Annotated in this window: 73 protein-coding genes, 1 pseudogene and 1 riboswitch; of the genes and pseudogenes, 30 read left to right on the forward strand and 44 right to left on the reverse strand. The window is 71.4% G+C overall.

Features of this window, described 5'->3' with window-relative positions; genetic code table 11:
• Positions 1–92: 92 nt before the first annotated feature.
• Together ABZX11_RS39540 and ABZX11_RS39545 are read right to left on the reverse strand one after the other, a co-directional pair.
• Positions 93–3,398: a glycosyltransferase family 2 protein gene (locus ABZX11_RS39540; RefSeq protein ID WP_354923446.1), complete on the reverse strand. Its 3,306-nt coding sequence runs from the start codon at positions 3,396–3,398 to the stop codon at positions 93–95.
• A 262-nt stretch (positions 3,399–3,660) separates the two neighbouring features.
• Positions 3,661–3,948: a WhiB family transcriptional regulator gene (locus ABZX11_RS39545; RefSeq protein WP_167379630.1), complete on the reverse strand. Its 288-nt coding sequence runs from the start codon at positions 3,946–3,948 to the stop codon at positions 3,661–3,663.
• 264 nt (positions 3,949–4,212) lie between these two features.
• On the opposite strand from ABZX11_RS39545, the gene ABZX11_RS39550 reads away from it, so the two are divergent.
• Positions 4,213–4,974: a site-2 protease family protein gene (locus tag ABZX11_RS39550; RefSeq protein ID WP_176178162.1), complete on the forward strand. Its 762-nt coding sequence runs from the start codon at positions 4,213–4,215 to the stop codon at positions 4,972–4,974.
• A 91-nt stretch (positions 4,975–5,065) separates the two neighbouring features.
• On the opposite strand, the gene ABZX11_RS39555 is transcribed toward ABZX11_RS39550, so the two are convergent.
• From ABZX11_RS39555 to mshB, 4 genes are all read right to left on the reverse strand, one after another.
• On the reverse strand, positions 5,066–5,845 hold the full coding sequence (locus ABZX11_RS39555; RefSeq protein ID WP_354923317.1) for a hypothetical protein: 780 nt from the start codon (positions 5,843–5,845) through the stop codon (positions 5,066–5,068).
• A 77-nt stretch (positions 5,846–5,922) separates the two neighbouring features.
• Complete coding sequence (locus tag ABZX11_RS39560; RefSeq protein ID WP_354923320.1) at positions 5,923–6,705, reverse strand: hypothetical protein; 783 nt, start codon at positions 6,703–6,705, stop codon at positions 5,923–5,925.
• The gene (locus tag ABZX11_RS39565; RefSeq protein ID WP_354923323.1) at positions 6,698–7,090 is read right to left on the reverse strand and encodes a hypothetical protein; all 393 of its coding nucleotides are present in this window, start codon (positions 7,088–7,090) and stop codon (positions 6,698–6,700) included. The genes ABZX11_RS39560 and ABZX11_RS39565 overlap by 8 nt, the downstream gene beginning before the upstream one ends.
• Positions 7,087–7,929 carry an N-acetyl-1-D-myo-inositol-2-amino-2-deoxy-alpha-D-glucopyranoside deacetylase gene (gene mshB, locus ABZX11_RS39570; RefSeq protein WP_354923326.1) on the reverse strand — a complete coding sequence of 281 codons (843 nt, stop codon included), beginning with the start codon at positions 7,927–7,929 and terminating at the stop codon, positions 7,087–7,089. The genes ABZX11_RS39565 and mshB overlap by 4 nt, the downstream gene beginning before the upstream one ends.
• 113 nt (positions 7,930–8,042) lie before the next feature.
• On the opposite strand from mshB, the gene ABZX11_RS39575 reads away from it, so the two are divergent.
• Positions 8,043–9,824 (forward strand): ABC transporter ATP-binding protein, encoded by a 1,782-nt coding sequence (locus ABZX11_RS39575; RefSeq protein WP_176174992.1) that lies wholly within the window; start codon positions 8,043–8,045, stop codon positions 9,822–9,824.
• Positions 9,825–9,887: 63 nt separating this feature from the next.
• On the opposite strand, the gene ABZX11_RS39580 is transcribed toward ABZX11_RS39575, so the two are convergent.
• The gene (locus ABZX11_RS39580) at positions 9,888–10,577 is read right to left on the reverse strand and encodes an SDR family NAD(P)-dependent oxidoreductase (RefSeq protein WP_354923330.1); all 690 of its coding nucleotides are present in this window, start codon (positions 10,575–10,577) and stop codon (positions 9,888–9,890) included.
• Positions 10,578–10,713: 136 nt separating this feature from the next.
• Here ABZX11_RS39580 and ABZX11_RS39585 point away from each other — a divergent pair, with 136 nt between their 5' ends.
• Complete coding sequence (locus tag ABZX11_RS39585) at positions 10,714–11,085, forward strand: helix-turn-helix domain-containing protein (RefSeq protein ID WP_176174990.1); 372 nt, start codon at positions 10,714–10,716, stop codon at positions 11,083–11,085.
• Positions 11,086–11,098: 13 nt separating this feature from the next.
• On the opposite strand, the pseudogene ABZX11_RS39590 reads toward ABZX11_RS39585, so the two are convergent.
• The 6 genes and pseudogenes from ABZX11_RS39590 to typA form a co-directional block, all read right to left on the reverse strand.
• Positions 11,099–12,114, reverse strand: a pseudogene (locus ABZX11_RS39590) (ABC transporter permease).
• 80 nt (positions 12,115–12,194) lie between these two features.
• Complete coding sequence (locus tag ABZX11_RS39595; RefSeq protein WP_354923333.1) at positions 12,195–13,124, reverse strand: ABC transporter permease; 930 nt, start codon at positions 13,122–13,124, stop codon at positions 12,195–12,197.
• Positions 13,117–14,133, reverse strand: coding sequence for an ABC transporter permease (locus ABZX11_RS39600; RefSeq protein ID WP_176174987.1), 1,017 nt, complete (start codon positions 14,131–14,133; stop codon positions 13,117–13,119). The genes ABZX11_RS39595 and ABZX11_RS39600 overlap by 8 nt, the downstream gene beginning before the upstream one ends.
• A 186-nt stretch (positions 14,134–14,319) precedes the next feature.
• A complete protein-coding gene (locus ABZX11_RS39605; protein WP_176174986.1) occupies positions 14,320–16,131 on the reverse strand; it encodes an ABC transporter family substrate-binding protein in 1,812 nt (603 codons plus the stop codon).
• A gap of 289 nt (positions 16,132–16,420) precedes the next feature.
• Positions 16,421–18,157, reverse strand: coding sequence for an ABC transporter family substrate-binding protein (locus ABZX11_RS39610; protein ID WP_354923337.1), 1,737 nt, complete (start codon positions 18,155–18,157; stop codon positions 16,421–16,423).
• Between the two features lie 374 nt (positions 18,158–18,531).
• Complete coding sequence (typA, locus tag ABZX11_RS39615) at positions 18,532–20,457, reverse strand: translational GTPase TypA (protein ID WP_176174984.1); 1,926 nt, start codon at positions 20,455–20,457, stop codon at positions 18,532–18,534.
• Between the two features lie 193 nt (positions 20,458–20,650).
• On the opposite strand from typA, the gene ABZX11_RS39620 reads away from it, so the two are divergent.
• Positions 20,651–20,800, forward strand: a complete 150-nt coding sequence (locus ABZX11_RS39620) for a hypothetical protein (protein WP_003090169.1) — start codon at positions 20,651–20,653, stop codon at positions 20,798–20,800.
• Here ABZX11_RS39620 and ABZX11_RS39625 read toward each other — a convergent pair.
• On the reverse strand, positions 20,797–21,096 hold the full coding sequence (locus ABZX11_RS39625; protein WP_176174983.1) for a YciI family protein: 300 nt from the start codon (positions 21,094–21,096) through the stop codon (positions 20,797–20,799). The two genes, ABZX11_RS39620 and ABZX11_RS39625, sit on opposite strands and share 4 nt — an antisense overlap.
• 178 nt (positions 21,097–21,274) lie before the next feature.
• On the opposite strand from ABZX11_RS39625, the gene trpS reads away from it, so the two are divergent.
• The gene (gene trpS / locus ABZX11_RS39630; protein ID WP_176174982.1) at positions 21,275–22,240 is read left to right on the forward strand and encodes a tryptophan--tRNA ligase; all 966 of its coding nucleotides are present in this window, start codon (positions 21,275–21,277) and stop codon (positions 22,238–22,240) included.
• Here trpS and ABZX11_RS39635 read toward each other — a convergent pair.
• The 3 genes from ABZX11_RS39635 to ABZX11_RS39645 all read right to left on the reverse strand — a co-directional run bounded on the left by ABZX11_RS39635 (position 22,233) and on the right by ABZX11_RS39645 (position 24,839).
• Entirely contained in the window at positions 22,233–22,622 is a 390-nt protein-coding gene (locus tag ABZX11_RS39635; protein ID WP_176174981.1) for an NUDIX domain-containing protein, read from the reverse strand. The two genes, trpS and ABZX11_RS39635, sit on opposite strands and share 8 nt — an antisense overlap.
• Positions 22,623–22,806: 184 nt before the next feature.
• Positions 22,807–24,126 carry an ATP-binding protein gene (locus ABZX11_RS39640; RefSeq protein ID WP_354923342.1) on the reverse strand — a complete coding sequence of 440 codons (1,320 nt, stop codon included), beginning with the start codon at positions 24,124–24,126 and terminating at the stop codon, positions 22,807–22,809.
• A complete protein-coding gene (locus ABZX11_RS39645; protein ID WP_167455136.1) occupies positions 24,123–24,839 on the reverse strand; it encodes a response regulator transcription factor in 717 nt (238 codons plus the stop codon). Before ABZX11_RS39645 ends, ABZX11_RS39640 begins: the two co-directional genes overlap by 4 nt.
• A 148-nt stretch (positions 24,840–24,987) precedes the next feature.
• Between ABZX11_RS39645 and ABZX11_RS39650 the strand changes: the two genes are divergently transcribed.
• Genes ABZX11_RS39650 through ABZX11_RS39660 form a run of 3 tightly spaced genes read left to right on the forward strand, consistent with a single transcriptional unit; the run spans position 24,988 to position 27,931 of the window.
• Positions 24,988–26,085 (forward strand): outer membrane lipoprotein carrier protein LolA, encoded by a 1,098-nt coding sequence (locus ABZX11_RS39650; RefSeq protein ID WP_354923344.1) that lies wholly within the window; start codon positions 24,988–24,990, stop codon positions 26,083–26,085.
• Positions 26,082–27,056 (forward strand): ABC transporter ATP-binding protein, encoded by a 975-nt coding sequence (locus ABZX11_RS39655; RefSeq protein ID WP_354923346.1) that lies wholly within the window; start codon positions 26,082–26,084, stop codon positions 27,054–27,056. Before ABZX11_RS39650 ends, ABZX11_RS39655 begins: the two co-directional genes overlap by 4 nt.
• Positions 27,053–27,931, forward strand: coding sequence for an ABC transporter permease subunit (locus tag ABZX11_RS39660; RefSeq protein ID WP_176174976.1), 879 nt, complete (start codon positions 27,053–27,055; stop codon positions 27,929–27,931). The genes ABZX11_RS39655 and ABZX11_RS39660 overlap by 4 nt, the downstream gene beginning before the upstream one ends.
• Positions 27,932–27,982: 51 nt before the next feature.
• Here the strand turns inward: ABZX11_RS39660 and ABZX11_RS39665 are convergent, their stop codons facing one another.
• The 4 genes from ABZX11_RS39665 to ABZX11_RS39680 form a co-directional block, all read right to left on the reverse strand.
• Positions 27,983–28,630 (reverse strand): DUF998 domain-containing protein, encoded by a 648-nt coding sequence (locus ABZX11_RS39665; RefSeq protein WP_176174975.1) that lies wholly within the window; start codon positions 28,628–28,630, stop codon positions 27,983–27,985.
• Positions 28,631–28,750: 120 nt separating this feature from the next.
• The gene (locus tag ABZX11_RS39670) at positions 28,751–29,785 is read right to left on the reverse strand and encodes an ABC transporter ATP-binding protein (RefSeq protein ID WP_354923350.1); all 1,035 of its coding nucleotides are present in this window, start codon (positions 29,783–29,785) and stop codon (positions 28,751–28,753) included.
• The gene (locus tag ABZX11_RS39675; RefSeq protein ID WP_354923451.1) at positions 29,785–31,341 is read right to left on the reverse strand and encodes an iron ABC transporter permease; all 1,557 of its coding nucleotides are present in this window, start codon (positions 31,339–31,341) and stop codon (positions 29,785–29,787) included. The genes ABZX11_RS39670 and ABZX11_RS39675 overlap by 1 nt, the downstream gene beginning before the upstream one ends.
• Before the next feature lie 44 nt (positions 31,342–31,385).
• Positions 31,386–32,429 carry a thiamine ABC transporter substrate-binding protein gene (locus tag ABZX11_RS39680; RefSeq protein ID WP_176174973.1) on the reverse strand — a complete coding sequence of 348 codons (1,044 nt, stop codon included), beginning with the start codon at positions 32,427–32,429 and terminating at the stop codon, positions 31,386–31,388.
• A 22-nt stretch (positions 32,430–32,451) separates the two neighbouring features.
• A riboswitch (TPP riboswitch) is annotated at positions 32,452–32,558 on the reverse strand.
• Between the two features lie 32 nt (positions 32,559–32,590).
• Between ABZX11_RS39680 and ABZX11_RS39685 the strand changes: the two genes are divergently transcribed.
• Complete coding sequence (locus tag ABZX11_RS39685; protein WP_354923353.1) at positions 32,591–32,875, forward strand: 4a-hydroxytetrahydrobiopterin dehydratase; 285 nt, start codon at positions 32,591–32,593, stop codon at positions 32,873–32,875.
• Positions 32,876–33,280: 405 nt separating this feature from the next.
• Here ABZX11_RS39685 and ABZX11_RS39690 read toward each other — a convergent pair whose 3' ends face one another.
• From ABZX11_RS39690 to ychF, 5 genes are all read right to left on the reverse strand, one after another.
• Entirely contained in the window at positions 33,281–34,012 is a 732-nt protein-coding gene (locus ABZX11_RS39690; RefSeq protein WP_354923356.1) for a hypothetical protein, read from the reverse strand.
• A gap of 121 nt (positions 34,013–34,133) precedes the next feature.
• A complete protein-coding gene (locus tag ABZX11_RS39695) occupies positions 34,134–34,466 on the reverse strand; it encodes a hypothetical protein (RefSeq protein WP_354923359.1) in 333 nt (110 codons plus the stop codon).
• Positions 34,466–34,933: a hypothetical protein gene (locus ABZX11_RS39700; RefSeq protein WP_354923362.1), complete on the reverse strand. Its 468-nt coding sequence runs from the start codon at positions 34,931–34,933 to the stop codon at positions 34,466–34,468. The genes ABZX11_RS39695 and ABZX11_RS39700 overlap by 1 nt, the downstream gene beginning before the upstream one ends.
• On the reverse strand, positions 34,930–35,520 hold the full coding sequence (locus ABZX11_RS39705) for an HTH domain-containing protein (RefSeq protein ID WP_176174967.1): 591 nt from the start codon (positions 35,518–35,520) through the stop codon (positions 34,930–34,932). Before ABZX11_RS39705 ends, ABZX11_RS39700 begins: the two co-directional genes overlap by 4 nt.
• A 51-nt stretch (positions 35,521–35,571) precedes the next feature.
• Positions 35,572–36,654, reverse strand: a complete 1,083-nt coding sequence (ychF, locus tag ABZX11_RS39710; protein WP_354923366.1) for a redox-regulated ATPase YchF — start codon at positions 36,652–36,654, stop codon at positions 35,572–35,574.
• Positions 36,655–36,756: 102 nt separating this feature from the next.
• Between ychF and ABZX11_RS39715 the strand changes: the two genes are divergently transcribed.
• Positions 36,757–38,184 carry an AlkA N-terminal domain-containing protein gene (locus tag ABZX11_RS39715; RefSeq protein ID WP_354923369.1) on the forward strand — a complete coding sequence of 476 codons (1,428 nt, stop codon included), beginning with the start codon at positions 36,757–36,759 and terminating at the stop codon, positions 38,182–38,184.
• On the opposite strand, the gene ABZX11_RS39720 is transcribed toward ABZX11_RS39715, so the two are convergent.
• The 3 genes from ABZX11_RS39720 to ABZX11_RS39730 are packed head-to-tail and all read right to left on the reverse strand — an operon-like array spanning position 38,136 to position 42,448.
• On the reverse strand, positions 38,136–38,327 hold the full coding sequence (locus tag ABZX11_RS39720) for a DUF1737 domain-containing protein (protein WP_176174964.1): 192 nt from the start codon (positions 38,325–38,327) through the stop codon (positions 38,136–38,138). The genes ABZX11_RS39715 and ABZX11_RS39720 overlap by 49 nt on opposite strands.
• Positions 38,328–38,348: 21 nt before the next feature.
• The gene (locus ABZX11_RS39725; RefSeq protein WP_354923372.1) at positions 38,349–41,300 is read right to left on the reverse strand and encodes an SMC family ATPase; all 2,952 of its coding nucleotides are present in this window, start codon (positions 41,298–41,300) and stop codon (positions 38,349–38,351) included.
• Positions 41,297–42,448: an exonuclease SbcCD subunit D gene (locus tag ABZX11_RS39730; protein ID WP_354923375.1), complete on the reverse strand. Its 1,152-nt coding sequence runs from the start codon at positions 42,446–42,448 to the stop codon at positions 41,297–41,299. Before ABZX11_RS39730 ends, ABZX11_RS39725 begins: the two co-directional genes overlap by 4 nt.
• Positions 42,449–42,691: 243 nt before the next feature.
• On the opposite strand from ABZX11_RS39730, the gene ABZX11_RS39735 reads away from it, so the two are divergent.
• Entirely contained in the window at positions 42,692–43,606 is a 915-nt protein-coding gene (locus ABZX11_RS39735; RefSeq protein WP_176174962.1) for a DNA recombination protein RmuC, read from the forward strand.
• Positions 43,607–44,250: 644 nt separating this feature from the next.
• Positions 44,251–45,141, forward strand: a complete 891-nt coding sequence (locus ABZX11_RS39740) for a DUF6542 domain-containing protein (RefSeq protein ID WP_354923378.1) — start codon at positions 44,251–44,253, stop codon at positions 45,139–45,141.
• Positions 45,142–45,511: 370 nt separating this feature from the next.
• Here ABZX11_RS39740 and ABZX11_RS39745 read toward each other — a convergent pair whose 3' ends face one another.
• A complete protein-coding gene (locus ABZX11_RS39745) occupies positions 45,512–46,507 on the reverse strand; it encodes a 4-hydroxy-3-methylbut-2-enyl diphosphate reductase (RefSeq protein WP_176174960.1) in 996 nt (331 codons plus the stop codon).
• Between the two features lie 142 nt (positions 46,508–46,649).
• On the opposite strand from ABZX11_RS39745, the gene ABZX11_RS39750 reads away from it, so the two are divergent.
• The 6 genes from ABZX11_RS39750 (at position 46,650) to ABZX11_RS39775 (ending at position 51,131) form a co-directional block, all read left to right on the forward strand.
• A complete protein-coding gene (locus tag ABZX11_RS39750; protein ID WP_354923382.1) occupies positions 46,650–47,378 on the forward strand; it encodes a lipid droplet-associated protein in 729 nt (242 codons plus the stop codon).
• A complete protein-coding gene (xseA, locus tag ABZX11_RS39755) occupies positions 47,375–48,622 on the forward strand; it encodes an exodeoxyribonuclease VII large subunit (protein ID WP_176174958.1) in 1,248 nt (415 codons plus the stop codon). The genes ABZX11_RS39750 and xseA overlap by 4 nt, the downstream gene beginning before the upstream one ends.
• Positions 48,619–49,017, forward strand: coding sequence for a hypothetical protein (locus ABZX11_RS39760; protein WP_176174957.1), 399 nt, complete (start codon positions 48,619–48,621; stop codon positions 49,015–49,017). The genes xseA and ABZX11_RS39760 overlap by 4 nt, the downstream gene beginning before the upstream one ends.
• Positions 49,014–49,235, forward strand: a complete 222-nt coding sequence (locus ABZX11_RS39765) for an exodeoxyribonuclease VII small subunit (RefSeq protein WP_043786198.1) — start codon at positions 49,014–49,016, stop codon at positions 49,233–49,235. Before ABZX11_RS39760 ends, ABZX11_RS39765 begins: the two co-directional genes overlap by 4 nt.
• Before the next feature lie 82 nt (positions 49,236–49,317).
• Complete coding sequence (glpX, locus tag ABZX11_RS39770) at positions 49,318–50,370, forward strand: class II fructose-bisphosphatase (protein ID WP_176174956.1); 1,053 nt, start codon at positions 49,318–49,320, stop codon at positions 50,368–50,370.
• Between the two features lie 8 nt (positions 50,371–50,378).
• The gene (locus ABZX11_RS39775; RefSeq protein WP_354923387.1) at positions 50,379–51,131 is read left to right on the forward strand and encodes a serine protease; all 753 of its coding nucleotides are present in this window, start codon (positions 50,379–50,381) and stop codon (positions 51,129–51,131) included.
• A gap of 1 nt (position 51,132) precedes the next feature.
• Here ABZX11_RS39775 and ABZX11_RS39780 read toward each other — a convergent pair whose 3' ends face one another.
• The 3 genes from ABZX11_RS39780 to ABZX11_RS39790 are packed head-to-tail and all read right to left on the reverse strand — an operon-like array spanning position 51,133 to position 54,163.
• Positions 51,133–52,122, reverse strand: a complete 990-nt coding sequence (locus tag ABZX11_RS39780; RefSeq protein WP_354923390.1) for an NAD(P)/FAD-dependent oxidoreductase — start codon at positions 52,120–52,122, stop codon at positions 51,133–51,135.
• Between the two features lie 49 nt (positions 52,123–52,171).
• Positions 52,172–52,819: a TetR/AcrR family transcriptional regulator gene (locus ABZX11_RS39785; protein WP_354923393.1), complete on the reverse strand. Its 648-nt coding sequence runs from the start codon at positions 52,817–52,819 to the stop codon at positions 52,172–52,174.
• 45 nt (positions 52,820–52,864) lie between these two features.
• Positions 52,865–54,163 carry a lipase family protein gene (locus tag ABZX11_RS39790; RefSeq protein WP_354923395.1) on the reverse strand — a complete coding sequence of 433 codons (1,299 nt, stop codon included), beginning with the start codon at positions 54,161–54,163 and terminating at the stop codon, positions 52,865–52,867.
• A gap of 148 nt (positions 54,164–54,311) precedes the next feature.
• Here ABZX11_RS39790 and ABZX11_RS39795 point away from each other — a divergent pair, with 148 nt between their 5' ends.
• The 5 genes from ABZX11_RS39795 to ABZX11_RS39815 all read left to right on the forward strand — a co-directional run bounded on the left by ABZX11_RS39795 (position 54,312) and on the right by ABZX11_RS39815 (position 60,733).
• On the forward strand, positions 54,312–55,712 hold the full coding sequence (locus tag ABZX11_RS39795; protein WP_354923398.1) for a class II fumarate hydratase: 1,401 nt from the start codon (positions 54,312–54,314) through the stop codon (positions 55,710–55,712).
• A complete protein-coding gene (locus tag ABZX11_RS39800; protein ID WP_354923401.1) occupies positions 55,709–56,572 on the forward strand; it encodes a helix-turn-helix transcriptional regulator in 864 nt (287 codons plus the stop codon). Before ABZX11_RS39795 ends, ABZX11_RS39800 begins: the two co-directional genes overlap by 4 nt.
• A 140-nt stretch (positions 56,573–56,712) precedes the next feature.
• Positions 56,713–58,245 carry an ATP-dependent DNA ligase gene (locus tag ABZX11_RS39805; RefSeq protein WP_354923404.1) on the forward strand — a complete coding sequence of 511 codons (1,533 nt, stop codon included), beginning with the start codon at positions 56,713–56,715 and terminating at the stop codon, positions 58,243–58,245.
• A 137-nt stretch (positions 58,246–58,382) separates the two neighbouring features.
• Positions 58,383–59,675 carry a S53 family peptidase gene (locus tag ABZX11_RS39810; protein WP_354923406.1) on the forward strand — a complete coding sequence of 431 codons (1,293 nt, stop codon included), beginning with the start codon at positions 58,383–58,385 and terminating at the stop codon, positions 59,673–59,675.
• Between the two features lie 443 nt (positions 59,676–60,118).
• Positions 60,119–60,733 carry a Pr6Pr family membrane protein gene (locus ABZX11_RS39815; protein ID WP_176174948.1) on the forward strand — a complete coding sequence of 205 codons (615 nt, stop codon included), beginning with the start codon at positions 60,119–60,121 and terminating at the stop codon, positions 60,731–60,733.
• A gap of 4 nt (positions 60,734–60,737) precedes the next feature.
• Here the strand turns inward: ABZX11_RS39815 and ABZX11_RS39820 are convergent, their stop codons facing one another.
• Positions 60,738–61,946 (reverse strand): NADH:flavin oxidoreductase/NADH oxidase family protein, encoded by a 1,209-nt coding sequence (locus ABZX11_RS39820; RefSeq protein WP_354923409.1) that lies wholly within the window; start codon positions 61,944–61,946, stop codon positions 60,738–60,740.
• A gap of 97 nt (positions 61,947–62,043) precedes the next feature.
• Between ABZX11_RS39820 and ABZX11_RS39825 the strand changes: the two genes are divergently transcribed.
• Positions 62,044–62,667, forward strand: coding sequence for an MBL fold metallo-hydrolase (locus ABZX11_RS39825; RefSeq protein WP_176174946.1), 624 nt, complete (start codon positions 62,044–62,046; stop codon positions 62,665–62,667).
• Here ABZX11_RS39825 and ABZX11_RS39830 read toward each other — a convergent pair.
• Positions 62,664–63,155 (reverse strand): hypothetical protein, encoded by a 492-nt coding sequence (locus ABZX11_RS39830; RefSeq protein ID WP_354923412.1) that lies wholly within the window; start codon positions 63,153–63,155, stop codon positions 62,664–62,666. The genes ABZX11_RS39825 and ABZX11_RS39830 overlap by 4 nt on opposite strands.
• A complete protein-coding gene (locus ABZX11_RS39835; RefSeq protein ID WP_176174944.1) occupies positions 63,149–63,616 on the reverse strand; it encodes a DUF309 domain-containing protein in 468 nt (155 codons plus the stop codon). Before ABZX11_RS39835 ends, ABZX11_RS39830 begins: the two co-directional genes overlap by 7 nt.
• Positions 63,617–63,659: 43 nt before the next feature.
• On the opposite strand from ABZX11_RS39835, the gene ABZX11_RS39840 reads away from it, so the two are divergent.
• Positions 63,660–65,099, forward strand: coding sequence for a GuaB1 family IMP dehydrogenase-related protein (locus tag ABZX11_RS39840; protein WP_354923415.1), 1,440 nt, complete (start codon positions 63,660–63,662; stop codon positions 65,097–65,099).
• Positions 65,100–65,138: 39 nt separating this feature from the next.
• Here ABZX11_RS39840 and ABZX11_RS39845 read toward each other — a convergent pair whose 3' ends face one another.
• Together ABZX11_RS39845 and ABZX11_RS39850 are read right to left on the reverse strand one after the other, a co-directional pair.
• Positions 65,139–66,431 carry a PhoH family protein gene (locus ABZX11_RS39845; RefSeq protein WP_176174942.1) on the reverse strand — a complete coding sequence of 431 codons (1,293 nt, stop codon included), beginning with the start codon at positions 66,429–66,431 and terminating at the stop codon, positions 65,139–65,141.
• A 449-nt stretch (positions 66,432–66,880) separates the two neighbouring features.
• Positions 66,881–67,657, reverse strand: coding sequence for an isoprenyl transferase (locus ABZX11_RS39850; RefSeq protein ID WP_176174941.1), 777 nt, complete (start codon positions 67,655–67,657; stop codon positions 66,881–66,883).
• A gap of 114 nt (positions 67,658–67,771) precedes the next feature.
• Between ABZX11_RS39850 and ABZX11_RS39855 the strand changes: the two genes are divergently transcribed.
• Positions 67,772–68,413: a hemolysin III family protein gene (locus ABZX11_RS39855; protein WP_176178157.1), complete on the forward strand. Its 642-nt coding sequence runs from the start codon at positions 67,772–67,774 to the stop codon at positions 68,411–68,413.
• Between the two features lie 130 nt (positions 68,414–68,543).
• Here the strand turns inward: ABZX11_RS39855 and ABZX11_RS39860 are convergent, their stop codons facing one another.
• Both ABZX11_RS39860 and ABZX11_RS39865 read right to left on the reverse strand, forming a co-directional pair.
• Entirely contained in the window at positions 68,544–68,933 is a 390-nt protein-coding gene (locus ABZX11_RS39860) for a hypothetical protein (protein ID WP_354923419.1), read from the reverse strand.
• A gap of 154 nt (positions 68,934–69,087) precedes the next feature.
• Positions 69,088–69,561, reverse strand: coding sequence for a carboxymuconolactone decarboxylase family protein (locus ABZX11_RS39865; protein WP_354923422.1), 474 nt, complete (start codon positions 69,559–69,561; stop codon positions 69,088–69,090).
• A 309-nt stretch (positions 69,562–69,870) separates the two neighbouring features.
• Here ABZX11_RS39865 and ABZX11_RS39870 point away from each other — a divergent pair, with 309 nt between their 5' ends.
• Positions 69,871–70,662, forward strand: a complete 792-nt coding sequence (locus tag ABZX11_RS39870; RefSeq protein ID WP_354923425.1) for a PRC and DUF2382 domain-containing protein — start codon at positions 69,871–69,873, stop codon at positions 70,660–70,662.
• 157 nt (positions 70,663–70,819) lie between these two features.
• On the opposite strand, the gene ABZX11_RS39875 is transcribed toward ABZX11_RS39870, so the two are convergent.
• The 4 genes from ABZX11_RS39875 to ABZX11_RS39890 form a co-directional block, all read right to left on the reverse strand.
• Positions 70,820–72,709 carry an acyl-CoA dehydrogenase gene (locus ABZX11_RS39875; RefSeq protein WP_354923428.1) on the reverse strand — a complete coding sequence of 630 codons (1,890 nt, stop codon included), beginning with the start codon at positions 72,707–72,709 and terminating at the stop codon, positions 70,820–70,822.
• Between the two features lie 80 nt (positions 72,710–72,789).
• The gene (locus tag ABZX11_RS39880) at positions 72,790–74,175 is read right to left on the reverse strand and encodes a glycoside hydrolase family 28 protein (RefSeq protein WP_354923431.1); all 1,386 of its coding nucleotides are present in this window, start codon (positions 74,173–74,175) and stop codon (positions 72,790–72,792) included.
• A 683-nt stretch (positions 74,176–74,858) separates the two neighbouring features.
• Positions 74,859–75,416 (reverse strand): hypothetical protein, encoded by a 558-nt coding sequence (locus tag ABZX11_RS39885; protein WP_176174936.1) that lies wholly within the window; start codon positions 75,414–75,416, stop codon positions 74,859–74,861.
• Between the two features lie 84 nt (positions 75,417–75,500).
• Entirely contained in the window at positions 75,501–77,468 is a 1,968-nt protein-coding gene (locus ABZX11_RS39890) for a thioredoxin domain-containing protein (RefSeq protein ID WP_354923434.1), read from the reverse strand.
• A 139-nt stretch (positions 77,469–77,607) separates the two neighbouring features.
• Between ABZX11_RS39890 and ABZX11_RS39895 the strand changes: the two genes are divergently transcribed.
• From ABZX11_RS39895 to ABZX11_RS39905, 3 genes are all read left to right on the forward strand, one after another.
• Positions 77,608–79,401 (forward strand): RICIN domain-containing protein, encoded by a 1,794-nt coding sequence (locus ABZX11_RS39895; RefSeq protein ID WP_354923437.1) that lies wholly within the window; start codon positions 77,608–77,610, stop codon positions 79,399–79,401.
• Between the two features lie 68 nt (positions 79,402–79,469).
• Positions 79,470–80,846, forward strand: a complete 1,377-nt coding sequence (locus tag ABZX11_RS39900; protein ID WP_354923440.1) for a 3' terminal RNA ribose 2'-O-methyltransferase Hen1 — start codon at positions 79,470–79,472, stop codon at positions 80,844–80,846.
• Complete coding sequence (locus ABZX11_RS39905; RefSeq protein ID WP_354923443.1) at positions 80,843–83,335, forward strand: polynucleotide kinase-phosphatase; 2,493 nt, start codon at positions 80,843–80,845, stop codon at positions 83,333–83,335. The genes ABZX11_RS39900 and ABZX11_RS39905 overlap by 4 nt, the downstream gene beginning before the upstream one ends.
• Positions 83,336–83,480: the final 145 nt, after the last annotated feature.

Raw genomic sequence — 83,480 nt, forward strand, 5'->3', positions numbered from 1 at the left:
GGCCTATCACTTTGAGCCGGGCCCGCAAGCTTGCGTAGTCACCCCACCTCACGCTCTCGGTTGCGGGCCCGGCTCAAAGTGATTTGACGGCCTCAGGCGACGGGATGACCACCTCGCTTCTTTGATTTGCGCGCGTTTGTGGGTGGGACCGCCGTCAACAGCGTGAACAACACTGCTGCCAGCTGGGCCAGCAGGAGGAGATTGCGTTCCGTTCCCGGGTATTCCACCGTCACCTCCGATGGTGACTGCGGTACCGATACCGCCACCTGGTGGCCCCAGGCCGGCACGATCGGGACCGGCTTGCCTCCTACCGATGCCTTCCAGCCCGCCTCCTGCTCTGCCGCCAGTACCAGCAAGCGTCCCGTTGGGCCTTCCGATACCCGTACGCGTACGTCCGGCAGGTCCGCTCGGACCGGGGACACGCCCGGTGCGTTGCCCGGGGCTGGGCCTCCTGTCACCGCTGCTTTTGCCTGCTCCGGGGAGATCAAGATCACCTGGCCTGCCGGGGGCAGGAGCCGGAGCACTCCTCGGCCGTCGGATGTCGGGGCCGCCACCGACAACAGTTCCTTTGCCAGCGGTGGGTACGCCCTCGGGTCCACTCCGGGTGGCAACACGATGAACTGGACGCCCGCGGCCGCTGCAGCCGCCACTGCGCCCTGGACCGCCGGCGCGTCGCCTTGGCCGAGGGCGCGGCGCCACGCCGCCAAGCGGGCCGGGGTGCCCGGTGTCGGGGCCAGCTCGTCGTCGCCGTGGTGTGGGAGGCGGCCGGCTGTCTGGCGGGTTGCGTCCGGGGCCAGGTCGAGCACCGATCGGCCGGATGCCGTCAGCTCGGCCGTGACCTCCGGGGCGAGCGATGGCCGCTCCCCTGCCCGCAGCGGCCCCTGGGCACCCACCACCACCGCGCCCGCCGCCAAGGCCAGGAACACCGCCGCCCCGGCCACCGCCATCACCTTCGGCAGCCACGTCGCCGGGACCGCGGCCGTGCCGCCGCGCTGCCACGATCCCAGCACGACCCACAGCAGCCCGGCGCCGATGATCAGCAGGGGCACGCCCGCGTAGCCGTGCGATGGCGCGCCGCCCTGCATCGGGACCGCCGTCACCACTCGGACCAGTACCAGCCCGCCCGCTCCCAGCGCCGCGAGCGCGAGCCCGCCGGCGGCCGGCTTCGTCGGCCGGACGACCATCGCCACCAGCGCCGCGGCGATCACCGCGACACCGATCGGCCACGCTCCCGGCCCGCCGGGGTCGAGGCCGGCCAGGTCGGTGCCGGACACCGGCGCGGCCGCGCCGCCGAGGCCCTGCACGAGCAGCTCCGGGTGCTTCAGCAGCACGGTCGGCCACGGCAGCAGCAGCGCCAGCGGCAGCAGCACGACGATCCCGACCGACGCGATCCGGCGCGCCAGCCCGGTCGGCGCCGGCAGCACGACGAACCCGATCAGCAGCCCGGCCAGCGCCAGGCCGTGCGCCAGCGGCGAGAACGCGCCGAGCAGCGCCACGCCGAACGCCGACAGCGCGGACACGTGCAGCCAGCGCGTGTCCGCGTGCACGAGCAGCCCGGCGATGCCCGCGGCCACCAGCGGCAGCACCAGGTGCACCACGACGACGTCGAGCCGGCCCTGTGCCACTCCGGCGGTCGCGGCCGGCAGCAGCGCGTACGTCGCGGCGACGACCGCGCGGACCCAGCGGCGCACGCGAAGCCGCCGCGTCGCCGCGTACGCGCTCAGCGCCGCGAGCGGGATGTCGCCGATGAGGAGGATCGCCACCAGCGCGGCGGGGCCGCCGATCGGCGCGAACAGCGCGCCGAGCGTGCCGAGCACCGGCACGGTGGCGGACGCGGGCGCGCCGGTGCCGCCCGCGATCGCGTGCCACGGTGTCAGGTACGACGTCCAGAGCTCCCCCAGGCCGCCGACCGGGAGCAGCTTGCCGCCGAAGAGGTCGAGGCCGAGCCGGGCGCGGTTGACGACCAGGCCGAGCGCGGTCAGCACGACCAGCAGGACCACCGGCGGCGCGAAGATCGTGGCCGCGAGGACCCGGCGGCGGTTCACCTCCACGAAGACGAGTTCCGGCTCTTCGGCCGGAGGGGCCTCGTCCGGGGCGGTGTCGTCGGGCACCGGGGCCGCCGGGGTTTCCGGCAGCGTGACGGCGACGAGCGTGCCCGGGCGGCGCAGCCCGGCCCCGCGCGAGCTGACCCCGCGCAGCGCGCCCGCGGGCAGCGCGTCGGGGCCGACCGGGCGGTTCTCTCGGGCGTCGAGCGCTTCCGGCGTCACCCACGCCGACTCGGTCTCGACGGTCTCGGGCACCCGGCCGAGCGCGACGTCGTTCTCGACGCCGCGGCGCACCAGGCCGACGACCCCGGCGCGGACGGCGTTGCGCAGCCGCGCCCAGCGGCCGGTGAAGAGCCCGCGAACCGTGCCCGGCCGCGGATTCCGCCGCCGGCGGGCCCGCGCGGCGCGCAATCCGCCGCGTCCACTGAGGAGGTACGCGACGGCGGCGAACTCGGCCCGTGCTTCGCCGGTGCGGCGCAGCAGGACGAAGGCGAGCGCGCGCAGCACCGCCAGCAGCGGGAGCCGGATCATGCCGAGCCAGAAGGAAAACGGCGAGCAGTTCACCAGGAACACGCGCAGCCCGTGGGCGCGGTTCGCGGCGGCCGGCGAGCCGGGGAGGGCGTCCGCCGCGCGTTGCCCGGTGGTCACCGCGCGGGCGTGGCGCACCCGCGCGAGCGGCACGGACAGGACCACACCGCCGGCGGCGTTCGCGCGCCAGCCGAAGTCGAGATCCTCGCGCAGCAACGGGAAATCCGGGTCGAAGCCGCCGAGGGCGTCCCAGGCGTCGCGGCGCACGAGCGAGCCGGCGCTGGGCACGGCGAGCACCTCGACCGGGTCTTCGCCGGGCGTGGCGACCTGCTGGCGGTGGCCGGAGGCGTCGGTGGACAGGCCGGCTTCGACGATCAGCCGCGGGTCGGTCCAGTCGAGCCCGAGCGAGCCGAGCACGGTGGCCGACGGTTCCTTCGTCGCCACGGCCAGGAGTTGTTCGAGGCAGTCGGGTTCCGGCGCGCAGTCGTCGTGCAGCAGCCACAGCCAGGAACCGGGGTCGCCCCAGCGCTCGGTGGCGTGCGCGACGGCTTCGGCGACCGCGGCCGCGAAGCCGGTTTCACTCGACAGTGTGATGACCCCGGAGAGCACGGGGGAAGAATCCGGCCCGGGGTCCTCGGCGGCGTCGGCGAGCAGCCGCGGGGTCGCGTCGGTGGAGCCGGTGTCGACGGCGAGCACGTGCCGGGGCCGGACGCTGCTGCGGCGCAACGCGGAAAGCGCCAGCGGCAGCCAGTTTTCGCCGTCGTGACAGACCACAATGGCCAGAACGGGCGCGGTGCGCGAGACGGGGGGCAACGAACGCTCCAGATCAGGCGGTGAGTCGGTCCGGCCACCCTACGGCCCCGCCTCAGCACCCGACGGTGAACCCACGCCGTGTCCACGAAGCGGAATCGCCGGTGATGCAAGCATCACCGGCGATTCGCCCAAAGCCATTACGCGAGTTCACCGCAAACCCGGCCACGCGCCGGGGGTCCGGGGGCTTGCCCCCGGGCGGGGTCTGGGGGTTGCACCCCCAGAAGACACTGAAACGAGCGGTCATGGTCCGCGCGTTCCGCGGACACACCTCTCCCTAGATAGCTCGTTTCTTCAGCTTGCGGCGCTCCCGCTCGGACAGACCGCCCCAGATGCCGAAGCGTTCGTCGTGGGCCAGCGCGTACTCAAGGCACTCGTCCTTGACCTCGCAGCCCAGGCAGATCCGCTTGGCTTCCCTGGTCGAGCCGCCCTTCTCGGGGAAGAACGCCTCCGGGTCCGTCTGCGCGCACAGGGCGCGTTCCTGCCAATCCTGCTCTTCTTCGGTGGCATCGATGAGCTCGGTGAGATCTCCCAGAGCCTGCTCCGGGATCTCGCCCCAACTCATGACGTGCCCCCATTCCTTCCCATCGGCTTCCAACCGCACGTCCGCCTCCTCGCTCCCTAGCACTCCCCAGGCTGGCGGTGGTGAAACGACACTCGCCGTCCCCTCTCGGCGGCGAATGACATCACTGTGATTACACCCGTGTAGTGCGGTCAGGTCAAGCGGAGTAGCGAGTTCGGGGGACGTTCCGGCCCGATCGCGCAAGGGGACACGCCGGTAACTTCACACCGGGCATACGGAAGACTGGAGGACGTGCAGAAGTCAGCAGTGCGCCCCAGCCCGGTCTTCCTCGGCATCCTCGCGCTCACCGTCGCCGGTGGCGCCATGGCCGCGTTCGGTGACATCAACACCGTTTTCGTCCGCGACCGCGACCCGCTGCTCATCGCGGGCGTGGTGATCTTCGTCGCCGCCGGCTGGGTGGCGTCGCTGTCGCTGCACGAGTTCGGGCACGCGATGGTCGCCTACCGCGGCGGTGACTACAGCGTCGCCCACAAGGGTTATCTGACGCTGGACGTCCGGAAGTACACCGATCCGGTGCTGTCGATCATCCTGCCGTTGGTCTTCCTCATCATCGGCGGCATCCCGCTGCCGGGCGGCGCGGTCTGGATCAACCGCGGCGCGCTGCGCTCGCGCGGGACGTCGTCGTGGGTGTCGCTGGCCGGGCCGCTGAGCAACCTCGCGGTCGGAGCGGCGCTGGCGCTGGTGGTGGCGCTGGTCCCGATGGCGGGTGGCCTGGTGATCGCGATGTCCTACCTGGCGCTGCTGCAGGTGGTGACGTTCCTCCTCAACATCCTCCCGATCCCCGGCCTCGACGGCTGGGGCGCGATCGAGCCGTACCTGCCCCCGCAGGCGCGCGAGTTCGGCGCGCGGGTCCGCCCGTGGGCGCCGATCATCCTGTTCGCGCTCCTGTGGTTCTTCCGCCCGGCGAACGCGGCCCTGTGGGACGGCGCCTACGCCATCTTCAACGCCTTCGGCGGGTACGTGGACGGCGCGAAGATCGGCTTCAGCGTGTTCCAGTTCTGGAACTGAGGTTTGGCGGCGGCATCGCGCGGGAATGACCAGCGCGGTGCCGTGGTGAAGGGCGCGCACGCGGTGGGCCACCGCGTGCGCGCTGTCACGTTCAGCGCGCGGCCGTGGCCGGCGGTGCGTGCTCGGTCAGCCAGACGTGGGCGCGCTGCCAGGCTTCCTGCAGTCCCACCCGTTCGCTCAGGTAGCTGCCCGCGACGCCGACGACCGGCACCTTGCCGATCGCGCGGTGCAGCAACCGCCCGCGCGGCCGCTTTTCGAGCGCCTCGGTGAGCTCGCGCAGGCTCCGGCCGAGCCGCCACAGCGTGCCCGCGGCGGCACCGACGGTCGCCTTGCCGTGTTTCCGTTCCGCCGCGGCGAGGTCTTCGGTGAGCCGGGCGGTGGCCCCGGCTTCGGCGGTTTCGTCGCGGCCCGCGGCGAGCCCGGGCGGGATGTCGCGGCCGAACAGCACCCAGGCGATCAGCCGCACGCGGGTGCCGACGTCGGTGACGCCGTACTCCCCGGCGATGGCGCACAGCAGCAGTCCTTGCGACGCCGCGCCGACGGTGTCCTGCACCGGCACCCGGTCGGCGAGCGCGCCCCCGAGGCCGGGCACCGCGGTCAGCACCGCCGCGAAGCGGCCGACACGGTTCATCCACCAGCTCGACCGGTCGTGGCCGCTCATCCGCGCCCACGCGTCCGTGCCGGGCACCTTGACCGACGTCACCCCGTTGACGAGCTTCGCCTTCAGGCCGGACTCGACGCCGGCCAGGCCCTCCGCACCCTGCGCCTGCAGCCCGAACGGATCGGCGTCCCGCAGCGAGTCGAGCACCGGCCCGCAGGCCCGCACGAACGGCCGCAGCACGGCCACGATCTGCCCGTCGGAGATGGTCACGGTTGTCTTCCTCCCGGCCGCCGGAACCGGCGCCGGTGCGCCGGGCGTGGCCAGAGTCGGCACCGCGACCGCCGTTGTTACGCGGCCCGGTGCTCGGTCAGCCAGACGTGGGCGCGCTTCCACACGACGCGCAGCCCCGACCGCTCACCGAGGTAGTCCCCCGCCGCCCCGACCACCGGCAGCATGCCGAGCGCCCGGTGGAAGAGGTTGCCGCGCGGCCGCTTCTCCAGCTCCCCGGTGATCCCGAGCAAGCCCCGGCCGAGCCGCCACAGGGTCCGGCCGGCCGCCTTCACCGTGGCCTTTCCGTGCTTCTTCTCCGACGCCCGCAGTTCCTCGGTCAGTTTCGCCGCTTCATCCGCCTCCGCGGCTTCGTCGTGCTCCGCGTGCCTACCCGCCGCGAGATCCGGGTCGATGTCGCGTTCGAAGAGGACGGACGCGATGAGCCGCACGCGCGTGCCGACGTCGGTCACCCCGTACTCGCCCGCGATCGCGCACAACAGCAGGCCCTGGGAGGCCGCGCCGAGGGTGTCCTGGACCGGCAGGCGGTCGGCCAGTGCGCCGCCGAGGCCCGGGATCGACGTCAGCAGCGCCGTGAAGCGCCCCACGCGGTTCATCCACCAGCTCGACCGGTCGTAGCCGGTCATCCGGGCCCACGCCGCGGTGCCCGGGACCTTGACCGACGTCACCCCGTGGATCAGCTTCGCCTTCAGCCCGGATTCGACCTCGGCCATGTCCTCGGCGGCCCGCGCCTGCAGGCCGAACGGGTCGGACTCGCGCAGCGCGTCCAGCATCGGCCCGCACGCACGCACGAACGGCCGCAGCACCGCCACGACCTGCCGGTCGGAGATCGCCTCAGCCACGTTCCGGTCCCCTTCCCGCCGTCCGGCGCGGTGCGCCGCCCAGCACCATCGCGCCCGGCAGCGCGCTCGCGCCGAGCAACAGCAACGCCCGCCAGTCCTGGATCAGCACCAGGTCACCGCCCGGGCCCAGCAGGCCGACCCCGAACACGACGAGCACCCACACGGCGAGGGGTACCCAGGAAAGCGCGGGCCGCACCAGCTTCGCCGTCGTCCACACCAGCCACGGCGTGGTGACGGCGCCCACCAGTACCGTCACCGGCACCGGGACCACGCCGATCCGCAGCGGCAGGAAGAACAGCTCGAGCAGGGCGAACAGCACCGTGTCGGCGACGAACAGCGCGAGCAGCAGCCGTTGCTCGAGTGTCAGCCGCTCCGCCACCGTCACAGCCCGCCGAACAGGTCGTCCGCCGCGCCCTCGGCCGGGCCGTGGGCCAGCACGAAGCAGTCCTTCGCGGGGATCGGCTGGGCGATCTCGTTGGTCAGCGCGAAGTACGGGACGGCGCCGTCGACCACGGCCAGCTGCGTCGCGTGCGCGCGCAGGGCCGCCAGCTTCGCCGGGACGTACGCGGTGACGTCGACCACGGTGGTGATCTCCTCGTCGGACGTCGCGGGGAGCTCGTCGTCGTCCGGGACGCGGTAGCGGGCCTCTCCGGCACGCAGCGCGGCCAGCCCGGCACGGACCGCACTCCGCGACGTCACCGTGTGGAACACCCGCTGGACCGACCCGGCGCCGGCGGCGGCCGCCATCGTGATGTCGTGGGCGCGGATGTGGTCGGGGTGGCCGTAGCCGCCGAAGGCGTCGTAGGTGACGACGACCTGGGGCCGGACCTCGTCGAGGACCTCCGCCAGCTGCGCGGCCTGCTCCTCGGCGCTGCCACCGGTGAACGCCCGCGGGTGCGACGCCGACGGCGTGCCCGCCATGCCCGAGTCCCGCCACCGGCCGATCCCGCCCAGGAAACGGTGCCGCGAAACCCCCAGCGCGGCGCAGGCGGCCTCCAGCTCGGCGACGCGGTAGCCGCCCAGCTGGTCGGCGGCCCAGGCGCCCAGCCCGGCCAGCTCCGGCAGGCCGGCCATGATCTCGCCCTCTTCGCCGAGTGTGCAGGTCACCACGGTCACGTCGGCGCCCTCGGCGGCGTATCGTGCGATCGAGGCGCCGGTGGTGATGCTTTCGTCGTCGGGATGGGCGTGGACGAACAGCAGCCGTCGGGATACCGGGGAGATCACGGGTTGAGCGTAATTCCCGTGCTCCGACCTTCGTCGGGGACACCCTCGGTTATCCTCGCGCGAGTCGCGACCGCCGCGTCGCGACCGTCTGTACCCCCACGAAGGGCATCTTGGTGAGCACTGAAGCAACTTCGGCGGACGTCGCCGGCGTGTCCGGGTCCGTTCTGTCGATCTCGGACCTCAGCGTGTCGTTCCAGACCGAGGACGGCGTCGTCGACGCCGTCAAGGGCATCGGGTTCGACGTGCAGCCCGGCGAGATCGTGGCCGTGGTCGGGGAGTCCGGGTCCGGCAAGTCCGTCACGTCGATGTCGGTGCTGGGCCTGCTGCCCAAGACCAGCCGGATCGCCGGTGAGCTGCGCCTCGGCGAGCGCAACCTGGCGGATCTCAAAGAGAAGGACATGCAGAAGATCCGCGGCAACCAGGTCGCGATGATCTTCCAGGAGCCGATGACGGCGCTGAACCCGGTCTACACGGTCGGGTGGCAGCTGCGCGAGGCCCTGCGTTCGCACCTCGACATCGCCAAGGACGCCGCGGACAAGCGGGCGGTCGAGCTGCTCGACATGGTCGGCATCCCGAACCCCGACCAGCGGTTCAAGCAGTACCCGCACCAGCTCTCGGGCGGTCTGCGCCAGCGCGTCGTCATCGCCATGGCGATCGCGTGCGACCCGAAGGTGATCATCGCCGACGAGCCGACCACGGCGCTCGACGTCACGGTCCAGGCCGAGATCCTGGGCCTGCTGCGCAAGCTGCGGGACACCCTCGACACGGCGATCGTGCTGATCACCCACGACATGGGCGTCGTCGCCGACATGGCCGACCGCGTGATCGTGATGTACCAGGGCGAGATCGTCGAAGAGGCGCCGGTGCGCGAGCTGTTCGCGTCGCCGAAGGAGGACTACACCCGGCGGCTGCTGGCCGCGGTGCCGGTCCTGGGGCAGCGTCCCGAGGGCCGCCGCCTGCTCGACGACACCGGGATCGCCACCGACAGCACCGAGGCGGCCAAGATCGCCGAGGAGATCCGGCTGGCCGACGCCGAGCTGGAGGCCGTGATCGAGGAGGCCGCGCCGGCCCTGGAGATCAAGAACCTGGTGCTCGAGTACCCCGGCCGCCGCGGCCAGGGCAAGAACCGCGCGGTCGACGACGTCTCGCTGACCATCGCCAAGGGTGAGATCGTCGGCCTGGTCGGCGAGTCCGGTTCGGGCAAGTCGACGGTCGGCCGCTGCGCGATCCGCCTGCTCGACCCGACCGAGGGCACGGTGTCCATCGCGGGCAAGGACATCACGAAGATGTCGGCGAAGGAGCTTCGCCCGCTTCGCCGGTACTTCTCGATCGTGTTCCAGGACCCGGCGTCGACGCTGGACCCGAAGATGACGATCGGCGAGTCGATCGCCGAGCCGATGGTGCTGCACAAGGTGCTGTCCGGCAAGGAGCTGTCGGCCCGGGTGCGTTCGCTGCTCGACAAGGTCGAGCTGGGCGGGCACTACATGAACCGCTACCCGCACGAGCTGTCCGGCGGCCAGCGCCAGCGCGTCGCGATCGCCCGCGCGCTGTCCCTCGACCCGGCGCTGCTGATCGCGGACGAGCCGACGTCGGCGCTGGACGTGTCGGTGCAGGCCCGCGTGCTGGACCTGTTCCTCGACCTGCAGCAGTCGCTGCAGTTCGCGTGCCTGTTCATCAGCCACGACCTGGCGGTGGTCGACCTGCTGGCCGACCGCGTCGCGGTGATGCAGCACGGCAAGCTGGTCGAGGTCGGCACGCGTGACCAGGTGCTGCACTCGCCGCAGCAGGAGTACACGAAGCGCCTGCTGTCGGCGGCGCCGGTCGCGGACCCGGTGCTGCAGGCCGAGCGCCGCGCGGCCTGGGAGGCCGGCAAGCTGGCTCCCGTCGCCGACTGACCTACGGACGCTGAAGGGCCCCACCCGAAATGCCGGGTGGGGCCCTTCGCTGTGCCAGGGTGTTCAGCTCCCGGCGACGAGGGCGCGGAACGCCTCGAGGTCACCGATGACCTCTTCGGCACGGTCTCGCCGGCGGTACAGGCCGTAGTAGCGGGCACCGATCACGTCGGGGTCGGCAACCTCGTCGCCGGGAATGACACCGGACGCGATCGTCACCGTTGCCACGTGGATCCCCTGCGGTCGCAGTTCGGCGTGCAGGGCGTGCGCCCAGTTGCGCAAGCCCGCCATGGCCAGGCCCACGTTGGCCAGGAACGGCGCGGCGATCGTGGAGGACACGCCCGTGGTCAGCAGCAGTGTCCCCTCGCCGCGGGCACGCATGCCCGGCAACACCTGTCCCACGGCCGTCACCGCACCCAGCACGTGCAGCTCGAACTGCTCGATGGCGGACGCGACCGTGGTCTGCGCGGCGTGGGTGATCGCGCCGGTCGGGCTGGGGCTGTACTCCAGCACATCGACGGGCCCCAGCGCCTGCCGGGCCGCGGCGAGGGCCTCGGTCAGCGCGGCACGATCACGGATGTCGGCAGGAAACGCCGCAGCGGTCACCCCGAGTTCGGCCAGCTCGCCGACCAGACCGTCGAGCGTGTCCTTGTTCCGGGCGATCAGCCCGACCTGGAAGCCCTGCCGGCCGAACGCGCGGGCCACGCCCATCCCCAGACCAGGTCCGGCACCGACGACGACAAGGGTCTTCGCCACCCCAGCTCCCCTCCGGCCACGCGGTCCCCAGCCCACCGCGAGTGGTTACTCTTTGTTCGCAGCACCATGATTTGTCACTAGGCTGTCGCCGGCAAGACGGCACATTCATGTCGGTGACGCACACGGAGGTAACCCTTTGGCGACAGGCGCCGACAGTCCCGAGGCGTGCCGGGAGGTGCTGCAGATCCTCGCCCTGATCGGCGACAAGTGGACGATCCTGGTCATCGGGCAGCTGCGCGACCGGACACTGCGCTTCAGCGAACTGCACCGCGCGGTCACCGGCATCTCCCAGCGCATGCTCACCTTGACCCTGCGGCAGCTCGAACGCGACGGCCTGCTCGTCCGCACCGTGTACCCCAGCGTGCCCCCGCGCGTCGAGTACACCCTCACCCCGCTGGGCACCACCCTGCTGGACGCCGCCACGGCCCTCAGCGAATGGGCCAGCACGCACCGCCACGAGATCCACGACAACCGGCACCGCTACGACACCAGCCGCTCGCCCGGGTGATCAGGCGGGCATCTCAGCCGACGCGGATGCGGGGGTCCAGGATGCCGTACAGGAGGTCGGCGACCAGGTTCGCGATCACCACGCTCGCCGCGATCACCACCAGCCAGCCCATCAGGACCTGGGGGTCGTTCTTGTTCACCGCCTCCACCAGCAGGGTGCCCATGCCGTGCCAGTTGAACACCGTCTCGGTGATGATCGCGCCCGTCACGGTGGCGCCGAAGTTGACCGAAAACAACGTCATCACCGGGATCAGCGCGTTGCGGAACGCGTGCCGCCAGATCACGCGGCTGTTCGACACGCCCTTGGCGCGCGCTGTCCGCACGAAGTCGGCACCGAGGACCTCCAGCATCGACGCGCGCTGGAACCGGCTGTACGCGGCGAACGTGATCGCCATGATCGACAGCGTCGGCAGCAGGAACGCGCCGACGTACTTCGCGAGGGCGTCACCCACTCCGGTGGCCGAAGGCTCTCCGGGCTCGTCGTGCGCAGCCACGGGTCACCCAGGACGTCGGACAGGCCCAGGTCGCGGACCCAGCCGTTGGCGCGGATCGCGTAACCCTTGAGGACGATCGCCACGCAGAAGATCGGCATCGAGAACATCAGGAACGCCAGCGTCGTCGCCAGGTAGTCCCAGATCGAGTACTGCTTCACCGCCGCCAGGACACCGACCAGGACGCCGAAGACCAGTGCCAGCACCGACGCGGTCAGCACCAGCTCCAGCGTCACCTTGAACGCGGCCATCACCTTCGGCTGGACCGGGGTGAAGGCGTTGCCCTGCGCGATCGAGATGCCCCAGTCGCCGGTCAGGAAGTGGCCGAGCCAGCTGAAGTAGCGGGCGATGACGCTCTGGTCCAGGCCCAGCTTGTGCTCGGTGTCGGCGATCGCCGAGGCGCTGATGCCCGGCTTGCTGCGCAGTTCGCCCAGCGGGTCGCCGGTGTTGGCCACCATCACGAAGCAGAGGAACGTGCCCACCAGCAGGACCGGGACGGAGATGGCCAGCCGTCGGAACACGTAGAGCACGAGATTCATCCGAAACCCCCAGGTCCGGCGATCCGCGCGGGAAAACGGACGCGGGGGTGACCGGATCCGGTCACCCCCGCGTCGCGCGTTCAGGCCTTCATTCTCCGCTGGCGCGGGTCGAAGGCGTCGCGAAGACCGTCACCGATGAAGTTGATCGTCAGTGAAATCAGCACGAGCACGACGAACGGACCGAAGAACAGCGCCGGCCGGGTCTGCAGCTGGGCGTAGTTCTCCAGGATGACGCGGCCGAGCGAGGTGTCCGGCAGCTGGACGCCCAGTCCGATGAACGACAGCGCGGCTTCCGCCAGCACGGCCTGCGCGACCGCGAGGGTCGCGTTGACCGTGATGCTGCCGACCATGTTCGGCACCAGGTGCTTGAAGATGATCCGGAACGTTCCCGCACCCGAGGCACGGGCGGCGTCGACGAACTCGCGCTGGGACAGCGACATCGCCTCGGCGCGGGTGTTCCGGGCGATCTGCATCCAGCCGAACGCCGCCAGCACCAGCGCGACGATGTACCACGAACCGCCGCCGAACACCTTGGCGAGGATGGCCGCCGCGGCGATCTGCGGGATGATCAGGAACAGGTCCGTCACCCGGGAGATCGCCGAGTCGGAGAACCCGCGCAGGTAGCCGGCGACCGCGCCGAACACGACACCGATCACGGTGGCCAGGATCGACACCGTGAGGGCGATGAGGAGCGAGTACTGCGTGCCGCGCAGCACCTGCGCGACCATGTCCTTGCCGACCTGCGTGGTCCCGAGCGGGAACTCGCCGCTGGGCTTGGCGAACGACGGGAACGAGCTGTCCTGGTAGCTGTGCTTCCAGAAGATCGGCATCAGGATGCTGATCAGCACGATCAGGAGCAGCACGGCCGTGGAGGCCATCGCCAGCTTGTGGTGCAGGAACTTCCGCAGCACCAGCTTGCCCTGGCTCCGCGGCTCGGGCAGCGCCTCCGGGGGAAGCGTGCCTTCGGCGGCAGCGGTTTCGCTCGCGAGAAGAGAGTTCAAGTCAGCCAACGCGAATCCTCGGGTCCAGGATGCCGTACATCAGGTCGGCGATCAGGTTGGCGACGATGACACTGCTGGCGATCACCACGAGCCAACCCATCATCACCTGAGTGTCGTTCTTGGTGACGGCTTCCACCAGCAATGTGCCCATACCGTGCCAGTTGAAGACCGTCTCGGTGATGATCGCGCCGGCGAGCACCGAGCCGAAGTTGACCGAGAACAGCGTCGACACCGGGATCAGCGCGTTGCGGAACGCGTGCCGGAAGATGACCCGGCCGTTGCCGAGGCCCTTGGCGCGCGCGGTGCGCACGTAGTCCGAGCCCATCACCTCGAGCATCGAGGCGCGCTGGAACCGGCTGTACGCGGCGAAGCTGATCGCCATGATCGACAGCGTCGGCAGCAGGTACGCGCCGATGGTGCTGGTGATGAAGTCGCCGATGCCGTCGGTCCGCAGCTGCTCCGGGCTGGTCGTGCGCAGCCACGGGTTGCCGAGGACGTCCGACAGGCCGAGGTCGCGCACCCAGCCGTTGATCTCGATCGCGTAGCGCTTCAGCACGATCGCGACGCAGAAGATCGGCATCGAGAAGAGCAGGAAGGCGAGGGTGGTCGCGATGTAGTCGATGATCGAGTACTGCTTCACCGCGGCCAGCACGCCGACGATGATGCCGATGAGCAGCGCGAGGATCTCGGCGCCGACGACCAGCTTGAGGGTGACGCCGAAAGCGGCCATGACCTTGGGGGCGACCGGCGCGAGGGCGTTGCCCTGCGCGATGGAGATGCCCCAGTTCCCGCTCAGGAAGTCGCCGAGCCACGTGAAGTAGCGGGGGACGATGCCCTGGTCGAGACCGAGCTTGGCGGCCGTGGCGGCCAGCGCTTCCTTGCTGATGGTCGGGTTCTGCCGCAGCTCGCCCAGCGGGTCACCGGTGCCGGCGACCATCACGAAACACAGAAAAGTCCCGACCAGCAGGACGGGAATCGATATCGCCAGACGGCGAAGGATGTAGATCACCAGGTTCAACGAACTGCTCCTCATCCGGGCCTGGTCGTCAGAAGTGCGCTGGACCGCTACCCGGTTGTCTACCGTAGTGGCGGTAACCCTACGGTCAACAGCTACTTCCGGTGGGTACCGGGGCCCGGCTCGTGGCCGGACCCCGGTACCTCCCAGGTCATCTGGAGCGAGGGGAAAGAAGAGGCGGGGCGAGCCCTACTTCTTCTGCTCCCACTCGCCGACGTTCCACAGAACACCGTCGTACGACTGCATGTAGACGCGGTCGATGCCCTTGAACGCCCACATGCTCGGCGTCTGGAACAGCGGCAGGGTCGCGTAGTCGTCGGCGATGGCCTTGTCGGCCTCCTGGTACTTCTGCAGCTTGACCTGCTCGTCGGTCGCCTTCACCGCAGCGTTGTAGGCGTCGTCGATCTTCGGGTCGCACAGAGCCTGGTAGTTCTGCTCACCACCCTTGTCCGGGCAGACGTAGATCGACTTCGACTCCGCCTTGAACGGCTGGGCCGACCAGCCGAACAGCGCCACGTCGTAGTCACCGGTCGAGACGCGGCCACCCTTGAGGAAGTTGGCGTCGGTCTCGTCCTTGACCTCGATGCCGGCCGCCTTGGCCTGCGAGATGATGATCTCGACGGTCTGGCTGCGGCGGGCGTTCTGGTTGTGTGTGATCTTGAACGAGGCACGCACGCCGTTCTTGGCGAAGATGCCGTCGGCGCCCTTGGTCCAGCCGGCGTCGGTCAGCGTCTTGGCCGCCGCTTCGGCGCCCAGGCCGGCCTTGCTGCTGTACAGGTCGGTGTAACCGGGCTCACCCTGGAAGAACACCACGCTGTTCAGCGGCTCCGCGTCCGCCTGGACCTCCTTGAGCAGCTTGTCCGTGATCTCCTTGCGGTTGACCGACTCGAGGAACGCCTTGCGGAGGTCCTTGTCGGCGAACATGCGCTTGAAGTTCAGGTCGAGGTGCTCGTAGGTCAGCTGCGAGGCCGAACCGTAGGTCACGCCCTGCGCCGCGAGGCCCTTCATCGTCTGGGCCGCGGTGGCGTCCGGCTGGGTCGACGCGGCAACGTCGATCTCACCGTTCTGCAGCGCGGTCGCCATCGCCTTGGTGTCTTCCATGGCGCGGACGATGATCTTCGACGGGCCACCCTTGCCGCCGGCCCACATGGGGTTCTTCTCGAGGGTGACGGCCTTCTGGTTGGCGTCGAACGCGGTGATCTTGTACGGGCCGGAAGCGGGCATGATGTCCGCCTTGAAGCCCTTCCACTCGTTCGACCAGAAGTCACCGGCGGCCTTGATCTGGGCCGGGTCGCCGGTCGGGGCGAGCTTGGTGATGTCGGCGATGCCGGTCTTGGACTCGAGGACGTGCGCGGGCAGGATCGACGGCGCGTTGAACAGGCCCTTGTAGTCCAGGTAGGGCTCGCTGTAGTCCGTGACGAAGGTCAGCGGGTCCTTGCAGGTCGCCTTGTTGATCAGCGAGTAGCCGGTGGTCGAGGCCGAGTTGAACGGGTTCTTGCCGTCCGGGCCCTTGGCCAGGCCGCTCTGCGACAGCCACGCCAGGTACAGGTCCTTGCAGTCGTAGGCCTGACCGTCCGACCACTTGATGTTCGGCTTGATCTTGTACGTGACCTGCTGCGGCTCCTTCTGCGTGACGTCCCACGACTCGAAGATGTCGTTGTTCAGCAGGATCTTGTTGTTGCCGTCGAGCTTCAACGTGCCGGAGAGCACCGCGGCCAGCACGTAGTTGTTGTACGAGCTGTTGGTGTCCGGGGTCTGGTTGTTGTACCCCGAGTACCCGTCGTCGATACCGATCGTGACCGTGCCGTCGTACCCCGGGGTGTCCGCGAGCTTGAACAGGTCGCCGGTCTCGGCCTTGCCGACAGCCATCGCCTTGACGTCGGTCGACGATCCGTTCTTGTCGGTGTTGCCCGAACCCGAATCACCACCGCTGCAGGCGCTCAGCAACAGCGAAGCGCCGGCGACGAGCGACAAAGCGGAGACTGCTTTGGATCTCCTCATGAAGTGTGCCCTCCTAGCACTGAGCCCTTGAATATCGGGACAAGGGCCCACACCGCTCCGGTTGGATGGGCCGGAGCCTACGACACGCCAAGCGACACTCAACTGGCGCACTGCGGGAGCACGCTAGAAAGGAAAAGCACCGACAGTCACCAGTTCCGGGTCGATCGTGACCAAAGGGTGACTTCCAGTCGACATCCAGAAATACGACGGTTACCTCATGGATTCACAACGTCCCACTCGAAGGCGTTGGTAAAGATCACCCGGTAGTACTGAATGCGTAGCCAACCGATTACTTCGGGCCGCGAGTCCAGTTCACCGCCGACCCGAACGGGCCCACCATGGGGGGACCGGGGGTGACGCCCGAGATGCCCGATCCGATCGCCAGGGTGTCAGCCAATTGGAACAACGGAATCACCACGTTCTGGCGCCAAAGTTCAGGCTCAAGAGTGGTGAGCGCCTCGCCGATCGGGGTCGATCCGGACAGCGCCGCCTCGATCGACGGCTGCAGCGCCGGGTCGCAGAACCCGGCCGCGTTGCCCGGCACGACGGGCTTGGTCTTGTCCACCCCGGCGGCCGTCTGCTCCGGGCGGCAGCCGAAGGTCGACGCGAGCACCGACGCGGCGTCGCCGCCGACCGCCTGCGGGACGACCGCGATGTCGACCCCGACGTTGCCCGCCGAATCGCCGGTCGGCTGCTGGACGCCGCCGACGACCGGCATCGCCAGCAGGCCGCTGAACAGGTCACGCGGTTGCGGCGTGATCGCGTTGACCTCGATGCCCTGCGCGGCGAGTTCGCCGGTGAGCTCCTTGGCGATAGTCGCGTACGGCTCCTGGGCCAGCGGCGAGGCGATGACCAGCGAGAGCGCCTTGCCGTTCTTGCGCCAGGTGCCCGCGGTCTTCGTGTAGCCGGCCGCCTTCAGCGACTGCTCGGCCTTGGCGACGTCGGGCGCGGTGGGCGGGCCGGGCGGGATGGTCGCCGCGTAGCCCTTCACCGACGGCGCGGTCACCTGGGCGTCGGCGTGCAGGGCCGACGACGGGCCGCCGTTGACGCCCTCGGTGATCAGCTTGGCGCGGTCGATCAGCGCGGCCACGCCCGCGCGGACCTGGGCGTCCTGCAGGGTCGCGCTGACCGGGCGCAGCAGCACGTCGGCCACCACCGGCCGGGCCACCGTGTGCAGCTTGACGGCCGGGCCGAGCTCGCCGAGCAGCTTGAGCTCGTCGCCGCTCGCGCGGGCCAGCGCGAACTGGTCGTTGCCGCTGCGCAGCGCGGCCAGCAGCGTGTTCTGGTCCGAGCGGCGCAGCACGATCCGGTCGATCGCGGCCGGCTTCTCCCAGTAGCGCTCGTTGCGCTCGAGGATCACCTCGCCGCGGGCGGTGTCCAGGCTCTTGATCGAGAACGGGCCGGCGACGGCCGGGAAGTTCGACGCGAGCGCCCCGCGCCAGCCGTCGGGCGCGTCCTTGAGCAGGTGGGCGGGCAGCAGGTCGGAGAACAGCGTCTGCCAGCCCGGGTAGGGCTTGGCGAAGGTGACCTCGACGCGCTTGCCGCCTTCACGGGACTGCAGGTCGGTGATCTGCCGGTAGCCGGCGGGCCCGATCACGCCGGGCTGGTCCCGCAGCTGGGTGCGCAGGTAGTCGAAGTCCTCGGCGGCGATCGGCGCGCCGTCGGACCAGGACGCGTCCGGCCGGATCTCGTAGGCCACCACGAACGGCTGCTGCGAGATCACCTCGGCGGACTTCATCAGGTTCTTGTCCAGCTGGGTGGTGCCGTCGTCCTTCTGGCGGAAGACCGACGGCAGCAGCAGCTGCGAGAGCGCGGACGTGACCTGGGACGAGTCCGCGAGGTTGTGCGGGTTGTACCCGCCGAGCACGTCGTCGACGCCGACGACGATCTGCGACGGTGTCTTGCCGGTGGTGGACACGGGCGCGACCGACGAGGAGACGACCGGGGGTGGCGGGGTGTTGGAGCAGGCGGTGAGCAGCACGGCCGCGAGTGCCAGTACCGGCACCGCCTTGCGATTCACCCGCACGCCCCGTTCCTCCCAGTTTCGCCCCGATCGGGTCAGCCATGCTCCCACGACCGCCTTCGCCGCCGGAACCGAGATTCCCATACCCGGATCGGGCCGCCCCGCCGCCCCAAGGTGGCGCTACCGGAAAGGACGCGCGGCACGCCGTCCGGGTTCCCGGACCGTTCCGGAACGGCGGAACGAACACGGGCCGGACACGAATGCGGTTCACACCGGTGGCCGGCGCCAGGTGATGAAGCCGTCGCGACCCCTATAAAGATATAAGGAGAAGAACGCGGCAATTCCTGACGCTGGGTTCGCACCGGCCGACCCAGCGTAGGGTAACGGGCACGAAAAAACCTCCCGGTGCGCGGCACCGGGAGGTTTTTCGAGGCGAATCAGCCGTTGTCGCGGCTCTTGGCGCGCGAACGCTCCTTCGCGCGGGTGTTCACGTCCAGGGTGACCTTGCGGACCCGGACGACCTCGGGCGCGACCTCGACGCACTCGTCGACCGAGCAGAATTCCAGGGCCTCTTCCAGGCCCATCTTGCGCGGCCGGGCCAGCGTCTCCATCACGTCGGCGGAGGACTGACGCATGTTGGTCAGCTTCTTCTCCTTGGTGATGTTGATGTCGAGGTCCTCGAAGCGCGGGTTCTCACCCACGACCATGCCCTCGTAGACGTCCGCGCCCGGCTCCACGAAGAACGTGCCGCGGTCGGCCAGCTGGATCATCGCGTACGCGGTGACCGGGCCCGACCGGTCGGCGACCAGGGAGCCGCTGTGCCGGGTGCGAATCTCGCCCGCCCACGGGAAGTAGCCCTCGAACACGTGGTTCGCGATGCCGGTGCCGCGGGTCTCGGTGAGGAAGTCGGTGCGGAAGCTGATCAGGCCGCGCGACGGGAGCACGTACTCCAGCTTGATCCGGCCGGTGCCGTTGCCGCTCATGTCCTCCATGCGGCCCTTGCGGGCGGCCAGGAGCTGGGTGATCGCGCCGAGGTGCTCCTCCGGCGAGTCGATGTAGAGGCGCTCGAACGGCTCGTGCAGCTTGCCGTCGATCGTGCGCAGGACCACCTGCGGCTTGCCGACGGTCAGCTCGAAGCCTTCGCGGCGCATCTGCTCGACCAGGATGGCCAGCGCCAGCTCGCCACGGCCCTGGACCTCCCAGGTGTCCGGGCGCTCGGTCGGCAGGACGCGGATCGAGACGTTACCGATCAGCTCCTGGTCGAGGCGGGCCTTGACCAGCCGCGCGGTGACCTTGTCGCCGCCGTTGCGCCCGGCCAGCGGCGAGGTGTTGACGCCGATGGTCATCGAGATCGCGGGCTCGTCGACGGTGATCCGGGGCAGCGCGACCGGGTTGTCGGAATCGGCGAGCGTGTCGCCGATGGTGATGTCCGGGATGCCCGCGATCGCGACGAGCTCGCCCGCGCTGGCCTCGGTCGCCGGGACGCGGGTGAGCGCCTCGGTGACCAGCAGCTCGGAGATGCGCACGTTCTGCGTGGTGCCGTCCGCGCGCATCCAGGCCACGGTCTGGCCCTTGCGCAGCTTGCCGGCGTGGATGCGGATCAGCGCGATGCGGCCCAGGAAGTTGGACGCGTCGAGGTTGGTGACCAGCGCCTGCAGCGGCGCGTCGAGGTCGGCGGCGGGCGGCGGCACGTGGCGCAGCAGCGTGTCGAACAGCGGGTCGAGGTTTTCGCTCTCCGGGACTTCGCCGTCGGCGGGCTGCTCCAGGCTCGCCTTGCCGGCGCGCGCGGAGGCGTAGACGACCGGGAGGTCGAGGATCGCGTCGTGGTCGGCGTCCTCGATGTCGCTGGCCAGCTCGAGCAGCAGGTCGTGGGTCTCCTCGACGACCTCGGCGATCCGGGCGTCCGGCCGGTCGGTCTTGTTGACCAGCAGGATCACCGGCAGGCCGGCTTCGAGGGTCTTGCGGAGCACGAACCGGGTCTGCGGGAGCGGGCCCTCGGACGCGTCGACCAGCAGGACGACGCCGTCGACCATGGCCAGGCCGCGCTCGACCTCGCCGCCGAAGTCGGCGTGGCCGGGGGTGTCGATGACGTTGATCGTCACCTGGCCCTCGGGCGTCTGGCGGTGGATCGAGGTGTTCTTCGCGAGGATCGTGATGCCCTTTTCGCGCTCCAGCTCCCCGGAGTCCATCACGCGGTCGACGACCTCGGCACGCTCCGCGAAGGCGCCGGACTGGCGCAGCATCGCGTCGACGAGGGTGGTCTTGCCGTGGTCGACGTGGGCTACGATCGCGACATTGCGCAGGTCGGGCCGGGTCTTACCGGTCGGCCGGCCGGTTTCGACGGTAGCGCTGGCTGCGGGCACGCGAGAACTCCTGAACTTCAAGGGTTGGATGGCCGCGCAGCCGTTCAGGCATCCCGTGACCGGCTCTGGTCACACGCGGACCTCACCCAGGATACCTGCCACCCCGCTGTGAGCGGCCCCACGCCCCCCTCTCGGTTAGGCTGACCTAACGTGGAAACCCGGTGAAGGTCGCCGATCCGGAAGGTGCGTGCGCGTGGGCAAGAAGCCGAAAGACCCGCGGAAGGTCGTGCGCAAGCTCATGAAGGCCGGCAAGGTCAAGAAGAAGTGCTGCCGGTCGAAGCCGCGCTGCAAGAAGTGCCCGGTATTGGCTCTGAAGAAGGCGAAGGAAGACCTGGCCGCCTAATGCGGTACCGCCTCGTTGAGCAAGCGCAGCTCCGGGGCGGTCTTGGTCGGCGAGAACTCGATCACCTCGTACTGCGCCAGGTGCTGCACGCAGAAGGGGTCGGACGCCAGGATCGCGTCCAGCTTCCCGCGGGACATCGGCCGCGTGATGATCACGCCGCCGGTGCGCGGGTTCCGCCGTCCCGACGCCAGGAAGTGGCCGTGCTCGTACTGCTTGTTCAGCCACTCGGCGTGGTCCGGGAGCGCGTAGTCGATCTCCTCGATCGGTGCTGTGTAGTTCAACAGGACGACATACATGGTTAGACGGTAGACCCGCACGCCACTTCGCGCCTATGCTCGCCGTATGCGCGTGCAGACGTCCTGGTGGCCGCCCTCGGCGGCCGTCCCAGTCCTGCGCTGATCACCAGCGGCCGCCCCGGACGGGCGGCCTTTTTCATGCCTTCTCCGGGGTGGTCCCACCTCGGAAGGAAAAGCCATGAGCAAGCTGTCCGGCATCACCCCGTCCGGCCACGTCCACCTCGGCAACCACCTCGGGGCCGTGCGCCGCTGGGCGCGCGAAGGCGGCGCGGACGACCTGTACTTCGTCGCCGACCTGCACGGCATGACGACGCCGCACAACCCGGCGAAACTCCGGTCACTGGCGCGTGAACAGCTGGCGGTGCTGATCGCCGCCGGCATCGATCCCGAGCGGGTGTTCGTCCAGTCCGACCTGGCCCGCGAGCTGGGCGCGCTGACCTGGGTCCTGGAGTGCACCTGCAACTACGGCGAGGCCGCGCGGATGATCCAGTTCAAGGAGAAATCGAAAGGTCAGGCCGGGGTGCGGCTGTCGCTGCTGACGTACCCGGCGCTGATGGCGGCGGACATCCTGCTGCAGGGCGCGGACGAGGTGCCGGTCGGCGAGGACCAGCGCCAGCACGTCGAGCTGACGCGCACGCTGGCCAAGCGCTTCAACGGCACGTACGGCGACGTGTTCACCATCCCGCGCGCGGTGCTGCCGCCGTCGGGCGCGCGGGTGAAGGACCTGGCCGACCCGACGCGCAAGATGTCGAAGTCGGCGCGGGACGCGGTGGGCGTGGTGTTCGTGCTGGAGGAGCCGGACCAGATCCGCCGCAAGATCCGCCGCGCGGTCACCGACGGCGGCTCGGTGCCGGTCCACGCCCCGGAGACCCGGCCGGGGATCTCGAACCTGCTGGAGATCCTGGCCGCCTGCCGGGGCGGGTCCCCGGCCGAGCTCGCCGACGAGTTCGGCTCCTACGGCGCGGTGAAGGACGCCGTCGCCGACGCGGTGATCGAGGAGCTGCGGCCGTTGCGTGAACGGGCGTCGGCGCTGCTCGACGACGTCTCGGAGCTGGACCGGGTGCGGAAAGCGGGTGCCGAGCGCGCCCGCGAGCGCGGGTCGCACCGGCTCGACGCGGCGCTGCGGATGATCGGGGCTAACTGAGCAGCGCGCGGAAGGCAGGCAGCAGGATCCGGTCGGCGGGCAGCCAGTCGACGTCGTCGAGGTCGTCGGGCCCGAGCCAGCGCAAGGCTCGGTGCTCGACGGCCCGCGGCTCTTCCCCCGGCGAGACGAGTGTCGCGGCGTAGATCCGGAGGACCTTCCCGCCGGGCAGCGGGACGTCCTCCCCCACCCGGTCGCCGACCTCGACGACGACGTCGAGCTCCTCGCTGCACTCGCGGGCCAGCGCGAACGCCTCGGACTCCCCGTCTTCGACCCGGCCGCCGGGCAGTTCCCACTGCCCGGCGTGCTTCGGCGGCCAGGCCCGCTGCTGGGCCAGCAGCTTCCCGTCCCGCACCAGGGCGGCTCCCACGATCACAGCGTTCACAGTCCCGGAACTTACCCGGAAGCCCCCACCCCGGCCGCACAGCGAGATCCCCCTCCAATCACGCGAGATCCTCCGCCAATCACGCGAGACACGCCCCCGATCACGCGAGACACGGCTTCGATCACGCGATCCGACCCTCCAGCTACGCGAACCGACCCGTTGGGTACGCCAACCGACCGTTCCGTCACGCCTCCCGGCCCGCGGCCGCGCGCCAGACGACCACGAACCGGGCCCCGCCGTCCGGCGACTCGCCCGCCTGGACCCGCCCGCCCCGGCGCCGGACCGTCTCGGCCACCATCGCCAGCCCCAGACCCGTGCCGCCCGAGGACCGGGCCCGGTCGTCCGCGATCCGGTAGAACCGGTCGAACACCTTCTCGCGGTGCTCCGGCGCGATCCCCGGCCCGTCGTCGTCGACCACGACCCGCACCGACGACCGCGACGCCAGCACCGACACCACGATCTGCCCGCGCGCGTAGCGGCACGCGTTGCGCAGCAGGTTGTCCAGCACCAGCTCCACCTCCGCGTGCGCGGAAGACGCCCACGCCTGCGCGACCGCCGTGCTCACCCGGGTCTCCGGCGCCCCGGCCGGCAGCCGGGCCACCGCCGAACGCACCTCGCTCACCAGCTCGACCGGTGACGACGGCGGCACCTCCCCCGCGTCGGACCTGGCCAGCGACAGCAGCCCGTCCAGCAGCGACGACAGCCGCTCGGCCTCCGTCAGGATGTCCGACAGCGTCTCCTGCGCCAGCTCCGGATCCGGGTTGGCCACCGCCACCTCGGCCTGCACCCGGATCGACGCCACCGGCGACCGCAGCTCGTGCGCCGCGTCGCCGGTGAACCGCCGGAGGCGCTCGGCCGCCTGCTCCTGCCGTTCCAGCAGCGCGTTGAACTCCTCCGCCAGCGCCCGCAGCTCGTCGTGCGAGTCCGGCAGCGCCAGCCGCGCCCCCGGCGGCAGCGACCGCACCGAACCACGCATCCGCGCGACCGGCCGCAGCGACAGGCGCACCACCAGCCACGTCGCGAACCCCGCGACCAGCGCACCGACCGTGGCGACGACCACCAGCCACACGCCGCCGTAGTGCACCGCGGCGGCGAACCCGACCAGGCCGGCCCCGGCGACGACCAGCCGCTGCGACCCGTCCGGCGCGCTGACGACCGTGCCGAGGTACCGCGCGCCGTCGCGCTGCACCGGCTGTCCCGCCTTGAGCGTCGACACGTCGGAAGGCGCGAGCCCGGTCGGGGTGCCGCCGTCCACCGGCGTGCCCGCGATGTCGAGCACCCGCAGCGTCACCGGCGCGGCACCGGACAGCGCGCGCCCGGCGCTCACCTCGGCGCCCGCCGGGCCGAGCGCGGCGGAGAGCTCGCGGTCGACCGAGCCGATGAGCAGCGGCGAGAGGTTCGACGCGGCCAGCGTCGCGAGCCCGAGCAGGCAGGCCAGGGTGATCGTCGCGGCCAGCACGGTGATCCGGGCCTGCAGGGACCGGCCCCGCCACCAGGAGATCACGGGGTGATGACCTCGTCGAGCTGCGCGTCGGACGCCAGGTAGCCGTGCCCCCGCACGGTCCGCAGCAGGGCACCCGCGCCGACGGCGTCGAGCTTGCGGCGCACGTACCCGACGTAGACCTCGACGAGGTTGCGCGTCACGGCCTGTTCCTCGCCCCAGACCGCGCGCAGCAGCTCGTCCTTCGTGACGACCGTGCCCGCCCGGCCGACGAGCACCTCCAGCAGCGCGAACTCCCGCGGGCTCAGCCCCACCTCTTCGTCGTGCCAGTGCACCTGCCGCAGGCCGCGGTCGACGGCCAGCGCGCCGAGCCGCAGCGTCCCGCGGCCTGCCTCCGGCCCGGCCCGGCGCAGCACCGCGCGGACCTGCGCGACCAGCACCACGAACGAGAACGGCTTGACGAGGTAGCCGTCGGCACCGAGGTCGAGGCCGTCGGCCTGGTCGATCTCGCCGTCCTTGGCCGAGACGAGCAGCACCGGCGTGGTGACGCCGTCCTTGCGCAGCCGCTCCAGCACGCGGTAGCCGGACAGGCCCGGCAGCATGATGTCGAGGAGGATGACGTCGAACGAGCCCGTGCTCGCCAGCTGCAGGCCGGTGGGCCCGTCCGCGGCGGTGACCACGTCCATGTCCTCCGCGCGCAGCCCGCGCTGCAGGGCCTTCCGCACGCCCGGTTCGTCGTCGACCACCAGCACCCGAGGTTTCACGAGACTCATCATGGCCGGTTTCCGCAGGTCGTGCGTCAGCTCTCAGCACGATCTCAGTGTCGGAGAGAGAACCTTCAGTGGTATCTCAGCCTCGAGAGGGAAGCGTCGTGGCCAGGGAGCCGGGCACACTCGAGTCCGGGAACACCACAGGGAGAGACGCATGAAACCGAAGACGAAGGGCATCACGGCCGCTGTCCTCGGCACCGCGCTCGGTGCCGGCGGGCTCGCGTTCGTCGCGATGCCGGCCAGTGCCGACGACAAGCCGGCGCTGCCGCAGGTGAGCGCCGAGGACCTGGTGCAGTCGGTGGTCAAGGCGAAGCCGGGCGCGTTCGACGGCACGCTGAAGGTGAGCAACGACCTGGGCCTGCCCGCGGTGGGGAACGCGGTGCCGGGCGCGCAGGCGCTGAACATGGACTCCGCCCACATCTTCACCGACGGCGCCGGCAAGAGCAGGCTGGCCGTCACGCAGGGCGCGAGCCAGGAGACCGTGGTCCACGACGGCACCACCGTCTGGGACTACAGCTCCAAGACGAACACCGCGACCAAGCTGACCGTCCCGGCCGACGTGGCCCAGCGCAAGGGCGCGGGCAGCGACAAGACGGCCGACCCGCTGGCGGCGTCGACCGAACTGCTCGCGAAGGTCCGCGAGAGCAGCACGGTGTCGGTCGACGGCACCGCGTCCGTCGCCGGCCGCTCGGCCTACGAGCTGGTCCTGACGCCGAAGCCGACCGAGCGGACGCTGCTGCGCGAGATCCGCGTCGCGGTCGACTCGCAGACGCGGATGCCGCTGCGGGTGTCGGTGCTGAGCAACGGCACGGCGACGCCGGCGCTGGAGGTCGCGTTCACCGAGATCGAGTTCACCCAGCAGCCGGCCGACCTGTTCACCTTCACCCCGCCGAAGGGCGCGAAGGTGCAGGAGAAGACGCCGCAGGTCGACCAGCACGCCAAGGACCTGGCCGAGCAGGCCAAGCAGGACACGAAGGTCGTCGGCGACGGCTGGGACACCGTCGTCACCGGCAAGGTCCCGGCGGACGCGCTGAACGCGGCGCCGAAGCAGCAGTCCGGGCGGGAGGGCCGGGGGGCCAACGCCGACCCGAAGGCGCTGCTCGAGCGGTTCGGCAAGAAGGTCAGCGGCACCTGGGGCAGCGGCTACCTCTTCACCACGAAGGTCGGCACCGCCGTGCTGACCGACGACGGCCGCTTCGCCGCCGGTGCGGTGCCGGAGCAGGTCCTGTACGAGGCGCTGGGTCAGAAGTGACCAGCACGACGGTGCAGTCCGGGGCGGAGGTCTCTTCGGAGGCGTCCGCCCCGGCGGTCCCCCTGGCCGCGCGCACCCGGGGGTTGCGCAAGGTCTACGGCAGCACGGTCGCGGTCGACCACGTCGACCTCGACATCCCCGCGGGCGCGGTGGTCGGGATGCTCGGGCCGAACGGCTCGGGCAAGACGACGACCATCCGGATGCTGCTCGGGCTGGTCCGGCCGACCGAGGGCGAGGTCGAGCTGCTCGGCCGTCCGATGCCGGACGCGGCCGCGCACGCGCTGCCGGACGTCGGTGCGCTGGTCGAGGGGCCGGGCTTCCACCCGTTCCTGTCCGGGCGCGACAACCTGCTGCGCTTCGCCGCGGCCGAACCGCGGCTGACGTCGGCCGGCATTCCGTCCGCGGTGGACACGGCGCTGGAGCGCGTCGGCCTGACCGGCGCGGCGCGGCGGCGGTACAAGGGGTACTCGCTCGGCATGAAGCAGCGGCTCGGGCTCGCTTCGGCGTTGCTGGTGCCGCGGAAGATGGTCGTGCTCGACGAGCCGACCAACGGCCTCGACCCTGCGGGTACCAGGGAGATCCGCAGGATCGTCGCCGAGCTGCACGCCGAGGGCGTCACCGTGCTGGTGTCGTCGCACCTGCTGGCCGAGGTCGAGGCGACCTGCACGCACGTGGCCGTGCTGCAGTCGGGGAACGTCGTCGCGCAGGGCGAGCTGGCGGAGCTGCTGGAGTCGGGGAACGCGGCCCTGCTGGTCCGCACGCCGGACGCGGAGAAGGCGATGGAAGTGTTGCGGGACAACCGGATCGGCGCGCGGCTCACGCCGGACGGCGTCCGCGCCGACCTCACCGCGACTGCCGCACCCCGTGTCCTGGAGGTCCTGGTGGGCGCGGGGGTCGCGGTCCACGAGGCGACGCGGGCCCGCACCGGGCTGGAAGACCTGTTCGCGCGGCTGACGGAGGGGGCGGAATGACCGCGGTCCTGGAAGCGCCGGCGGCCCGCACGGGCCACGACACGGTGCCGCTGACCCGGCTGCTGGCGGCGGAGCTGCGCTGGATCTTCCGGCGACCGCGCACGCTGGCCGTGCTCGGGCTGCTGGCGCTGATCCCGGTGGTGATCGGCATCGGCCTGACCCTGGTGGACGACGCGGCGTCGTCGGGCGGGGGCCCGAACGACGGCGGCGGAGCCCTCCTGGCGTCGGCGGTCAACAACGCGTTCGTGCTGCCGATCGCGGCGATCGTGATGTCGCTGGCGCTGCTGCTGCCGTTGGCGTCGGCCATGGCGGGCGCGGACGCGATCGCGGGTGAGACGTCCCACGGAACCCTGCGCGGCTGGCTGATCGCCCCGGTCGGCCGAGGCCGCCTGCTGGCGGTCAAGGCGTTCGGCGTCGCGACGGTGTCGGTGGTTTCGGTGCTGGCGATGTGCGTGACGGGCGTGGTGACGGGCCTGATCATCAACGGCACGGATTCGCTGTTCACGCTGTCGGGAACGACGTTGTCCTTGGGCGGCGCACTGGCGCGGATCCTGCTGGTGGCGGGCTGGGTGGTACTGCAGCTGTGGGCGGTCGGCGCGGTGGCGCTGGCGATCTCCAGCTGGACGGAGCACCCGATGCTGGTGGTGGCCTCGGTGCTGGCGGGCGACATCGTGTTCACGATCCTGGGGTTCTTGACGTCGCTGGACTGGCTGCACCCGTTCCTGCTGACGCAGAACTGGTCGATGGCCCCGGCGGAGGTCCTGCAGGACCCGATGGGGACGCAGATGCTGGGCGAGGGTGCGTTGCGCGCGGCTTGCTACATCGTGATCGGGCTGTCGCTGGCATACGCAAGGCTGTCCACCCGAGACGGCTGAGGTTCTCCCCGGAGCCGGCAAGCCCGGCTTCGGGGAGAACACGGTGTCCGGCTAGCTTCCGGTGTTCTGCTTTTCGGTCGTACCGCGGACGAACCAGGCGACACCGAACGCGAAGATCGCGATCGTCTCCAGCCAGAGCACCGGGTTCACCGGGCCGAGCCGGTTGTGGGCGAACCACCCGAAGATCGCGATGAGCACCAAAGCCAGGACGATCACCACACCGCACGTGACGTAGATTTTGCGCCGAGGATCATTCGACTGCGGCGGCTGACCGGGCCGCTTTTCCGGGTGACTGGGAAAAAGCCACAGGCAGAAGAGCGCGAGCGCCACGAAGAAACAGGTGGCGGCCGTGGCGTGCACCGCGGCCAAGACCTGGTCCGTCCCGTTGTAGTTTCCCGGAGGCGTGGTCGGGAACAGGGCGACGACGATTGCCGCGATGCCGGCGAAGGTGCTGATCAGGTCGCCCCGCGTGGCGTACCCGCGGTAGGACAGCAGGAAAACCCCGACCGCGCAGAGGCTGCCGACGAAGACACCACGCAGTTCGCTGTAGTAGTAGCCGCTGATCGAGCCCAGCAGGCCACCGCCCCAGATGAGGGACTTCCCGATCATCAGCACCCAGGGCAGGGCGATCCCGATGATCCCGATCGCTTTCCGCAGGAATCGGTAGGAGTGCACCAGGTTTGCGTCACCATTGGCCATGACCAGCTCCTCGGGCCGTTGTCGCGAACCCCGGGATCCGGCCGTCGACCGGAATCCGGAGCTTTGTGCACGACAGATGTCGCGCGACCAGAGCCCGCGAATACAACAGACACCGAAACGTTATGCGGATGCGTTTCTCGCCGTGTCCTGGCCGATCAGCGCGATGCCGTCCGGGTCGAACTGCAGCTTCACCGCGTCCCCCGCCCGCAAATCCGAAGCCGCCGGGGCCACCGCGTCCACAGTGGACTCCGCCAGCCGGACCACCAGCCGCACGTGTTCCCTCCGGTGGACCGCCGCCACGACTTCACCCGGCACACCCTCGCCGGCGACGCGCAGTGCGTGCGGCCGCAACCCCAGCCGCACCCGGCCGTCGGCGACCTCCGGGAGAGCTACTTCGCCGAGGGACGTGCGCACGCGCCCGTCCGTCGCGGTGCCGTCCACGAACGTCGTCACCCCCAGGAACCGGGCCACCTCGTCGTCCGCCGGGTTGCGCCACACCCTGCGGACCGCGCCCTCCTGACGGACCTCCCCCGCGTCCAGCACCGCGACCCTGTCCGCCAGCGTGAACGCCTCCTCCTGGTCGTGCGTCACCAGCAACGCCGTGATCTTGCTGCGCCGCAACAAGTCCGCCAGGTCGATCGCCAGCTGCTCGCGCAGCCCCGCGTCCAAACCGGACAGTGGCTCGTCCAGCAGCAGCAACCGCGGCTTCGGCGCCAACGCGCGCGCCAGCGCCACCCGCTGTGCCTGCCCGCCGGACAGCTCGGTCACGCGCCGCTTCTCGAAGCCGGCCAGGCCCACCAGCTCCAGCAGCTCGGCCACCCGCGGTGCCCACGACGACCGCGGGACGCCGTGCATGCGCAGGCCGAACGCGATGTTCGCCGCGACGTCGCGGTGGGTGAACAGCTGGCCGTCCTGGAACACCAGGCCGAAGCCGCGGCGGTGGACCGGGACCGGGCCGAGGTCTTCGCCGTCCCAGCTCACCGTGCCGCGGGCGGACGGCTCGAGGCCGGTGATCGCGCGCAGGAGCGTCGACTTGCCCGAGCCGGACGGGCCGAGCAGGGCCAGCACCTCGCCGTCGGCGATGTCCAGGCGAGCGTCGCGGACCGCCGCGAACGCTCCGTAGTGGACAGTCAGGTCCCGCACCGACAACGCCATCAGAACTCTCCCACCCCGCCGCGCCCGAGCCGGTCGATCAGCGCGACCGCCAGCACCGTCACGAGCATCAGCAGCGCGCACGCCGCGTACGCCATCTGGTTGTTCAGCTCGCCGGGCCGCGCCATCAGCGTCGCCACCGCGACCGGCAGCGTCGGCGCCGTCGGCCGGGCGAGGAAGCTCGTCGCGCCGAATTCGCCGAGGGCCACGACGAACCCGAACCCCGCCGCCGCGACCAGCGGCCGCAGCGTCAGCGGGAGGTCGATCTCCCGCCACACCCGCAGCGGGCTCGCCCCGAGCGTCGACGCGGCCTGCCGCAGCCGGACGTCGACCGAGCGCAGCACCGGCAGCACCATCCGCACCACCAGCGGGATGATCACCAGCGCCTGGGCCAGCGGCACCAGGTAGGGCGACGTCCGCAGGTCGCCCGGCAGCGCGTCGAGCGTCACCAGGTACCCGAAGCCGACGGTCACCGCGGACACCCCGAGCGGCAGCATCAGGACGGCGTCCATCGTCTCGCCGAGGCCCCGCGCGGCTCTCGCGGGCGACCGGCGCAGCGCCACCAGCACCACGGACGCGAGCACGCCGACGACCATCGCGAGCAGCGTCGCGTCGATCGCCACCTTGAGCGAGTTCAGCGCGGCGTCCCAGCCGGACACCTGGAGCGCGCCCTTCTCGCCGGTGCTGGTCAGGGCCCGGTAACCGGCGAGGCTCCAGCCGTCCTCAGTGGACACCGATTCGGCGAGGAGCGCGACGATCGGCGTCACCAGCAACGCGAGCACGACGCCCGCGGCACCGACGACCCACCACTCGCCGCCCCGCGGCCGCCGGGCGCCGCCGGGACCGATCCGGGCGCCGTCCCGGCGCCGCCGGGCCAGCCCGCCGAGCACCAGCGCGGCGACCACGGCCGCGAACTGGATCAGCGACAGCGCGGCGGCCCCCGAGAGGTCGAGGAGGTCGACCGTCCGCAGGTAGATCTCGGTTTCCAGGGTCCGGTAGCGGGCGCCGCCGAGGATCAGCACGACACCGAAGCTGGTGGCGCAGAACAGGAACACCACGGCCGCGGCGGACGCGATGGCCGGCGCGAGCGCGGGCAGCGTCACCGACCGGAACGCCCGCCACGGCGACGCGCCGAGCGCCCGGGCGGCGTCGGTCGTCCGGGCGTCGAGCCGCGCCCACAGCCCGGCGACGGTCCGCGCGACGACGGCGACGTTGAAGAACGCGTTGGCCAGCACGATCGGCAGCACGCCGCCGTCCGGCCAGAGCGCGCGGAACGCCAGCCCGACGACCACGGTCGGCAGCACGAACGGCACGAGCACCAGCGTCCGCGCCAGGCCGACGCCGGGCAGCCGCACCCGGGCCAGCAGGAACGCCACCGGCAGCCCGGCCAGCACCGCGACCACCGTCGACGCGGCCGCGCTCCCGACGGTGAACCCGGCCAGCTGCCAGGTCCGCGGATCGCCGAGGACGACGTCGAGGCCACCTGCGGCGAACCCGCGGCCGATGATCGCGACGACCGGCCAGGCGAAGAACACCACCAGGAAACCGATCGGAGCCAGGCCGAGCAGCGCCAGGCCCAACCCGCGGGCGGTGCGGGGTGGGGCTACTGCTGCACGAGCGTGCGCCATTCGCCGATCCACTTCTCGCGTCCGGCCTGCACCTGGTCCGCGGGCAGCGTCTGCGGCTTCTGCGGCAGCGGCGCGACCTGCGCCCAGCCCTGCGGCAGGTCGACACCCTGGCGCGCCGGGTAGACGTACATGTTGGCCGCGACCGTCGCCTGGAACTGCTGGGACAGCAGGAAGTCCACCACCTTGCGGGCGTTCTCGACCTGCTTGCCGCCGGCCAGCACGCCGGCGTACTCGACCTGCCGGTAGCAGGTGTCGAGCAGCGCCTTGGTGCGCGGCTTCCCGTCGTCGCCGACCTCGGCGGCCGGCGAGGACGCGTACGAGACGACGATCGGCCGCGGCCCCTTGCCGGACGAGCCGGAGAACTGCTTGGTGTAGGCCTCTTCCCAACCGCTGACGACCTGGACGCCGTTGGCCTTCAGCTTCGTCCAGTAGTCCTTCCAGCCGGCGTCGCCGTACTTGGCGATGGTGCCGAGGAGGAACGCCAGCCCGGGGGACGCGGTCGCCGGGTCCTCGACGACCAGCAGGTCCTTGTACTTCGGGTCGGCCAGGTCGTCGTAGGTCTCCGGCGCGGGGAGGCCCTTGCCGGTGAAGTAGTTCGTGTCGACGTTGACGCAGACGTCGCCGACGTCGACCGCGGAGAGCCGGTGCTCGGGGTCGACGGCGTAGCGCTGCGGCCCGCGGTCGGCCTCCGGGCTGGTGTAGGGCTCGAAGACGCCCTCGCTGAGCGCGCGCGAGGCGAAGGTGGAGTCGACGCCGTACGCGACGTCGCCGATCGGGTTCGCCTTGGTGAGCACCAGCTTGTTGGTCAGCGATCCGGCGTCGCCCTGCTTGAGCACGGAGACCTTGATGCCCGACTGCTTCTGGAAGGCGTCGAGCACCTCCTGCGGCGCGAGGAAGGAATCGTGCGTCACGAGGGTGACGGTGGGCGTCTGCTGCGTGCCGCCGTCCCCGTCCGACAGCGAGCACCCGGCGGCGACCACGCCGACGACGGCGATGGCCGTCGCAGCCCTGCGTTTCATCTACCCTCCTGCACTTCGCCGGACGCGGAGGGGAAGCCCTCCCGTCGCCGGCATGATCCGGTCAGGTGCGAACGGTCGCGGATACCCGCCTCTCAGCCCGGCACCCGCCGGACTCCCGTGGCAACCGTGCAGCGTAGTCGAGGACGCAGGACGATGGAGACATGACGGAAATCTTGAGCGACTCCGAGGCCGACGGACGGCTGGGCGCGGGCTGGACCAGGACGGGTGCGGTGATCTCGCGCGAGGTGGAGCTGGCGAGCTTCCCCCAGGCGATCGAGGTGGTGAACCGGGTGGCGGAGCTGGCCGAGGCCGCCGACCACCACCCGGACATCGACATCCGCTGGCGCACGCTGACGTTCCGGCTCTCGACGCATTCGGCGGGCGGCTTGACGGCGAAGGACTTCTCACTGGCCGCCGAGATCGACGCGGTGCTCGCCGCCCTGTGATCCTGGTTACTCTGGGTGCACTTTTCCCGGGGTTCGACGTCTCTCGGTTACCGGAACCTTCGGGAGGGAGACGAGATGACTCAGGCAATCGTGGTCGGCACGGCAGCGTTCGCGACGATGGTGGCGGCGGCGGGCGGAGTGCTCTGGTTCACCGCCCGCAACCGCCGTCACCTGGACAGCTGAGAGTTCGATCACAGCTGTTAACGCGGGCCATGATCGGCGCGCTGTTCGGAGCGGAAGCATCGGTTTCACACCCCCGGGAACGCCATGAACAGCACCGCCCTGACCGCCGCCCAGCGCGCCTGGATCAACGCACTCGCCCCCGCGGTGGTGTTGATCGCGATCGCCCTGCTGGGCCTGCTCGGCTAGGCCGCACTGGCCGGTCGGACCAGCAGGTCCGGCGGGCTACCCGGCTTGGCCCGGTGTCTCGGGCGGCTCCGGGGCGGCGATGCCCGGAATGCCCGCCCCCGGCGCCGCCCGCGGTGCGCGCTGGTGAAAGCGGGCGTGTTCGACCCACCCTGGCGGGAGCCACCCGCCGGTCAACAGCTGCGGGTGGCGGGGGTGCACGGCAAGGGCCCAGGAGACGAACAGCAGTTCCGCCCAATCCGACTGGAGCATCCAGGAAATGGGGCCGTGCTCGCTGTTCCCGCTGAAGTGCACGGTCGCGGGCGCAACGACCGACAGACCGGAGATGTCGGTCCAGGGCCAGCGCAGGACGCTCGGGGTGTGCATGTAGAAGCCGTACTGGCTCAGGTAGACGTTCCCCTGCTCGATGGGGACCCAGCGCGGCACCGCCGCGGCCTGCGCGGCCCGGCGCGCCCGCGACTTGGCGATCGACCCGCCCACGAGCGTCCCGGCGACGAGCCCCAGCCCGACCGCGCCGGTGCCGAAGACCACGGGCGTGCTGACCTGCCAGCTGCCGTCGCCGAGCGCCCGGAAGTCGGAGAGCACGAACGACCCGCAGGCCCAGAACTTTTCGTCGCCGCCGATCGTCGGCGGAAACGGAGCGAGCACCTCATAGACGTCCTGCGTGCTCTGCCCGCCGGCCAGCAGGGCGGCGAGGTAACAGGTGTACCACAGCACTTCATCGCGCTGCGTCCACGGCGGCACCGGATTCGCTGCCGTTTTCTGCCCCATCGTGAGAACCTTCCAGCCACCGGACGATGCGGCGGCCGATCCTAATGGCCGGGCGGCCCGGCGGGGGCCGTTACCGAGCGGTCACCACCCGGCTCGCCCAATACCGGCCGATTCGGGCGGGCTACAAGGCGATGTGCTCCGGCGGCGGAAACCCGGCCGGCACGTCATCGGTCGTGGTCCAGTACTCCAGGCAGGACAGGCGGCCGTCTTCGGCGAACACGATGAGCCCGCCGCCAGGTGCGTCGGCTTCGATTGCGACCGGAGGGTCGGCGACCACCGCGATCGGCAGGGTCCGGTCGACTTCCAGGTTGATGCTCGGACACCCGCAGTCGCAGCGTCCGCTCACCCGGGCCGTCGGCGCCTGGGCTCGCAGTTCGGCGGCGCCGGGGAAGTCGCCGGCGAGCAACGCGTCCAGGGTCGTCCGCTCGTTCGGCGTCAGCGGACGGGTCGCCATCAGTAGCGGGCCATGTTCGGGATGGTCTTTTCGGCGACGCCGATGAGGTCGTCGACCTTCGCCACGTCGGCCGTGACGTCCTCGGCCGTCACCGAAGGCGCCTCGGACGACCGGTAGGCGACTTCGTTGCGACGGACCCGCATCCGGTTGAACGGGCGCAGGAGCGGTCCCAGCGGCGGATCGAGCTGCGCGAGAACCGCCTCGTAGACAGCGATGTGGCCACCCCGGCTCGTGGCGCGCAGGCCTTGGTTCTGCAGCACGGCAGCCAGCGCGCGGCGGGCGCCGTCGTACAACAGCGTGTAGGCGCCCTCCGGGTCCGACTCCAGCAGCTGCCGCGCCGAGGCGACGTGCGTGCGGGCCCTGGCGATCTCCGCCTCCGCGGCCTCGCGCGAAGCCGGGACGCGTTCGAGGGAGCCGCGCGCGAGGAGCGCGTCGATCGTGACGCGGCCCTGGTTCCACCGGGTCATCGGGTCTCCTGCTCGAGCGGCAGCGGGACCAGCGGGCGCTCACGCACGCTGGTGAGGAAGGGATCGGTGCTGTCGGCCGCCCACGCGGCGGGCGAGATGCGGTGGACGTTGACCTCGCGCCCCAGCCGCCGCGACACGGTCTCGGCCAGGTCGAACAGCGCGTCGGGGTCGGGCGAGCCGACAACGAGGACGTCGACGTCCCCGGGCGGCGGCCCCGGCTCACCGCGGTAGCGCGCGGCCCAGGAGCCGTAGATGTAGGCCTCGCTGATGCCGGCCAGGCCGGACAGAGCCTCGGCGAGCAGTGGCATCGGGCCGAAGGTCACCGCGATGACCTCGCTCAGCGGCCGGTAGAGCGGGGTGTCGGTGCGGGCTTTGACGAGCCGGCTGCGGCCCACGCGCCGGTCTTCGAAGATGCCGCCGCCGACGAGCCGTTCGACTTCGCGCAGCACGGTGGTCGCCGAGACGCCGAACTCTTGGGCGAGCTCGGTGATGCTGTACTCGCGCTCCGGGTGCAGGAGGAGCAGCGCCAGCAGCTCGCCCTGCATGCGTGAGCGGAGCAGGGGGAGCAAGCTCGGCGAAGCTTTCATTGGACGCAGTATATCCTGCGTCCAACGTAAACGACAGTCAGTAGCCGACCGTTACACGTTGAAGCGGAACTCGACCACGTCGCCGTCGGCCATGACGTAGTCCTTGCCCTCCATGCGGACCTTGCCCGCCGCCCTCGCCGCCGCCATTGAGCCCGCCTCCATCAGGTCGTCGTAGGAGACGATCTCCGCCTTGATGAAGCCGCGCTCGAAGTCCGTGTGGATCACGCCCGCCGCTTGGGGGGCCGTGGCGCCCTGGGGGATCGTCCAGGCGCGGGACTCCTTCGGGCCCGCCGTCAGGTACGTCTGCAGGCCCAGGGTGTGGAAGCCCGCGCGGGCCAGGGAGTAGAGCCCCGGCTCCGGCTGGCCGACCGACTCCAGCAGCTCGCGCACCGACTCCTCGTCGTCCAGCTCCAGCAGCTCCGCCTCGACCTTGGCGTCCAGGAACACCGCGTCCGCCGGCGCGACCAGCTTGGTCAGCTCCTCGCGGCGGGCCTCGTCGGTGAGCACCGACTCGTCGGCGTTGAAGACGTACAGGAACGGCTTCGTCGTCAGCAGGCTCAGCTCGCGCAGCGCCTCGAAGTCGACTTCCCTCTGCGCCTGGAAGAGCGTGCGCCCGGCGTCGAGGATTTCCTTCGCCTTCTGGGCGTTGTCGAGCGCGGGCTTGTTCTCCTTCTTCGTCCGCGCTTCCTTCTCCAGCCGCGGCAGCGCCTTGTCGAGGGTCTGCAGGTCGGCGAGGATCAGCTCGGTGTTGATCGTCTCGATGTCGCTCGACGGGTCGATCCGGCCGTCGACGTGCACCACGTCCGGGTCGTCGAACACGCGGATGACCTGGCAGATCGCGTTGGCCTCACGGATGTTCGCCAGGAACTTGTTGCCCAGCCCGGCACCCTCGGACGCGCCCTTCACGATGCCCGCGATGTCCACAAAGGACACCACGGCCGGGACCGTCTTCTCCGACTTGTACAACTCGGCCAGCTTGTCCAGCCGGGGGTCCGGCAGCGGCACGACGCCGACGTTCGGCTCGATCGTCGCGAACGGGTAGTTCGCGGCGAGCACGTCGTTGCGGGTCAGCGCGTTGAACAGGGTGGACTTGCCGACGTTGGGCAGGCCGACGATACCGAGGGTGAGGCTCACGACCCCGCAGTCTACGTGGCTGCCCCGGTCGGGCCCCACGCACCCAGCGCCGTGGCGGATTTCCGCCAGCGGCCGCGCTGACCTGCTGACATGCTCGGCTGCATGGTCACCGAGACGCTTTCACTCTGGCGTGACGCCGAGCGCTGCTACCGCGTGGTCACCGCCCGCGACCCGCGCTTCGACGGCCAGTTCATCATGGCCGTCCGCACCACCGGGATCTACTGCCGCCCGTCCTGCCCGGCGTCGACGCCGAAGGCGCAGAACGTCCGCTTCTTCCCGACGTCGGCGGCCGCGCAGGCCAACGGCTTCCGCGCCTGCCGCCGCTGCCTGCCCGACGCCGTGCCCGGCTCTCCGGACTGGAACGTGCGCGCCGACCTGGCCGCGCGGGCGATGCGCCTGATCTCGGACGGCACGGTGGAACGCGAAGGCGTCCCGGGGCTCGCGCGGCGGCTCGGCTACTCGGAACGCCAGCTCGGCCGGGTGCTCACCGCCGAGCTGGGTGCGGGGCCGCTTGCGCTGGCCCGGGCGCACCGCGCGCATTCGGCGCGGCTGCTCATCGAGGTGTCCGAGCTGCCGCTGACCGACGTCGCCTTCGCGGCGGGCTTCTCCAGCGTGCGGCAGTTCAACGAGACGATCCGCGAAGTGTTCGCGACGACGCCTTCGCAGCTTCGCGCCTCCGCGGCGTCACGGCGTGGGCGTCTGGGCGACGTGAGCGGCACCCGGCTCAGCCTGCGGTTGCCGTTCCGGCCGCCGTTCGACGCTTCGGGGCTGCTTAGCTTCTTCGCGGACAACGCGGTGCCGGGCGTCGAGGAGGTCACCTCGGAGTCCTACGCGCGCACGCTGCGGCTCGCCCACGGCACCGGTGTCGTGCGGCTGACGCCGTTGCCCGATCACGTGCGCTGCGAGCTGGTGCTCACCGACCTGCGCGACCTCGGCAGCGCGGTCAGCCGGGTGCGCCGGCTGCTCGACCTCGACGCCGACCCCGCGGCGGTGACCCGTGTCCTCGGCGCCGACCCGGTGCTGGCCCCGGTGGTCGCGGCCGTGCCGGGGATCCGGGTGCCGGGCGCGGTCGACGGCGAGGAACTGCTGCTCCGCGCGCTGCTCGACGGCCCGCCGCCGGACGGCGACGAGGTGCCGGGCGAGTGGGGCGTGACCCGGCTGTTCCCGACCGCCGCCCAGGTCGCCGCGGCCTTGCCGAACCACGCCGGAGTCGTCGCGGTGGCGGAAGGCAAGCTCGACGTGCACGTCGGGCGGGACGCGGCGGAGCTGCGGGCGGAACTGCTGGCGTTCGTCGCCCCGTCGACCGCTGACTACGTGGTCATGCGCGTCCTCGGCGCTCCGGACGTCCTGCTCGCCGACGACCCCGCCGTCCGCCGCGGCGCTGCCCGCCTGGGCATCGCACCGGACTCGCTCGGCGAGCAGTCCCGCGCGTGGACGCCGTGGTGCTCCTACGCCGGGATGTACCTCCGGCGCGCGGCCGCTCAGCCCTGTTCGCCCGGCCAGAGCACGGCCTGGGCGACGATGACCTGATCGCCGTCGAACGTCGCGGCCGGCGAACCGTGCAGGCGGTAGCCCAGCTCGAGCGCTTCGCTGACCCGATGGCAGAACTTGGCGTCGTCCGGGCCGGTGAGCAGGCGGTAGCGGGGCAGGCCGTTCGGCGGCTGATCGGTCATGGCTTCATCTTGGCCGGGTGCTCAGCCCGCGCGCACCTCCAATGTCGACCCGGTCCGGGACTTGCGGACGCGCAGCCGGGTCGGGATGCGCTGCCGCAGCTCCTCGACGTGCGAGACCAGCCCGACCACCCGCCCGCCGGCCCGGAGCTCGTCGAGGATGTTCATCACGACGTCGAGGGTTTCGGCGTCCAGGGTGCCGAAGCCCTCGTCGACGAACAGGGTGTCCAGCAGCGCGCCACCGGTCTCCCCCGCCACGACGTCGGCCAGCCCCAGCGCGAGGGCCAGCGACGCGAGGAACGACTCGCCGCCCGACAGCGTCTTCGCCGGGCGGATGGTGCCGGAGTAGTCGTCCAGCACGTCGATGCCGAGGCCACCGCGGGTGCCGCGTGCCCCGGCCGCGTCCGAGTGCACGAACGAGTACCGGCCCTGGCTCATCGTGCGGAGCCGGTGCGTGGCGGCGACGGCGACTTCTTCCAGCCGCGCCGCCAGGACGTACGACCGCAGCGACATCTTGCGGCTGTTCTGCCCGCGCCCGTTGACGACCTCCGAGAGGGCTCGCAGCTCCGCATACTCCGCCTCGGCCGGCTCGAGCCCGGCCAGTGCTTCCCGGAGCAGCCCGGCCAGCCGGTTCAGCTGCTCGTGCTGCGCGGTGGCCACCCGCAGCGCCGCGTACGCGGAATCGGCACGGGCCCGGGCCAGCTGGGCCGCGTCGGCCGCGCGGCCGACGTCCGCCACGTCGTCCGGCGAGATCCCGAACAGGTCCGGCTCGGCCAGCAGCGCCCGCGCGCCCGCGGCGGCCGCCTCGGCCTCGGCGATGCCCTGTTCGAGCTTCTCGATCTGCTCGTCCGGCAACATCGCGGCCCGGGCCCTCTTCAGGGACGTGAACCCCTTCGCCGTGACCGCCGCGTCCACCAGCGTCTTCTGTTGGGCCACCCGCTCGCGGGCGCCGGTGACCGCGGTGCGCGCCTCCGCGACCGCCTCCAGGGCCTCGGCCAGGCCGAGCAGGTGCTGCCGGCGCGCGCCGACGTCCGCGAACTCGCCCCGGCCGGCGACCAGGCGGCGTTCCCGCTCGGCCAGCCGCTCCTCCAGGGCGCGGACGTCGGTCGTGGCTTCGGTGGCCGCCTGCTCCGCCCGGCGCAGGCGTTCGGTGCGGGCTTCGAAGTCGCGCTCCAGCAGGACGACCTGCTGGCTCAGCTTGGCCTTCGCGGCGGCCTGCGTGGTCAGTTCCGCGACGGTGGCGCGGGCCTCCGCCAGCTCGGCGGTGATCGACTCGGCCGTGCGCCCGGCCAGCCGCTCGATCAGCCCGGCCAGCCGCGCCTTCGCCTCCTCCAGCGCGACGACGACCCGCTGTCGAACGGCGTCCGCCGCCTGCTCGGCCTCCTCGGCCGCGCGTTCCTCGGCCGGGTCGACCAGTTCGACGTCCCGGCTCGCCTTCGCCGGGTGCTCGGCCGACCCGCACACCGGGCACGGCGCGCCGTCCGGCAGCGCGGCGGCCAGCTCGGCCGCCATTCCGTCCAGCCGCCGCTCGCGCAGGTCGAGCCGGCGTTGCCGGGCCGCCTGGTGCGTGTCGACGACCTCGCGCAGCTTGGCTTCGCCGCGCTGGACCTTCGCCTGGGCCTCGGGCAGCTCGGCCGCGTCACGGGCGAACGCGCGCAGTTCCTCCACCTTCGCCTTGGCGCCGTCGAGTTTCGCCTCGGCTTCGGCCGCCGTCAGCGCGTCCGCACGCAGTTTCGCCAGCTGGCCGGGGAGCACGGCCAGCTCGGCGGTCAGCTCCTCGACCTGCTGCCCGGCCGTGACGGCGGCCAGCTTCCGGTCGTCCCGGCGCATGACGTCCAGTTCTTGCTGTTCGGCCTCGGCGACCAGCTCCGCGACCGCGCCCGCCTCTTCGCGCGCGGCGGCCGCCCGCGCCTTCAGGTCGCCGGTGGCCCGGGTGCCGAACTCCCGCAGCCGAGCCCCGCGGGCCTTCTCCGCCTGCTCGGCTTCGGCCAGTTCGGCCATCCGCCGATCCAGCAGGTCCGCCTCCACGGCGACGCCGGCCGCCCGCCGCGCGGCCGCGACCTCCTGCGCCCACTCGGCCCGCTGTGGCGCCTGCTCGGTGATTTCGAGGAGCCGCAGGTGGGCGTGGCGGACCCGGCGGATCTTCTCCGCGCCCGCGCGTTCTTCCTGCAGGTAGACGTCCGCGCGCTGCGCGGTCGCCCTGGCCTGCTCCTCTTCGGCCGTGACCCGGGCGACACGGCCGGCGGACTCCGTGAGCACCGCGCAGACCCACTCGGGGATGTCCGCCTCGGGCGGCTCCTGCTGCGCTTCCTGCGCGTACCGAGCCAGGAGTTCCCGCATCTTCTGCTGGCGTTCGGCCAGCTCCCGGCCGCGCTCGGCGCGCAGGTCGGCGAACCAGCGTTCGACGTCGGCGAAGCGCTCGGTGCCGAACAGCCGCTCCAGGAGCTTCTCGCGCTCGGCGGTGTCCGAACGCAGGAAGCGCGCGAACTCGCCCTGGGGCAGCAGCACGACCTGGAAGAACTGGGCCGCGGTCATTCCGAGCAGCCGCTCGACGGTGCGCGCGACCTCTTCGATCCGGATCAGGCCCTCCGGCGGCAGCCCGGCGGGTGCGGTGCCGACCCAGCTCAGCGAAACCCGCGCCTGCTGAGTGGTGGTGCCCTCGCCGCGCCGCTTCGGCCGCTGGTACTCGGGGTTTCGCACGATCTTCAGCCGGTGCCCCTGCACGGTGAGCTCCAGCGCGACCTCGGTGACCTGGTCGGGCTCGGCGAGGTCGCACCGCAGCCGTTTGGCCTCGTTGCGGGCGCCGGGAACCACGCCGAACAACGCGAACGCGATCGCGTCGAGCAGCGTCGTCTTGCCCGCGCCGGTTTCGCCGTGCAGGAGGAAGAGGCCGTCGGCGCCGAGCACGTCGAAGTCGACCACTTCGCGTGCGCAGTACGGCCCGAAGGCTTCGACCTCCAGCCTGTGCAGCCTCATTTCGCGAGGGCCCCCCGGTCGGCCGCTTCCAGGGCCAGGAACAGGAGCTGCTCTTCGCTTTCGCTCGGCGGGGCACCGCGGCAGTCGTCGAGGAAGCTGCGCGAGACCTCGATGTCGGACCGGCCGCGGACGGCGTCGGAATAGCGCAGCGGGGCGCCGGCGTGCCCGCCCGCAGGCTCCCACTCCAGGTGCACCGCGTACGGGAACCGCTCGCGCAGCCGCCGCATCGCGTCGACCGGGCGGACCCGGTCGGTGACCGTGACGGAGAGGAAGTGGTCGAGGTATCGGTCGTGTTCCGGGTCGGCCAGGAGGTCCTCGATGTCGCCTTCGAGGGTGGCGAGGGCTCTCGGCACGGGCAGTTCGTGGCGCCGGACCTCGTGCAGGCCGTGCTCGTCCACCTCGACCAGCCAGACGGATTTGCGTTGGCGCGCTTCGGAAAACGAGTACGCCAGCGGGCTGCCGGAGTAGCGCAGGTGCTCGGCGAGCGTCTGCGGGCCGTGGAGGTGGCCGAGGGCCACGTAGTCGACGCCGTCGAAGACCGAGCCGGGCACCTGCTCGACGCCGCCGACCGCGATCGTCCGCTCGGAGTCGGTGGGTTCGCCGCCGGTGACGAACGCGTGCGCGAGCACGACCGAGCGGACGCCGGGCCGGGTTTCCAGGTCCGCGCGGATCCGGCGCATGGCCTCGGTGAGCACGCCGGTGTGGCCGCGCGCCTCCGGCACGCCGAGTGCGTGGCGCGCCGGTTCCGGTTCCAGGTAAGGGATGCCGTAGACGGCGACCGGGCCGCCGTCACCGTCGAGGAGCACCGGTTCGGCCAGCCCGGCGACGGTGGTGCGCAGGTGGAGGCCGCCGGCCGCGGCGAACTCCGCGAAGGCGCCGAGGCGGGGCGCGGAGTCGTGGTTCCCCGGTGTGACGACGAGCTGCGCGCCGGCCGCGCGGATCCGGGCGACGGCCTTCGTGGCGACCCGCACGGCTTCGGCGGAGGGGACCGCGCGGTCGTAGATGTCGCCTGCCACCAGGACGGCGTCGATCGCCTCGCCGGCCACGAGGTCGGCGAGGTGCCCGAGCACCGCTTCCTGTTCCGCGAGCAGATCGGCGCCGTGGAACGTGCGGCCGATGTGCCAGTCGGACGTGTGCAGGAATCTCACGGTGGCCAACGGTACGACCCGCGTCCGACGAAATCGCGCAGGCACGCCGCCTTCTCACTCGAACGTGTGTACTAACACGAGCGGGCAAGATCGGACACGCCCTGCCGTGAATCGATGTGTTCGCAGGTCAGCTACCCAGAGCGACGGTTCGGGTGCGTTTTTTGTCGGTGCGGTCCGCCATGATGTCCGCGAGCCCGGGAGTCCGGGCGCAGCGAAGTCCGGATTCCGGTCGGAGGAGGCGAAGTGGCGACCGTGCTGACCACGGCGGCGATCGTGCTGGCGGTCCTGCTGCTGTTCGCCGTCGCGCTGTTGTGGCGGCTGTACCAGGACGGGATGCGCCGCGCGGACGCGGCGGCCCGGCTGGTGGCGGCCGAGCGGGCCAAGGCGGACCAGCAGCAGCTGGCGCTGCGGCGGTACGAGGTGGCGTTCGCTTCGATCAGCGGCCGGGGCGAGCTGGGCGAGCAGGTGCTGGTCGAGACGGCCCGTGCGCTGGGCCTGCGGGAGGATCTGCACTTCACGCTGCAGACGGACTTGGGCGGAGGTGGCTCGGCCAAGCCGGACATGGTGCTGCGCGTCGGCGGCGGCCGCACGGTCCCGGTGGACGCGAAGGCGAGCATGGCAACGTGGTCCGAGGCGGTGGAGACGGACGACCCGGACGAGCGGCTGGACGCGTTGCGCGCGCACGTGCGGCAGATCCGCTCCCGGGCGGCCGAGCTGGCGGGCAAGGGCTACCAGCGCTGGGCGGACGCGATCTACGGAACGATCATGTTCGTGCCTTCGGACGCGGCGGTGGTGGCGGCGATGGACACGGACCCGGAGCTGTTGCGCTGGCTGATCGACCGCCGGGTGTTCCTGTGCGGCCCGACGGGGTTCGGGGTGCTGGCCTCGGCGGCCCTGTTCGCGGCGAGCGACCGGACGCTGGAGGCGGACGTGGAGCAGGTGCGGGCCGGAGCGGCGGCGGCCCACCGGGCGGCGGGTGGCGCGGTGGAGGCGTTGAACTTGTCGAGCACGCACCTGCAGCGGTTCCTCTCGGCGCGGCGGCGGGAGCTGGAGGCGTTGGAGACGTTCCGGTCGACGGTGGCGCCGTTGTCGGAGGCGTCGGGGAGTCCGGCGGAGGTGCCGACGGTGCGGAAGGGGGACGAGCTGGCGGCGAGCTGAGCGCTTGGGGCCGGGGCCGGGGGCCGGTTGGGGTGGCCGGAGGTTCGAGGCGGGTCCGCCGGGCGGCCGGCCGCGAGCCCGGGGCGAGGCGAGCGTGTACCCAGACGGTCGGCTGGCGTGCCTCGAGGGTCGGCTGGCATCCCCCGAAGGTCGGCTCGCGTACCCGGATGGTCGGCTGGCGTGCCCCGAGGGGCGATCGGCGTGCCTCGAGGGTCGACTTGCGTACCCGAATGGTCGGGCTGCGTGCCTGGAGGGTCGGGCTGCGTACTCGGGGAGTCGGCCGGTGAGCCGACCCCGCAGATGCTCCAACCGACCCTCCAGGTACGCGAGCCGACTGTCTGGGTGCGCGAACCGGCCGTTCAGGTGCCGGATGCGGTCTGACCAGGGGTAACTCTTGTTCGAAGGCGCGCGTCAGGGCCGTTGGGGCTTGGTGCGGGGGCGGTTGCCGAGGGGGAACCTGAGAGCTTGCCGAGGCCGGGAGTTGTCGCTGTCGGCCTGGGCGAGGCACCCTTGCCTGAGCGGGCCGCCGGCTCGCCGGTCAGCTCTGCCCTCGTGCCGCCGGATCGGGTCCGCCGGTGGCTGTCGGCCCACGTCGGCGGCGGTGCTGGCAAGATCTTCACAACCACGAGATACGGTGTTGCCCTGTGACCGCGATTCGCGATCGCCAGAGCGATCCAGATGCCGACGACGTCCCCGTTGCGTGGGATGAGCGTCCTGTCGTCGGTTCGAGGCGGGGACTGCCCTGGTGGGCGGCGGTCCTGGTCGGCCTCGGCCTGGCGATCGTCGGTGCCCTCCTCGGCAAACCCAGCCAGGGCAGCATCCCGCTCGTCTTCACCGTCTGCTACATCGCCGGGGCCGTGATCGCGGTCTGCGCGGTGAAGCGCCGCGGCCTGTTCGGGCCCATGGTGATGCCGCCGCTGGTGCTGGCCGTCGTCGTGCCCGGCGTGATCCTGCTGACGTCCGGCTCCCAGGGCGACGACATGCTGTCGAAGGCGCTGAACATCGGCACCCCGCTGATCAACGGCTTCCCGACCATGGCCATCACCACCGGCATCACGCTGCTGATCGGCTTCGTCCGCATCTTCCGCGAGCGCGACCCGGACGCCCCGAAGAAGCCGGGCAAGAGGACCGAGGACGACGACAAGCGCCCCGCGGCCGCCGCCCGTCCCCGGCCGGCCGGCTCGAACCGCACCGGCCAGACCCCGCTCCCGCCCGGCGCACGCCGCGGCCGCGAAGGCGAACCGCCGCGACGTCCCCGCCCACCCGCGGACGGCGAACGCCGCGCCCCGCGCGCCGGCGCGCCCGCCGAACGCGACCCGGGCACCCGTGGCACGCGCAAGCCGCCACCGGCCACCCGGCGCACCCCCCGCCCGGAGGAGGGCGACCCCCGCCGGCGCGAGCCCCGCGGCGACGCACCGCGGCGACGTCCGCGCCCGCCCGAGGACGGCCGGGACACCCCGCCGCCCCGCCGCCCGTCCGGCGGCCGGGCCGCTCCGCCTCGCCGGAATCGTCCCTGGGACGAAGAAGAACGCTGACCCGACGCGCGCGCCGAGCACAACTCGCGCGCCGAAGAGGATCACGCGTGATCCAAGAGGCATCGCGCGTGATGGGGCGGGCCACACGCGTGACCCGAGAGGCATCACACGTGATCGGACGGGCCACACGCGTGACCCGAGAGGCATCACACGTGATCGGACGGGCCACACGCGTGACCCGAGAGGCATCACACGTGGTCAGCGGCGCACCCCGCGGGAGCGAGGCGCGTCCCCGCGTGATCGGAGACGGATCTCGCGTGATCAAAAGCGGCTCTCGCGTGATTGGACGCGGATCTCGCGTGATCAGGGGCGCATCACGCGTGACTGGAGGGGCGTCACGCGTGATTGGGCGGGCATCGCGGGTTGGTGGTCAGACCTTGCGGAGTTCCTTCGGGGGCGCGAACGTGATCTTCTCGTTGGCCGTCGTGACCTCGTTGACTTCGCCGTAGCCGCGCTCGGCCAGCCAGGCCAGCAGGTCCATCACCAGCTCGTCCGGCACCGAGGCACCCGACGTCACTCCCACCGTTGTCACGCCGGACAGCCACGCCTCGTCGACCTCGTGCGCGAAGTCGACCAGGTACGAAGCGCGAGCGCCCGCCTTCAGCGCCACCTCGACCAGGCGCTTCGAGTTGGACGAGTTCGTCGAGCCGACCACCAGCACCAGGTCGCACTCGGCGGCCATCGCCTTGACCGCGACCTGGCGGTTCGTCGTCGCGTAGCAGATGTCGTCGCTCGGCGGGTCCAGCAGGTTCGGGAAGCGGTCGCGGAGCTGGTCGACGCGCTCCATCGTCTCGTCGACCGACAGTGTCGTCTGGGAGAGCCAGATCACCTTCGACGGGTCGCGCACCTCGACCTTGTCGACGTCCTCGGCCGTGTCGACCAGCTGGACCTTGTCCGGCGCCTCGCCGGCCGTGCCCTCGACCTCTTCGTGGCCCTCGTGGCCGATCAGCAGGATGTCGTAGTCGTCCTTCGCGAACCGGTTGACCTCCTTGTGCACCTTCGTCACCAGGGGGCAGGTCGCGTCGATCGTGCGCAGGTTCCGCTCGGCCGCCTCCGCGTGCACCATCGGCGAGACGCCGTGCGCGGAGAACACCACCAGCGCGCCCTCGGGCACCTCGGACGTCTCGTCGACGAAGATCGCGCCGCGCTCACGCAGCGTCTCGACCACGTGCTTGTTGTGGACGATCTCCTTGCGGACGTACACCGGGGCGCCGTAGACCTCGAGGGCCTTCTCGACGGCGATCACCGCGCGGTCGACACCCGCGCAGTAACCACGGGGTTTGGCGAGCAGCACCCGCTTGCCGGAGGCGGTTCCGGTGATCGTCGGGGTACCCGCGGGCTCGATTCCGGGACTCGCTGCACTCATGCCCCCAGGGTACGGGCAGCCCCGGGACGGCCTCGAAGTCCCTTTCGGGTGAGCTTCGTCCCCCTACCGAGCTGTGCGACCGGTCACGCGCTGCGCGCATTCGGTTGGGCAGGAAAGGTGCTCATGCGGCAGGCTGGGACCCATGAAGCCATTCCCGCTCCCCCTCCGGGTCGCCGCGGGCCTCGCCGTCTCCACCGCCGAGCGGGTTCGCGAACTTCCCCGGCAGCTGGCCGGGCTCCCGGTGACCGTGGTCAGCCAGGTGCTGCAGGCCTCCATGCGGGTCCAGCAGCACGTCACCGAGCTGGCGATCAAGGGCGACAACGCCCTGTCGAGCCTGCGCCCGGTCGAGGACACGCCGAGCTGGGCCACGTTCGACGAGGACGCCGAGCCCGAGGTGCCGCCCGCCCGGCCGAACGGCGCCACGGTCGCCGAAGTGCCCGAACCGCGGTCGGAGATCAACGGCCGCGTGCCGTCGGCGGCCGAACTGGAAGCCGAGCTGGGCGATCCCTGGGCCGAGGAGGAACGCGCGCTCGCCGAGGACCACGCCGACGGCGAGAACGACAGCGAAGCCGAACCGCCGAAGACGCCGAAGCCGGGCACGCCCAAGGTCGACAAGAAGACCAAGAGCGAGACGCCGAGGACCAGCGCCGCGGGCTACGAGGGGCCGGCCGGCCTGACCGGCTACGACCAGCTCACCCTCCCCCAGCTGCGCGCCCGGCTGCGGCAGCTGTCGATCGAGCAGCTCGAGACCATCCTCGACTACGAACGCGCGCACGCCGACCGTGCGTCGTTCACCGGCATGCTGTCCCGCCGGATCGCCAACGCCCGCAAGGCGGAACAGTCCAAGGAAGACGGCACGGAAGACCGGTGAGCACCGAGTCCGCACAGGCTCCCGCGAGCACCGCGGAAGCGCCGTGGCCGGTCCGGACCGTCGCGCGCAAGATCGGCGACTGGATCCACCGGCTCGGCGCCGTCTGGGTCGAGGGCCAGGTCACCCAGGTCAGCTCGCGCCCGAACACGCAGACGGCGTTCCTGACCCTGCGCGACCCTTCGGCGGACGTCTCGATGTCCGTGACCTGCCCGAACTGGCTGATCCGCGAGATGGAGCCGCCGCTGCGGGAGGGCGCGAGCGTCGTCGTGCACGCGAAGCCGTCGTACTTCTTCGGCCGCGGCACGATCAGCCTGCGTGCCGACCAGATCCGCGCCGTCGGCATCGGCGAGCTGCTGGCCAGGATCGAACGCCTCAAGAAGCTGCTGACCGCCGAGGGCCTGTTCTCGGCCCAGCGCAAGCGGCCGATCCCCTTCCTGCCGAAGGGCGTCGGGCTGATCACCGGCCGGGCGTCGGCGGCCGAGCGGGACGTCCTGGCCAACGCGCAGGGGCGGTGGCCGCACGTCCGGATCAAGGTGCTCAACACGGCCGTGCAGGGCTCGCAGGCGGTCCCGCAGGTCATGCGCGCGCTGCGGATCTTCGACGCCGACCCGGAGATCGACGTCATCGTCATCGCCCGCGGCGGCGGCAGCGTCGAGGACCTGCTGCCGTTCTCCGACGAGGCGCTGTGCCGCGCGGTGTCGGCCGCGGGCACGCCGGTGGTCAGCGCGATCGGGCACGAGCCGGACACCCCGCTGCTCGACTACGTCGCCGACCTGCGGTGCTCGACGCCGACCGACGCCGGGAAGCGGATCGTCCCTGACCTGCGCGAAGAGACCGAACGCGTCCGGCAGATGCGCGACCGCGGGCGCCGCGCCCTGCACGGCTGGGTCGACACGCAGGCGCGGGTGCTCAACCAGATCCGCAGCCGCCCGTCGCTGGCCGACCCGCTGGGCCCGATCCAGCGGCGGCAGGACGACGTCGACGTCCACCGCGAACGCGGGCGCCGCGCGATGCTGACCCTGCTCGCCAAGGACCAGGCCGAGCTGGCGAGCTCGCGGGCCCGGCTGACCGCGCTCGGCCCGGCGGCGACGCTGGCCCGCGGGTACGCGGTCGTGCAGTTCGTCGATCCGCAAGGCAACCTCCAGGTACTCCGCTCCGTCTCCGAAGTCGAGGCCGGTGCCCAGCTGCGCGTGCGGGTGGGTGACGGCGCGATCAAGGCGGTGGCGGAAGGAGAGCAGGAGTGAAGGTGACGTTCCTCCCGCTCACCGTGGACGCGGCGAGGAGACTCGGCGCGCGCCCGCTGCTGGACCAGGCGGTGCGCACCGACCGCGCCGCCGCGGAGTGCTGGACGGCCCTGCTCGCCGGCTGCGGCACCGCCGCCCGCCGCGACCTGGGCCCCCAGCTGCGGCGGCTGTCCGAAGCGACGTCGATGCAGGTCGGTTCGCGCTGGTGGTTCGCCGAGGGCGCCGGGCACCGCAAGCGGGTGGCCGGGGCGCAGGAGAACCTCGAAGAGGCGATCGCGGACGGTGACGGGCAGGAGTTCGCTCTCGCCTTCGTGGGTTACGACCACGCGATGGCCAGCGCGGTAGTGTGCGCGAACAGCGTGCAGGCCCGGAAGGTCGGAGAACACCGAGCGTGAGTGAAACAACCGGCGAGGAACTCGGCTACGAGCAGGCTCGTGACCGCCTGGTCGAGGTCGTCCGCGAGCTGGAGGCCGGCGGGCTCTCCCTCGAGCAGTCACTCGCGTTGTGGGAGAAGGGCGAGAAGCTCGCGAAGGTCTGTGAGCGCCATCTCGAAGGCGCCCGCGAGCGCATCGAAGCCGCCCTCGCGTCCGTGGAGGACGACTCCGAGCAGTGAGGTAGGCCATGCCGACGGTATCTGGAATCAGCGCGGGTATCTGACAGACTGTTGACCCGCCAGTTCCACGATCCGGGAGGCAATGATGTCCGCCGCAGAGAGTCGTCGTGAAGCGCCCGACCGCAACCTCGCGATGGAGCTGGTCCGGGTCACCGAAGCCGCCGCCATGGCCGCCGGCCGCTGGGTCGGCCGCGGCGACAAGATCGGCGGGGACGGCGCGGCCGTCGACGCGATGCGCCAGCTCGTCTCGACCGTGTCGATGCGCGGGGTCGTGGTGATCGGCGAGGGCGAGAAGGACGAAGCGCCCATGCTGTTCAACGGCGAAGAGGTGGGCAACGGCGACGGCCCCGACTGCGACGTCGCGGTCGACCCGGTCGACGGCACCACGCTGATGGCCAAGGGCATGCCGAACGCCCTCGCGGTGCTCGCGGTCGCCGAGCGCGGCGCGATGTTCGACCCGTCCGCGGTCTTCTACATGGAGAAGCTGGCCGTCGGGCCGGAAGCCGCGGGCAAGGTGGAGCTCGGCGCGCCGATCGCGGAGAACATCCGCCGGGTCGCCAAGGCGAAGAACAGCAGCGTCGGCGACGTCACCGTGTGCATCCTCGACCGCCCGCGCCACGAGCAGATCATCAAGGAGGTCCGCGAGGCCGGCGCGCGGATCCGGTTCATCTCCGACGGCGACGTCGCGGGCGCGATCGCCGCGGCCCGCCCGACCACCGGCGTCGACATGCTGATCGGCATCGGCGGCACCCCCGAAGGCATCATCGCGGCCTGCGCCATGAAGTGCCTCGGCGGCGAGCTGCAGGGCCGGCTGTGGCCGAAGGACGACGCCGAGCGTGAGAAGGCCCTCGCCGCCGGGCACGACCTCGACCGGATCCTGCTCAACGACGACCTCGTCCGCGGCGACAACGTCTTCTTCTGCGCCACCGGCGTCACCGACGGCGACCTGCTGCGCGGCGTCCACTACCGCGAGGGCGGGGCGACGACGCAGTCCATCGTGATGCGGTCCAAGTCCGGGACCGTCAGAATGATCGACGGCTACCACCGGCTGAACAAGCTGCGGGCGTACTCCTCGGTCAACTTCGACGGCCACCTGGACGCGCCCGACGACGACGTCGTACCCCCGCTGCCGTAAGGAGATCCGTGACCAGGCGACTGACGGCTGTACTGGCCCTGATCCTCGCCGCACTGGTCCCGGGCACCGCCGTGGCCGCCCCCGCGATCGTCGGGGGCGTCGCGGCGGACCAGCCGTACCCGTTCACGGTGTCGCTGCACACCGCGTCGGGCAAGTTCTACTGCGCGGGCGCGCTGATCGCGCCCACCTGGGTGGTGACGGCCGCGCACTGCGCGTACGGCAAGGCGCCTGCCGACATCTCGCTGCGGGCCGGGTCCAACGATTCGAGCCAGGGCGGCGAAGCCACCCCGCCCGCCGAAATCATCGTCAACCCGGCGTTCAACACCCAGAGCCCGGCGGGCGACATCGCGCTGCTGCGGCTGCCCAAGCCGGTTTCGGCGGCGCCGATCGGGCTCGCGGCGGCCGCGTCGCCGGGCACCGCCACCCGCATCCTCGGCTGGGGCCAGACGTGCCCGAAGGTCAACTGCGGTGCGGTCCCCACGGCACTGCAGCAGCTCGACACCCGGATCGTCGAAGGCACGAAGTGCACGTCAGTGTTCGATGGCACGGCCGAGCTGTGCACCGACAACCCCGGGGGCAAGTCCGGTGCGTGCTTCGGCGACTCCGGCGGCCCCGAGATCGTGCGCGAAGGCGACCAGTGGCAGCTCGTCGGCGTCACCAGCCGCCCGGGCAACAACGACCCGGAATGCGCGACGGCGCCGTCGATCTACACCTCCGTCGTCGCCTACGCGCCGTGGATCGCGGAGAAGACGAAAGCCTGACCTATTCGGCGTTGCTCGAGTGGCCCGGGAACAGGTGGGCTTCCGGGTCGAGCGCCACGGCGATGTTGTTGACGGCCGTCGCGGCCTCGCCGAAGCCGGTCGCGATCAGCTTCACCTTCCCCGGGTACGCGGCGACGTCGCCGGCGGCGTAGACGCGTTCGCGCGCGGTCGCCATGGTCGAGTCGACGGCGATCGCGCGGTGGTGGATCTCCAGGCCCCAGCTCTCGATCGGGCCGAGGTCGGCGGTGAACCCCAGCGCCGCGACGACGGCGTTGGCCGGCAGCCGCTCGTCGCCCCCGCCCTTGACGGCGACGTCGACGGCTTCGAGCGAGCCGTCCGGCGCTTCGACGAACCGGGTGACCTCGGCGTCGGTGATGATCCGGGTGCCCAGCTCGCGGGCCTGCCGGACGATCGACTCGGCGGCGCGGAACTTCGCGCGCCGGTGCACCAGCGTCACGCTCGCCGCGACCGGGTGCAGGGCGAGGATCCAGTCGAACGCCGAGTCGCCGCCGCCGACGACCACGACGTGCTGCCCGGCGTGCGCGGCCAGCGAGGGGACGAAGTGGACCATGCCGCGGCCGAGCCAGCCGTCGCCGGCCGGCAGCGGGCGCGGGGTGAACTCGCCGATGCCCGCGGTGATCAGGACCGCGCGGGCCCGCAGCGTCTCGCCGCCGTCGAGGGTCAGCTCGACGCCGTCGGCGGCCGGCTCCAGCTTCTCGGCCTTGCGCCCCAGCAGGTACTTCGGCTTGAACGGCGCGGCCTGCTTCACCAGGCCTTCGACCAGATCGCGGCCGCGGACCTCGGCGAACCCGCCGACGTCGTAGATCATCTTCTCCGGGTACATCGCGGTCACCTGGCCGCCCGGCTCGGGCAGCGAGTCGACCACCGCCATCGAAAGGCCGCGGAACCCGGCGTAGTAGGCGGCGAACAGGCCCGTCGGGCCCGCACCGATGATGACGAGGTCGTACGGATCCCCAGCAACGTCAGTCATGCTCGCTCCAGCCAGTGGTGGATGGCGGTGATCGAGAACACAGCCGATCCTAGCCGGATCGCGCGGGGATGTTCCGGTGTCCGTAGAGGCCGAGCAGCCAGGTGTGCCGGATGGCCGAACGGGCGCGGTCGTAGGCGTCGCCGGTGTCGAGCCAGATGGCCTGGGTGAGCAGCTCGATCGTCGCGGCGATCACGGTGCGGGCGGTGAACGGCGGCGGGAGGGGCAGCTCCGGCTCGGTCGTGCGCAGCCACACCGCCGTCCGGTCGAACACCGCTTCGCTCGCCCGCAGCATCTCTTCGCGTGCTTCGAGGCCCGCGTCGCCGAGGGCGTAGATCTCCAGGAGGACCGCGCGGGCCACCACGGGACGGCGGCGCACGTAGCCGACGACGAAGTCGCCGCACGCGGTGACGGCGTCGAGCGGGCTCGGCGCCTCGGCCGCGACCGACACACCCTGCTCGAGGAATTCGCCGGTCACCGACCGGTAGGCGGCCAGGAACGCGGCCTGTTTGCCGCTGAACTGCTCGTAGAACGACGTGCGGGACACGCCCGCGGACGCCGTGACGTGGCCGACCGTGGTGGCCGCGTACCCGCGCTCGCCCACGTTGGCCAGCACCGCTTCGACCAGCCGGGCGCGCTGGGCCCGCGCCACCTCTTCCCGGCTGAGGCTGTGCGGCCCTTTGGGGAGACGCGTCTGCATCGCGGCACCGTACCCGGCGGGTGGTCCCGCCGGGTACGGCCGCGGTCAGGCCGGCTGTTCCGGGTCGAGCGCGTTGCCCGCCGGGATGTGGCCGCAGCTCGACGGCGCCGCCTTCCCGGCGAACCGGTCGGCCAGCCAGCCGATCGCCGCCGGCGCCCACGCCGCCGCGCCGCCGACGTGGCTGAGCGCGTCGTACTGCGTGTACTTGATCGATCGGTTGCCGGTGGCGCAGTACTGCCGGGCCAGCGCCCGCACGTCGCCGGCCACCATCACGCCGTCGCCGGTGCCGATGCCCGGGAGGTTGCTCGTGGTGCCTTCGAGGAACCCGGCGTTGCCCTGCGCGATGAACCCGGGCACCGACGGGGTCGGCGCGGACCCGATGTTGACCTTGTTCACCGCGGCGACGAACGGCGGCACCGAGTTCGGGTTCGCGTACTCCGGCTTGGCGATCTTCTGCCAGGTCAGTCCCGGGTACCGGCCGAGCGCGGTGATGATCGACGCGTGCTCCAGCTCGTCGAGCACCTTCAGCCCGTACTCGCTCGCGTACGGGCGCAGGTCGATGTCGTAGCTGCGGGCCACGCCGATCAGCGCCATCGGGATGACACCGGACCAGACCGGGCTGCCGGCGACGTACCTCAGGTTGTGCGCGGGATCGACGAGGACGCCACCTTCGGTGAAGCCGACCAGGTTCTCGTTGACGTCGGGGGCGTAGCTCGGCGCCAGCGCGGCCGCCCAGCCGGTCGCGATCGCGCCGCCCGAGTAGCCGAGGAGGCCGAACTTCGTGGCCTTGGTCATCCCGGTCGCGGCGGAGCTGGTGACCGCGCGGATCGAGTCGAGGGTGTTCGTGCCGTACTCCGGCCCGGCGGCGAAGTCCGCGGTCTGGCCTTCGGTGTCGGGCACGACGACGTTGTAGCCCAGCAGCAGCGACGGCAGGAGCAGCAGCGACTCGCCGTTGGGCAGGAGTCCGCCGAGGGTGACGTCCCCGGCGATGGCCCGCGACGGCGCGTCGGCGGGGTCGAGCGAGTCGTAGGCCGACTGGTACGACACGGCTTTCGTGGTGTCGCCGGTGATGCTGCGGACGACCGAGGTGACGTTGGCGGCCGGGCGGCCCTGCGCGTCGGAGGTCCGGTAGAGCAGCTGGACGGCCTGCACCGGCGTCGCGAGCCCGACGACGTGGTAGGCCAGCGTCCGGGTCTTGAGGACGGTCCCCGGCGCGTACGACGACAGCGGCGTGCTGCCGTCGTAGGAGTAGAAGGAATCGGCGGACGCGGCGGCCGGAACGGCCGGAGCGGCGGCGAGGGTCAGCGCGAGCGCGGCGGCGATCGCGGCGGTGCGAACGGTCATGACTCCCCTTTGAATCATGAAGCTGATCACGCGGATCGCCGTAACCTACCAGCGAGTAGGTGTGGTGTACAGGTGCGTACACCATCCGGTGAGCGGGGTGCGCAACGCCACCACGCGCCGGTCGCCGATCAGGTCCAGAATCGGTGACATGGCTGAGCAGGAGTACCGGATCGAACACGACACGATGGGCGAGGTCCGCGTGCCCGCCGACGCGCTCTACCGCGCGCAGACGCAGCGGGCCGTGGAGAACTTCCCCATCTCCGGCCGGGGCCTGGAGCGCGCCCAGATCCGCGCGCTCGGCCTGCTCAAGGCCGCCGCCGCGCGGGTGAACCTGAAGCTGGGCGTGCTCGACGCCGACGTCGCCGACGCCATCGCGGCGGCCGCCGACGAGGTCGCCTCCGGGGCGCACGACGCGCACTTCCCGATCGACGTCTTCCAGACCGGGTCCGGGACGTCGTCGAACATGAACGCCAACGAGGTCATCGCCACCCTGGCTTCGCGCGCCCTCGGCCGGGACGTGCACCCGAACGACCACGTCAACGCGTCGCAGTCGTCGAACGACACGTTCCCGACGACCATCCACGTCGCCGCCACCGAAGCCGTCACCAAGGACGTCATCCCGGCGCTGGAGTACCTGGCCGGCGCGATCGAGGTCCGCGCCGCGGAGTGGGCCGACGTCGTGAAGTCCGGCCGCACGCACCTGATGGACGCCGTCCCGATCACGCTCGGCCAGGAGGCAGGCGCCTGGGCGTCGCAGATCCGCTTCGGTGTCGAACGGCTGAAGTCGGGCCTGCCACGGCTGGGCGAGCTGCCCATCGGCGGCACGGCCGTCGGCTCGGGCCTCAACGCGCCCGAGGGCTTCGGCGAGTCGGTCGCCGCGGAGCTCGCCGCGGTCACCGGGCTGCCGCTGACCGAGGCCCGCGACCACTTCGAGGCGCAGGCGACGCAGGACAGCGTCGTCGAGACGTCCGGGCACCTGCGCACGGTCGCCGTGTCGCTCAACAAGATCGCCAACGACCTGCGCTGGCTGGGCTCCGGCCCGCGCACCGGACTGGCCGAGCTGGCGCTGCCGGACCTGCAGCCGGGCTCGTCGATCATGCCGGGCAAGGTGAACCCGGTGATCCCGGAGGCGACCCTGCAGGTGGTCGCGCAGGTGATCGGCAACGACGCGGCCGTCGCGTTCGCCGGTGCCGCCGGCAACTTCCAGCTCAACGTGAACCTGCCGGTGATCGCCAGGAACGTCCTCGAATCGGCGCGGCTGCTGGCCGCCGTTTCCCGGCTGCTGGCGGACAAGGTGTTCGCGGGCATCACGGTGAACAGTGAGCGCACCCGGACCTACGCCGAGGGCTCGCCGTCGATCGTGACGCCGTTGAACAAGTACATCGGCTACGAAGAAGCCGCGGCGGTCGCGAAGCAGGCGTTGAAGGAGCTGAAGACGATCCGCGAAGTCGTCATCGAGCGCGGGTACGTGCGCGACGGCAAGCTCACCGAGGAGCAGCTCGACGAGGCGCTCGACGTGCTGCGCATGGCCCGCGGCGGCAAGGGATGAGCGACGCGGCCGGACTGGGCGCCTTCCTGAAGGCCCGCCGCGCCGCCCTCGACCCGGCCGACCTCGGCCTGCCGCCGGGGGTCACCCACCGGCGGGTCAAGGGCCTGCGGCGGGAGGAACTGGCGCAGCTGGCCGGGATCAGCGTCGACTACTACACGCGGCTGGAGCAGGGCCGGGCGAAGAACGTCTCTGAGGCGATCCTCGACGCGCTGGCCCGTGCCCTGCACCTCGACCCGGGCGAGGAGTCCTACCTGCACAACCTCGCCGCGTCGAAGCGCGGTGAAGCACCCGCGCCCCAGCGGGTCCGGCCCGAGCTGCAGCAGCTGCTGGACGCGATCCAGGCACCCGCGTTCGTCTTCGGCCGCTACCTGGACGTGCTGGCGTGGAACGCCCTCGGCGGCGCGGTCGCCTTCGACTTCGCGCACCTCGAAGAGCGCAGCATGCCGAAGCTCGTCTTCACCGACGAACGCGCGAAACAGCTGCACCCCGAGTGGGACGCGGTGTGCCGCGAGCTCGTCGCCAACCTGCGGGCGGAGAGCGGACGGCACCCCGGTGACCCGGGCTTCGCCCGGCTGGTCGAGGAGCTTTCGGCGGCCAGCGCCGAATTCCGCGCGCTGTGGGCGGAACACGCGGTGCGGGAGAAGGCCCAGGGGTGGAAGCGGTTCGCGAACCCGGTGGTCGGCGAGCTGCGGCTGCGGTACGAGACGCTGCGCCTGCCGGACGACCCGGACCAGGGCCTGGTGGTCTACCACGCCGAACCCGGGTCGGCGAGCGAGCGCGCGCTCGGCCTGCTGGCCAGCTGGATCGCCGCCGACGACCGACCGGTGGACACTCTGCCGTCGCACCCCCGCGCCCGCTGAGCGCTGCCTGGGCCGAGGTCGCCGCCGTGCCGGCGCGATCGGGTACACCGTGACCGAGGACGGCCTGCTCGACCCCCTCCGCACCAGGCCGGACAGCCGACCGACAAGAAATTGTCGGTGGTCCGGGTCATGATGTCCGGGTGTTGCTGAGCGAGTTGGTCAGTGCGTCCGCCGAGCTGGCGGCGACGAGGTCCAGGAAGGCGAAGATCGCCCTCCTGGCCGCGGTGCTGCGCGCCGCCGAGGTCGGTGAGCTGCCCGTGGTGATCGCGTACCTGACCGGGCAGACGGCGCAGGACAGGCTGGGTGCGGGCTGGCGCACCCTGGCCGGGCTGGGCGCCGGCTCGGTCGCGGCGCCGGAGGCGACGGTCACCGAGGTGGACGCGGCGCTCACCGCGGCGGCCGGGGTCGCGGCGGGCACCGGCTCGAACACCCGGCGGCAGGAGGTGCTGCGGGCGCTGTTCGAACGGCTCACGCCGGAGGAGCAGCAGTTCATGTTCCGGCTGGTCACCGGCGAGCTGCGGCAGGGTGCGCTGGAGGGCGTGATGGTCGACGCCATCGCGGCCGCGGCGGAGGTGCCCGCCGAAGACGTGCGGCGGGCGTTCATGCTGTCCGGGAAGCTGGGGGTCACCGGGGTCGCGGCGATCACCGGCGGGCAGGCGGCGCTCGCGGAGTTCCGGCTCACCCTCGGCACGCCGATCAAGCCGATGCTGGCTTCGCCGGCGGAGTCGCTGGACGAAGCCGTCGCCGAGCACGCCGAGGCGATCGTCGAGTACAAAATGGACGGTGCGCGGATCCAGGTGCACCGCCAGGGCGACGAGGTGCACGTCTGGACGCGGACGCTGCGCGAGATCACCGGGAGCGTGCAGGAGCTGGTGGAACTCGTGCGGGCGCTGCCGTGCGAGTCGGTGGTGCTCGACGGCGAGACGCTGGCCCTCACCGACGCCGGGCGGCCGCGGCCGTTCCAGGACACCATGAGCCGGTTCGGCAGCACCCGCGAGGAACAGGTCAAGGCCCTGCTGCTGCGGCCGTACTTCTTCGACTGCCTGCACCTCGACGGCGTCGACCTGCTGGACGCGCCGCTGTCGGAGCGCAACGCGGCGCTGCGCAAGGTCGCCGGGGCGCACGTGATCCCCGGCGAGGTGGGCACTTCCCGGGCCGCCGCGGTCCTGGACGCGGCGATGGAAGCCGGCCACGAAGGGGTGATGGTCAAGGACCTGGCCTCGCCGTACGCGGCCGGGCGGCGCGGGCGGGCGTGGCTGAAGGTCAAGCCGGTGCACACGATCGACCTGGTGGTGCTGGCCGCGGAGTGGGGCCACGGCCGGCGCACCGGCACGCTGTCGAACCTGCACCTGGGCGCGCGCGACCCGGACGGCGGGCCGCCGATCATGGTGGGCAAGACGTTCAAGGGCATGACCGACGAGCTGCTGGCGTGGCAGACGAGGACGTTCCAGGAGATCGAGACCCACCGCGACGACTGGACGGTGTACGTCCGGCCGGAGGTCGTGGTGGAGATCGAGCTGGACAGCGCCCAGGTGAGCACCCGCTACCCCGGCGGCCTGGCGCTGCGGTTCGCCCGCGTGGTCCGCTACCGCCCGGACAAGGACCCGGCGGACGCCGACACGATCGACACGGTCCGCGGCCTGCTGCACGGCGATCGCTCGGAAGGAGACTGACGACGAAAGTTCGGATCACGACATCTCGCGTGTCGGCGGTGCTTTCCGCCTAAAAGGAAAGACGAAAGTCGATGTCGCCCGCTCCCCTTTCTCGCCAGAGTGGCTGGCGGAATTCCTTCAGCCAGGGGAGAAACAGCATGAGATTGCGTGCCACCGCGGGCCTGCTCGCGAGCACGACCCTGCTCGTGACGGCGTTCGCCGGGCCGGCCGGAGCCACGCCCGTGCCGAACACGCCGGACGCCGGGCACCAGCCGTCGAAGCACCACTTCTCGGCGGCCGCGCGGTCGTTCGTCGGCGCCGACACGGTGGAGAAGCGGGTCGCCAAGCTGGAAGCGGCGATGGCGTCGCTGCCGAAGGAGAGCACCGCGTACAACGCGACGAAGCTGTGGAACGCCGGCATCACCGGGGCGGGCAGCACGGTCGCGACGCTGGTGTCCTTCGGCGACGACAAGGTCAAGCAGGTGCTCGACACCTACTCGAAGAACCACGGCCTGCCGCCGGCGAACCTGGAGGTCATCCAGCCGTCCGGGCCGGTGCCGTCGTGCACCGCGCCCGGTGTCGACACCGCCACCTGCCAGGGCTGGGGCGGCGAAACCGACCTCGATGTCACGATGATGCACGCCATGGCGCCCAACGCGAAGATCGTCGTCGCGGCGACGCCGGTCGCCGAGACGCAGGGCTTCACCGGGCTGCCCGAGATGATGCACGCGGTCGACTACATGACCGAGCACAAGCTGGTCGACGTCATCTCGATGAGCTTCGGCACGACCGAGGAGAACTTCCCGTCGTTCGACTCGATCAAGACGCTCGACCCGGCGCTGGACCGTGCGAGCAAGGCCGGCATCACGATGGTCGCCTCCTCCGGTGACGACGGCCCGACCGGCGGCTACCTCTACGGGCCGGGCAACTACCCGTACCGCGTCGCGAGCTGGCCGGCGTCCGACCCGCGCGTCACCACGCTCGGCGGCACCCAGCTGCACCTCGACGCCACGGGCGCCCGCACCAAGCCGGACGACCTCGTGAACGTCCAGGACGACGGCTTCGCCGAAGGCGCCGGGCTGTCGAAGACCTACGCGCGGCCGAACTGGCAGGACGGCGTCAAGAAGATCAACGGCAGCAAGATGCGCTCGTTCCCGGACATCAGCATGGAAGGCGTGCAGGGCACGTCGCAGTCCGCGCCGCTGTTCGCCGGCGTGCTCGCGCTCGCCGTGCAGGCCAAGCACGGCAAGCTCGGCCAGATCAACCCCGCGCTCTACGAAAAGCTGGGCCCGGCGGGCACGAAGGCGGGCATCGTCGACGTCACCGAAGGCGACAACAGCCAGGACGGCGTCACCGGCTTCACCGCGGCGAAGGGCTTCGACATCGCCAGCGGCTGGGGCACGGTCGACGCGTCGGTCTTCGTCCCGGCTCTGGTGAAGGCCCTCCGCTGACCGGCGGCCGGAGGTGACGCGGCCGTCACCTCCGGCCCCTTGGCTCGCCGACCGTGTTCACGTTTGGACGGTGCCGTCGCCGCCGGTAGCAGCTACACCAAGATGTACGCCGCGGAGATCAGGCAGAAGAACTACCTGGTCTTCCGCACCACCAGCGTCGCCAACTTCGCGCCGGGCTTCAAACCGGAGCAGACCGATTTCGTTCTCGTCCCGCTCGAGGATCAAGACGACCGACGGCCGGACGTTCCGGCTCAGCATCATCCCGTCCGTGACGAAGCTCCTGGCCGCCGCCTACCAGCTGCCGGTCGAGCAGAAGGCGGAGTACGAAGCGTTCACCGCGCTCCGGGACTCGCTGCTCACCGCCTGATGACCGAGCGCCCCGGTGCGGACGTCGCCGGGGCGCACCGGAAGCCATCGGTCCACAATGGAGCTAAGCTCCGGTGATGCGCAGCGAGAAGCTCACCCGCGCCTGGTTCGCGGTCACCGCGGTGGTCGCCTTGACCGGCCTCGTCACCCAGGTCGTCGCCACCGCGACCGCCCCCGGCGGCGAGGTCGCGAACCTGCTCTGCTTCTTCACCATCGATTCGAACCTGCTGGTCACGATCGTCTCGGCGCTGGTCGCGCTGGGCCGGGCCCGCGGCGGGCTGTTCACCGTCCTCTGGCTCGACGCGCTGGCCGGCATCGTCGTGACGGGCATCGTGTACCAGGTCGCCCTGGCCGGCCTGTACGAGCTGCACGGCCTCTCGCTGTTCTCCGACACGGTGCTGCACAAGGTGACGCCGATCCTGTTCGTGCTCGGCTGGCTCCTGGTCGGCCCGCGCGGCGCCCTCACGTGGCGCACGGTCTGGTGGTCGCTGCTGTACCCGCTCGCCTGGCTCGCCTTCACGCTCCCGCGCGGCGCGCTGACCGGCTTCTACCCGTACCCGTTCGTCGACGCGGGTGCCATCGGCTACGGCCAGGTGACGCTCAACTGCCTGTTCATCGGGCTGTTCTTCACCGCGCTCGCGGCCGGCGCATTCCTGTACGACCGGCGGCTCACGCCGGCCGAAGCCGCCTGAGCGCTCAGCCGCGGACGCGGCGGAACGCGTTGAGCCCGTCGGTCAGGCCGGCCTGCACCAGCGTCGGCAGCGCGCCGCGCCGGTCGGCCGGCTTGCCGTCGGCGATCCGGTGCATTTGCCGCGTGTGCCACTGGATCTCCAGCAGGCTGTCGGCCAGCCGGATCCCGGTCTTGGGGCAGCGCCGCTCCGCCCGGACGTCCTCGCCGCCGAGCAGCCGCACCGGCAGGCCGGGGTCGGTGACGAGCGGACGGCCGAGCCCGATGACGTCCAGCGCGCCCGAGCGCAGCGCCGCCTCCATCCCGGCCCGGGTGGTGAAGCCGCCGGTGACCATGAGGGCGACGTCGGAGACTTCACGGGCTTTCGCCGCGTAGTCCAGGAAGTAGGCCTCACGCGCTTGGGTGCTCGCGCGCCCGGAGCCCATCATCGCGGCTTTCTCGTACGTCCCGCCGGAGACTTCCAGCAGGTCCAGCCCGGCCTCGCCGAGCTCGTGCACGACGTCCAGCGACTCGTCCTCGGTGAAGCCGCCCCGCTGGAAGTCCGCGCTGTTGAGCTTCACCGCCACCGGCACGTCGTCCCCGACCGCCGCGCGCACCCGCCGGAGGACTTCGAGCAGGAAGCGGCGGCGGCGCACCGCGTCGCCGCCCCACGCGTCCGTGCGCCGGTTCGTGAGCGGGGAGAGGAACTGGGAGACGAGGTAGCCGTGCGCGCCGTGGATCTGGACGCCGTGGAACCCGGCGTCGACGAACGTCCGCGCCGCCACGACGAAGCGCTCGATGATCGCTTCGATCTCTTCGCCGGTCAGCGCCCGCGGCGCCGCGAAGGCGGTCCGGATGCCCCGGTTGCCGAACGGGACGGCGGACGGCGCCACCGGCTCCCGCGAGAGGTACCGCGGGCTCTGCCGCCCCGGGTGGTTCAGCTGCACCCACAGTCGGGTGTCCGTGCCTTCGACCGCCTGGGCCCACGGCCGGAAGACGGCGGGATCGGCGGTCGCCGCCACGTTGCGCGGCTCGCCCAGCGCGGCGGGGTCGACCATGACGTTCCCGGTGACCAGGAGGCCCGCTCCACCGCGGGCCCAGGTCCGGTACAGCTCGAAGAGCTCGCGCGTGGGAGCGTTCCGGCGGTCGCCGAGCTGTTCGCTCAGCGCCGATTTGGCCAGGCGGTTCGGCAGCACCGCCCCGCACCGCAGCTTCACCGGTTCCGCCAGGAGCGTCATCGCGTCACCTCTCGAACCTACTCGAAGTAAGGTAACTCGACGGTAGCATACCGACGGTATGTCGTCTCCCCTCCGGATGACCACTAGGGTCGGGCGCATGACGGCGATCGTGCAGAACCTGGTGACCTCCGGCGTCTTCCGGCTCGACGGAGGCAGCTGGGACGTCGACAACAACGTCTGGATCGTGGGTGACGACAAGGAAGTCATCGTGATCGACGCGGCCCACGACGCCAAGGCGATCGAAAACGTCGTCGGCGAGCGGAAACTGGCCGCGATCGTCTGCACCCACGCGCACAACGACCACGTCAACGCCGCCCCGGAGCTCGCCGCCGCGACCGGGGCACCGATCCTGCTGCACCCGGACGACCGGGTCGTCTGGGACCTCACGCACTCCGGCCGTGCCCCGGACGGCGAGCTGGCCGACGGCCAGGTGCTCACCATCGCGGGCACCGAGCTCCGCGTCATCCACACGCCGGGGCACGCACCCGGAGCGGTCTGCCTGTACGCGGCCGAGCTGGGCGTCGTGTTCACCGGCGACACGCTGTTCCACGGCGGCCCCGGCGCCACCGGCCGGTCCTATTCGGACTACCCGACGATCGTGCGGTCCATCCGCGAGAAGCTCTTCGCGCTCCCGGAGGCGACGAAGGTCCACACCGGACACGGCGAAGGCACCACGATCGGCGCCGAGAAGTCGGCGTCGGACGGCTGGGAGCAACCCTAGGACGTGTGCTTCCGGGCGACGAGGGCGAACTCCTCGATCGCCCGGTCCAGCGCGACCACGGCTTCCCGGACCGGGGTCGGCAGCACGACCCGGGTGAACTCGCCGTCGTCGTCCGGTGCGTGCCGGACGTGGTGGAGGTCCATGTCCTTCCGCCGGACCTCCTTGGCCGCGTCGACCAGCTCGTCCGGTCCGCTCATCACCAGGAGGCCGAGCAGTGACCGCATCTCCGCCCGCGCCGTGTAGTACTCGTCTTCGTAGCCCGAGACCCGCTCGGCCGCCTTCTGGCGGTAGCTGACGCTGATGCTGACCAGGTGCTGCCGCGCCCGGGCGCCGGCCTCGATGAACCGGCCGCAGCGGTCGGCGCGGTCTTGGCGCACCTTCGCCCGCCGCGCCGCGTTGAGCTTCAGCGGTTCGACCAGCGCGCCCAGCGTCACGCCGACCAGGGACGCGACCGCCGCGATGATCGCGGCCCCCAGCGCCGTCAGCACGTCAGCCGCGGCGCGCTCGGCGAGACCCGGACGCGCTGCTTGGCCTCTTCCGCCAGCGCCAGCGCCCACTCCTCCAGCCCGGCGACGTCGATGCCGTGCGGTGGCTCGGCCCGGAACGGCTCGATGTTCGCCGCCCCGCGTTCCAGCAGGGACACCGCGCCGACGTTGTTGCCGCGGGCCGCGTGCGTCAGCCCGACGGCGAGCTGCGCCAGGCCGCGCCACAGCTCGCGGTCGGGGCCGTCGGTGGTCTTCCAGGCGTCCTCGAACACCTCGTGCGCGTGGAACGGCTTGCCGTCGTCGAGCAGCCGCTGCGCCTCCGCAAGCGTTTGCGCCGGGGTGCGCTCGATACCCTCCGGCTGCCGCTCGACGCCGTCCGAGCCGTACGGCAGCGGCCGGCCGAGGCCGTCGCGCGGCCGTGCGTTGCGTGCCCGTCCCTCGGCGTCCCGGTCGCGGCGGCTCATGCCACCGATCCTGCCACGGGGCCGCCGGGTAGTCTGGTGACTCGTGCGTTTCCTCGACGGCCACCGGCCCGCCCACGACCTGACCTACGACGACGTGTTCCTGCTGCCGAACCGTTCGGACGTGGAGTCCCGCTTCGACGTCGACCTCGCCACCGCGGACGGCACCGGCGCCACCATCCCGATCGTGGTCGCGAACATGACCGCGGTCGCCGGCCGCCGGATGGCCGAGACCGTCGCCCGCCGCGGCGGGCTGGTCGTGCTCCCCCAGGACGTCGATCCCGGAGCGGTCGCGGAGATCGTCGGCTGGGTGAAGAGCCGGCACCCGGTGTGGGACACCCCGCTGGTGCTCACCGGCGGTGACGCGGTCGCCGACGCCCTCAACCTGGTCCACAAGCGGGCGCACGGCGCCGTGGTCGTCGTGGACGGCGAAGGCCGCCCGGTCGGCATCGTCGACGAAGCGGCCTGCGCGGGCGTCGACCGCTTCGCGCGGCTCGCCGACGTCGCGCAGCCGGCGACGGTCGCGGTCCCGCTGGCCACGCCGGCGCGTGAAGTGTTCGAGCTGCTCAACAGCCACGGCGCCCAGCTCGCGCTCGGCCTCGACACCGACGGCAGGCTCGCGGGCGTCCTGACCGCGGTCGGCGCCCTGCGCGCGGAGATCTACACCCCGGCCGTCGACGACGCGGGCAGGCTGCGCGTCGCCGCCGCGGTCGGCGTCAACGGCGATGTCGCGGCGAAGGCCGACGCGGTCCTGAAGTCGGGCGTCGACGTCCTGGTCGTCGACACCGCGCACGGGCACCAGGAGAAGATGATCGCCGCGCTGAAGGCCGTCCGATCGGTGTCGCCGCAGGTCCCGGTGGTTGCCGGGAACGTGGTCACCGCCGAGGGCACGCGCGACCTGATCCAGGCCGGCGCGGACGTCGTCAAGGTCGGCGTCGGGCCGGGCGCGATGTGCACCACCCGGATGATGACCGGCGTTGGCCGCCCGCAGTTCTCCGCGGTCGCCGAGTGCGCGGCCGCCGCCCGCGAGCTGGGCAAGCACGTCTGGGCCGACGGCGGGGTCCGCCACCCGCGGGACGTCGCGCTGGCGCTGGCCGCCGGCGCGTCCGCGGTGATGGTCGGCTCGTGGTTCGCCGGCACCTACGAATCCCCCGGCGACCTGCGGTTCGACGAGCAGGGCCGCCCCTACAAGGAGTCGTTCGGCATGGCGTCGAAGCGCGCGGTGGGCGCGCGGACGCGCACGGACAACTCGTTCGACCGCGCCCGGAAGGCGCTGTTCGAGGAGGGCATCTCGTCGTCGCGGATGGCCCTCGACCCGCAGCGCCCCGGTGTCGAGGACCTGCTGGACTCGATCGGCTCCGGCGTGCGTTCTTCGTGCACCTACGCGGGCGCGCGCACGCTGGAGGAGTTCCACGAGCGTGCGGTGCTGGGTGTGCAGTCGGCGGCCGGGTTCGCCGAGGGCCGCCCGCTCCCCTCAGGCTGGTGACGAACCGGGGCGGCGCGGGTGCGCCGCCCCGGAGCCGCCTCAGCCGTGGTCTTCCAGCATCTCGGTGACCAGCGCCGCGATCGGGGACCGCTCCGAGCGCGTCAGCGTGACGTGCGCGAACAGCGGGTGACCCTTCAGCTTCTCGATCACCGCCGAGACGCCGTCGTGCCGGCCGACGCGCAGGTTGTCACGCTGGGCGACGTCGTGCGTGAGCACCACGCGGGACGCCGTGCCGAGCCGCGACAGCACCGTGAGCAGGACGTTGCGCTCCAGGGACTGCGCCTCGTCGACGATCACGAACGTGTCGTGCAGCGAGCGGCCGCGGATGTGGGTCAGCGGGAGCACCTCGAGCATGCCGCGGTCGAAGACCTCGTCGAGGACGTCCTGGCTGACCAGCGCGCCGAGGGTGTCGAACACCGCCTGCGCCCACGGCTGCATCTTCTCGCTCTCGGACCCGGGCAGGTAGCCGAGGTCCTGGCCGCCGACCGCGTAGACCGGCCGGAACACCACGACCTTGCGGTGCTGGCGGCGTTCCATGACCGCTTCGAGGCCGGCGCAGAGGGCGAGCGCCGACTTGCCGGTGCCTGCCCGGCCGCCCAGCGACACGATCCCGACGTCGGAGTCGAGCAGCAGGTCGAGCGCGACGCGCTGCTCGGCGCTGCGGCCGTGCAGGCCGAACGCCTCGCGGTCGCCCCGGACCAGCCGGATGCGCTTGTCCGCCGTGATCCGCCCGAGCGCGCTGGAGCTGCCCGCGAGCAGCCGCAGCCCGGTGTGGCAGGGCAGCTCGGCGAGCTCGTCCATGCCCCACTCGACGGGGTCGACGGTGCTGCCGCCGAACAGCGTGTCCAGCACTTCCTGCTGGACGTCGACGTCCGCCATGCCGGTCCAGCCCGACGGCGTCACTTCCTGCGCGCGGTACTCGTCCGCCTCGAGGCCGACGGCCCCGGCCTTGACCCGCAGCGGGATGTCCTTCGTCACCAGCGTGACCGCCTGGTTCTCGGCCGCGAGGTTGAGCGCGCAGGCGAGGATGCGGTGGTCGTTGGAGTCGGTCCGGAACCCGGACGGGAGCACCGACGGGTCCGAGTGGTTCAGCTCCACCTGCAGCGTGCCGCCGTGGTCCCCGATGGGGAGCGGCGCGTCGAGCCTGCCGTACTGCCGGCGCAGGTCGTCGAGCATGCGCAGGGATTCCCGGGCGAACCAGCCCAGCTCCGGGTGGTGGCGCTTCGCCTCCAGTTCACTGATGACGACCAGCGGAAGCACGACGGCATGCTCGGCGAAGCGGGTGACCGCCCACGGGTCCGACAGGAGGACCGACGTGTCGAGCACGTACATGTGCTGCTGGGATACGGGCGCTTTCTCCGGGCCGGAAACGGCACCGGTCGAAGAGTGGCCAGAGGCCTTACGGGGCAAACGCTGCGCAGTCACGACGGCATCTCCCTCGAGGGCGCGTGCACCTCACGCCCGCACTCGCTGGGCCGGGCACCTCCCTGGCTGGACCACTCCTCCTGACTGTGCGTCAGGTGGCGCGGCCACGAGGGCCGGGTGCCGGCCCCCTCGAGCGTCTCGTGGGCGGCTGAGCCGCCCCCTCGATCACCGCCACGACCAGGGCCTCCCGCGAGGACCCGCACGGAACGCGTGCCCTCACCTCGGAAGGTACCCACGAATCCGGCGCCGCGCAGGGAGCCAACACGGTGATTCGCCAGATCGTCATCTCACCGTCGGTCGTCCGAAATCAACCGTGAGTGTTCCTCGGGGCCTTGACCAGCGGCTTTGGCGGTGCTTCAGGAGCCGAACCGGCGGTGCCGCCAGGCGTAGTCGCGCATGGCACGCAGGAAGTCGACCCGCCGGAAGGCGGGCCAGTAGGCCTCGGTGAACCAGAACTCCGAATGCGCGGACTGCCACAGCAGGAAGCCGGAAAGCCGCTGCTCACCGGAGGTGCGGATGATCAGGTCCGGGTCCGGCTGGCCCGAGGTGTAGAGGTGCTCGGAGATGTGGTCGACGTCGAGGATCTTCGCCAGCTCGTGAATGGACGTTCCCTCGTCGGCGTGCTGCAGCAGCAGCTTGCGCACGGCGTCGGCGATCTCCTGGCGCCCGCCGTAGCCGACGGCGATGTTGACCTCCATCCCGGACCGGCCTTCGGTGCGGGCGGCGGCCTCGCTCAGCCGCTTCGCGACCTCGGCGGGGAGCAGGTCGAGCGCGCCGACGATCCGCAGCCGCCACGGCGTCCCCGGCCCGGCGAGCTCGTCGGTGACGTCGGTGATGATCTTCAGCAGCGGCGTGAGCTCGTCCGGGTCGCGGTTGAGGTTGTCGGTGGACAGCAGCCACATGGTGACGACCTCGACGTCGGCTTCCTGGCACCAGCTCAGGAAGTCCGCGATCTTCTTCGCCCCGGCGCGGTGACCGTCCGAAACGTCCGTGAAGCCCGCTTCCCGGGCCCACCGGCGGTTGCCGTCCAGCATGATGGCGATGTGCCGGGGATGCCGCCCGGCGGCCTGCTGGATGAGGCGCCTGCCGTAGGCGCTGTACACGACGTCGGACAAGAACGAGCGAACACTCACGTCGAGCAAGCCTACGCACCCCGGTGTGAGGCGTGTGACTTGAGCACTGCTGGAGAACCTACGCTGCCGTAACCTGGATGCGTGAGCCTGACGACGGAACCACCCGAGCCCGTAGTGGACCTCCGCCCCCGGCTGCGCGGGCACATCCACTTCTGGACCTTCTTCGGCGCCCTCGCGGCGGCCGCCACGCTGATCAGTTTGGCCGCGTCCACGGTGTCCCCGGTCGCGACACTGGCGACTTCGGTGTACGGCTTGACGGTGCTGGGCCTGTTCGGCGTGAGCGCGCTGTACCACCGCCGCTTCTGGAGCCCCCGCGCGTACAAGTGGATGAAGCGCGCCGACCACTCGATGATCTTCCTGTTCATCGCGGGCACCTACACACCGTTCACCTTGTTGGCGATGTCGAAGCCGACGGGCTACGTGATCCTGTCGATCGTGTGGGGCGGCGCGATCGCGGGCGTGGCGCTGAAGATGCTGTGGCCGCACGCACCGCGCTGGCTCGGGGTGCCGATCTACATCGCGTTGGGCTGGGTCGCGGTGTTCGTGTTCCCGGAGCTGGCCACGCACGCCGGGGTCGCGGCGCTGGTGTTGCTGTGCGTCGGCGGGCTGTTCTACACGCTGGGCGCGGTGTTCTACGCCGTGAAGTGGCCGAACCACTGGCCGGACACCTTCGGGTACCACGAATTCTTCCACGCGTGCACGGTGCTGGCGGCGGTGTCGCACTACATCGCGATCTGGCTGGCCATGTACGCCTGAGCGATTCCCGAACGGCAGCACGAAAGCGCGGCCATTCACTCGTCATCGAGTGAATGGCCGCGCTTTCGCTTTGTCCGGGCCGCAGTTGGCTGATGCACACTCAATCAACCACCGGCGGCGGGAACTCCGGTCAGCCCGCGCTGTTGCCGTTGCAGGCCACGTACGACGGGTTGTGGTCCACCGTCAGCAGCTCCAGCGGGCCGTTCCACTGCCAGGGCAGCAGGCACGCGTTGTTCAGGATGCTGATGCCACCGTGACCGCCGCCGGTGGAGTTGTTGTTGCAGGCTGCGTACGCGGGCGCGTGGCCCGTGTGCAGCGCCTCGATGGGACCGTTCCACTGCCACGGAGCCGCGCAGAGGTTGTCGCCGATGCTGATGCCGCCGCCCGGGTGGTGACCCTCACCGGCGGAAGCCGGCGCGGCAACAGCGAGCATGGCACCACCGATGACTGCGGCTGCGAAGAGCGTCTTTTTCATCATGGTAAAATTGTCGGGCGACTCCGCGCGATCCTTTATCGACATCACCCGATGGTTTGGACAACGTCACCCGTCCCGGCAGTCAACCGTTCCACGGCGGGCAGTGTCCACAGTGGCATGCCACTTTGAGGGGTTACACCTCCGCGCGATCGTCACCATCCAAGCTGGACTGACGGCCGCGCGGCGGTGAAAGTCCCGCTCAGCCGAACATCCCCGGCTGGTACTCGCCCGCCGGGTTGCGGGCGATCACGTTGAGCCGGTTCCACGCGTTGATCGTCGCCACCAGGGCGACCAGCGCGCCGATCTGCTCGTCGTCGTAGTGCTTGCGGACCGCCGCCCACGTCTCGTCGGTGACGCCGGTGTGCGTGTCCGCCAGCCGGGTCCCCTCCTCCGCCAGCGCCAGGGCCGCGCGCTCCGCCTCGGTGAACACCACCGCTTCGCGCCACGCCGCCACCATCGCCAGGCGGACCGGCGTCTCGCCGGCCGCCGCCGCGTCCTTCGTGTGCATGTCGAGGCACATCCCGCAGCCGTTGATCTGGCTCGCGCGGATCTTGACCAGCTCCTGCGTCGCGTGCGGCAGCGACGACTCCTCCACCGGGCGGGACGCCGCGATCAGCCGCTTGACGAACTTGCCGGTGACCTCGTTCTCGAACACGTTGATCCGGGCTTCCATGGCCGTTCCCCTTCCGTCGTCTGCTTCACCCCCTTGACGACTCCGGCGGCGAGGTTGTGACAGCGCCCCGGGTGACGCCGGTCACGGCGAAATCAGGTCCACACCTTCGCGTCCCCGCCACCGCGGCCGATCACGCCGGCGGCACCGCGCCCGACCTGCGGACGGTCGTGGGCGTGGCCCGTCGGCGGCGCTTCAAACGCTCACGTTCAGGGGTCACCCACGGGAACACCACGACGGTTGCCGGGCCCGGCGGCGCGGCCGACGGTGAAGCTGATCAAGCAATCGACGCGTGGAAGGAGCACGACCGCGATGGCCAGGACCCTGCAGCCAGAAGAACTCATCGACAGCGCCGTGGTCGACCCGGACGGCAACAAGCTCGGGAAGGTCGGCAACGTCTACCTCGCCGACGCGACGCACCAACCCGAGTGGATCACCGTCAAGACCGGCCTGTTCGGCACCAAGGAAAGCTTCGTCCCGCTCACCGGCGCGCACACCGACCGGGACGGCGTCCACGTCCAGGTGGACAAGGACCGCGTCTCCGACGCGCCCCGCATCGACGCCGACGGGCACCTCTCCCCCGAGGAGAGCACGCAGCTCTACCAGCACTACGGGCTGCCCGTGCCGCGCACCTCGGCGGACGGGCGGATGGACCGCGGCACAGACCGCGGCGCGGACCGGGGCACGGAACGAGGCACCGACCGCGGCCGCGCCGCCATGGGCGGCAAGCACGACGACCGGGCCATGACGCGCTCCGAGGAACGGCTGAACGTCGGCACCGAGCAGGTCGAGACCGGGCACGTGCGGCTGCGCAAGTACGTCGTCACCGAAGAGCAGCAGGTCACCGTGCCGGTGCGGCACGAAGAGGTCCGGATCGAACGCGAGCCGATCACCCGCGCCGACGGCAGCCGGGCCGAGATCGGCGAGGCCGAGCAGGACGTGGTCCTGCACGCGGAGAAACCCGTGGTGCGCAAGGAGACCGTGCCGGTCGAACGGGCACGCCTGCGGAAGGAGACGGTCAGCGACGAGCAGACCGTGTCCGGCAAGGTCCGCAAGGAGCAGTTCGAGGTCACCGACGACGACCGCAAGAACCGCCGCTCCTGAGAGCTCCCGGGCGGGTGGCCGGTCCCCGATACCGGCCACCCGCCCGGGTCACCCCGCGGCGGAAGCCACCCGGGGCTCGGTGATCGCGGCTACTGAACGCCGAACGATGCCGGGCCGACCGGGGCTCCGCCACCAGGGAAACGCCCGAAACGGCCGATCAGGACGCCAGCATCGGCGCGGCGAGGAACTGCTCCGGGATCGCGAACGCGTCCACCAGCGTGCGCGCGTGCGGCCGCAGCTCGGCGCACAGCCGGTTCACCGCCGACGTGACGGCCTTCGCGCGCGACGCCGTCAGACGGCCGTGGCCCAGGAACCACGCCAGGTCCTCTTCGATCGCCGACAGCGCGTACAGGTCGCAGACGCGTTCGAGCAGCGCCCGGGCATCCGGGTCTTCGCAGCGTTCGACGGCCGCCGCGAACGCCTCCAGCACCAGGCGCTCGACGTGGACCCGGCCTGCGCGCAGCACGTGGTCCTGCGCCGCGTTGAACACGCCGAACGGGTCGGCGGCCGCCTTGCGCAGCCGCTTCGCCACCCCCTCGACGACGTGCTGCTCGCGGTCTTCGAACAGCTTCAGCTGCCACTCGCGGCGGAAGAAGACGTCCGCATCGGATCCGTCGGTGAGCGACTCGAGCGCCTTGCGGACCGAGGTGCGCTCCAGGAGCGTGTTGACCACCTGGTCGGTGAAGAACCGGGCCGTCGCCAGCGGCGAGAGGTCCTCGAAGTCCTGCTTGTAGCTGGTCAGGAGGCCCTTCGCGACCAGCTGCAGCAGCACCGTGTTGTCGCCTTCGAACGTCGTGAAGACGTCCGTGTCGGCCTTCAGGCCCGGCAGGATGTTCTCGGCCAGGTACCCCGCGCCACCGCACGCCTCACGGGCCGCCTGGATCGTCGCCGTCGCGTGCCAGGTGTTGAGGGCCTTCATGCCTGCCGCGCGCGATTCCAGTTCGCGCTGCTCCTCCTCGGGCGCCGACGCGTCGATGTCGTGCAGCTTCGACACCAGCTCTTCCTGGGCGAAGTGCAGTGCGTACGTCTTCGCCAGCGCCGGCAGCAGCTTCCGCTGGTGGCCGAGGTAGTCGAGGATGACGACCTCGTCGCCGTCCGGCTTCATGAACTGGCGGCGGCGTTCGCCGTAGCGGACGGCCAGGGCGAGCGCGCGTTTGGTGGCACTGCCCGCGCTGCCGCCGACGCTGACCCGGCCGCGGATCAGCGTGCCCAGCATGGTGAAGAACCGGCGGCTGTCGCTTTCGATCGGGCTGGAGTAGGTCCCGTCCTCGGCGACGTCGCCGAAGCGGTTCAACAGGGCCTCGCGCGGCACCCGGACGTTGTCGAAGCCCAGCCGTCCGTTGTCGACGCCGTTCAGGCCCGCCTTCGGCCCGCAGTCCTCGATGGACACCCCGGGCATCGGCGCGCCTTCCTCGTCGCGGATCGGGACGAGGAACGCGTGCACCCCCCGCGATTCCCCGCCGGTGATGAGCTGCGCGAAGACCACCGCCAGCCGCCCGTCGCGGGCGGCGTTGCCGATGTACTCCTTGCGGGCCATGGCGTCCGGGGTGTTGATCACGAAGCCGCCGTCCGCGAAGGTCGCCGTGGTGCCCAGGTGCTGGACGTCGGAACCGTGGCCGTGCTCGGTCATCGCGAAGCAGCCCAGCACGTCGAGGTCCACGATCCCGCGCAGGTACCGCTCGTGGTGGCGCTCGGTGCCGAGCAGCTGGACGGCGCCGCCGAACAGGCCCCACTGGACGCCGGCCTTCACCATCAGCGACAGGTCGCCGTAGCCGAGCATCTCGAACGACGTCACCGAGCCGCCGACGTCGCCACCGCCGCCGTAGGCCGGGTCGAAGCCCAGGGCGGGACGGTCGGTTTCGGCGAGCGCGCGCAGCTGGTCGAGCACCTGGGCGCGGTGCGCCTCGACGTCGAGGGCGACCGGGTCCCGGAACTTCGTCTCGGCCATCTGCGCCCGCACCCCGCGGCGCAGCTCGGCCCAGCGGCCGTCGAGGACGGCGGTCAGTGCGTCCGGATCCACCTTCGATGGCACTTCGGGGACGTCCACGGCTACCTCCGGAAAGGACGAACGGCAGGCTTCCTACTCGTTGGTAGTAAGCCTGCCGCAGCGCCGCCGATCCCGCAGGTTCAGATCGGCTTGCCGTTGACCGTCACCTTCGTGAAGCTGGCGTTGTCCACGTACTTCAGCGTGTTGGACGTGTCCGAGACGCCCTTAAACGTGGAATTCGCCACGGCGAACCCGTGCACGTGGGCGTTCGAAAGCCCGCTGACGTCGAACGTCTTGCCGGCGATCTTCGTGCTCGAGCAGTTGCTGATCGCGAACGGCCCGAACGACGGGACGTGGCTGCCGGTCTGGCTGTTGTAGGTGGACGTCACGTACACGAAGTTCCGCGCGAAGGTGCCGGAGACGCTGTCGAGGTTGATGTTCTCGGAGAACCCGCCGCGCAGGGTGTTGGACTTCACGTACAGCGCGAACTTCGTGTCGCCCTTCACGGTGAGCTGGTAGGCGTAGACGTTGCGGACCCCGCCGGTCTGCTCGCTGCCGCAGGTGATCGCGCCCCAGTTGCCGTTCATCACGCAGTTGACGACGACGAGGTTCTGGCACGGGACGTTCACCCGCCGCCCGTCGGCGTCGCGCCCGGACTTGATCGCGATGTTGTCGTCGTGCGCGCCCAGGGTGCAGTTCGAGATGACGACGTGGTCGCACGACTCCGGGTCGCAGCCGTCGGTGTTGCTGTGCGCGGTGCTGGGATCGGTGCTGACGCCGTCGACGGTAACGTTGCGGCACAGCGTGGGGTGCAGCTGCCAGAACATGGAGTTCTTGAGCGTGATGCCTTGGATGAGCACGTTTTCGCAGGCGTACGGCTCGACGAAGGCCGACCGCATGGTGTGGCCCGAGCCCGGCACCACCCGCTTCTCGGGCGCGATTCCCTTGTCCACCAGCGTTTCCAGGTAGGCACGATCGCTGCCCTTGTTCCACGACGACGTCGCCGCCGCGTCGAGCGTGCCGCTGCCGGTGAGGCCGATGTTCTTTTCCCGGTAGGCGTAGACCATCGGCGAGTGGTTGACGCACTCGATGCCTTCGTAGCGGGTCAGGACGTTCGGGAACTTCGCCGCGTCGCCGCTGAACTTCAGCACCGCGCCGGATTCGAGGTGCAGGTCGACGTTGCTCTTCAGGTAGATGGCACCGGTGAGGAAACTGCCGCCGGACGGCACGATGACGTGCCCGCCGCCGGCCGCGTTGCAGGCTTCGATCGCCTTCTTGATCGCCGCGGTGTTGTCGGTCTTGCCGTCGTTCTTCGCGCCGTAACCGGTGATCGGGAAACTGCGGTCCGGGAAGACCGGGATCGTCGTGTTCGCGACGATGTCGTTCGCCGCGGGCCACGGGAGCGTGGGGACGTCGATGCGGGGCGCCGCCGAAGCCGGTGACCCGGGCAAGACCGGGAGCAGCGGCATCGCCGCGACCGCGAGGCCGCCCTTGATCAGCTGCCGCCGGGTGAACCTGCCGTCCATGGACACTTCCTTCACGGGAGTACCTGGTGCGACGGCGGAACCGCGGCACGGACCGCGGGCACGACGAAACTCTAAGCGGGCAACCGGCTCCAGGTCCAGGCTTGCGCGACCGCCGAACCGGCTGCCATGATCGCGGCATGTCGATCCGAAAGGGCGTGCGCGCCCTCGCTCGTTGAGCGCCTCCCGGCGGCCGGACCGCCGAACTTTCGATGTTTCCCGGTGGCTGAGCCACGCCTTCCGCACGGACCACCCCGCTCTCCGGCTTCCCCCGATCCGGGGAAAGGCCGGGCTTTGAGCTGCGGGGAAGCGGGCAAGGACCCGCGGGCCGCGGGCCGCCTCGAACGACCGGCTCCGGTGTGGCTGAGCCGTTCCGGGCACGGGGCAACCGGAACAGCGCCCGGGGCGTGGTTCCTGCGACGGCAGCGGGAGCCGGGAGCGGGGTTGCGGAGACCGGTGCTGGTCGCGGATTGAGGCGGGGTGAGCGGGCCGCGGGGTGCCACCGAGGGGGCGGCACCGCGCAGCTTGCTCCGCTGTGAATAGCGGGGTCGTTGGGTGCCGTCGAGGGGGCAGCACCCAGCGGCTCGCTCCACCTGCTGTGCTCCCGGCACGGTCCGGCCGGCTTGCCCTGCGGGCTGCGAGGCACAGGCACGGGATGCCGCCCGAGGTGGCGGCACCCCATCACCTCACCCCAGGTCCGGACCCTTCGCGCGCAGGTCGTCGACCTTCGTCATCGCTTCGCGCAGCTCGCCCAGCCAGCTGTCCGCGTGCTGCCCGACCAGCCGGACCGCCCACGCCAGCGCGTCCGAGCGTGACCGGGCCACTCCCGCGTCCACCAGCGTGTCCAAGACCAGCCGCTCCGGCTGGCGCAGCCTCGTCATCACCGGGGCCGAATGCGTCGTGAACAGGGCCGTCGAGCCACCCAGGCGTGCGCCCCACGACACCTTGCGCTGGTAGCGGTGCTCCGCCTGGCGGGCTATCTCGATGCGCTCGTCGCGCGTCTCCTCGCGGTACCTGCTGATCCTGCCCTCTTCGGCCGCCGCTCGGGCTGCGTCGTCCGCGTACTCCTCCGTCAGCGGCGGGAGCTCTCCGACCACGATGATCTCTTCGCGGTCGACCGTCACCTCCGGTGCGCCCGTGAACCAGCCGTCCGGCAGGCGGCCGCCGAACCAGGCGGCCGCGTCGTCCGCCGGCGGGACCTCGGCCTGCTGCCAGCCCCGGCTTCCGCGCCATCCGCGTCCCATGTCGTACCTCCGGATTACATGATTACATCGCTACCGAAGTTACGCCGATGCACGTCACCTGGACATGACGTTCACCCAGGGCGATCAGAGCCGGGCGGTGAGCTCCTCGACCGACGTCACCGGGCGGTCGCACACGTACCCCCGGCACACGTACGCCGCCGGCGCGCCCGCGACCAGCGGACGGTCGGCCAGCAGCGGGACGCCCGGTGCGTCCGGCTCACCGGCCAGCACGATGCCGCCGCCGTGCACGCCACGGGCCGCGGCCAGCCGCAGCGCCGGGTCCGCCCCGGCCACCGCGACCTGCACCGGGCCGGCTTGGGCCGCCTCGGCCACCGACAGCCAGTGCCCGGCGAACCGCGGCACCCGCCCGGCCAGCACCCCGGCCCGCCGCAGCGCCTGCTCGGCCGCCTCGCGGTAGCGGCCGGCACTCTCGTGCCCCGCGAGCGCGGACGCCGTCAGCAACGCCCCGGCCAGCGCGGACGCCCCCGACGGGCTCGCGTTGTCGCCCGGGTCGGCCGGGCGCTGGACCAGCGTCTCGGCGTCGTCCGCCGTGTCGAAGTACGCGCCGGGGACGTCCGGGTCCGCGAAGTGCGCCAGTGCCAGGTCGAGCAGCCGGGTCGCTTCGGTGAGCCACTTCGCCGACCCTGTCGCCTGGTGCAGGGCCAGTAATCCGTCGGCGACGCAGGCGTAGTCCTCCAGCACCCCCGCGGACTCGCCGGCGACGCCGTCGCGCGAGCTGCGCCGCAGCCGTCCGCCGACGACGTGCACCCGCAGCAGCAGCTCGGCCGCGGACACCGCCCACTCGATCCACTGTGGACGATCCAGGGCCACCCCGGCCTCGGCCAGCGCCGTGATCGCCAGGCCGTTCCAGGACGCGATCACCTTGTCGTCCCGGCCCGGCTGCGGCCGCTTCGCGCGCGCCTCCAGCAGCTTGACGCGCACCGGCTCGGGCAGGTCGCCGAACAGGCGCAACGTCGAGGCCCCCTCCTCGAAGGTGCCTTCGGGAGTGACGCCGAACAGCTCGGCCGCGGAGTCGTCACCGACCACCTCACGCAGCTGCTCCGGCGTCCAGACGTACGTCAGGCCTTCGACGCCTTCGGTGTCCGCGTCGAGCGAAGACGCGAAGCCCCCTTCCGGCGTCCGCAAGCTCTCGAAGAGGAACTCCGCCGTTCCGGTGGCGACGCGCAACGCCGTCGCCGAGCCGGTGCGCCGCCACAGGTGCGCGTAGAAGCGCAGGAGCAACGCGTTGTCGTACAACATCTTCTCGAAGTGGGGCACGATCCACTCGGCGTCGACGGAGTAGCGCGCGAAGCCGCCGGCCAGCTGGTCGTACAGGCCGCCGCGGGCCATCGCCTCGGCCGTTTTGTCCACAAGAGACAGTGCGACCGAAGAACCCGTGCGCTCGTGGTGGCGCAGCAGGAACTCCAGGACCATCGACGGCGGGAACTTCGGCGCGCGGCCGAACCCGCCGTTGACGCTGTCCGCCTCCTGCTCGAGCTTGCCGACCGCCCCGGCGAGCACCGCTTCGTCCACGACGGACTCCTGCAGCGGCCCGGTCTGCTCGGCGAGGTGGGCGACGATCTGCTTGGCGCCGTCGAGCAGCTCGTCCGGCCGCTCCTGCCACGCCTCGGTGACGGCGACCAGCAGCTGCCGGAACGACGGCATCCCCGGCCGCGGCGACGGCGGGTAGTAGGTGCCGCAGTGGAACGGCTCGCCGTCCGGGGTCAGGAAGCACGTCATCGGCCAGCCGCCCTGGCCGGTCATCGCCTGGGTGGCGGCCATGTACACCGCGTCGATGTCGGGCCGCTCCTCGCGGTCGACCTTGATGTTGACGAAGTTCCCGTTCATCAGGGCCGCGGTCCCGGCGTCCTCGAACGACTCGTGCGCCATGACGTGGCACCAGTGGCAGGCGGCGTACCCGACCGACAGCAGGATCGGCACGTTCCGCCGTTTCGCCTCGGCGAGCGCGTCCGGCCCCCACGGCCACCAGTCGACCGGGTTGTCCGCGTGCTGGAGCAGGTACGGGCTGGTCGCGTGCGCGAGGCGGTTCATGCCTCCAGGGTCGCACCCGGGAAAACCGGGCGCGCGGGCAGCGGCCGGAATCACGGCAACCTTTCCGGACCCGGCGGCAACCCAGTGCCGTCCGGCCGCGCGGCCGGCGTCAGAGGCAGCGACCGAAAGAGAGCACGACATGCCCCCTCGCCCACCCACGCCGCCCGGTCACGACCGTCCGGGACGGCACCGCGGCCGCCGGCTGTTCCAGCGCCGGGGTTTCTGGGCGGCCGTCGTCCTGTCCGTCGTGACCGGTTCCGTGGTCGTGGTCAGCACGGCCTCGGCGGACACCGTCGACCCGAAGTCCTGGTACGTCCTGGTCAACCGCAACAGCGGCCAGGCACTGGACGGCTTCGGCTACGCCAGGAACGACGGCGCCGCGGTGGTCCAGTGGGGCCGGTACGACGGGACCAACCAGCAGTGGCGGTTCATCGACGCGGGTGACGGCTACTACCGGCTGCAGAACCGCAACTCCGGCAACGTGCTGGACGACTTCCGCTGGTCGAAGACCGCAGGCTCGGCCATGGTGCAGTGGCACGACCTGAACGGCGCCAACCAGCAGTTCCGCCTGGAGAAGTCGCCGGACGGCCAGGTGCGCCTGATCAACCGGTTCAGCGGGATGGCCCTCGAGGTCCAGGCCGGCTCCAGGACCGCCGGGGCCCGCGTCACCCAGTTCTGGGACTGGGGCGGCGCCAACCAGCAGTGGCAGCTCGTCCCGGCCGGCAGCGTCGGCAGCACCGCCCCGCCCACGACGGCCACCACCCCGCGCACCAGCGTGACGACGACGAGCCGGCCCCCGGGCAGCTCCCGCCCGCCGGCGACATCGACGGCCCCGGCCACCACCGCCGCTGCTTCCACGACCCGGTTCATGGGCGGCAACACGCTGCTCATCGGCGGCTCGATGAACGACGCCTCGGCGACGGCCGCGCCGTTCGACGTCCGCTACAACTACGTGCACAGCCAGCCGGCGCCGTCATCGGACTACTACACGGCGGCCCGCTGCAAGGCCGGGTGGTCGAGCTGGTGGGGCTGCTGGACCGGCGAAACCACCGCGCCCGGCTTCTACGTGACCTGGGGCGACCAGCACGTGGCCCAGGCCACCTACCAGGGCAAGGCGCGCCCGCAGAAGTACCTCTGGACCTGGTACTCGCTGCGCGACCTCGGGGACGCGGCCGGCCAGGGCGACGGCCCCGGCGAAGTCGTCGCCATCAACCGGACCGACCTGCTCACCCGGTACCTGAACGACTACCGCTTCTTCCTCCAGAAGATCGGCACCTCGCACGACCTGATCGACCTCGAGCCCGACTTCTGGGGCTACGTCCGCTCCCTCGGCAGCCCGCACCAGGTTCCCGCGCAGGTCAAGGCCGCGAACCCGGCGGACTGCGGAACCCAGGAGAACAGCGCGGCCGGGCTGGCCGCCTGCCTGGTCGCGATGGCGCACAAGTACGCGCCGAACGCGGGCGCCGGCCTGCACCTCACCTGCTGGGACTGGGAGAACGACGTCCAGAAGTGCGTGAAGGACTACGCGGAACTGGGCGCGAAGAACGCCGACTTCCTGGTCACCGACGTGTCGGACCGCGACGCCGGCTGGTACGCGAAGCCGGCGAACGGCGGCCGGAACACGTTCTGGACCGACCAGCAGGCCGCGGCCACGCTGAAGTTCTACAAGACCATGGCCGAGTCGACGGGCAAGCCGGTGGTCCTGTGGCAGGTCCCGGTGGGCAACATGAGGCAGAACAACACCCTCAACCACTACCAGGACGACAAGGTCGACTGGTTCTTCTCGCACCTGGACCAGGTGGCGGACGCGCACGTCGCCGCCATCCTGTTCGGCGCGGGACAGCAGGAACAGACCACGGTCGAGACCGACGGCGGAAACCTGATCGGCAAGACGATCGCCTACCGCAACTCGGGCGGGACACCGCTCAGGTAGCCGACCGGTGACCGCGCACCCGCGAAAACCGGGGGCGCGGTCGCCGGCCGCTCCGCCACACTGAGCCGGTGTTGCTGACCATCACGACGACCCGGAACCCGGCCACCGATCTGGGCTTCCTCCTGCACAAGCACCCGGAGAAGGCGCAGTCGGTCGCGCTGTCGGCCGGCACCGCGCACGTCTTCTACCCGGAGGCGGCGCCGGACCGCTGCACGGCCGCGTTGTTCGTCGAAATCGACCCGGTCGGTCTCGTCCGCGGGGGCGGGACGTCGCTGACCCAGTACGTCAACGACCGGCCGTACGCCGGGGGCTCCTACCTCGCGGTCGCGCTGCGGGCCGCGTTCACGACCGCGCTCGCGGGCCGGTGCACCGCGCGGCCCGAACTGGTCGACGAGCCCTTCGACCTGGAGCTCCGCCTGCCGTCGCTGTCCGCTCGCGGCGGGGCCGAGGTCGTGCACAAGCTGTTCGAGCCGCTCGGCTGGCGCGTTTCGGCGACGCCGATCCCGCTCGACCCGCAGTTCCCGCAGTGGGGCGAAAGCCGCTATGTCGACTTGACGCTCACCGGCACCCAGCGCGTCGCCGACGCCTTGCGCCACCTCTACGTGCTGCTGCCTGCCCTCGACGGCGACAAGCACTACTGGGTCGGCCAGGACGAGGCCGACAAGCTGCTGCGCGCCGGCGACGGCTGGCTCGCCGGGCACCCCGAGCGCACGCTCATCACGAACCGCTACCTCGAGCGGCGCCGCCCGGTCGTGGCGTACGCGCTTTCGCGGCTGGCCGAAGCGGACGACGTCCCGGCGGAGGCGGAAGCGCTGGTCACGGAGGTCGCAGAGGTCACAGACAAGCCGCAGAGCCTCGCTTCACAGCGCCACGGCAGCGTGCTCGCCGCGCTGCGGGCCGCGGGCGCCCGGCGGGTGCTGGACCTCGGCTGCGGCTCCGGCGCGCTGCTGCGCGTGCTCGCGAAGGAGCGGTCGTTCACCGAGATCGTCGGTGTGGACGTGTCGAGCAGTGCGTTGAGCATCGCCGAAAAGCGGCTGAAGGAGGGCTCCCGCGTCACGCTGCGGCAGTCCGCGCTGACCTACGCGGACCCGGCGCTGGCCGGGTACGACGCCGCCGTGCTGATGGAGGTCGTCGAACACGTCGACGAAGAGCGGCTGCCTGCCCTCGAACACGCGGTGTTCGGGGTCGCGGCGCCGCGCACGGTGCTCGTCACGACGCCCAACGCGGAGTACAACCGGCTGTTCGAGTTCCTGCCAACGGGGCATTTCCGGCACGCCGACCACCGGTTCGAATGGACCCGAGCCGAGTTCCGCGCCTGGGCGGACGGCGTCGCGACCCGGCGCGGCTACGACGTCCGGTACCTGCCGATCGGACCGGAGGACCAGGAATCGGGACCGCCGACCCAACTGGCGGTCTTCACCACCCAAAAGGAGGTGGCCGCGTGAAGCTGACCGTCCCCGACATGGCGCTCGTCGTGCTCGTCGGCGCTTCCGGCTCCGGCAAGTCGACCTTCGCGCGCACGCACTTCGCGCCGACGCAAGTGCTCTCCAGCGACTTCTTCCGCGGGCTCGTCGCCGACGACGAGAACGACCAATCGGCCAGCGCCGACGCCTTCGACGCGCTGCACTACGTCGCGGCGAAGCGGCTCGCGGCCGGCCGGACGACCGTCATCGACGCGACGAACGTCCAGCGCGCTTCGCGGGCCAGCCTGGTGAAACTCGCGAAGGAGCACGACGTGCTGCCGACGGCGATCGTGCTGGACCTGCCGCTGCGCGTCTGCGTCGACCGCAACACCGGGCGGCCGGACCGCGACTTCGGCGAGCACGTCGTCCGGCGGCAGCGCGGCGAGCTGCAGCGGTCGCTGAAGTCGCTGGAGCGCGAGGGCTTCCGGCGCGTGCACGTGCTGCGGTCCGAAGCCGAGGTGGCCGCGGCCGAGATCGTCGTCGAGCCGCTGCGCAACGACAAGCGCGAGCTGGCCGGGCCGTTCGACGTGATCGGCGACGTCCACGGCTGCGCGGCCGAGCTCGAGGAGCTGCTGGCCGAGCTGGGGTACGTCGACGGCGTGCACCCGGCCGGGCGGACCGCGGTGTTCGTCGGCGACCTCGTCGACCGCGGGCCGGACACCCCGGGCGTGCTCCGGCGCGTGATGGCGATGGCGTCGTCCGGCAACGCGCTCGTCGTGTGCGGCAACCACGAGCAGAAATTGGTGCGTGCGCTGCACGGGCGGAAGGTCAACGTCGCGCACGGCCTGGCGGAGTCGCTGGAGCAGCTCGGCGCGGAAAGCGAGGAGTTCCGCCGCCGCGTCCACGAGTTCTGCGACGGGCTGATCGCGCACTACGTCCTCGACGGCGGCAACCTCGTCGTGGCGCACGCGGGGCTGCCCGAGCGCTACCACGGACGCGCGTCCGGGCGGGTCCGCAGCATGGCGCTGTACGGCGACACGACCGGCGAGACGGACGAGTACGGCCTGCCGGTGCGGCTCCCGTGGGCCCGCGACTACCGAGGCTCGGCGATGGTCCTCTACGGGCACACGCCGACGCTGGAGCCGGAGTGGGTCAACAACACGATGTGCCTCGACACGGGTGCGGTGTTCGGCGGCAAGCTGACGGCGTTGCGGTACCCGGAGCGCGAAGTCGTCTCGGTGAAGGCGCTCCGGGTCTGGTACGAGCCGTCCCGTCCGCTGGACGCGGCACGGCCGCTGGGCGGCCGCGAGCCGGCGGTGCTGGAGCTGGCCGACGTCACCGGAAAGCGGATCGTGCAGACGGCGCACCACGGCCGCGTCGGCGTCTCGGCGGAGCAGTCGGCGGCGGCGCTGGAGGTGATGAGCCGGTTCGCGGTCGACCCGCGCTGGCTGGCGTACCTCCCGCCGACGATGGCCCCGTGCTCGACATCGGCCCACGGCGGCTACCTGGAGCACCCCGAGGAGGCGTTCGCCGAGTACCGGTCGGCCGGGGTCCAGTCCGTGCTGTGCGAAGAGAAGCACATGGGTTCCCGTGCGGTGGTGCTGGTCTGCCGCGACGAGGAGGTGGCGTACCACCGTTTCGGAATCCGTGGCGGCGGCGCGGTGTACACCCGGACCGGCCGCCCGTTCTTCGCGGCCGCGCAGAACAACGAGCTCTTGTCCGACGTACGCACGGCGGCAGAGGGACTGTTCGAAGAGCTGAACTCGGGCTGGCTGCTGCTCGACGCCGAGTTGCTGCCGTGGAGCGCAAAGGCGGGTTCCCTGATCGCGGACCAGTACGCATCGGTGGGAGCGGCCGCCGAAGCGGTCCTCCCCGCAGCGGCGGCAGCGTTGACGACGGCGGCCGCCCGCGGCATCGACGTGAGCGACCTGCTGGCCCGAACGGCGTCTCGTGCATCCACAGTGGACGCCTACCGGAAGGCGTACCGCCGCTACTGCTGGCCGACCGAAGGCCTGGACGGCGTCCGCCTGGCACCGTTCCAGCTGCTGGCCTCGGAAGGAAAGGCCTACCACGACCGCCCGCACGCGTGGCACCTGTCGATGCTCGACGGCCTCACGGGCCCCCGCTTCCAGCGCACCCGGACCCTGGAGGTCGACCTCCTGGACGACGCATCGGTGGCCCGGGGCACCTCGTGGTGGGAGGAACTGACGGAAGAGGGCGGCGAGGGAATGGTGGTCAAGCCGGCAGCCAACCTGACCCGCGGAACCCGAGGGCTGGTCCAGCCCGGGGTGAAGGTCCGAGGACGCGAGTACCTGCGCATCATCTACGGCCCGGACTACACACAGCCGGAGAACCTGGAGCGGTTGCGCAAGCGAGGCCTGAACAGAAAGCGAATGCTGGCACTCAGGGAGTACGCACTGGGCTTGGAGGCACTGGAGCGCGTAGCGCGAGGAGAGCCACTGTGGCGGGTACACGAGTGCGTGTTCGCCGTGCTCGCACTGGAATCGGACCCGGTGGACCCCAGACTCTGAACAAAGCAAGAGGACCACCGCAAGGGGCCGAACGCAAGGGGAAGGCCCAACAGGACCACAACGGAACCCAGACCCCCCGCAACCCCGATCCGAAGCCAAAACACGGCCGGCGGCAGGTTGTCAAGGCACGCTTTCCCGCCTTGAC

The organism is Amycolatopsis sp. NPDC004169, from assembly GCF_040610315.1.
In the GTDB taxonomy this organism is placed as follows: domain Bacteria; phylum Actinomycetota; class Actinomycetes; order Mycobacteriales; family Pseudonocardiaceae; genus Amycolatopsis.

Excerpts from the sequence above, each read along its gene's own strand:
- ABZX11_RS39545 (WP_167379630.1), bottom strand. The coding sequence starts at position 3,948 with ATGAGTTGGGGCGAGATCCCGGAGCAGGCTCTGGGAGATCTCACCGAG.
- ABZX11_RS39605 (WP_176174986.1), bottom strand. The coding sequence starts at position 16,131 with ATGAGGAGATCCAAAGCAGTCTCCGCTTTGTCGCTCGTCGCCGGCGCT.
- ABZX11_RS39625 (WP_176174983.1), bottom strand. The coding sequence starts at position 21,096 with ATGTATGTCGTCCTGTTGAACTACACAGCACCGATCGAGGAGATCGAC.
- trpS (WP_176174982.1), top strand. The coding sequence starts at position 21,275 with ATGAGCAAGCTGTCCGGCATCACCCCGTCCGGCCACGTCCACCTCGGC.
- ABZX11_RS39645 (WP_167455136.1), bottom strand. The coding sequence starts at position 24,839 with ATGATGAGTCTCGTGAAACCTCGGGTGCTGGTGGTCGACGACGAACCG.
- ABZX11_RS39650 (WP_354923344.1), top strand. The coding sequence starts at position 24,988 with ATGAAACCGAAGACGAAGGGCATCACGGCCGCTGTCCTCGGCACCGCG.
- ABZX11_RS39660 (WP_176174976.1), top strand. The coding sequence starts at position 27,053 with ATGACCGCGGTCCTGGAAGCGCCGGCGGCCCGCACGGGCCACGACACG.
- ABZX11_RS39665 (WP_176174975.1), bottom strand. The coding sequence starts at position 28,630 with ATGGCCAATGGTGACGCAAACCTGGTGCACTCCTACCGATTCCTGCGG.
- ABZX11_RS39670 (WP_354923350.1), bottom strand. The coding sequence starts at position 29,785 with ATGGCGTTGTCGGTGCGGGACCTGACTGTCCACTACGGAGCGTTCGCG.
- ABZX11_RS39680 (WP_176174973.1), bottom strand. The coding sequence starts at position 32,429 with ATGAAACGCAGGGCTGCGACGGCCATCGCCGTCGTCGGCGTGGTCGCC.
- ABZX11_RS39685 (WP_354923353.1), top strand. The coding sequence starts at position 32,591 with ATGACGGAAATCTTGAGCGACTCCGAGGCCGACGGACGGCTGGGCGCG.
- ABZX11_RS39690 (WP_354923356.1), bottom strand. The coding sequence starts at position 34,012 with ATGGGGCAGAAAACGGCAGCGAATCCGGTGCCGCCGTGGACGCAGCGC.
- ABZX11_RS39695 (WP_354923359.1), bottom strand. The coding sequence starts at position 34,466 with ATGGCGACCCGTCCGCTGACGCCGAACGAGCGGACGACCCTGGACGCG.
- ABZX11_RS39700 (WP_354923362.1), bottom strand. The coding sequence starts at position 34,933 with ATGACCCGGTGGAACCAGGGCCGCGTCACGATCGACGCGCTCCTCGCG.
- ABZX11_RS39705 (WP_176174967.1), bottom strand. The coding sequence starts at position 35,520 with ATGAAAGCTTCGCCGAGCTTGCTCCCCCTGCTCCGCTCACGCATGCAG.
- ABZX11_RS39715 (WP_354923369.1), top strand. The coding sequence starts at position 36,757 with ATGGTCACCGAGACGCTTTCACTCTGGCGTGACGCCGAGCGCTGCTAC.
- ABZX11_RS39720 (WP_176174964.1), bottom strand. The coding sequence starts at position 38,327 with ATGACCGATCAGCCGCCGAACGGCCTGCCCCGCTACCGCCTGCTCACC.
- ABZX11_RS39725 (WP_354923372.1), bottom strand. The coding sequence starts at position 41,300 with ATGAGGCTGCACAGGCTGGAGGTCGAAGCCTTCGGGCCGTACTGCGCA.
- ABZX11_RS39745 (WP_176174960.1), bottom strand. The coding sequence starts at position 46,507 with ATGAGTGCAGCGAGTCCCGGAATCGAGCCCGCGGGTACCCCGACGATC.
- ABZX11_RS39750 (WP_354923382.1), top strand. The coding sequence starts at position 46,650 with ATGAAGCCATTCCCGCTCCCCCTCCGGGTCGCCGCGGGCCTCGCCGTC.
- glpX (WP_176174956.1), top strand. The coding sequence starts at position 49,318 with ATGATGTCCGCCGCAGAGAGTCGTCGTGAAGCGCCCGACCGCAACCTC.
- ABZX11_RS39780 (WP_354923390.1), bottom strand. The coding sequence starts at position 52,122 with ATGACTGACGTTGCTGGGGATCCGTACGACCTCGTCATCATCGGTGCG.
- ABZX11_RS39785 (WP_354923393.1), bottom strand. The coding sequence starts at position 52,819 with ATGCAGACGCGTCTCCCCAAAGGGCCGCACAGCCTCAGCCGGGAAGAG.
- ABZX11_RS39790 (WP_354923395.1), bottom strand. The coding sequence starts at position 54,163 with ATGACCGTTCGCACCGCCGCGATCGCCGCCGCGCTCGCGCTGACCCTC.
- ABZX11_RS39795 (WP_354923398.1), top strand. The coding sequence starts at position 54,312 with ATGGCTGAGCAGGAGTACCGGATCGAACACGACACGATGGGCGAGGTC.
- ABZX11_RS39800 (WP_354923401.1), top strand. The coding sequence starts at position 55,709 with ATGAGCGACGCGGCCGGACTGGGCGCCTTCCTGAAGGCCCGCCGCGCC.
- ABZX11_RS39810 (WP_354923406.1), top strand. The coding sequence starts at position 58,383 with ATGAGATTGCGTGCCACCGCGGGCCTGCTCGCGAGCACGACCCTGCTC.
- ABZX11_RS39815 (WP_176174948.1), top strand. The coding sequence starts at position 60,119 with ATGCGCAGCGAGAAGCTCACCCGCGCCTGGTTCGCGGTCACCGCGGTG.
- ABZX11_RS39820 (WP_354923409.1), bottom strand. The coding sequence starts at position 61,946 with ATGACGCTCCTGGCGGAACCGGTGAAGCTGCGGTGCGGGGCGGTGCTG.
- ABZX11_RS39825 (WP_176174946.1), top strand. The coding sequence starts at position 62,044 with ATGACGGCGATCGTGCAGAACCTGGTGACCTCCGGCGTCTTCCGGCTC.
- ABZX11_RS39835 (WP_176174944.1), bottom strand. The coding sequence starts at position 63,616 with ATGAGCCGCCGCGACCGGGACGCCGAGGGACGGGCACGCAACGCACGG.
- ABZX11_RS39845 (WP_176174942.1), bottom strand. The coding sequence starts at position 66,431 with ATGTACGTGCTCGACACGTCGGTCCTCCTGTCGGACCCGTGGGCGGTC.
- ABZX11_RS39860 (WP_354923419.1), bottom strand. The coding sequence starts at position 68,933 with ATGTCGATAAAGGATCGCGCGGAGTCGCCCGACAATTTTACCATGATG.
- ABZX11_RS39865 (WP_354923422.1), bottom strand. The coding sequence starts at position 69,561 with ATGGAAGCCCGGATCAACGTGTTCGAGAACGAGGTCACCGGCAAGTTC.
- ABZX11_RS39870 (WP_354923425.1), top strand. The coding sequence starts at position 69,871 with ATGGCCAGGACCCTGCAGCCAGAAGAACTCATCGACAGCGCCGTGGTC.
- ABZX11_RS39880 (WP_354923431.1), bottom strand. The coding sequence starts at position 74,175 with ATGGACGGCAGGTTCACCCGGCGGCAGCTGATCAAGGGCGGCCTCGCG.
- ABZX11_RS39885 (WP_176174936.1), bottom strand. The coding sequence starts at position 75,416 with ATGGGACGCGGATGGCGCGGAAGCCGGGGCTGGCAGCAGGCCGAGGTC.
- ABZX11_RS39890 (WP_354923434.1), bottom strand. The coding sequence starts at position 77,468 with ATGAACCGCCTCGCGCACGCGACCAGCCCGTACCTGCTCCAGCACGCG.
- ABZX11_RS39895 (WP_354923437.1), top strand. The coding sequence starts at position 77,608 with ATGCCCCCTCGCCCACCCACGCCGCCCGGTCACGACCGTCCGGGACGG.